Consider the following 94,259-nt stretch of genomic DNA (forward strand, 5'->3'; position numbering starts at 1 on the left):
CTTGAAAAATGGGATGAGGCTACCGCTGAAATTGATAAATATTGGCAAGAACTGACTATTGAAGATTTTAATGACACGTTTAATCTTTTTGGTCAGTACGAATTCCCGATTATTCACAATGTTTTGTATTTTATTGATAACGAAGTACATCATCGTGGACAAGGATACGTTTATCTTAGAGCTTTAGGAATTGAACCTCCGTTTTTCTGGGAAAGATAAAAGAATAATTCTTATCTTTCTTTAGTTCAAATAGTTAATAAGTAAAACGGCAATATTATGAGCTTTAAAAATATAATAACCAATTATGCGGAATACAATTTGTGGGTAAATCAACAATTTGTAAACTGGCTTTCTACAAAATCGGATGAATTACTTCAAAAGGAAGTTCCGTCAAGTTTTTCAAGTATTAGTAAAACACTTAATCACATTTGGGCAACCGAAGAGTATTGGTATTCCGTTATAGCCGAAACTGCTGAATTTGATAAAAGAGAAAATCAGGAGTTGATCACGGAGGAAATATTCAAAGGATTGCTAAACAGATCAACCCGGTTGGCTGAATTTATTAAGTCGTTATCTGAAGAACAATTATTGAAAAAAGTTAAAATCGAGAACCCTTGGTTCCAATGCGAATTACCAATTAGCGATTATTTGCTGCAAGTGGTCAATCATGGCACGTATCACAGAGGTCAAATTGTAACTATGGGACGAAATATTGGGATCACTGATGCAACAAATACAGATTATAATTTTTACAATGTTGTAAAAGTGCAGTAGTTATTATAGAAGATTATAGTTGATTCATTTTCAAAAAACGAAGAAAAAACTCCTCAGGCACCTATGCTTTTGAGGAGTTTTTTTATAAAAGTCTTTTTTTATTAATTTCCAGTAATTCCAATAGGGTTGTTTTTAGCAGTTCGGGTTCCAGTATTTTGGCATAATCCCCGAACATCAAATACCAACGCGCAAAACCATTTTTGATATCACGGGACATAAACGTCATTTCGATTTGTCCGTCGACTTCTTTTTCAGAAACGTAACCATGGTATTTTTGTTCATGTCGAAGGTGGCCGACAACTTTTTTTGAAACCAGAATGCGGACTTTTGTTGTGGTATTGGAGTGCTCTTTTTTTGTTAAATAAGTTTCTAATGGACCATGTTCGATCGTGAATTTGAGCTCTGTCTTTTTAATTCCCTGAATTCGATCTGTTCTAAACTGGCGATAATCCTTTCGTAAATGGCAATATCCCAGAAAGTACCAATTATTATTTTCATGAAAAATACCTACGGGTTCTATATTTCTATCGCTTGCTTCTTCAGATTCTACTGTTTTGTATGATAATAGAATTTGTTTTTTTTCGGCTATACTCTCAAACAGTGGCGCTAGCGTATTAGGAGAATTGTCATTAAATAAAGGCTGTGCGGTATGCATCAAAATTTTTGATTCGATGTTCGAAAGCCAATCCTTGTCTGTACTTCTCAAAACCGATTTTAACTTATACATCGCCGAGGCATAATGGCTACCAAGAGAAGGATCGGTAAATTTCTGCATTAGTTTTTCGGCAGCGATAAAACTGCTGACTTCTTCACGTGTAAACATAACGGGAGGTAGTCTGTAACCGTCCATTAACGCATAACCAACCCCGGCCTCACTGTAGATTGGTACTCCCGATGCTTCCAGAGTTCTAATGTCGCGGTAAATGGTTCGAAGACTACAATCAAAACGATCCGCCAATTCCTGTGCTTTTACAATTTTCTTAGATTGCAATTGAATCAGTATGGCAACAATACGGTCAAATCGTTTTGGAGTTTCGTCGAGCATTTTTTTGAAGGTTCTAAGGTTCTGAGCTGCTGAGGTTCTAAGACTCAAAGATACAGTTCAAAAACAGAAAACCCAAAACTTTCGCTACTGGGTTCTCATTATTTATTTCGGTTTTTCCATATTTCAGGATTTCTTGAAGTGTGAAAAATAGCGAAAATCAGTATGGTTTTTTCTATCTCGTTTATAGTATAGTGGATTAAGAAGGGGAATTTTTCGATTTTTTTACAACGTATTTCATTGTATTGGATTCCTAAACCTTTTGATTACGTTTCATACCATTCAATAGTCTCTTGAATATTTTTAAATGCATATGTATCTATCCTTAGAATATAACTCAATTGAATTAAAGCGTTTTAGAAACTTCTTCCCAGTTTAATAATTGCTCAGGATCGGACTTAGCTTTTGCCATTCTGTCCAGCACTATTTTTTGATGTTCAACAGGAATAGCCACATCTTCATTCCAAATGGTATCATTGAGTTTCAATCGGTCCTTGGGAGATAGTTGTTTTGCATCCTCAATGAGTTGATCGACATTCAAATCTATATTTAGTTTTATGGTTTGTATATAGACAAAGTTAATGTAAAAATAGATGGGTATATTAGGCTTTGAATTTTTTGAATGTCGAAGTGATTGAACTGCTTTATAGACAGTAAATAGCGGGATATTTTGCAAAAGTGTGATATAAGAATTAATGAACTTCTTTGTTTTCTAAATTTAAAAAACCTGACAACTTTCGCTATCAGGTTTAGAGGTTTATTATTTGGTCTTTGTATTTTCGAAAGAGTGAGTGCTTTCTTTTGAGTTTGTAATTAAATGATTTAGAATCTGTAAAGCACTCCAAATTTTGGTTGATCAAAAATGTTCTCGAATAAATTGATGTTTAATTGAAATGTATCCGAACTAGGTCCGTTTTCCGGAGAAACGGTGTTGTAGGACAAGAGATTTGCCAGTGTGAAAGTTACCGCGATGTTTTTAGTTAGAAAATAGTTTAAACCAATGTTAATATTAGCGGTAAGGCTATTACTGTCATTTGAACCTGTTGGAGACTCTACTTTGTTTCTGCCATAACCCAAACCGGCTTCGCCATAAGCTTTAAACCGTTTTTTATCTAGTTCTAAGAAATAGTATCTGGCAAAACCACCTATTCCAAAAACATTCGTTTTGATTCCTGTTGATTCGAATTTGTTACTGGAAAAGTTTACTTGCCCTCCAACGGCAAATTTGTCATTCAGTAAGTATCCGAATTTGGGATTTAGAGCATAATAATCCTGATCTCCGCCTGTGGTAATTTGTATGGAGCCTTCAATAAACATATCTCCATGTTTAAAGGTGATGCCTTTCGCTGAATTCATTTCTGAATCAACCTGATCCTGTTGAGCATTCGCAAAATAAAAAGTAAATAGCGCTAAAATAAGTGTGATTCTCGTTTTCATGTTATTAATTTTTTAGTTACTAATACTAAAAGTAGCTTTTTTCCTCCAACATATTACTTAAAATTGCTGATAATCAGCTTTTTGAGCATTTCACATAATGATTTATGAGTTTTTTCTGACGATAAATATTTGGAAATTGCAACCCTTATCCGTTTGTATATAAGTACTGATAATTAGCTGTTTAAAACAAAAAAACCTGACAACTTTCGCTATCAGGTTTTATCTATATTCTATTCTCTTTATTCTATTTTCTAAAAAAAACTAGTCGTTCAATTTCAAAACAGCCATAAAAGCTTCTTGAGGAATCTCAACGTTTCCTACTTGTCTCATACGTTTTTTACCTTTTTTCTGTTTTTCAAGTAATTTACGTTTACGTGAAATATCTCCACCATAACATTTTGCGGTAACGTCTTTACGAAGCGCTTTAATAGTCTCACGAGCAATAATTTTAGCTCCAATTGCGGCTTGAATCGGAATGTCAAATTGTTGTCTTGGGATTAATTCGCGTAATTTCTCGGTCATTTTTTTACCGATGTTGTAAGCGTTGTCTTCGTGGATCAATGCAGAAAGAGCATCAACAGTTTGTGCATTTAAAAGGACATCCAGTTTTACTAATTTAGAAGTTCTCATTCCGATTGGAGAGTAATCAAAAGAAGCATACCCTTTAGAAACGGTTTTTAAACGATCGTAAAAATCGAATACAATTTCAGCCAAAGGCATATCAAAATTCAATTCAACACGTTCTGTTGTCAAATACGTCTGATTGGTGATTGCACCACGTTTTTCGATACATAAACTCATTACGTTTCCTACGAAATCAGCTTTTGTGATGATAGTAGCTTTAATAAACGGCTCTTCAACACGATCCAATTTAGATGGTTCGGGTAAATCCGATGGATTGTTTACAACGAAAGGAGTTTCCGGATCTTTTTTGGTGTAAGCCAAATACGAAACGTTAGGTACTGTAGTAATTACAGTCATATCAAACTCACGCTCTAAACGTTCCTGGATAATTTCCATGTGAAGCATTCCTAAGAATCCACAACGGAAACCAAATCCTAAAGCGGCAGAACTTTCAGGAGTAAATACTAACGAAGCATCATTCAATTGCAGTTTCTCCATAGAAGAACGCAAATCTTCATAATCTTCTGTGTCAACAGGATAGATTCCGGCGAAAACCATTGGTTTTACATCCTCAAATCCTGTAATCATATTAGTAGTTGGTGTTTTAGCATCGGTTAGTGTGTCACCAACTTTTACTTCTTTGGCTTCTTTAATTCCAGAAATTAAATAACCAACATCACCGGTAGAAATAACACTTTTTGGAACTTGATTTAGTTTTAAAGTTCCTACTTCATCAGCAAAATATTCATTGCCTGTAGCCATGAATTTAATTTTTTGCCCTTTTCTGATTTCACCATTTACAACTCTGAAGATTACTTCAATTCCACGAAACGGATTGTAGTGTGAATCAAAAATCAATGCTTGTAACGGTTCATCAACATTTCCTTTTGGAGCCGGAATCTTTTCGATAATAGCTGCCAAAATGTTTTCAACACCAAAGCCTGTTTTTCCTGAAGCATGAATAATATCCTCTAATTTACAACCTAGCAAATCAATAATATCATCACTAACTTCTTCAGGGTTAGCACTTGGTAAATCTACTTTATTCAAAACCGGAATGATTTCCAGGTCGTTTTCTAAAGCTAAATATAAGTTTGAAATCGTTTGTGCCTGAATACTTTGTGCAGCATCCACAATCAAAAGCGCTCCTTCACAGGCTGCAATAGATCGGGAAACTTCATAAGAAAAGTCAACGTGACCGGGAGTGTCAATTAAATTTAAAATATATTCTTCTCCTTTATAGGTGTATTCCATCTGAATAGCGTGACTCTTAATGGTAATTCCACGCTCACGCTCCAAGTCCATGTTGTCAAGCAATTGTGCTTTTTCTTCACGAGCTGTTACCGTTTGTGTGGCGCCAAGTAAGCGGTCTGCCAATGTACTTTTACCGTGGTCAATGTGTGCAATAATGCAAAAGTTACGTATCTTCTTCATTTTAATATGTCAATTCTCTAAACGAGTTTAAGTAATTTTTGTTTAAAATCTGCGCCAGAGCAATTGCCTTAGAGCATGTTATTAAAGCGCAAAGATAGCGCAAAGTTTTGGATTCTGGAATCGTTGTCGTTTGATAGTTGAATTTATACTAATAACTAAACCCGGCGGGTTTTTAAAACCTGTCGGGTTTGCAATTTAAAAATGATACTAAAGTTTGTAATTATAACCCAATTGTATATAAAAAGGGACCATTGGTTCCGTTTTAAAATCCTGAGATATCACTTTTCCTAGTCTTAAAGTGATGTCGTTTCGATGAAAAGAATAGCCGCCTTGTATTCCGTAATTCGCATTTCCTCCTGTTGACGGTTCGTACCACCCGTCTTTTACAGCCGGATATACTTCCCGATATATTTCGGTATGTTTAAAATGGGTGACGATGGCTTTGTCAAAACCCAATTCTATTGCGGTAAACCATTTAGGTTTGTAATAGCCGATAACGACAGTTGCATCAGCACCAAAATTCTGCAATGTTACCAGAGGATTTTCATAACGGCGATAAATACCATGCAAAGAAGTATTAAAATGAAAATTATTGATTTGATACACATTGATTTGCCCACCAATTTTGGACTTAAAATCATCAAAAACAGTTTCGCCTGATGGAATAGAAAACGAAGCGTCAACAACAATAGGTAGTTTGGTTTTAAGTTTATAGCCATATGCAACTCCATAAACCAGACCATGTTCCCATCCGACAGTCGCATTTAGGAGGTGTTTTTCTTCTTTTTTTAGATTTTTCCAGTTAATGGTTTGGGCGAGCGTTGTCGTAAAACTCAAAAGCCAGAGCAGTATTGCAATAATTAGTTGTGTCATTCTCATTTTGTGACTAGTTTAAAGCGTTTAAATAATTCAATACTAAAGGATGTACCTTTTCCCATTTAAAGTAGATCATCTCATGACCCGTATCTTTTACTTCGGATACGGTTGCGGTATTAAAGAAAGCAGCTTCTTTTTGCGCAAAACCAAAACCGTAAGATTGATTAAGTTCTCCGTATAAAAACAGGACCGGAGGCTGGTATTGTTTGAGATTTGTAGTGAAATCAAAACCGTCATTTTCAGAAATATCTGAAAAACTTTCTAAAACAGTAGTTCCGATTCGCCAAAAGGGTGATGGGCTGGGAATGCCTTCTTTATTGCCTTTGGCGTATGAAAAACTGGTGGAAATACCGAATTTGTAATCGAGTATTTCGTGTTGGTTTTCTTTGCCGGATAAGAACTGATCGAGGTAAAATAAATTGTTTGTTGCTTCAGAAAATAAATCCATTTTTCGACTCATTTCGCCATAATCATCCAGTAGTTTTTTAGTAAGTCCGCCTGGCTCCGCCAGTATTACACCATCGATCCGATCGGGATAAGAATTTACATAAGCCGCGGCAAGCATCGCGCCCCACGAATGTCCGAATAAGAAAATTTTCTGATCAGGACTGGTTCGGTAATATTGGATAACCGCAGTAAGATCATCTAAAACCAATTGTATAGAATAGCTTTTTTTATCCTGTCTTTTCGATAATCCGGAACCTCTTTGGTCATAGAATACTACATAATAACCATCGTCGGCAAGTTGTTTGGTGTTAAGACCATTTCTGTAATCAGAGCCCGGTCCGCCGTGTAAAAAAATAAGAATCGGATCGTTGGGATTTCCAAAAGTCTCGGCATGTAATTGTGTTCCATTAATAAAAATGGAGGGAAGAGTGGGATCCTGATCAACGGTTTTTGGAACCAGATTTCCGGGGTCATTAATATAATTTTCCTGTTCGCAGCCTAAAAAAAGAAAAAGAGAAACGGCTAATGTGAGGGAATAAATTACGGTACTTTTCATGGCATAATTTTTTAAATTTCTGCAAAGATGTGCCGTATGACGCTGCGGGTCGCCCCAACTTGTAAGGTGGTTCTATTTTATTTTAAATAGGCTGAAGGAGAAAGCCCGGTTGCTTTTTTGAAATTGCGATTGAATGCCGTCTTAGAATTAAACCCACATTCGAAAGCCAAAGACAGGAAAGTGTATTTTTGATTTTCGGGTAATTGAATCAGATTTTTGAATTCTTCAACACGCTGACAGTTGATGTAATCGTAGAAATTTTTTTGCTCAACAGAATTGATGACTTGCGAAAGAATGTTGGGGTGTACATTTAGCGTTTGGGACAATTCGGTTAAAGTTAAATCAGGATTTTTATACTGTTTTTCCTCCCGCATAATGGTCGTTAGCTTCTGATGAATGGATTGAAGTTCAATAACACTTAAACCTGATTTTTCATATTTAATTTTTTCCAGTTGATTTTCCGTTGTCTCAGTTTCAATAGTAGCGTTTTCTGCAGGGTTGTTTACTGCTAAAGGCTGATTGGTGAAAATTCCAACTTGTTTGATTCCAAAATAACCAATAAAGAAAAGATAAAAGACAACGACGGAAAAAATGTACCGATCGTTAGAGAAAATGACAACAAGCCAAATAAAACTGGAACCTAAAATGAGATAACGCAGCCACGCCAAATTGATTTTTTCCGTAAAGGAGAATTGATTGGTGATGTTTTTTCGGTGTTTTGAAAGTTCTTTTAAGCAAAACAAGGCATAGGTAATTCCCGAAAGTAAGATTGAAGCATATAAAATTGTGATCAAATCTTCATAACCTTTTCCTCCATTTCTAAAAATGCTGATCTTTTTTTCAAACGGCAAATTGAAAAAAGGAGTCAGAACCAGAAACGCAATCAGAAAGGGGATGAAATGTAAAAAAGCATATTTTCTTTTCTGATTTGGATTGGTCAAAGCCGTAGTATACCAATATAAAAAGGGACCCTGAACCAAAGGCATAGGAAGTTCAAGCCCTAATAAAAAAGGGAATTTGATGTAATGGTCGTTAAAATGCAGGTAAAATAAAGACAAATGAAAACCGGTAAAAAACAACCAAAGCGCCAGAATCTTGTCCGGATTGCTTTTGTTTTTTTTGCTAATCAGAATAAAAACCAAAAAAGCAGTAATTATGATGCCTGCCAAATACAACATATTCTAATAGGTTTTAGTTAGATCCCATGTTGGAAATAGTAGGCAAGATAATTTATTTCTGTCAGATATCTGAGGTAGAAGTGTTTCTGAAAATTATTCTTTTTCAGATTCCGTTGAAGGCTTTTCCTGATTGCCTTCTTTGTGGTTTTCTTTAAAAGTCTCGTACCATTTTTCAATTGATGGATAGACAAAGGCCGCTACTTTTTTAATCGGGTTGTAAAAAATAGATTGATCTAAAGTTTCTTTTTTTGCAAAAGTGTTGTTGAAGTTTACTTTTTCAAAAAGAGCGATAACGATACTTACGATAAGAATGGTTTTTAGAATTCTAAAAAAACCACCACCCAACTTATTGACTAATCCCAGTTGAGCAAAATCAGCAATTCCGGTTAAGAATTTGGCCAATAAATAGACACCTACCACTACTAAAATGAAAGTCAGAATAAAAGCGGTAACTTGAATATTAGTGGGATTCCAGCTTACATGTTTGGCAATCATATCTCTCATTAGAGAAGAGAATTTCATAGCTAAATAAATTCCCAACAATAAAGAAATGAAAGAAGCAATTTCTACAAAAAGTCCATTTTTAATACCCTTGTATAAACTAAAAGCCAAAAGGGCTCCCAAAATAATATCTAAAAAACTCATATTCGTGTTTGTGATTAATGAAGGCGCAAATATAAAAGAATAATGGAGGTATTGTGAAGGTTTTTTTTAAAGTGAAAGGTTAGAGGTGAAGAGTAGAATTTGTATAATCAAAAATCGGCAATCAAAAATCGGCAATCAAAAATGTACAGTCTAAAATGTACAATCAAAAATCTGCAATCAAAATTCTACAATCTAAAATCAAAATTCTACAACCTGAAGTCTACAATCTACCTATCTTTGCATTTCTAGTTTTAGAGTTCAGATGGCGGAGTTTAGATTTAAAATCTTACGTTTAACAAAAATCTGAAGTCTAAAATCTAAAATCATAAATAGATATGTCCAGAGATACACAATTAAAAGAGCGTTGGGAGAAGCTCGTCGATATACTTTCAAATCAATTTTCGCAAGGCGAAGATTTGGATTTAGATTCCATTATTTATCTAATCGGAGTTCAGGAACTTGGAAAAGTACACCGTGAATTCAAGAAAGATGAAAAATTAAATTTGATGCATATTGCCATTTGCAGATTATTGGAGCCTTATGGTTTCTATGAATTTGAATTTTTTGATGATGAAGGCTGGCCTCATTACCGCGTGAAAGAAGAATTACCGTCACTAAAGGCGGGCGAACAATCGGTTTTAATGAAAGAAGCGATTGTAAATTACTTTTTAGAAAGAAAACTTATTGAATAGTTTTTAGCCGCAGTCACAGTTTTCCGCTAATTGTATTCTTAAAACTGTGATTGTTACTGTTAACTTTCAACTAAAATGACTAAATTTGTTCCCTCAATTATAGAATGGAAATGATAGATAAGATAAAAGAGTATATCGGCGAAGCAGAAGCCTTTTCGACAGAAAACGCTGCAGAGCTGGAAGCATTCCGTATTAAATTCTTAGGAAAAAAGGGAGTTTTAAACGACTTTTTTGCTGAATTTAAAAACGTGCCAAACGACCAAAAGAAAGAATTCGGACAAGTTATTAATGGATTAAAAACAGCTGCTGAAGATAAAGTAAAAGCAATTGTGGAATCATTAGAAAGCAAAGAAGAAGCTAAAGGTGTTTTTGGCGATTTAACGCGTGCGGCAGAACCGGTGATTATTGGTTCACGTCACCCGATTTCGATTGTTAAAAATCAGATTATTGATATTTTTGCGAATATAGGTTTTAACGTTTCTGAAGGCCCGGAAATCGAAGATGACTGGCATAACTTTACGGCTTTAAACCTACCGGAATACCATCCGGCACGTGATATGCAGGATACCTTTTTCATTCAGACTAATCCTGATGTGTTGTTGCGTACCCATACGTCATCTGTTCAGGTGCGTTATATGGAAAATCACAAACCGCCAATCCGTACGATTTCTCCGGGGCGTGTTTTCCGTAACGAAGCAATTTCATCACGTTCACACTGTATTTTTCACCAGGTGGAAGGATTGTATATTGACAAAAACGTTTCTTTTGCAGATCTAAAACAAACCCTATTGTATTTCACAAAAGAGATGTTTGGAAAGTCAAAAATTCGCTTGCGTCCGTCGTACTTCCCATTTACAGAACCTAGTGCCGAGATCGATATCTATTGGGGTTTAAAAACCGAAACAGATTATCGTATCACCAAAGGAACCGGTTGGTTGGAAATTGGAGGATGTGGAATGGTGGATCCTAATGTTCTTAAAAACTGTGACATCAATCCTGATGAATACAACGGTTTTGCATTCGGAATGGGAGTAGAGCGTATTGCCATGTTGTTGTATCAAATTGGCGATATCCGTATGTTCTATGAGAATGATGTTCGTTTCTTGGAGCAATTTAAATCAAACATATAATTAAAAATTGTAGGTTTTAGGTGCAGCTTAATTTTTGCAATTCTAAAATCTTTAATTAAAAATACAATAAACCTTTGTCAGAGTTTTACGCTTTGACAAAGGTTTTAAAGCTTTTAATAAAAATGAAAAAAGATATAACAATCCCGGAAGTAGAAAACGTATTTCTTGCTGCCGTTCAGGAATGGAGCGATGATTTTATGGAAAAAGTCTGGTACGCTTATTTGGTAAACGACAGTGACTTTAATCTGGATAGTGTTATGGTAGTCTCCAAAGCATTTGGAACTATCGAAGGTGAAATGAAAAAGACCTCAGTTTTACGCCACGCTTTTGTTGAGGTTCCCGCTGTTTCTGTAGTGAAAATCGAAATGATTGAAAAAAGTCTTTTGGTTTTAAACAACGAATTCATGGTGACTTTCTTTATCGGAAACACATTATACGATAAGAAATTCATTTTCAAATCCAATCTGATCAATGAAAACGATACGGAGGAAGTGCCGATTTTATTTGTTGAAGGGGTTATGGTGAAGTAGGGTTTTTAGTCTTCAGTCTCAGTTTACAGTCTTCAGTCCCAATTTTCAGGGAAAAATATAAAAAAAAAGAGTCAGAAATAAGCATTATTTCTGACTCTTTTTTTTATGCGACTGCGACTGCGACTTAATCCAAAGACTCCGTTAGTTTCTTAAAAACCGACTTAGCATCTTTTCCTTCATATAATACGGCATAAACAGCGTCTATAATTGGTGTTTTGGCACCGTAACCCTGATTTAGTTTGTAAGCACTTTTGGTGGCGTAATAACCTTCTGCTACCATGCTCATTTCCATCATGGCACTTTTTACCGTGTATCCTTTTCCGATCATATTTCCGAACATTCTGTTTCTCGAGAAAACAGAGTATCCTGTAACTAATAAATCTCCTAAATAGGCAGAGTCATTGATGTTACGTTTCATTTTGTGTACTTTTCGAATGAATTTTTTCATTTCGCGGATTCCGTTACTCATCATAACCGATTGGAAATTATCACCGTAACCAAGACCGTGTGCAATTCCGGCAGCAATAGCGTAAATGTTTTTAAGCATTGCAGCATATTCTGTTCCGATAATGTCGTCTGAGATTTTGGCTTTGATATAGTTTCCGGAAAGATATGTAGCCACGTTTTTAGCTTTGTCCGGGTCTCCACAGGCAATAGTTAAGTACGAAAGTCTTTCTAATGCTACTTCTTCAGCATGACAAGGACCGGTAATAACACCAATATTGTAATAAGGAATGTCGTATTGAATGTGGAAATGTTCTCCAACAATTAAACTGGTTTCCGGAACAATACCTTTAATAGCAGAAAAAATAATTTTATCAGCCAGAGAAACGGTAAGATTTTTAAGTTCCGCATCCAAGAAAGCTGATGGAATTGCAAAAATTATATAATCTGCGTAAGCAACCGCTTCATTTATATTATTGGTTAATTTAAGTTTTTGGGTATCAAATTCAACCGAACTTAAATAATTTGGATTGTGTTTGTATTTTTGAATGTGCTCTATAGCAGCATCATTACGCATGTACCACGAAATTTCAGAAAGATTTACGCAAAGCATCTTCACAATTGCTGTAGCCCAACTTCCTCCTCCAATTACGGCAAACTTTAAATTTTCGCTCATTATTTTAATAATTTAAAGCAAAAGTACTTAATAAAGTAGTAATAATACAAAATCTGATTTAAGAAATTTAAAGTGACGCTTGTAAGCACAATGGTTTTCAGGTAGTTTGGAATAATTCTAAAAATATTTTAACAGTCAGACAATAAAATTGTAATCCGTACGTTGTAAGTATTTATAAATTAGAATTTTAATGAGTTTAGCACAAATTGAGTTAGTTAGTTTTGTTTTAGTATTTTGAAAAGGCGTTCCTAAATTACTTAAGAACGCCTTTTTTTGTTTGTAGTATTTAGTGTCAGTTCTCGGTCTCAGTCAAAAACTGCGATTCAATTTTACTGACTACTGCGACTGAAAACCGCAAACTAATAACTCATCTCCACAATAGATTTAACCTTATCCAGCGTGATCAATTGTTTTTCACCTAAACCTTTCCAACCTCTTTCATCAAAACGGTTTACAATGAAATCAGCGGTTTTATCATAATCGTTGGTGTATTGTGACAGTTTGGTATCCATTCCCATAGTATGAAAGAACGCTACTGTATGATTAATCGCTTCTTTAGCCACTTCGTCATCAGTACCGCTTAAATTAAAAATACGTCTTCCGTATTGTGCCAGTTTTTCTTTTTTGGTGTCAAACATTACATGGTACAGACTTGGACCAATAATCGCTAAAGTTCTGGCATGATCGATACCATACAAAGCGGTTAATTCGTGACCAATCATATGCGTAGCCCAATCAGAAGGAACTCCTTTTTGAATCAAGCCGTTTAAAGCCATGGTACAGCTCCACATAAAGTTGGAAGCCAAAGCATAATCGGTTGGATTCTCTACCACTTTTGGACCAACTTCAATTAAAGTCTGCAAAATTCCCTCTGCAATTCGGTCTTGCAAATAACCTTCGTGTGGGTAGGTCAGGTATTGCTCCATAACGTGAGTGTAAGCATCTACCACACCGTTTTGCAATTGTCTTTTTGGTAAAGAAGCAATAACAGTCGGATCACAAATAGAAAATTTCGGGAATAAAGCACTTCCGCCAAAAGCCAGTTTCTCCTGTGTGGATTGAATCGTTACTACAGCTCCTGAATTCATTTCGCTTCCCGTTGCCGGTAAAGTTAGAACGGTTCCAAATGGTACCGCGTTTTCTTTTATTAAAAGGCGTTTTTGTAAAATATCAATCGGATTTCCGTCGAAGTTCACTGCGGCCGAAATGAATTTTACCCCATCAATCACAGAACCGCCCCCAACGGCAAGTATGAAATCTATTTTCTCCGCTTTAATAACGTCAACCGCTTTCATTAAAGTTTCAAAATGTGGATTGGGTTCTATTCCGCCAAATTCTACGATTTGAAAACCTTTTAAATTCTGGAGTACCTGTTCGTGAATTCCGTTTTTAAAGATACTTCCCCCTCCGTAAGCCAAAAGAATTTTAGCGTCTTTTGGAACTAAGGTTGAAAGTTTTTCTATTTGTCCTTTTCCGAAGATCAAATTCGTCGGATTGTATAATTCAAAGTTTAACATAGTGTTTTTTTTTAAAGATACTGAGGTGCTAAGTTGCTGAGATGCTAAGTTTTTTTTAATGTAAATTTTAGCTAATCAGATTCTTAATGTCTTTTTTTGCTTTTCAGTATTGTGTTGTTTTAATAATTTTCGGATCGTTAATTTAGAGAGGCGAGTGTCTAAGTTTTTAAATAGGCTAAATCTTAGAGACTCAGCCACTCAGAACCTTAGTACCTCTTCCTTACTTCTTAACGTTTAATTGTTGCAATAATTTTCCGGCTATTAATTTTAATAATTTCGGGTTATTAATTTAAAGGAAGTAAATGTCTAAGTTTTTTAAGATAAGAATCTCAGCAACTTAGCCGCTCAGACTCTTAGCCTCTTTTCTTATTTCTCAGGGTTTAGTTATTTTGGTATTAAGTGTCTAAGTTTTTAAAAAGACTAAATCTTAGAGACTTAGCCACTCAGAACCTTAGCACCTCCTCTTACTTCTTAACGTTTAATTGTTCTAATAATTTTCCAGCTACCAATTTAGACGAAGCGGGATTTTGACCTGTAATCAAAAGACCGTCTTCTACTGCATACGGTTGCCAGTTTCCTGCTTTCGAAAATTTTGCTCCGTTTTGTGTTAAAGCATCTTCCAATAGAAAAGGAACTACTTTCGACAGGCCAACTGCAGCTTCTTCTTCATTGGTAAAACCCGTCACTTTTTTACCTTTTACCAGATATTGCCCTTTTACTTTTACGTTTTTCAAAACGGCCGGAGCATGACAAACAAATGCGACTGGTTTTTTATGCGTATAAAAAGACTCGATTAAAGCAATAGAACTTTTGTCCTCCACCAAATCCCACAGTGGACCATGACCTCCCGGATAAAATACAGCATCGTAATCTGCCTGATTTATCGTGGAAAGTTTATGCGTCTTTTTTAATTTTTCCTGTAAAACCTTGTCAGCGTCAAATCTCTTGGTGTCTTCTGTTGCCGAAGCCGGATCTGCACTTTTCGGATCAATTGGGGGTTGGCCTCCAAGAGGAGAAGCAATTGTAATTTCAATACCCTTGTCCAGTAATTCATAATAAGGCGCGGCAAATTCTTCTGACCAGAATCCGGTTTTTTCTCCGGTGTTTCCTAGTTTATCATTGCTGGTGACAACAAACAGCACTTTTTTTGTTCCTTTTTTATTTGATTTTTGAGCTGTAACAGAAAGACTGCCAGCCGTGATTGCTATAATCGCGAGTAAAACTATTTTTTTCATAATGTCTGATTTTTAAACAAATTTAGTGCTTTAGTGATATCAGTAAAAATAAAATAAACTATGTTTGTTATAAATATATTTATATCATGGTCAATCTCGAATGGTACAGAACTTTTAAATCGGTCTATAAAAACGGTAGTTTTTCCGTTGCGGCAAGAGAGTTGTTTATGAGTCAGCCTGCCGTAAGTCAGCAGATGTCAATGTTGGAAGCGCATGTGGGTAATAAATTATTCAACAGAAAATCAAAAGGAGTAGAGCCGACCGAATACGCTAAGTTACTTAATAATTTAATTATTGATGCGCTCGATCGTTTAGAAAATGTGGAAAGCGGTTTTAGAGCTAAAGCACAGGATTCTAAAAGATTAGTTTCCGTAGGTATTTCGAAAAATTTGTACAGTAGTTTAGGGAGTATTTTGATTTCTAAGTTTGATTTTATTGATTTTACTTTTGCCGATAATGATTCTCTTTTTGCTCTTATAGATGCTAAAAAGCTTGATTTTGCGATTGTGACCAAACGTTATGATACGTTTGATACGGTTCAGGAAATTGTAGGTCAGATAAAATTGGTCATGGTGACTTCTATAAATGAAGAAATCCAGGAGTTTAATCAAAAAGTGCAATCTCAAAATTTCACTGAAGTAGAACATTGGCTAAATGATCAGAAATGGTACAGTCACGAAGCAAGGATTCCGCATATAAAAATATTCTGGTTGCATGCTTTCAATAAAAAAAGGCCGTCAATGGTTCCTAATTATATTATTCCGTCAGAATATCAAATGTTAGAAACACTTTCGAGAAACTCTGGTGTTGCTATTACGTGGAGTTGTAATGCCAAACAGTTTATTCAGGACCAAAAGTTGCAGTTGTTGTGGGAAAGCGATCGATTGCCTGAAGTAGATGTATTTCTGTTAACTGCTAAAAACAATAATTTAAATTCGCTCTTTGAGATTGTCTCTGCAGAATTGAAGGCAGTTTTGCGATAATGATAGTTAAATTTCTCATTTATACAACTGTCAAACTGAGCGAAGTCGAGGTGTCACCCTGAGCGAAGTCGAAGGCTGTTTAAGTTAGAGAGAGCTTCGACTTCGCTCAGCCTGACATAGGGGGAAGTGTGGGTCTGGGCTTTGTGAAAAACTACTTTTTTAATCTCTCGTCGATTACCTAAAATAATTTGTATCTATATTTGTGTAAATTATACGCATTATGTCAGCAAATCAAAATATCCGGGTTGCAGTAGACGCAATTGTTTTTGGCTATCAAAACAATCAATTGTATGTGCTTTTAATCGAGCAAAAGTTTGGATCCAGTGAGTCGTATTGGGCTTTTCCGGGAGGATTAGTGCAAAATGAGGAATCTCTGCAAGCTGCGGTTAAAAGAGAGTTGAAAGAAGAAACCAATGTTGCTGTAAATTATTTAGAGCAGTTATTTACATTTGGTGATGACGTTCTTCGGGATCCCAGAAATCGGGTAATCTCCATTGCTTATTTTGCTTTGGTAGATCCTTCCAAGCTAATAATCAAAGCCGACTCTGATGCGGAAAAAGTGCAATGGTGTAAGGTAGAAGAAGTTCCTGCATTGGCTTTTGACCACAATCTGATTCTGAAAAAAGCAATAGAAAGAGTAAAAGCAAAACTCACCTACGAACCAATTGGTTTTGATTTACTACCCAATGAGTTTCTGTTTTCTGAACTCGAAAATCTGTATTGTACGATTTTAGAGAAGGAAATTGACCGTAGAAATTTTAGAAAAAAAATCCTGAGCTACGGAATTATAGAAGAAACCGCTAATTTTTCACCCGTTAAAACAGGAAGACCTGCAAAATTATTTAGGTTTAATGCTCATAAATACAATGCTTTAGTGAAAGAAGGGTTTCACTTTGAAATTAAGTTTGCGTAATTTTTACACAAAATAATTGTTCAATAAAATATTAAATGTATATTTGCGTATAATTAACGCAAACTAAGAAATTATGATACTTAACCTAGACCCAAATTTCAGACCGTTTAATGGTCAAAAAGAAATAGAATTTAAAAGTTTTACCTTTTCAGGAGGAGAACCACACATCAAGATTAATCCTGATTTTGATGTTAAAGAAGAAATCACCATTACACATCGTTTAAATTCATTCAATGATTTAGGATTATTGTGTCTTACCGTAGACGCTTTAAGACGAATGGATGTGAAAATCATAAACCTCTTCATTCCGTATTTTCCTGCGGCGAGACAAGACAGAGTAATGATCAAAGGCGAGCCACTGTCTGTAAAAGTGTATGCTGATATTATTAATGCAATGCAACTAGAGAAAGTTTTTGTGTTCGACGCGCATTCTGAAGTTACTCCGGCATTGGTGAACAACTGTGAAGTGATTCCGAATCATACCTTTATTCAAACGGTTATTAAAAGTATCGGTAATGACGTAAAACTCATTTCTCCGGACGGAGGAGCTTTAAAGAAAATCTATAAAGTTTCTGAATTTTTAGGTGGTGTTGAGGTAGTAGAATGCAGTAAAAGCCGTGATGTGAAAACAGGAAGATTGTCTGGCTTTAAAGTATATGAAGACGATTTACAAGGAAAAGATTGTTTAATTGTAGATGATATTTGTGACGGTGGCGGAACATTTGTTGGTCTTGCCGAAGAATTAAAAAACAAAAACGCCGGAAAATTATACTTAGCAGTCAGCCACGGGATTTTTAATAAAGGTTTTGAAGTTTTAGATTGCTTCGAAAAAATATTCACAACCAATTCTTTTAGAGATTTTGAGGATAAAAGAGTTGAGGTTGTAGATTTAAAAGAATTGATATGAAATATACTATAGATCAATTGATAACAGAAAAAAAAGCGAATAAATACCTCTTTTTCTGGGGACATCAGCCGAATAAAGACGGAAGTATTTCTAAAACCTGCTTCAGTCAATGGTGGTTAAGTTCTTTTGAAGTTGATAACATAACGTATAAAACAGCCGAGCACTGGATGATGGCCAAAAAAGCAGAATTGTTTAATGATACTGCTGTTTTAGAAAAAATAATTCGTGCTAATTCTCCGGCTGAAGCAAAGAAATTAGGTAGAGAAGTTAAAAATTATGTAGATGCAGTTTGGTTAGAAAACAGATATGAAATTGTTCGACTGGGGAATTTTTATAAGTTCAGTCAGAATAAAGAGTTGAAAGAATTTTTAAGCAACACCAAAGACAGAATTTTGGTAGAAGCAAGTCCCGTTGATCCCATTTGGGGAATCGGAATGGCAGCAGATCATAAGGAAGTTAATAATCCTGAGAAGTGGAAAGGTTTAAATCTTTTAGGTTTTGCTTTGATGGAAGTTAGAGATGAATTGAAATAAGTAGGACTATGGAAATAACACGATTGTATCGTCCGGTAGGATTGAGAGAAATGGAATTAATTGCAGAGACCGGTTATACTGAGTTTCCGCCTAGATTAGATTGGCAGCCTATTTTTTATCCCGTTACGAATCAACAATATGCAGAACAAATTGCCTTTGAATGGAATACTGTAGATGAGTTCTCCGGATTTATCGGGATCGTTACAGCTTTTGAAGTAAAGACTGCTTTCTTAGAAAAATATGAAGTTCAGAATGTGGGCGATAAAAGTCATAATGAACTTTGGGTTCCTTCTGAGGATTTAATGGAGTTTAATGCCAATATATGTAATGGAATAGAATTGGTAAATGTTTTTTTTACAGAGCGATCTTTTATAAGTAGTAATGCAGAATTAAAAAATAAATTAGATAGTTTTAGAAATCATGGATGAAAAAATCATAAAAGGAATAAGCAAGTTTCTGAGTTTTGTTCTCCGACATTCACCGGAAACGATTGATTTAAAATTAGATGAAAATGGCTGGGCAAATGTTGATGAATTGATTCCTCAGTCTAATAAACATAAAGTGCCACTAGATTTTGACTTGCTTCAGGTTGTGGTAGCAACCAATGATAAAAAACGTTTTATTTTCAATGAAGACAAAACAAAAATAAGAGCCAGCCAAGGACATTCTATAAACGTTGAGTTGAATTTGAATGAGGTTGTACCAGAGGGTTTTTTATATCACGGAACTATAGCAGCCAGTATAGATAGCATTAAAGAAACAGGTTTGCAGAAAATGAGTCGTCAGCACGTACATCTCAGCAAAGACAAAGAGACGGCAATTAAAGTTGGAGGAAGAAGAGGAAAGCCTGTCATTTTAACTGTAGATGCCGAAAGAATGCAATTAGAGGGATTCAAATTTTATCTTTCGGAAAACGGTGTTTGGTTAACGGATGAAGTTCCTGCAAGATATATTGAGTTTTAAGTGATGTAGTTAAAGAGTTATACTCAAACGAAAAAAATTAAAGTTATAAATTAAAATAATAAACCATGAACCCATTATTACTAACTGATGGTTACAAAGTAGACCACAGAAGACAATATCCCGATGGAACAACAGTCGTGTATTCTAACTGGACGCCAAGAAAATCAAGAATTGAAGGTATTGAAGAAGTTGTGTTTTTCGGATTGCAATATTTCATTAAAAAATATATTATTCAGGACTTCGAATTGCATTTTTTCAAACAACCCAAAGAAGAAGTGGTTAGAAAATATGAAAGAAGAATCAATAATTACTTAGGCGAAAATTTAGTTGGAACCAAACATATCGAAGATTTACACGATTTAGGATATATTCCGATGGTTTTTAAAGCGTTGCCGGAAGGAGCAAGTGTGCCAATTCGTGTACCAATGTTCACGATGTACAACACGCTTCCGGAGTTTTTCTGGTTGACCAATTATTTCGAAACCTTGCTTTCAGCTGTAGTTTGGTTACCATGTAATTCGGCAACAATTGCTAAAGAGTACCGAAAAGTTTTAGACAAATATGCTCAGGAAACTTCATCAGTTCCCGAATTTGTAGATTGGCAGGCACATGATTTCTCTATGCGTGGAATGGGAGGTATTGAAGCTTCTTTAACATCTTCTGCAGGACATTTGTTGAGTTTTACTGGTTCTGATACGATTCCCGCTATTGATTTTATGGAAGAGTACTACAATGCTGATTCAGATAAGGAGTTAATTGCCGGTTCGGTTGCTGCGACAGAACATTCGGTAATGTGCATGGGAACTACGGAAGGGGAGTATGAAACTTTCAAAAGACTAATTTCTGAAGTCTATCCAAAAGGGATTGTTTCAATCGTTTCTGATACTTGGGATTTATGGAAAGTACTAACAGATTATTTACCTCGATTAAAAGAGGAAATAGTTTCGAGAGAAGGCAAAGTGGTGATTCGTCCAGACAGTGGTGATCCGGTAGATATTATCTGTGGAAATCCAAATGGAAAAACAGTACAAGAAAAGAAAGGAGTTATAGAATTGCTTTGGGAGGTGTTCGGCGGCAGTACAAACGATAAAGGCTTTAAAGAATTAGTACCGCAAATTGGTGCAATCTACGGAGACAGTATTACCGTAGCCAGAGCAACTCAAATCTGTGAGCGATTAAAAGTAAAAGGATTTGCTTCTACCAATATTGTTCTCGGAATCGGTTCTTTTACTTACCAATACAATACAAGAGATACTTTTGGTTTTGCAATGAAGGCGACTTACGGAGAAGTAAACGGAGAAGGAAGAGCCATCTTCAAAGATCCAATTACGGATGACGGAACTAAAAAGTCGGCCAAAGGATTAATGAAAATTGATTTAGTAGACGGTGTGTATAAGCTAACCGATAATGTTTCCTGGGAAGAAGAACGAAAAGGAGAGCTTAAAGAAGTTTTTAGAGATGGAAAACTACTAATAGATCAATCGCTTGCTGAAATCAGGAATAATGTCAAAAAAGAGCTGACAACAGTATAAAACACAGAAGCTCGAATGTAAATCGCATTCGGGCTTTTTACATATATGATTTTATCGTTATCAGTTATGATTTTCTTTAAAAAATCTTGAAGAGCAATTCTAATTTTATTTTCTATAGGTATTAAATAACTAAATAGTAATTAAAATCTTTAAAAAAAAATGAAATTGAAATCTCTTATCGTAGTAGTTGCAATTGTTTTTCTTGGTTTTTGCTGTAGTAAAAAGGATACAGAAAAAATAATTGATTGTGTTGAAGAATCTATACTTGTTCATATAACAGACAGTAAGGACGCCACTAACAAAAAGAAAGTTAACTTTACTGTGGATTATGGCGGGACTTATACCTTTAGTTATGTGAAATGGGATTTTGGAGATGGAACGTTTCAGGAGGTTACCGCTAAAACAATTTCACACATTTACAGTACAGCAGGAACTTTTGCCGTAAAAGGAACTGTTACCATCAAAGACGGGAAGAGAACTTGTACCTCCTCGCCAACAAGAAACGTAATCGTTGAATAATATGGGTTACTTCTTGTAAAAATTATTATGATCAATATATTCCCAAACTTTTGGAGGTAAAAGCGGTTGAATGTTTTTGCCTTCTTTAATGTTGTTGCGAATAAAAGTGGACGATATTTCCACAATCGGCGCATCAATAATATGGATTTTCGGATGTGATTTTAGTTCGATATTTTCCTCTTCAGCTGATATGCGTGGATATACATAAATGTCATAATTGGCCAGTAGTACTTCATAGTTTTTCCATTTATGAAGTGTTTTTAAGTTGTCCTCACCCATAATCAAAGAAAATTCATGGTTGGGATATTTTTCATGTAAATGCACCAAGGTGTTAACCGTATAACTAGGCTGAGGGAGTTTAAACTCAATATCAGAAGGTTTTATTTTCGGAAAATCTTCGGTAGCCAGATAAACCATTTCTAAACGCTGTTGATCGTCCAGTAATGTTGATTTCTTTTTTAACGGATTGTGAGGAGTCACCACCATCCAAATCTGATCTAAATCAGCAAACTCCGCCATGTGATTGGCAATGATCAGATGACCAACATGAATAGGGTTATAAGTTCCGAAATAAAGGCCTATTTTCATAAATAGTTTGTTTCACAGAGATTCGCAAAATTTTCACAAAGATTCACAAAGCAATTTATAAATTTTTTGTGAAGCTCTTTTTTGCTTTGTGAATCTTTGTGTAATAATTATTTGTTTACAAAATCTTTAACCAATTGATGCGCTTCTTCTAAAGCTACTGGTAAATCATAGTTTTTGATAATCACATCAAATTGTGGAGCAGTAGCCAGTTCTACAGATGCTTTTGCGATTCGCATATTGATTTTGTCATCGCTTTCGGTAGAACGTTGTTTTAAGCGGCGTTTTAATTCGTCAACGCTTGGAGGTTTTACAAAAACAGCCAGTGTTTGCTCCGGAAATTTATGTTTGATACGCAATCCGCCTGCAACATCGATGTCGAAAATAACATTTTTACCCAAAGCCCAAATACGTTCGATTTCAGATTTCAAAGTACCGTAAAAATTGTCACGGTATACTTCTTCCCATTCCAGGAAATCTTCGGCTTTAATGTGTTTTTTGAATTCTTCTAACGAAATAAAATAATAATCTTTTCCGTTAATTTCTTCTCCACGCGGGTCGCGTGAAGCTGCTGAGATGGAGAATTCTAAATTTAAATCTTCCTTCCCAAGTAAATGTCTAACTATAGTTGTTTTTCCTGATCCTGAAGGTGCCGAAAAAACAATTAACTTTCCTTTATTCATTATATATGCTTTAGGCTTTAGGCAGTACGCTTTAAGCTTTTTATTGATGTCATTATTTGCCTATGGCTTAAAGCTTAAGGCATAAAGCACGGGGCTTTTACAAAACATTCAAAACCTGTTCTTTAATCTTTTCCAGTTCGTCTTTCATCATCACGACCAGTTTTTGCATTTGAGCGTGATTGGACTTAGATCCCATAGTATTGATTTCACGGCCCATTTCCTGTGTAATAAAGCCTAATTTTCTACCATTGGCTTCTGTGCCTTTTATCGTCTCTAAAAAGTAGTCTAAATGATTCGTCAAACGTACTTTCTCTTCCGTGATGTCTAATTTCTCTAAATAATAGATTAATTCTTGTTCAAAACGGTTTTCATCTACATTTACTTTCAATTCAGAAATAGCCGTTTGTAAACGGTCTTTTATGGCCTGAACACGTTCCGGATCAAGAGCCAATGCATCATTCATGTATTGACGAATGTTTCCGATTCTAAGATTGAATTCTTTTTCAAGAGATTCACCCTCGTCTCTTCTGAAATTTAAGATGTTCTGAAGTGCATCTTCAATGATAACCTGAATCTGCTCCCAATCATTTTCATCAATTTCCTCACGCTCCGTTTTTAAAGTGTCCGGCATACGAATAGCCATTTTCATTAATTCCGTTTCATCAGCATCAGGGTAAACTTCTTGTAGTTGGGCGATATAGTTTCTAACAACAGGAACATTTACTTTAGTCGAAGTTTGTTCCGCAGTACTTTCGATGTAAATTGCGAAATCAATTTTTCCTCTTTCAAGTTTAGTAGAAATAAAAGTTCGTAAGCCTAATTCCATTTCGCGGTAAAGCGAGGGCATTCTTACGTTTAAATCTAAACCTTTACTGTTTAAGGATTTTACTTCGACGGTAATTTTTTTTGTAGGCAATTGCAAAGAAGCTTTGCCAAACCCTGTCATAGATTGTATCATATAATTGAGTGTAAAGGCGCAAAGATAATTAAAAGTTTGCAGTCTTGAGTTGCAAATCGTTAATCTGTTGCCTACAACAGATTTTACAATTTTTTACCACGAATTTCACGAATGTGAACGATTCAATGTTAGAAAAGATCGAATTTCATAAATTCCGGGCGGGTTTTATTTGTGAAATTCGTGGGTAAGTTTTGTGAAGGTTGTTTTTGACGTGCTTTTATTCCAAAGCTTTCATCACCTGCAAGATATTTTGCTGGGTGTTGCCGACATAAATTTTACCATCTATAATAAAAACCGGGCGGCTTATGAAAGTATAATGCTCGAGGATGTATTTTTTAAAATCGGCTTCGGTCAATGCTTTGTTTTTCAAATCCATCGATTTGTACAGCTGTGCTTTTTTACTGAACAAAGCTTCGTAACTCCCCGAAAGCTGATACATTTCGTCTAATTCTGCTTCGGTTATCGGATTTTGCTTGATGTCGTGAAAAACCAAATTGTTGTCTTTAGGTAAGTTTTTGATGATTTTTCTGCAAGTATCGCAAGAAGCCAGGTAATATATTTTGTTCATGATTTCTAATTTTAATTGAGTACAAAGAAAATTCATTTGAAATATAAAAATGCCTAATTTTATAAAAAAATTACAATTATGAATTCAGTTTTTGAAGTGCACAGAACGATAAGAAACGTTCTTTTAAAGGTTTTGGACGGTCATTCGCTAGAACAGTTGAATAAAATTCCGGACGGTTTTAGTAATAATTTGATTTGGAATATGGCGCATTGTGTCGCTACACAGCAGGTTTTATTGTATAAATTGTCAGGTTTACCAATGAAGGTTTCAGATGAATTTATTGCCAAATACAGAAAAGACACTAAACCCGAAGGTGATGTTTCACAAGCTGAAGTTGATGAGGTACGAAAATTGCTTCAGGAAACTTTTGATCAGGCTATTTTAGATTTTGAGAATCAACTCTTCAAAGGATATCAGGAATATACAACAAGTATCGGATTTACGCTTCATAATATAGAGGATGCGTTTAGCTTCAATAACTTTCATGAAGGAATTCACACGGGTGTGATAATGAGCATCAGGAAGTTGGTTTAAGGAATAAGTTTGCAGTTGGTAAACAGGTTTTCTTTGTGAAACATAAAGCTTTTTTTAAGCCATATAAGTGATGTAAGTTCATGTTAAGCTAAACTTATATTTTCTTTTATAACTTATATGGTTTAAACTTTGTTGTTTATTGCTTCTGCAGTATTCGTAAAAGAAAATAGCCGTCTCTGTTGTGAGGCGGCTATTTTTTATTCTATTATAGTTTCGATTGTGACTTTCATGGCACCGGCACCTTTGCTTTTGGTGATTTCCATAAAGGCTCTTTTTGATAAATCGAGTTCTCTGGTTCTAACAAATGGACCGCGATCTGTAACCTTTACAATTACAAATTTTCCGTTGGCTTCATTTGTAACTTTTATTCTTGTTCCGAAGGGAAGTTTTTTATGCGCTGCAGTATAGGCACTGTTACTGAATCGGCTTCCATTGGCCGTTTTTTTTCCGTTAAAACGGTCGGCGTAGTAGGAGGCATGTGCATTTTTCTTGTATGGCTTTAATTTTAAACCTTTGTCAGTAAAAACAGAATCTGTTGGGATTGCAATTATATTCGGTTTAACATTTTTTACAGTATCCTGAATGATTTTAGGTTCTGTAGTGGGTTTCGTTTGACTTATGACATAAGTAAAACAACTTAAAAAAAGTAATGTAAGTGAAGGGATTAAAATGTTTTTTTTAATTCTCATAGTTTATTTTTTTCAGACTTGGGGAGTTTGTACAAATAATATGCCGAGATAAAAAAAGTCCTATTTTTTAGGACTTAATTTTTTTATTGAAACCAAAGGTTCCATGGTATTCTGCTAAAGATTAGTAATAATCCTAATCCGTAAAAAATAGCAAATGTTTTAAATTTTGATGTGCTATTGATAAGTTTTTTATGTTTTGACCAACCAATAGTTATTAAAGCAATAGCAATAATGTTGATTAGCGGGTGTTCTAATGAAGTTAATCTAAGTTCGGCATTAGACATTTGTCCAAAAGCAGCTTTCCCTAAAGGAGATACAAAATAAAGAATTAGACCGATTAAAAGTTGGGTGTGCGCTCCGATTAAAGCAAATAAAGCAATTTTGCGGTCTTTTGCTGTAAACTCTTTTTTTGAAGTAAGGCCAATAATAGCATTTACAACGGCAATCAATAAAACCAACAATGCCAGATAAGCCCAGCCAGAGTGGAGTTTTTGTATAAAATGGTACATAAAATGTTTTTTTGTTGAAAACAAATATAACAAAAAAGGACTATAAAAAAACGGCATTAAACTAAAAGTCAATGCCGTTTTTGGTATTTATTTAGATTCTAAATATTAGAAATCATAACGTAATGTGAAGTTCCAAGTTCTTCCGAAACCAAAGAATACTTGGTTACCGTCAGCAATTCCTTTGTAAAGTCTGTTGTTAGAAGCATAAGTTCCTGCAGCAGCGTTTGAAGTTACATTGTCGCTTGCGAAAATGTTTGTTCTTGACTCAGCAATATAGATCTTATCAAACAAGTTGTTTACGTTTAATCTGAAGTTAACAGATTTGTCTTTGTTTTTTCCAGTTAACATCTTGTAAGAGAAACCAGCATCTACTAAACCGTAAGAAGGTAATTCTAATGCTCCTTTGTTTGTTGGAGAAGAGAAGTTAGTAGGGCTAATTCCAGCGTATAATTTATCATTAAAATTATAGTTAGCATCAATAGTTACTCGTGTTAAAACTTCATAAGAAGCTCCCAAAGAAGCTGTCATTTGAGCAGCATCACCAACTTTTACTTTGTCCATATAAACTGGTACGTCAGTAAATCCTGTAACTGGTGAGTTGTCTGCCTGGAAGTAAGCATTAACAGTTGCATTTCCTTTGTATTCCCAGATTCCATAAGAGAACATTGCGTTAACTTTTAGTTTTTCTGTAATATTAGAATTTGCTTCTATTTCAATTCCAGAGTGTACCTCGTTAAGACCTAGGTATTCTGTGTAAGTAGTGTTGTCGCTTGGTAATGCATTACCTTTTAAGTATCTGTCGTTCCAAGTAGTGTTGTAAACGTTTACTGTAGCGTTAAAAAGTCTTGAACGGAAACCGTATCCAGCCTCAAATCCAGTAATTTTCTCATTAGTAAGATTTGGGTTTACGATAGATCTGTTGTTAGGGTATACCGAGTTAAAGAAAGGTTGTCTTGAGTAATAACCTGCATTAACATAAACATTGTTTTTTTCGTTAATGTTGTAGTTGGCACCTCCTTTTACGTTACCTCCAAAGATGTTTTTGTAGCTTGTAGAAGCTAATTTATCAGTTGGAAGATATACGAAGTCATCTTCTCTCTTAAATCCTTGTTGAGAAGCAGCTCCCTGAACAAATACAGTTAAATTATCTTTAGAGTATTCTAGTTGTGTAAAAAGACCTAACCATTTTACTTTTCCAGTACTGTTAAATGAAATTTTGTCGTATGATTTTTTGTCGAAAACATTCCATTGAACCTCTGTTGGGTAAGTACTTGTAAGGTGTCTTCCTGCTGGTTTTAAACTAGCAATGTTATTGTCATAAAATTCACCTCCACCTAATAGATCATTTACTACTGTAAAGTGGTATCCTGTGTAAGTTCTTGCGTCAAGACCGAAATCAAGAGTTAAGGACTCCGTTAATTTTTTGTTCAAGTTGATTACAGCACCAAACCAGTCATGTGAGTTGATAGATGATGTTTGCGAAATACCTGATGTAGTATTGTAAACATAATTTGCCGCTGATGTCCCTGTTCTACCTGTTGAAGAACTGTTTTGGTAAACACCACCAATTTGTGTTCTTGTTTGGTTTGCTCCGTTAAAGTTAACAGTTCCCTGACCAGAGTTCCATGCTTGTATTTTATCGTAGTCAACCATTCCATTAGGTAATAAAAATGCTGGACTGTTGTAGATTAATCCTCCAACACCACCAGTAGCACCAGCGCCAGCACCACGACCCATAGAAGCGTAAAGCACTGTAGATAATTTTGTAGTTTCGTTGATTTTGTAATCCCAGTTAAAAGAAGCTACCGGCTTGTGGTAGTAATTTTTTCTGATGTTATATTCTTCACCATTTAAATATCCTGCATCAGCATTATATCTGATGTTCGGATCGCTTAATGAACCATATTTTTGGTACGTTGCAATGGTAGAAACTGTAGATCTTTGACTATGTGATTGAGGAGCACCAGTTAAAGTAAACTGAAAGTCATGTTTGTTATTTTTAGTAGCGTATCCTAAAGCAATAAAATAGTTTGTTCCTTCAAATTGAGTACCGTTGATGTATCCATCTCCCATTGTTTGAGATAATAATACAGAAGCAGAAAGTCCGTTTGCTAATTTTCCTGTATTGTATGAACCTTGAACTTTAAAGTTTCTTCCATTTCCAAAACCAGAAGAGAATGATCCACCTTCTTTTTTGTCTGAAGATCTGGTTACAATGTTGATCGTACCTCCAACAGAAGGAGTTGCAAGTTTAGAAGAACCTAAACCTCTTTGTACCTGCATAGCAGAAGTAACATCTGATAAACCAGCCCAGTTACTCCAGAATACAGAACCGTTTTCCATATCGTTAACCGGCATACCGTTAATCATAACAGCAATGTTTTTCTGGTCAAAACCACGAATATTGATTCTTGAATCTCCGAAACCACCACCTGATTTAGTTACATAAACAGAAGGAGTGTTTCTTAGGATTTCCGGAAACTCCTGAGTTCCAAGTTTTTCCTGGATTTCAGCAGCCTTAATTGTCGATACAGCAACAGGAGTTTTTCTGTCTTTTGCGATATCAACTACTGTACTTTTTACAACAATTTCGCTTAATTCGTTTGAATTACTTTCCAAAACGATTGCGCCTAAATTAGTTGTTGCGCCGTTTAAAACTGAAAATTTTAAGGTTTTTGAATCGTATCCTAAATAGGTAATAACCAATTCTCCCGTACTAGTTTTAACGTCGATTGTAAATTTACCATCGAAGTCTGTTGAAGTCCCATTAGTAGAACCTTTAACAGCAACATTCGCTCCAGGTAAAGTTGCACCCGCGTCGTCGGTAATAGTACCGGAAACTTTTCCTTGAGAAAATACGGTTGAAACTATCATGAACAAAAGTCCAGTAAGTAACCAATTTTTCATTGTCTTCATTTGTTATTAGTTTATTGTTTATTGTTTTTGGCAAAATTATAACAATTAAATCGGATAATGTTATCAAAATGTTAAGAAAAGCAAGTTTTGTATAATATGTTGCGTATTAAAATGATTTTTTCTTTTTGTGTTAAACAAAATGACTTTTTTTTGAATTTTAGGGGCTGTTTTTTGTTAAAATGATAATGTTTTTTACAGTGTTGTAGTCTAAAACGTTCAAAGTGGTGTTCAGATGGTCTGTTTACAGGGTGTTTTATGCGAAAAAACGCCTTAATTTGTGTTAAATTAAAGCGTTTCAGTGTGTTATAAAGGAGTGTGAATTTACTTATTTCTTAAAAAATGATTCAATAAGAATGTAGTTGAACTGTCGTGCGTTTTTACAGTTTTAGTATTTATTTCATCTAATATAGAATTGGCCAGCTGTTTTCCTAATTCTACTCCCCATTGATCGAAGCTGAAAATATTCCAAATGATTCCCTGTACAAAAATTTTATGTTCATATAAAGCAATTAAAGAACCTAATGATTTTGGTGTTAGTTTTTGAATCAGGATGGTATTCGTTGGTTTGTTTCCTGTGAAAACTTTGAACGGTTTTAAGTAAGTTGCTTTTTCCGGAGAAAGTCCTTGCTTGTCAAATTCTGCCTGAACCTGATCGGCCGTTTTTCCGTGTAACAAAGCTTCTGTTTGTGCAAAAAAGTTAGACATCAATTTATCGTGATGGTCTTCATTTCCGTATAAAGGTTTTACAAATCCAATAAAATCTGTTGGAATTATTTTTGTCCCCTGGTGGATTAATTGGAAAAAAGCATGCTGCGAATTCGTTCCCGGCTCTCCCCAGATGATAGTTCCGGTTTGGTAGTTTACCGGTTTTCCGTCGCGCCCGACACTTTTTCCGTTACTTTCCATGGTAGCCTGTTGCAAGTACGGAGCTAATTTTTGTAAGTACTGAGTATAAGGAATTAGGGCTTCGCTCTCTGCTCCAAAGAAATTATTGTACCAAACGCTTAGTAAGGCTAGGGTTACCGGAATGTTTTCGTCAAATTCGGCGGTTTTAAAATGCTCATCCATTTCATAAGCACCCTGTAGTAAATCATTATAATTATCAAAACCAATGGCCAATGCAATGCTCAAACCAACAGCGCTCCATAAAGAAAATCTTCCTCCAACCCAATCCCACATTGGGAAAACATTGTCAGGATTGATTCCGAATTCGGTTACTTTTTGGATGTTTGTCGATACTGCCACAAAATGTTTGGCGATATCTTCTTGTTTTGCCGATTTTAAAAACCATTCTTTTATGGTTTCAGAATTGGTTAAAGTTTCTTGTGTGGTAAACGTTTTAGAAACAATCAGGAAAAGAGTGGTCTCGGGATTTAACTTTTTGATTATCTCGTTTACATGATCTCCATCGACATTAGAAACAAAATGTAAGTTCAGATGGTTCTTGTAAAATTGTAAAGCTTCCACCGCCATAACAGGACCAAGATCAGAACCTCCAATACCAATATTCACGATATCAGTAAAAGCTTTTCCTGTGAAACCTTTTCTTTGACCGGATATAACTTCCTGAGTAAAGTTTTTTATTTTGTTTTTTACTTCATAAACTTCCGGAATTACATTTTCTCCGTCCACTTTTATTACGGCAGCTTCCGGAGCGCGCAATGCAGTGTGTAAAACGGCTCTGTTTTCTGTCAGGTTAATGATCTCTCCATTGAAATAATCCGCAATGGCATTTTTTAATCCAATAGAATTGGCCAGTTCCAGTAAAAGTGAGATCGTTTCGGAACTAATGTTGTTTTTAGAATAATCTACTAAAAAGTCGTTCCATTGTAAGTTGAATTTTTCAACACGAGCAGTATCTTGTTGAAATAATTCCTGTATCGTATTTTTATGAGTAGCGTTATAGTGGTTTTGCAGATTTTTCCACGCTTCAGTCCCGGTTGGGTTTGTTGTGTTTAAAGCCATTTTTTTGTTTAATTAAGGATAGGATTATCAAAAACAAAAATACTGAAATTAGTTTTTAATAGCTTAAAGCTTTGCAATTATATAACAATTAGTTACGAAAACGTTTTCCTGATTTTTAGTTTTTAATCCTGAAAAAGCGATATCGATAAAGTGTTAAACAAATAAAGGTTAGACTCGTAGTGTATTTAAGCAATGTTTTTGTTTAAATTATTTTAGATGTAATTTTTGAATGGCCTCCTGCTTCAGTTGGAGGAATATAAGTAGTTCAAGATTTAATGACTTTAATCGAATTGTGCCCAGGTTCTTTTGGTTAAAGCCAATGATACACTTCTCAATCATTTATTTCCGGCTGAAGCTCAATGTGATTAAGTTAAGGTGTTTTTTCACGCAGATTCTGCAGATTCTGCGGATTTTTTATTTTGATCTGCTAAAATCTGCGTGAGACTTTTTTTGGACAGTTCTTAACTTAACCTCATTCAGCTGAAGCAGGAGGGAAATCAATCCTTTTGTACTACCGTCAAATGGGGTCAATTAATTCTAAAAGGATAATTAATAGCAACTTGAATTAATAAAAAAAAGAACAAAGACCGATATGACATCAACCTTTGTTCTTTTTAAATTTTAGAAATAATATTTGATTTTGTTTTAGAAAACGTTGTTACAAATTTCCAATGCTGTCCAATTCTCTTTTTAACGGTTCAGTTTGTTTCATGAAACGGGTTCTGTCGTTTCCGGTCAAGGATTCTCCGGTTGGTAAATTAAGTCGAAGGGCATCTACTTGAATACCATTTTTCCAGAAACGGTAGCAAACATGAGGTCCTGATGCAAGGCCGGTACTTCCTACTAAGCCTATTTTTTGTCCCTGTGTTACACGTTGACCACGGCGCACTAAAATTCTGGACATGTGTAAGTATTGAGTAGAGTAGGTTCCGTTGTGTTTTACTTTTACAAAGTTTCCGTTTCCGGCTGTATATCCTGTTGCTTCAACAACTCCGGATGCCGTTGTAGAAATCGGAGTTCCGGTTGGAGCGGCATAATCAGTTCCTTTGTGTGCTTTCCAGGTGTGTTGCACGGGATGGAATCTGTTCATGGTAAAACGAGAAGTGATTCGGCTGAATTTGATCGGTGTTTTTAAGAAAAAGTTTTTCAAGGTTCTTCCCTGATCATCATAATATTCTATTTTTCCTGAAAGCGTGTCCTTCTCAAACGGAAAAGCATAAATGATTTTTCCTTTGTATTCAAAAAAAGCAGCTTCCAGCTCTTCAACTCCGTCGTAAACTTTATTGTTTATAAAACGTTCCGTGAAAATGAGTCCGTAACGATCTCCTTTTTTGAGTTTAAAAAAGTCAATGGACCACGAGAATACTTTGGTGATTCTGCTGGCAAGGGCTGTTTCAACACTTTCGTTTCCTAAAGTTTCTGATAAAGAGCTTTTTAAAACACCACCAATTATTTTACGTTTTAGTGTAACGGGTTTTACTTTTTTATAAGCTTTTGCGATACTGTCTCTGAAATCAACCACATAATAGGTCAAGGCATCGGGTTGATAAATAAAAACCTGAAGGTTGTTTGTTTTGTTTTTGGATCGAAGTAGCGTATAAGGTTTGTTATAGCGGATGCTTCTTACGTTAAAAGAATCTTTGATCTGTTCTACAATGTCATACACTTTTTTATCTCCAATATTTTGACCTTGGAAGATAGATCCAAAAGAATCTCCTTTTTGGATGGTGTCGTGAATAACATTAAAATCAGTGTAATTAAAACCAAATTCAACTTTTTTAGCTTTTGGTTTGGTAATTTTGGTTTCGACTTTCTCTTCTGTTTTTTTACATGAAAATATTGAAAACAATATTATAATAATTACGACTGCTTTTTTCAAACTTTTATTTTTTTACTGGGAAATTAAACGATGGTTTCGTTACCCCAATTGGACAATTCTTCTTCGGTCCACAATTTAGGAAAAAAGATGCGTCTTTGGTATTTTGGATGCATATATTTTTGCCAATCGCTTCCGCCCGTAGCTTCTCCATTGCCTTTTCCGCTTTCCAGTATGTATTTTCTTGCAGTATTAAGGTGTTGCATAACCCAGGTGATATTAACCGTATGGTCGTAATGACGCATCGCTTGAATTAGTTCCGGATTTAGTTGGTCTTCTTCTGGTAGTTGAGTAAATTTTTGCCAGATGTTTTTTGTTTTAAATGTGGTGATTTGACGTAAAAACTGTTCCTTGTATTTGTTCTCGAATTCCTGAAGTAAGTACGATTTTTTGCCTGTTTGGTAATCTTTTCCTGCGGCCTGCCAATACAAATGTTCGAAACTGGTTTCTAAATCGGTATTTTCGTCAAAGTTGGCTTTGTATCTGCGATCTGTCAGATTGATTACATCGGTAGAAGCAAATTCAATTAAGCGGTATTGTGCACTTTGAAAACCACTTGCCGGAGTAAGGGTGTTTCTGAATTTCATGTATTGTTCTACTTCCATTCCGTTTTCCATAATGCTGAAAGAATTGGTCAGCATGTCAAAATAACGAGTGATTCGCGATAGTCTTTCACTAAAAAAAGCAACCTGAATGTTTTCGGTATCCGCAATCTGGTCAATTTCCCATAAGATCATTTTGAAAATCAACTCATTTACCTGATGGTACATGATAAATACCATTTCATCAGGAAGGGTGGTGCGTTGCGTTTGAAGACTCAAAAGAGCATCGGTCTGAATGTAATCCCAATAGGTGATTGGTTTTGACCAAAGCAAACCTTCAAGTTGAACTTCTGTTTTTTGATTTATAGCTTGAAATTTAAGATCAATTTCTTTTAAGATGGATTCCGTATTATCTGGGGTGTTCATTATTTTTTTGCTTTAAATGGATTTTTTAATCCTTTGTATTCGTCAAGATCTGCTTTAAGAGAACCTACGGCGAGGTCTGCTTTAATTCTAATCGGGACTTTGTTATTGTCGTCTGTGATCCAAAGTGTTAAACTTTCTTTTTCTTTGAATACTCTTCCTGTTTGTACAAGAGGCTTGAAGACCATTGTAGAAACGGTTCCAAATTTAGTCGTAATATCTTGACGGCCTATAAATTTTAACTTAAATTTTGTGATTTCATCATCAAAAAACATATCGATTGTAATGGAGTCGCCGGATTTAAGTTTATCTATATTCGGATGATTTCTCAAGTAGTAAAAAGAGGAGACGATATCCTGAACGGCGTCAGTTGTTACAAGCGTTTTTTCGGTGTTGCGTTTGTAGTCTTTTACCAGAATTCTATTTTCATTTTGATTAAAAAAACCTTCCTGATTTTTGGTGTATCCGCCTTCGTTTATTTTTCTGACGTATCGATAGGGGCTGCCGGTTTCTTTGTCAAAATAACTTTCGTATAAATCTTCGACTTTAAAAAAGAGTTTCGACATTCCGGTGGTGTAACCTTTACCTACCGCATGAAACACTTTTTTGTTGTTTACCGTAGCATCTTTTATTTCTAAAGTTGCATAGCCGGCGTTTATGATTCCGTAATGAATTCTAAATTTGAAATATTCTCCAGTATCGAAGGCATCTTCTTTTTGAGAGTCGAAACTAAATGTAGTGAGAACTAATAGGATGAGGACTATTTTTTTCATAGTGCTAATTGACAGTTATTTATGAGGATAAATGCAAATTCTATTCCAAATGTACCAAAACAAAAAAACTCAGTCAAGGAATGACTGAGTTTTTATGCTATTAACTAACCAAAAAACTATAAATTATGAAATTTATATCAATTCGGAAGGAAACCACCCCTTCCTGATTTGCGAGTGCAAAGATAGATACAAAGTTCAAGAAATAAATAGTAAAAAGTGAGTTTAACATATCATTTGCATAAAAAGCATCGTTTTACAGAGAATTTTTTTGCATAATGTAAAAATAATGCGTTTTTACAAAGTTCCTCGCAATTCCTGTTCTCTCTCGATTGACTCAAAAAGGGCTTTAAAGTTCCCTGCACCGAATCCTTTTGCTCCCATTCTTTGAATAATCTCGAAAAATAAGGTAGGTCTGTCCTGAACAGGTTTTGTAAATATTTGTAATAAGTAACCATCTTCATCGGCATCGACCATAATGGCTAACTTTTCAATTTCATTAATATCCTCTTTCATCATATCCATATGCACTCCTAATCTTTCAGGAATAGCTTGGTAATAGGTATGAGGTGGTGCAGACAAAAAGTCAACACCTCTTGCTTTTAATTCAGATACCGTTTTGATAATATCGTCTGTAGCAATTGCGATGTGTTGAATTCCGGGTCCTCCGTAGAAATCTAAATATTCCTCAATTTGAGATCTTTTCTTTCCTTCTGCCGGTTCGTTAATTGGGAATTTGATTCTTCCGTTTCCATTAGACATTACTTTACTCATCAAAGCCGAATATTCGGTATTGATTTGTTTGTCGTCAAAAGATAAGAAGTTTACGAATCCCATAACGTCTTCGTAGAATTTTACCCAGGTATTCATTTCATTCCAACCCACATTTCCTACCATGTGATCGATGTATTTCAATCCTGTTGGCTCGGGATTGTAGTCCGATTTCCATTCTTTATAACCCGGTAAGAAGATACCGTTGTAGTTTTTTCTTTCTACAAAAATATGAACTGTTTCTCCGTACGTATAAATTCCCGAACGAATCACTTCTCCAAATTCATCTGACTCAACAGTTGGTTCCATGAAAGAACGAGCACCACGTTTCATCGTTTCTTCATAAGCACTTCTGGCATCTTCAACCCATAAAGCGGCAACTTTTACACCGTCACCATGTTTTTTAAGATGTTCGTGTATTGGAGAGTCTTGTGTTAATGGAGTCGTAAGAACAATTCTGATTTTGTCTTGTTTCAAAACATAAGAAGCTTTGTCTTTTACTCCTGTTTCCAATCCTGCATAGGCTAATGATTGATAACCGAATGCCGTTTTATAATAATGCGCTGATTGTTTTGCATTTCCTACGTAGAATTCTACATAATCTGTTCCTAATAAAGGAAGGAAGTCTTGTGCTCCTTCGAAGATTTTCTCTAATCCGTATTCTACTGATTTTACTTCTTTACTCATGTTTTCTATGTTTTTTTCTTCGAAGTTTGAAGTTCGAAATTGTTTTTTTTGATTTGTTTTTTAAATAGCCAAGGATTACTAATATTCATCAGCAAGGATAATATAATCCTTGCGGCCTTTGCGTAAATTCTTAGCGCACTTTGCGGTTAAACAGGTTACGTCTTATTTTACTCCGTCCAGGATTTGTAATACTGACCATCGTCAAGACCCATGGCTTCTTCCGTAACCATAAGTGGTCTGAAAGTATCAACCATAACGGCTAATTCCTGCGTTTCTTTATGACCAATACTGCGTTCCATTGCGCCCGGTGCCGGACCATGCGGAATTCCTTTTGGATGTAATGTGATATGACCCTGCTCAATATTATTACGGCTCATAAAATCGCCATCAACATAATACAGTACTTCGTCTGAATCAATGTTGCTGTGGTTATAAGGTGCCGGAATTGCTTTTGGATGATAATCGTAAAGTCTTGGACAGAAAGAGCAAACAACAAAAGTTGCTGTTTCAAAAGTTTGGTGTACCGGTGGCGGTTGATGCACACGTCCGGTTATAGGTTCGAAATTATGAATGGAGAATCCATAAGGGAAATTGTAGCCGTCCCAGCCAATAACATCAAATGGGTGTGTGGCGTAAACAACTTCGTGAATCATTCCTTCTTTTTTGATTTTAATTAAAAAATCACCTTTTTCATCGTGTGTTTCCAACTCGTTTGGCAAAATAAAGTCTCGTTCGCAAAATGGTGAATGCTCTAAGTGCTGACCCGATTGGTTTTTATAACGTTTTGGAGTGTAAAAAGGAGAATAAGATTCGACATAAAAAAGTCGGTTTTCGGTAGTCTCAAAATCTATTTGATAGATAACTCCTCTTGGAATAATCAGATAATCTCCATATTCAAAAGGAATATTGCCCAGCATCGTACGTAACTTTCCTTTTCCTTTATGGATGAAAAGCATTTCGTCGGCATCGGCATTTTTATAGAAATAATTTCGAAGTGATTCTTTAGGTGCTGCCAAACCAATAATACAGTCTTTATTGACCATCATTGCTTTACGACTGTCTAAAAAATCATTTTCCGGTTTTAATTCAAATCCTTTAAATAGTAATGATTTTATGTTTTTTCCGATTGCAATTTTAGGTTCAACCGAATAAGAATTTAAAATTTCTTTAACCTGCGTTGGTCTGTGAACATGATAAGACAAGGAGGAATGTCCGTGAAAACCTTCAGTTCCGAATAATTGTTCGTAATAAAAACCTCCGTTTGGTTTCTCGAATTGGGTGTGTCTTTTTTGAGGAAAATCTCCAAGTTTGTGGTATAATGGCATCGTTTTTCAATTAGATAATTTATAAATTAGATAATTAGAAAATGTAAATTGTGAACAGATAACTAGCTCATTTTCTAAGTTGGCTAATTATTCAATTCGATAGCATTACTCCGGATTTCTCTTAATAAGAAATTGAAGATACTCCAATAAACCTGTCCATTCTGTTTTCATTATAACAAATGTCGTAATTTTTATTGATTTAAATTACAAATTAAAATAAAAATCCAATACTAAACCAAGTAAAATTCTTTGACATCTCAGGAGACCAGGAATGTTTAATTTCGATAGGACCAATAATAGTTTCGAGTCCGTAACCTACGGCATAGCCTGAATATTTGGGCATTGAGATCCAGTCTGTCGTGGTGAAAATATCATCACCAAGGTTGGCAAAATTAGCTGAAATATTAACGTGGTTCTTTTTAAATATTTCATAATCAACGGTCAGATCTGCTTTTATGTAACTGTTTCCGGTAATGCTTAAGAAGTCGTATCCGTAAAAATAATTGAAGTTGTTTATTTTGTTAAAGCCGTATCCTCCAAAAATATAATCGAAAAAAGGAACACTATCACTGCCAATATTAAATCCGGCATCGGTTCCGATTTTGAAGGTCGCTTTTTTATAAAGTGTGCCAGCAAAGGCAATTTCGGCCTTTGCAGTTGAGAAAGGCTTGAATGCTTTGGTGTAATTGGAAGATGTTAAATAGGTTTGCAGGTCGGTAGAAAAATACAATCCCGAATGAGGAAAGCTTTTGTTGTCAAAAGAATCATATTTCAGATAACCAAAAACACTGAGGTAGTTACTTTTCTCAATAACCTGCTCGATGTCTGCTAGAGTCGGGGAACTTATTTTTAAATATTTGTATTCTAAACCTCCGCCCATGAGAAACTTTTGGACAAAGATCGTTTGAAAATAAGCTTGATTGGTCAGGTCGGTAAAATCTACGTTGATCTGATTTGTTTCCACATTTTCTTTTGGAAGATTGTTAAAATTACTAGTAACGTTTCGATTGAACTTGTTTAATCTGGAACGAAATCCAAAGCTGATGTTGAAACCGTTTTCAACATAATAATTAAAATCATATCTGAAATTATCACCTAAAATAATGTCCAGAGAAGTGACATCATTTTTCAGTAATGTCTTTTTATGGGTAAGGTTCAGCAAAATGCCACTTTTGTAAAGACCATCATAGTGCAAACCAAGTTTTAGAAAAGTTTGCGTTGGATTTTCTTGTAAAGTAAGGTCTAAATCGTCCTGATCTCCGTCTGGTTCTAAACAATACGAAATTGTGCTAAAGTTTTGCGTAGCGTTCAGATTGTTTATTCCCGTTTTCAAATCGTCGTACGTTATAGTACTTCCGGGTTTAAAACGGAGTTTACCCCGAATGTATTCTTTAGTGTAATTGTCTAGTTTGTCGTTGTTTATTTTTTTTATTTGAAGGGTGTCCGTGCCTATTTTTAGTTTTGGTTTTTTGTAAAAATGATTTTCGTCGGTTAACGATTTGATTTTTTCGTAAACAGCAAAGGCTGCTTCTTCTCCTTTTCGGATTATTTCTTCTCCTTTATCAAACGAAACCACACCATAATCGCGGATGTCGGGTCTGATGTAAATATCGGTATCCTTTATTTTGCTTTTCATTTTATCAATCGATTGGAGATTGGTAATCTGAACTAATATTCGGGTTGCATTTTTAAGGCCTTTTCGATTTAATAAATCATCCTGAACATCGACCCCAATAATAATATCGGCGCCAAGGTTTCGAACTTCTTTTATAGGATAATTGTTGACAACTCCACCATCTACTAATAATTTTCCGTCTATTTCTACAGGAGTGAATAAGGACGGAAAGGCCGCACTTGCTACCATTGCCTGAACGAGATTCCCTTTATTAAGTAAAACCTCTTCGCCTGTTTCGATATTCGTTCCAATACACAGGAAGGGTGTTGGCAGTTTGTTGAAATCGCGAATATGACGTACATTTCGTGTCAGACTGCTCAATAAATTATAATTGTACATTCCTTTTGAAAGTGCTTCGGGAATACCAATTCTGAAATTACTAAAGGGTAAAATAATGGCATATAACTCGTCATTCTTTTTACCATAAAAGTTTTTTGACGAGCGCGGAATATAGTCGTTTATTAATTCGTCGAAATTGGTCTTTTTGAATATCGAATCAATTTGAGCAGCGTTGTAACCGGAGGCATAAAGACCACCAATTACAGATCCCATACTGGTTCCTCCGATATAGTCAATCTTAATTCCGGCTTCTTCCAATACTTTCAGAACACCAATATGAGCAAATCCTTTGGCACCACCACCACTTAAAACCAAACCAATTTTGGGTCTTCGGATTGTGTCTTGTGTTGCTTTTTTTTCGTTTTCCTGAGAAAAAGAGCTTTGAATATTTAGAAACAAGCATATAAAAAGAAGCAACGGCACATTCCGTATCGAAAGGAAAGGCTGTGGGAGACGTGAAAATCTTTGTGACTGAGTATTTGAAATGGACAGCTGAATTGGGCGCATAAAAAATAACTAGTTGGTTTTGTAAAAGTCGACAATTTTTTTGGCTTTTGATACTCCTATTACATCTGATATTTCTTTTTCTGTAGCCAGTTTTAATCTTTTAACACTTTTGAAATGTTGTATTAACGTGAGCATTGTTTTTTCGCCAATGCCCGGAATGCTTTCTACAGAAGAGTTTAGTGCTGCTTTACTGCGTTTATCACGGTGAAAAGTAATACCAAATCGGTGCGCTTCATTTCGCAATTGCTGGATTACTTTTAGCGTTTCTGATTTTTTATCTAAGTACAACGGGATCGAATCTCCGGGATAGAATAATTCTTCGAGGCGTTTTGCAATTCCGATAATGGCAATTTTACCCCTTAATCCTAACTCGTCAATACTTTTTAGAGCGGCAGATAATTGTCCTTTTCCACCGTCGATAATGATAAGTTGCGGCAAAGGCTCGTTTTCTTCGAGTAAACGTTTGTAGCGACGATACACAATTTCGGTCATCGAAGCAAAGTCATCAGGGCCTTCCACCGTTTTTACATTAAAATGGCGATAGTCTTTTTTGCTGGCTTTTCCGTCTTTAAAAACAACGCAGGCCGCAACAGGATTTGTTCCCTGAATGTTCGAGTTGTCAAAACATTCGATGTGGCGTGGTTCAGTCGGTAACCGTAAGTCTTTTTGCATTTGTGCCATGATACGGTTGGTATGGCGATCGGGATCTACAATTTGCAATTGTTTGAGCTGTTCTATGCGGTAGAATTTGGCATTTCGAATCGATAAATCCAAAATTTGCTTTTTATCTCCAAGTTGCGGAACAGTTGTTTTGATTTTTTCTCCCAAATCAATTTCAAACGGAACAATAATTTCTTTGGATAGTAATTGAAAGCGTTCCCTAAGTTCAATAATGGCAAGTTCTAATAATTCTTCGTCGCTTTCGTCCAGTTTCTTTTTCATTTCTAAAGTATGTGAACGAATAATCGATCCATGTGAAATCTGGAGAAAGTTGACATAAGCCGCACTTTCATCCGATACAATAGAAAAGACATCTACATTGGTAATTTTTGGATTTACAATAGTCGATCGCGACTGGTAATTTTCCAGAACTTCTATTTTTTCTTTTATTTTTTGTGCTTCTTCAAAATGCAAATTCTGCGCATATTGGGTCATCAGACGTTTGAAATCTTTCATGCTTTCCTTGAAATTTCCTTTCAGAATTTCACGAATAGCATCCAGCTGTTTTTGATAGTCTTCTAAAGATTGCAATCCCTCGCAAGGCCCTTTGCAGTTCCCGATGTGATATTCCAGACAAACTTTAAATTTTCCTGAATTGATATTGGATTCGCTCAAATCATAGTTACAGGTTCGTAATGGGTACAATTCTTTGATTAAATCTAAAATGGTGTGTACCGTTTTGAAACTGGTGTAAGGGCCAAAATATTCAGAACCATCTTTGACCATTCTTCGGGTAGAGAATATTCTCGAAAAAGATTCTTTTTTTATACAAATCCAAGGATAACTTTTGTCATCGCGCAACAAGACATTATAACGCGGTTGCAAGGTTTTGATTAAGTTGTTTTCTAACAAAAGCGCATCGGTTTCGGTAGGAACCACGATGTGTTTTATCGTAACAATTTTTTTTACGAGTACATTTGTTTTGGCAGTATCGTGAATTTTATTAAAATAGGAAGAAACCCTTTTTTTTAAGTTTTTGGCTTTTCCAACGTATAATATTTTCCCGTCTTTGTCATAATATTGATAAACACCGGGATTGTCCGGCAAGGTTTGAATTTGAAGATCTAAAGACGGTTTTTGCATTCTGTTTTTATTACTGAAGATTGTTGCGAAACTTTTTCAAAAAGTGCTTCGATTTTGAAAATAAGCGTAACATTGATTTAGTTTCAAATTTACGAAATCAAAAGAATAATTTCTATATTTAGATTTTATAATTCTATATGAAAAATAACACGCCCATTATCATTTTTGGTGAGACGATCCTGCCGGGAGAAAGCAGAACCATAAATGTCGAAATCGCCAGATTGCATACCACTACAAAACTTAATATTCCCGTTATTGTCCGTCGTTCAAAATTAGAAGGCCCTGTAGTGTTATTCTCTGCCGGAATTCATGGAGACGAAATTAATGGTATCGAGGTGGTTAGACAGTTAATCAGCAAGCGAATTAATCGACCAAGCAGAGGAACTATTATTTGTATTCCGGTTATTAATATGTACGGTTTTGTAAATAAATCACGTGAATTTCCCGACGGACGTGACTTGAATCGTGTTTTTCCGGGAAGTAAAAAAGGTTCTTTGGCCAGTCGTTTTGCTTATAATATCGTAGAACATATCCTTCCGATTATAGATTATGCGGTAGATTTTCATGCAGGAGGTGCCAGTCGTTTTAATGCACCGCAGATTAGAATTACAGAGAATAATCCCGAGTTGAAGGTTTTGGCCGATGTTTTTAATGCGCCATTTACCTTGTACTCTAAAAATATTAGCGGTTCTTTTCGAAATACTTCTGAAAAAGCCAATGTCAAAATGCTTCTTTTTGAAGGAGGAAAATCATTAGATATCAATAACGAAGTGGCCAATGAGGGAGTGATGGGAGCGAAGCGCCTGCTTCATTATTTAAAAATGCTGGATGCAAAACAAATAGTAGAAGAGGCAGAGGATCCTTCGATTTATATTAAACACTCTGTTTGGCTGCGGGCGAAATGTTCGGGTTTGTTGCATGATTTTAATATGATTGGTCGATTTGTAACTAAAGGAACTATTTTGGCCATAATTACAGATCCCTTTGGTAAATTTGAACAAAAAGTAAAAGCGCCTCACGACGGATTTATAATCAATGCCAATCATTCGCCGATTGTTTACGAAGGTGACGCGATTTATCATATGTCTAAAAATTTCCCCGATCATGTCGACGAATAAAAAAGAACTAAGAATACAGTATAAAAATTTTCGCAAAGAGTTACCCCTTGATGTTGCTGAAGATAAAAGTCTGGCCATCGCCAATAATCTAATCGAACTGCCTATTTGGAATAAAACGTATTTCCATGTTTTCCTTCCCATCGAAGAACAAAAAGAAGTAAATACCGAATATATTTTGCATTTGCTTTCGGGGAAAGACAAAGAAATTGTGGTTTCTAAAAGTGATTTTGAAACCAGAGAGATGACCCATTTTTTATTGACCGATAATACCAAAATCAAAAAAAACGAATACAATATTCCCGAACCGGTAAATGGTTTGCCAGTAGCAGCAGAAATGATAGAAGTTGTTTTTGTGCCGCTTTTGGCTTTCGATCTTGCAGGAAATCGTGTGGGGTACGGAAAAGGCTTCTACGATAAATTCTTAGCAGCATGCAAACCCGAAACCATCAAAATCGGACTTTCTTTCTTTGAGGCGGAAAACCTGATTGAAGACGTTTTTGAATTAGATATAAAATTGAACTATTGCGTTACACCAGAGAAGGTATATACGTTTTAAGGGTTACTGTTTTTTTTTTAACCATATAAGTTATATAAGTAAATATAAGTTTGGCTGCTTGTTTGTGGGAATGGCTAAGCAAGTAAATATAAGTTTAGTTGCTTTGGTAATGCCGACAATTTAAAAAACAGGAGCTTACATGCTCTTATATAACTTATATGGTTCAAAAAGAAGTTATTTTACTTCTTTGATAGTTGAAGCATCGATCCAGCTCTCAGTTCTGTCCACTCTTCGTTGAAAGGACAAGATTACGCAAAATAGGAGTAGGTGCTAATTCTTTAAACCATATAAGTTGTAGAAGTAAATATAAGTTTGGCTGCTAATTTGTGGAAATACCAACAACGCAGAAAAACAGGAGCTTACATGCTCTTATATAACTTATATGGTTAAAAAAAAAAGTTATTTTACTTCTTTAATAGTTGTAGCATCAATCCAGCCTTCACTTCCGTCTGTTAATTCTATTTTTTTCCAGCTTCCTACTGTTTCCATAACATAAACTTTTGCTCCTTCATGCAATAGGATAATCGCAGAGCCCGCCTTTTGAGGTTCGCTTCTTACTTCACTCATTTCAGAAAAAACAATGGCAGGACGGTCATTATCAAAATGACTTTTTTCAGACATTCCGGCTGTAACACTTAGGATTAACGCAATCAAAAGAACAAACATTCCGATGAAATAGATTCTTTTTGAAAGGGTAAGTTGTGAAAAATAATACCCGATAAAACTTAGTAAAAAGGCGAAAGCAATTCCAACGGCAATTTTTGCCCAGGTATTATAGTTAAAAATACCCGTAAAATTCTGAATGAGTTTGGCAAAACCAACTTTTGGAACTTCTTTGATTTCGTCAATAGTCAGTTTTTTGGCGAACTTTAAATTGTTTAAAGTCTGTTCGTCATACGGTTTTAGAACCAATGCTTTTTCATAATTGTATATAGAAGGCGCTACTTTGTTGAGTTTGTAATAACTGTTGGCTAAGTTAAAATACAATTCAGCCGATTGCAGTTTGTCTTCCTTAATAACGTTTTCATATTCTTCTACCGCTTGCTGATATTGGCCTTTTTGATACAAAACATTTCCTTTTTCAAAGCCATTCTGGGCAAAGAAAACCTGGGAGATTAATAAAAAGACGTAAAGTATATTTTTCATTTTATGTTCTTTATTGTAACAATAATTTAAACCGTTCGAATTGGCATGCGGTCCATTGTTATCTAATTTCTTAGTGTACTGCTGTATGCGTTAAACAATTTGTTTCTCTAATTCAGAGATAATCAAAACGGCTCTGTCATAATCCTGTTGAATTGAAGTACTTGATGCCGGAGCATATCGCGCAAATTCACAGTTTTCTGTTAGGTTGATGAAATTCTGCACCGATTCCGGATTGGCATTTCGGGATAATAACAACTCCCTGATATTGTCTTTACTCATTTCTGAAGTCTCAATATGTAATTTGGCTTTCAGGAAATTGTGCATTGCTTTTTCAAGTGCAATATAAAAAGGCTCTTTATTAGCAAGCTGTTTTTTAGCTTCAGATAAATATTTTTTAGCCAGTTTATTGTTCATTTTAATTCTGTTTCCGGTTACGTCACCATCAATTGCTTCTTTTCTCTTCTTAGCCAAAATGATAATCGGCAGAATTACAAAAGGAAGGAACAACAATCCGTAATACAAATCCGAACCATAAAAGTCGTCTTTAACGATTGAAACTAATGTTGTTTTAGGTTTGATGTATTTGAATTGTTCTGTTTTTGAAAGAACATTTTTCGATGCATTTGCGGTAGCACTTGCTTCAGCCTGCATAGGACCGTCTAAAACATCAACCATTATTTCTGATGAAGTAATCGTTTTATAAGAACCGGTATTCAAATCAAAATAAGAAAATTGCATTGGTTTGATCGCATATTTTCCTTTGTATTGTGGAATAATGGTATACTTATCGGATATTCTTCCGGACATTCCGTTCAACGAAGTGGTTACTTTTTCATCATGAACCGGATCGTACATTTCTAATGCATTTGGCACAACCGGTTTTGGTAGGGTAAACAATTTCATGTTTCCGTTTCCGGTAGCGCTGACCACTAAGTCCAGACTTTCACCGTTTTTAAGGGTTGTTTTAGAAGGAGTAACTCTAAAGTCAAATTTACCTACAGCACCACTAAATCCTTCGGGTTTACTCGATTCCGGAAGTGGTCTTACGTTAATTGTTTTAGCACCGGCTGATACGACTTTGTTCCCGTCAGAGAGAATCATTTGTCCAAACATATCACGACGATTTGTTGGAAATTGAACTCCAATATCTAAAGAGAGTGGCTCAATAGTTAGTCTTCCTGATTTTTGTGGATATAAAATAGTCTTCTTCAGTACAACAAAATAACATCTTTGGCCTTGATAGTTTCCTTCTTCAATAGACAACTGTTTTACATCTATATTCTGATTCCAGAAATCATTGTATTTGGGTTTGGCCAGCTCTTTAAAACCGGTTACTCCAATGTTGTTGAAATACAATTTATAAACCACTGTAATCGGTTCATTCAGATATGGGTTTGTTTTTGAAATTTCTGCTACCAGATTCAGTGTTTCGCTTCCGGATCCCTGTGGTCTGTCGTTAGGGTCCCTTTCCTGAGCAACTGCATTGGTAACCGTTATTTTTATAGGGGATGTTTTATAGGTCTGACCATTATAATCTATAGAAGATTGTTTGATCGTGAGAGTTCCTTTTTGTGCCGGTTGTAAAATATAAGAGTAGATTTTCTGGAAAGAACTTCTTCCATTAACCCAAGACTGACTGACCTGCTGACTCGGTCCTGCTACGACTTTAAATCCGTCAAATGTAGGCTGATCGAAATTATCTCCGTCAACATTCATGATAAAGTCAATTCGAAGTCTTTCGTTTAGTCCAAGCGTGTTTTTACTTACTTTGGCTTCAAATTGAACTTGAGCCATAAGCCCTTGAAAAGTGAATAGTAATAGAATTAAATATCGTTTCATTAATTGTTTAACTGTTTAATCGCTTAATCGTTTAGCTGTTTATGTGTTTGGCTGTTTGGACGTTTAACTGTTTAATTGTTTATTTGGCAAATTAACAATCAAACAAATTAACGATTCAACTTATATTTACCAGTCTTTTTCGGTTTTTTTAGGACTTCCTTTTACTTTTTGAGCGTTTACTTTATCTTGAATTTTCTTCTCTTCGTTATTTACGGCATCTAATAAATTCTGAACACGTTCTTTTGAAATTCCGCCTGGCATTGGTTTTGGCTCTCCGTTGTTGTCGGACTTATCGTCTTTCTTCGGATCGTTTTTTCCGTCTTTTTTATCCTTGTCTTGATCGCCTTTGTCTTTTTTCTTCTGATCGTCTTTTCCGTCCTTTTTGTCTTTATTGTCGCCGTCTTTTTTCTGATCGTCTTTTTTGTCGTTCTTTTTATTCTTGTCCTTGTCGTCTTTGTTCTTGTCTTTTTTAGGCGGATTTTCTTTTAGCTTTTGCTTGGCCAATGCATAATTGTAACGCGTTTCATCGTCTGTAGGATCGTTACGCAACGCTTGTTTGTACGCTTCTACTGCCTGCGTATAATCTTTCTCTTTCATGAAGACATTTCCTATATTGTGAAAAGCCTTATGTTTGTCAGGTCGGGTTTTGGCATTTTTTATAGCTTTCGCGTAAGCCAGTTTTGCCTCAGAAGCCTGATTTTGTTTGTAAATCGTATTTCCTAAATTGTAAGAAGCAACACTGCGTCTAGGAAATTTAGATTCCGAAATTCTATAATTTGCTTCTGCGTCAACAAATTTATTCTGCTTATATTCCTCATTGGCATCAGGCAATGTTTTGTCTTTCTCTTGAGCCGAAACCGCCAGAGAAACCGTTAGTAAAATATAAAGAAGTAAATTTTTCATTCTAATTTTTTTATTTTTTTTTGATCCGATTTTAAACCGGAACACTTATTTCTTTTCGTTAAATAAATTCAACTCTTTGATCCAATTTGTTTTCCTTTCTAAAAGGAAAATGTCAACAAACAGTAACAGGAATGCAAAACCAATAAACCATTGGAACTGCGATTGAAAATCTGCCATTTGTGTCGCTTCAAATTCTGTTTTCTGGATGTTATTCAGTGCATTTTTCACATATTCTAAAACCTCTTTGGTGCTGCCGCCATAAATATATCCACCTTTCGTAGCTTTAGCAATGGTTTTTAGCCCTTCCTGATTTAGTTTGGTAATCACCACCTGATCATTGTTGTCTTTCTGGTAACTTTGTACAACACCATTTACTTTTAAAGGAATGGTGCCTCCTTTTTCAGTTCCGATCCCGATGGTAATGATCTTCATCCCCATTTTATTGGCTTCTTCGGCTGCAGTTGAAGCGCCTTCAGAGTGGTCTTCTCCGTCAGAAATCAGAATTAATAACTTACTGGTTTTGCTTTTTTCATCAAAATAAGTCGACGATAATCGGATGGCTTCGTCAAGAGACGTTCCTTGTGAGGAGACCATGTCCGGAGTCATGCTTTGCAAAAACATTTTAGCAACGCTGTAATCGGATGTAATCGGCAAAACCGGGAAAGCACTTCCCGCATAGGCTACAATACCAATTCGGTCACTTCCTAATTGATTTATAATTTGCGAAACCAATTGTTTACTTTTCTCTAAACGATTAGGCGCCACATCTTCGGCAAGCATACTTTTAGAAACGTCAACGGCAAAAACAATGTCAATCCCTTCTCGTTTTACGGTTTCCATTTTGGTCCCGATTTTCGGATTCACCAGTCCGATAATTAAACAAAGCAGTGCCAAAAGAAGCACAACCAGTTTTAATACCGGTTTGAAAACAGAACGTTCAGGGCTCAGTTTTTTCACCATTTCCAAATCACCAAATTCGCGTTGTTTTTTTCTTTTCCAATACATATTGAAAAGAAAAACACACACCACAATCGGGAGCAAGAATAAAAGGTATAAATATTTTTTTTCGTCTAATTCCATAATTTTTTTAAATTCCAAATGAGAAAATCCAAATTCCAACCTTTGGATGGTCTAGAGGTTTAAATTCCAAGTTCCAACCTTTTAGATTGTCTCAAATTTTAAATTCTAATCGTTGTAAACTTCAATTTATAATTTCAATTTCAATTTCAGATTCCAATTGGAATTTGGGATTTTAAAAATTTGAAATTTTTTAATTTTGCAAAAATTAAATGAAGCTTCTGTAAACCGTATTTCGTAAACCAATTTCTAACAGTAATAAAAAGGCTGCGAGTAAAACAAAACTTCTGTATTTTTCGTCGTAATCGTAGAATTTTAGTTCCTGAATTTCGGTGGTTTCTAATTTATTAATCGCATTGTATATCTGAGCTAATCTGTCGTTACTGGTTGCTCTAAAATAAGTTCCGTCGGTTTTTCTGGCAATGCTTTTCATCAATCGTTCGTCGATTTCTACTTTTTGCAGTTTAAATAAAAATCCGCCATTTGGCCCGTAAGCATATGGTGATTCTGCCATTCCGTTACTTCCAATACCCACGGTGTATACTTTTATTCCGTATTGTTTGGCGATATCGGCTGCTGTTTCAGGCTCAATAAAACCGGCATTATTTACACCATCGGTCAGTAATATAATAACACGGCTTTTGGCTTTACTGTCTTTAAGTCTGTTTACGGCTGTTGCCAGTCCCATTCCGATTCCGGTTCCGTCTTGCAGCGTAGTATCGTATTTAATTCCTTTGATTGCTTCTAAGATAATTGCTTTGTCGCTTGTAACAGGTGTCTTCGTATAAGCTTCAGAAGCATATAAAACCAATCCGATTCTGTCATTAGGTCTTTCCCCAACAAAGTCAGCTGCTACTCTTTTTAAAGCTTCCATACGGTTAGGTTTTAAATCTTTGGCCAACATACTTCCGGAAACGTCAATTGCCATGACAATATCGATTCCTTTTGTTGTTTTGGTCTGGTTGCTTATGTCTACGGTACGAGGTCTCGCTAATGCAATAATCAAAGAAGATAAAGCAATGACTCTGAAAACATATAAAGACGGTTTTAGCTTTGTCAATAGTGAAGCACTATTTTTAAAACCGGCTGTTGAACTCATCTTTAAAGTTGCGGTCTGCTGGTTGCGTTTCCATAAAAACCAAATAATTGCAATTGGAATTAATAGAAACAGCCAAAAAAATTCTGGATTTAAAAAAGTTATCTTGCTCATTAGTTACCTGCTTTTCTAAGTTCAACAGAATTTAATATTCGGGTAGCGATATCGTTGGCATATTTATCGCCTTCTTCATGCAAAATCGTGATTTGTTGTAATCCCTGATCTTGTTTGAAAAGCAAAATTTCATAATAAGCTTTTGCACTTGTTTTGTCAACCGGATTTATAATGGTCATTGTTCCGTAGCCTTTAAGTCCCTGAACACCTTCGTTGGTTTGAAAATCTTCTTGTTTTACGATTATATTTTGCCCGCCTTGCGCTTCGATTACTTTTAAAGAACCTTCTAACGTTTTGGCTAAATCCAGCTCTACCGGGTTTTTGAATTTACTGGTAGAAACTGTAATGTAAAAATTTTCAAGCATGCTTCCGTATGCAAAAAGTTGCATTTCTTTAATCAAAGCCATGGTCTCTTTTGGAAGCACTTTTTGAGCGTCCATACGTTTCAGGACTTTTGGAGTTTCAATTAATACACCAGGATTTCCGTATTCGCTTTTTACCCATTCACCTTCTAAAAGCCCTTTAGTGGCTTTCATTAAAATGGTGTCTTTTACGGCAGTAAAACCTTTCGTAGCAATAAAGAATAGGGTTGTTGCAACTATTAGGGAAACAACAGAACCTATCGCTATTGTAATTCGCTTGTTGCGTTGTTTCTTTAATTGAAGCTTGATTTGTTTTTGTCTCTGCGCTTCATTTAAAATTTCATCTTCTTCAGTCGGAATTTCGGTCGGAATCGCATTATCAAGTGTCAAAATCACTTTCTGGATTTTGTTTCGGTCTTCCGTAATTTCGAAATCCAGTGGTTTTGATTTTGCAAATTTCACTAAATCCGCCTGACGTAAAACACGCTCTAAATTTTCAACCGTTTCAGGTGTCAGTGTCATTTTCTTTTTGGTAGAAGCAGTTCTGATTCCCTGTATTAATTCAGAAGTGGTGCTTTCCATAGCAGGAATCTGAATGGCTTCCTCGATGTAATTACGAGCAATATCAGTCAATTCACTATAGTATTCTTTTACTTCTCCTTTTTGCCAAAGTTCTTTTTTCTCCAGATTGTTTAATAAACTGGTCGCTTTTTCAATAGGAGTTTTGTAAATCTCTTCTTCGATTTTTTTCTGTTGACGTTTTTTCACAAACCAATACACAAAAACACCAATTCCGATTAGTAAAAGTAGTGCTAAAACGTATTTCCACCAATTGCCAAAACCACTGTCAATAGTGGTTATGTCTTTGATGTCGTACATCTTTTGCTGTAAAGTATCCACTTTTACATTGGCTACTTCAACCCGGATTGAATCGGTTAAGTAAGGTTTTTTATCAATTAAAATCTTGATGCTCGGAATGGTATATTTTCCCGAATCAAATTGGGTTAAACCGTATTTTTTGATCAGCTCGTAAGTGTCATTTTTCTTAACAGTATCAATTGGGTAGGATTCAATTACTTCTAAAGGTCCAATGTTTTTTAGTTTTGGAAAAACAACTTTAGATTTTGAACTCACTACTGTTTTAAGAGTTAACTTAAATTCAGCTCCAATTTTATTTTTTGTAGTATCAATACTGGTTTCAACCGGTTTGCTCTGCGCAAAAACAGTTGAAGAAAGTAAAAATAAAAATATGTAAAGTTTAAATTTCATTTGATTTATGATTTCAGATTTTAGTCTAAAATGAATGCTTAAAAATGGAACACGGATGATACAGATTTAAACGGATTTTTATTGGTATAAAACAGAATTTTAAATTATTCGATTTCTAATAATCTACAATCTGCCATCTAAAATTATGATTTATCTCGATTTAAAATACCCCAACAATTTGGTTACGTAATTTTCATCTACCCTTGTGTTTACGACACCTGCACCAGATTTACTAAACGTTTCTTTAAAATAATTTACTCTTGTCTGATAATGTTTTTCATAATTCAATCGCACCGTTTTAGAACCAGTATCTACCAGCTGAATTTTGCCGGTTTCAGCATCAAGCATGGTTACCATTCCTAAATTTGGGATTTTTTCCTCACGAATGTCGTATACGCGAACGCCTGTAAGATCATGTTTTTTAGAAGCAATTTTTAATGTTTGCTCATAATTTTCAGACATGAAATCTGAAATCATAAAAACGATAGCCTTCTTTTTTTGCGTCCCCGATAAAAACTTCAATGCCTGAGCAATATCGGTTTTCTGACTTTTAGGTTCGAATTCGATTAATTCGCGAATGATTCTCAAAACATGTGAACGCCCTTTTTTTGGGGGAATATACAATTCTATATTGTCTGAAAATAATATTAGACCAATTTTGTCATTATTTTGTGTAGCCGAAAAAGCCATTGTTGCCGCAATTTCGGTTACAATGTCTTTTTTGAACTGGCTCTTTGAACCAAAACCTTCTGAACCTGAGATGTCAACCATTAAAACCATGGTCAATTCACGTTCTTCTTCAAAAACTTTCACGTGAGCTTCGTTGTAGCGTGCCGTTACATTCCAGTCGATGTTACGAATATCATCGCCGTATTGGTACTGACGCACTTCGCTAAAAGTCATTCCTCGTCCCTTAAAAGAAGAGTGGTACTCTCCAGAAAAGATATGATTACTCAGTCTTTTGGTTTTGATTTCTATTTTCCGTACTTTTTTTAAAAGCTCTTTTGTATCCATTTTATTTGTTTAAAGTTTAAAAGTTTCAAGTTTCAAGTTCGTTTTTTCAACAACTTGAAACCTGAAACATTAAACAAATTTTTAAGGTACCTCAATCTCGTTTACGATTTTGTTGATAATGTCTACAGAAGTAATGTTTTCGGCTTCGGCCTCATACGTGATCCCGACTCTGTGACGTAAAACATCATGTACAACAGCGCGAACATCTTCTGGAATTACATAACCACGACGTTTGATAAAGGCGTAACATTTTGCTGCATTAGCTAAATTGATACTTCCACGTGGTGATGCTCCGAAACTGATAAGAGGTTTTAAGTCTGCTAGTTTGTATTTTTCCGGATAACGGGTAGCAAAGATGATATCTAAAATATATTTTTCGATTTTTTCGTCCATGTAGACTTCACGAACAGCTTCTTGCGCGCGCAAAATTTGTTCAACAGAAACAACCGGATTTACTTTTTCGTAACTTCCTTTTAGGTTTTGACGAATTACAAAGCGTTCTTCATCAATTTTTGGATAGTCAATAACCGTTTTCAACATAAAACGATCGACTTGCGCTTCCGGAAGCTGATATGTTCCTTCTTGCTCAACAGGATTTTGAGTTGCTAAAACTAAAAACGGACGATCTAGTTTAAAAGTAGTATCCCCAATAGTAACCTGTTTCTCCTGCATGGCCTCTAATAAGGCAGATTGAACCTTTGCCGGAGCACGGTTAATCTCATCCGCAAGTACGAAATTGGCAAAAATTGGACCTTTCTTAATAGAAAATTCGTTTTGCTTGATGTTGTAAATCATCGTCCCGACAACATCGGCAGGTAATAAGTCAGGTGTAAACTGAATACGGCTAAAGGATCCCTGAACCGCTTGTGACAAAGTATTAATCGCTAAAGTTTTGGCTAATCCCGGAACACCTTCCAATAAAATGTGTCCTTGTCCTAGAAGACCAATCAATAAACGCTCGACCATATGTTTCTGGCCCACAATGACTTTGTTCATTTCCATTGTAAGAAGGTCTATAAAAGCACTTTCTCTTTCAATTTTTTCATTTATCGCTCTAATGTCTAAAGTCGTCGTATTCTCTTCCATATAAATATTTTTAAAACTTTTTTAAGACGTTGATTTTTATGCCTAACTTTTGAGAGTGCAAATTGAATATTTTTTGATAAGTAAGATGTTAAAGAATGGTTAAAACTTCGACCAACGAACTAATTTTAAGGGTGAATTGTGAATCTATTTTTATATTTTTAAGAACTTTGATGATTATGCTTTACAAATGCATATTTAATACCAAAAATAACGCAATACTACCATGAGCAAAACAACATTATCGCCTATAATTTCGGGCACTATGAATTGGGGAGTATGGGATAAAAACCTTACAACTAAAGAAATGGAAAATATGATACAGGTTTGTATCGAAAACAAAATTACAACTTTTGATCACGCCGATATTTACGGATCCTATACTACAGAAGCCGATTTCGGAAAAGCATTCCAGGCAAGCAAAATTTCAAGAGAAAAACTGCAGTTAATCACCAAGTGCGGAATTCAGATGATTGCTGAAAAGCGTCCGGAGAATAAAATAAAGCACTATGAGTATTCTAAAGAATATATTGTTTGGTCGGTTGAAGAATCATTAAAAAAACTAAAAACAGATTATGTAGATGTTTTTTTATTGCACAGACCAAGTCCTCTAATGCAGGCGGATGAAATTGCAGAGGCCGTTGGAAAATTAAAAGCGGAAGGTAAAATTTTAGATTTCGGACTTTCCAATTTCACTAGTTCTCAAACCGAGCTGATTCGTCAGAAAACAGATGTAAATTACAATCAGGTTCAATTTTCGGCTACGCATTTTGAAGCGATGACCGACGGAAGTTTAGATTATATGCAGACGCATGGAATTAGACCATTGTCATGGAATCCGCTTGGAACTGTTTTTAGAGAAGACACCAAAAAAACACGTCGTCTGAAAAAATTGCTTTCAACTTTAGTGGAAAAGTACCATTTTGGTTCTGATACACTTTTACTTTCCTGGATTTTAAAGCATCCGGCCAAAGTAATTCCGATTGCAGGAACAGTTAACATCGCCAGAATTCAATCGTTGATGAAAGCAGTAGAATTAGAAATGGATAAAGAAGACTGGTTTGCTATTTGGAGCGAGAGTATGGGCGATGATGTTGCCTAATTTGTGACTCGTTAAATACGATCAGAATTTAATTCTTCTACTAAGGTAAGATTGTAAATTAAAAATATTTTGCCACGAATTTCACCAATTGACACAAATTAAATTAGTGTAAATTCGTGAAATTCGTAGCAAAAAAACAAACAAATTCTCAGAATGAAAAAAACAGTTTTAATTACTGGAGCCACTAGCGGAATTGGAAAAGCAACCGCGCAAATAATGGCTAAAAACAACTATAAAATTATCCTTTGCGGAAGACGTACAGACCGTTTGGCTGAACTGGAAGCAGAACTTTCTGCTTTTACAGAAGTCCATTCCTTATCCTTTGATGTACGAGATAAAAAGGCAACTTTTGAGCGTATTAATTCTTTACCGGAAGCATTTTCCGTGATTGATGTTTTAATCAATAATGCCGGGAATGCGCATGGTTTAGATCCAATTCAGAATGGAGATGTTGAGGATTGGGATGCTATGATTGATATTAATGTAAAAGGACTTTTGTATGTTTCGAAAGCAGTAATGCCACAAATGATCGAGAGAAAGTCAGGGCATATTATCAACATCGGATCCACAGCTGCAAAAGAAGTATACCCGAACGGAAATGTATATTGCGCCTCAAAACATGCCGTTGATGCAATTACAAATGGAATGCGAATCGATTTAAATCCATACGGAATTAGAGTAGGCGGAATCCACCCGGGAATGGTTGCGACCGAATTTAGCGAAGTTCGTTTTAAGGGAGACACAGAGAGGGCATCTAATGTTTACAAAGGATTTGATCCGTTACAGGCAGAAGATATTGCAGATATTATTCATTTTGTAGTGTCAAGGCCTTATCATGTTAATATCGCCGATTTGGTTGTGATGAGTACAGCACAAGCATCATCTACGATTGTTAAAAGGAGTTAAGATTGTTTTATGATAGTTCTAAAAGAGCTACAGTCTAGTTTATTAAGGTAAAGTTTTTGTAAATAAAAAATAACATACTTTGCGTAAAACCTTGTAAACTTTGACCTTACTTTGAGAAATAAACAGAGTTAAATTTTTCACGCAGATTTGGCAGATTGCGCAGATTTTTAATAAGAGGTAAATAAGATCAGCCTAATCTGCTAGATCAGCGTGCAGAAAAAATCGGGCATAAAATTAAAAAGGAGTCGTAATGTTATACTTAAACTTTGCTAACCTTGTGATTAAATTTAATAGTAAAGAGGTGAAGTTTTAATTTTAAAAATTAGTGCAATTCGCGGCAAAAAAACGAAACTATGATCAATAAACGTCTTTTAATCAAAAACTTACTCGCTCACAATGACGAGAGCAGTTTTTATGATAAAAAAAGACAGTTGAATCTACATACCCGTGAAGGAAAAGGAAAGTTCCTGAAACACATTTGTGCCTTGTCGAATTCAAATCCTACCAATAATTCCTATATCGTGGTGGGGGTTGAAGACCAGGATAACGAGATCGTCGGTGATGACTTCTTCGATGATAGCCGAATACAAAATCTGGTGAATGCCTTTTTAGAAAATCCACCTAAGATACAGTACGAGAATGTACCGTTTCCGAATCTTCCAAAAGACAGGGTAGTCGGATTGGTTACGATTAAACCAAAAAATAAAATTTCCTATTTTAAAAAAGGCATTCATACCATTGTCGCCAATAGTGTTTTTGTGCGACGTGGGAGTAATTCGATTCCTGTTGAAGGAGAAGTTGAAAAGAATTACCAAAATACCGAGACCGTAATCGGAATTGAAAACAGTTCCAGAAACAGTATCCAATATACGCTGGATGGTGTTATCGATTTTATGAATTTCAGGCACAAAGACATGTCGCCTAAATACCATGTTTTTAAAGAATTGTTTGTAATTTGTTGGGCGGGGGTGCCAAAAAAATCAAGGGATAAGACCTTTTTATCGCGGGTAGATATCGAATTGATTAATGAGCAAATTAAGCTTTTTTACTCCGCTCAGGATGTGGTTACCATCGTGTTTGATGATGACAGTTTTACAATAACCGAGTATGTTCCTTTGGGGTTAAATGATAAAACAAGTTACTATCCGTTGGAAGAACAAACGATTCGCTTTTTTGATAACGGTTACTATAAAATCGATCGTAAAATACTTTTTCAGCCTCCGGAGTTTAACATACGAATGCTCTATCATATTTACAATTCGAATGTGACATTGCTTCAGAAATTGCAAAAAGGAGTTGTCCTTTCTGAAAGGGAATTAGTGGATTTAGAAAATCTTCCGTCTACTTTTATGATTTGTTATCTGAATGGTTTTGACGACGCCAAGCAAAAACTAATTGATGCCAAATTACTTCTAAAACCTTTTGGACAGGTCTATCTATCCTTTAAAGAGGCGTTGCGTATTCTACGAAAAATGAAATATGATGTGCAGTAAAAGGAAGACTAGCCGTAGTTTTCGATAAATATATTTTCTATCTTTTTTAAATTATCATTCTCTTCGAATTGTAGGTGACTGATCTCATTAGTATAGAATTTTTCAATGAAAAGTTTAATGATATACATAACTTCAGATCTGTTGTCACTATTTGTCAAGAGCTCTTTAACTAGGTAATTGCTTAATTTTAGTTTTTGATTTTTATATTGATTTGACATTACAGCGGAACTGGAATTTTCATGTAAAAGAATCATTTTGTCGACTTTATCTATCTCTTCGATTAAATCCAGTATATGATATAGTTTATTATCTTTCATCTGAGGTATGTTAAAAATTTATTTCAACAAAGCCTTTTGATAACCGATTTCCTCGAATCCTTCTTGTTTTTGTAAACCGATCCATCCAATAAGCTTTGTCGCTACTATATCTAAAGCTATTTACATGATTTTCGGGGACTAATAATCCTATGTTAGCATTAGAAAATGAATTAATGTTTCATTTCTAATGTACAAAATTAGAGTCTAGCTTCTTTTTTAAAACTATATTCGGCTTTCAATGTATTATAAACGTAATTGGTATAGAGATAAATTATTGGAAAAGCAGATAGGCTTTTACTTTCTCATATGGAAAAAGAATTTCTTTTGGACCATCAGCATAAGAGGCAGCCTCATAGGAGTTGTAATATAAAAGCAAGCCCTCTGAAGTATAAAAAATATTCTGTGGCAATTGAAATTTGTCGTTTTCAAACATCAGTCCCGTAGCATTAATGTTCGCTTTTTCAGGAATTTTGTATTTAGTTCGGAATTCTTTTTCGGCAAGAGCCTTAAATTCTTTTTGATTTTTGAAAATCTGATCGTTAAAAATTACTTTTCCGGTTTTAGGATTAAACAATAAAGAACGATACCCCTGATAACCGTGTGCTCCTCCTGTAAAAGTATAATGATCGATTTTTATATTTAAAATCTGTTCCGATTGAAATTCGACATTGCCTATGATTTTAGCTTCCCAGCCAAAAGTTTCTGTTGGGAATTTTTTGTGCATTTCTTCATAGGAAGCAATAAAGGAAGAAGCTAATGAATTATAGTCCGCTGATTTTAATGGTTTCTCTTCAAAGTAAACAATTTCTTTTACTACCGAGAATACTTTTTTATTGATGCTGTCTGCTACAATCGGAATGTTTTTTGCAATTGGAAGATCGATGCTGATGTTTGGACAATCTTTATCACAAGGCAAAGCCGATTTTTTTTGAAATGTTTCGTTTTCAAAAGAAAGCTCCTTGCTGCAGCTGATGAATAGGAGAAACGTAAAGACTAAAAAAAGATACTTTTTCATGTGTAAAAATGTTAATTATATACAAAGGTAAGAAGTTGTGGCAGGATTAAAATAAATTAAACGGTAAATTTGTATTCGTAAATCAGGTTAAAAAAAGGTAACTATATGAAATTCAACACAAAAGTGATACATGGTGGTCAACATCATGACCCGAGTACAGGAGCTGTTATGCCTCCGGTATATCAAACTTCAACTTATATTCAGACCAGTCCGGGGCAACCTTTGGGGGATTATGAATACAGTCGTGCATCAAATCCTACACGTACAGCATTAGAAAATGCTTTGGCAAGTATAGAAAACGGTACACGTGGATTGGCTTTTTCTTCTGGTTTGGCGGCTACAGATTGTGTATTGCGATCTTTTAAAGCAGGCGACGAAGTAATTGCCATGGACGATTTATATGGGGGAACCTATAGAATGTTTTCAAGAGTTTATAAGGATTCTGGGATTAAATTTCATTTTGTTGATATGACCGATATCGCAAAGTTGAAAGCTTTAATCAATGAAAATACAAAATTGATTTGGGTAGAAACACCAACAAATCCGTTGATGAAATTGGCCGATATTCAGGAAATAGCAAAAATAACCAAAGAACATAAAATCTGGTTAGCAGTAGACAATACTTTTGCGACTCCTTATTTGCAAAAACCGCTTGATTTGGGTGCAGACATCGTGATGCATTCTGCTACAAAATATTTAGGCGGGCATTCCGATGTTATCGCCGGAGCGCTTATAGTAAAAGATGAGGCTTTAGGAGAGCAATTGCATTTTCAGCAATTTGCAACCGGAGCAACACTTGGGCCAATGGATAGTTTCTTGGTTTTGAGAGGAATAAAAACACTTTCTCTTAGAGTACAAAGACATTGTGAAAATGGAGAAAAAGTGGTTGAGTTTTTGGCAAATCATCCAAAAGTAAAAACAGTTTATTATCCGGGACTTGCAAGTCACCCATTTCATGAAATTGCTAAAAAGCAAATGAAAGCGTTTGGTGGAATGGTTTCATTTGATTTTAAATCAGGTAAAAAAGAAGATTCGATTACCTTTTTAGAGAAACTTAAAGTTTTTACTCTTGCAGAATCATTAGGTGGAGTGGAGTCACTAGCAAATCATCCAGCTTTAATGACACATGCTTCTATTCCGGCTGATAAACGAGCAGAAGTCGGTATCACCGACGACTTAGTTCGTTTGAGTGTGGGTATCGAAGATGCAGAAGACTTAATCGCCGACTTAGAACAGGCTTTAGCATAAGGACAATAAGAAACGTCTCCATTGGAGGCGTTTTTTTTATGAATAAATGTAAGGATGAGTCTCAGTTTACGGTCTCAGTTTGCAGTTCTTAATTGAGACTGGGACTGTAAACTGGGACTCATTTCTTTTTTAAGTTTAAATTAGTGTCTCGGCGTTAAAATTTAACCATATAAGTCAGGTGAGTTTGTTTTAGCTGGACTTTGTCATTTTGAAAGAAGTTCTAAAAAGATCAGTTTGCAGCTTGGTTTAAAGTATGCACACGAATCTTCAAGACGAATATAGTTTTTGTACTTCTTGTAAAAAATTGGAATTTAAAAAATTGGAATTTATTTCAAAGAAACCCTCATTCTTTTATGATTTTTAAGGTTTTAGAAAGACTCGGGGTTGTGACTTTTATAAAGTAAACACCTGGAGCTAAAGCTGACATATCTACACTTCCCTGAGCCGAATGAATTGATTTTTCGATAACCGTCTGCCCTAAGAAATTAATAACCGCTATAGTTGTAATCTCTTTGTCAAAGGAAATATAGAAAACATCTTTAACCGGGTTCGGATAGTATTTTAAGTTAAGGGGGTCTGAATCTACGGGTGCTGTATTGTCTCCTTTTTTGTGAAAAGATATTTTGGTTTGAGCAAGAGAGAAGGAGCAGGTAATTAATAAAAGTAATAATGTAGCGTAGAAGTTTTTCATAAAAAGAATATTTATATGTTATGAAAAACAAAATTCAGGATACTATTAGGTTTAACTCTTATGTGTTTTATCGGTGTTATGAATAAAATCATATTCGTTATGCGTTTTTAAAACTTTGAAATCAAGTTTAAAAGGCACCGAAATTCTTGTAAAGTGTTGTTTTGTTTGTTGGGTATTGATTAGGGTACAGATCCATTTTATTTATGGAGAGGTTAATTAAAACCTACCACTTTAGGATCAGGGAAATGAAAATACCCCACAGTATCGGTTTAATTTTTTTTAAGCTGTACCCAGAATAAAGCCACAAACAGCAGAAAAAAAACTTTAGATTTAAAACCAAAAAAGTATACTCTTCAAAAAATTTGGAATTTCAAAAAATTTGGAATTTAAAATATGTTAGTCCCCAAAGTAATATATGTACCCTACGTTAAGCCAAACCTGAGAGTCATTAGATTTGTTTTCTTTGTATCTGGTTTTATTTGGGTTTAAACCGTCAACCCAGTCAGAACTAAAGCCTTGATAACGAATATCCAACATTAAATCGTTTATTTCATTTAATTTGTAATGAACTCCGACGCCTGTTGTCAAAGAGAAAGCGACACCGGTTTCTTCAGAAAAACCATATTTTCGACCATCTGAAGGGACAAGGTATTTTGGATAAGTGGTCTCGGGAGTTCCCAAAGGACCTAATGAAGAACTTACTTTTGTGGAGTAATAACTAGCCATAAATCCTAAACTTAAATAAGGACTAAACACACCAATGCTTCTCTCATAATCATGTATTTTCATAAATGGAGAAAATTCTAATTGTGCACCAAGGTTCAATAAGGTTGAACGTCCGGACATGGCTTTGAGTTGCTGAGTCGATAACTTTGATGGATTTCCTTCTACGGATGCTCCAAAATGATTTAATTTGGTAGTATTGAATGATAATTCCGATCTGACTTTAAAATGTTCTGAGAAAAAACCACCTCTGTTATTATTAGCAGAAAAGTTGATGAAGTGTACAATTCCCAGACCAAATCCTGTATTTCCTATAGTGGTGTCAAAATTGTTTCTTTCTCCATAATCGGACTGAAAAGATACAGGTCCGAATATTATTCCTACTTCTTGTGCAAAAGATTGCGCATTAACGTTGGTTGAGACTCCTAACAAGGCGAATAATGTGAGTACTATAGGTTTAAGCATGAGTTTGGGCTTTCAAATCTTGGCAAATATATAAAAAACATGCCCGATTCAAAATTTTAAATTGTGCTATTAGAAAATAAGTAGCAAAATGCTTAATTTGCTACTTTTAATTGGGTTGTTTTGATCTAAATTTAGAAGTGTAAAATAGTATTTTTCGGATTGTTTGAAAAAAATATAATTCGATGATTCAAATGAAAAAAAATAGCATTAAATTATCATTTTATCCTATCTTTGCGTGTCAAAACGAAAACGTTTTCTTAAACGTGTTTTCTAAGTTTACAAGGAGTGTAAATAAAATAATTTACTAGAATAATTTATTTAAAAAATGGAACAAAAAATAAATGAATTTATGGCTCTTGTTGAGTCAAAAAATCCAAACGAGCCAGAATTTCTTCAAGCCGTTAGAGAATTTGCAGAAACGGTAATTCCATTTATCGCTGAAAGAAAAAAGTACGATGGAAAAAACTTACTTCTTAGAATGGCTGAGCCAGAACGTTCTATAATTTTTAGAGTTCCATGGGTAGATGATAATGGAGAGATCATTGTAAACAGAGGTTTCAGAATTCAAATGAATTCTGCTATCGGACCTTACAAGGGTGGAATTAGATTTCATCATACAGTGAATTTGTCTGTATTGAAATTTCTTGCTTTTGAACAAGTTTTTAAAAATAGTCTGACAACACTTCCTATGGGAGGTGGAAAAGGAGGTTCTGATTTTGATCCTGAAGGAAAAACCGATGGAGAGATCATGCGTTTCTGTCAGTCCTTTATGACTGAATTATGTCGCCATATTGGTCCTGACCTGGATGTTCCTGCGGGAGATATTGGTGTTGGTGCCAGAGAAATTGGTTATTTATTTGGTCAATACAAAAGAATCAGAAACGAATTTACGGGTGTTTTAACCGGAAAAGGAATTGCTTATGGTGGTTCATTAATTCGTCCTGAGGCTACCGGATACGGAGTGGTTTATTTTACAGACCAAATGTTACGTACTATCGGACATGAGATAAAAGGAAAAAGAGTAGCTATTTCAGGTTTCGGAAACGTGGCTTGGGGTGTTGCTTTGAAAATAAATGAATTAGGCGGGAAAGTGGTAACAATTTCCGGACCTGATGGTTATGTTTATGATGAAGAAGGAATCTCTGGAGAGAAAATCGAACATATGGTTGAAATGAGAGCAACCGGAGATAACAGAGCTGAGAACTACCTTAAGAAATATCCAAATGCTGTTTTCCATAAAGGAAAAAGCCCTTGGGAAGTAAAAGTAGATATCGCTATTCCATGTGCTACTCAAAACGAATTGAATGGTGAAGATGCTCAAAAACTAATCGATAATGGAGTATTGTGTGTAACGGAAGCTGCTAATATGCCTTCTACACTAGATGCTATTAAATTATTCTTAGACAATAAGGTATTATTCGCTCCTGGAAAAGCTGCAAATGCAGGAGGAGTTGCTGCTTCTGGGTTAGAAATGACACAGAACTCTATTCGTCTGAACTGGACTAGTGAAGAAGTAGATTTAAGATTAAAAGATATCATGGTTGGAATTCACAACCAATGTAAAAAATACGGTGTTGGTGAAGACGGTTACGTAAATTACGTAAAAGGAGCTAATATTGCCGGATTTGTTAAAGTTGCTGATGCTATGCTTGCTCAAGGTGTAGTGTAATTTTAATTACAATTTAATAAATGCCTTCATTCGTCTTATGATGAATCGAAGGCATTTTTTTGTTTTAGCGTTTTTTTATAGTCTGAAATCAGTTGCGAATCGAGACTATTTTTATTTTACCACAGATTGCAATACAATACGTTTTTAGACTTTGATGAAGAGTGGCTAACTTTTACAGCATGTCATTCAAATGGAAATAGGTAAATAAAATGGCAAGCTGATTTAAAGGATTAGCCAGATTAAGCTGATTTTTTGGATTAGTACTTTTTCTAAAATCTACAACGCTAGCGATAACAAACAGACGAAGTAAATCTGCGGGAAAAAAGATCAAAATGATTAGATAATCGGTGTAGATCTTTTTAATCTGTGGCAAAAAAATAATTCGAGCTAATTCGTGAAATTCGTGGCAAAAAAAAAACAATTAGCCCCAATTCATGAAAATAGCTATCTGAATTATTTATGAAGAGAACAAAAATCAAATACTTTCGTTTGTAGTATATTTGTCTCTCTATAGCGATCTAATAATGAAAAAAAGGTTTTTATGTGTTTTGTTTTTGTTGCTGATGCAATTGAGTTTTGGGCAAAACACCTTGTCTTGGCAGGGATATTTTTCGTTTAACGAAATAAAGGATATTTCAGAAAGTCCAACAACTGTTTTTGCTGCCTCAGAAAATGCATTGTTTTCTAAAAATTCGACTACGAATATAATTAAAACGACCACCACTGTTGATGGCTTGTCCGGCCAAACTATTTCTGCCTTATATTATAGTGAAAGTGCCAAAAAAACTTTAGTCGGTTATGAGAATGGCTTGCTCATTCTTGTCAATGAAGCTGATGGAGGTATTGTGAAAAAAGTAGACATTATCAACAAGCAGTTACCTTCGAATTTAAAGAAAATCAATCATTTTATGGAGTATAATGGGTTGGTTTATATTTCCTGTGACTTTGGAATTGTTCAGTTTAATCTGAAAACCGCTCAATTTGGAGATACTTATTTTATAGGAGACAATGGAGCACAAATAAGCATAAAACAAACGGCTTTTTTTAACGGGTCTATTTTTGCTGCAACTTCCAGTGGAATTAGAAAAGCAGAAATTACGAATCCCAATCTTATCGATTTTAGTCAGTGGAGTACAGTAAATATGGGAGATTGGTCCGGTGTTGAGGCTTTTGATACAGAGCTTGTGGCGGTTAATGCTGCAGGATATTTGCATCGTTATAACTCTAATACATTTGTTGGATTTTTTCAACTTTCTCAGCCTGCTACAGACATTCGTTCCAAAAATCATAATTTGTTTATTACAACGCCTAATACGGTTTATGTCTATAATAATCAAATGGTGTTGAATCGTCAAATTAGCAATACGCAGGTTTTGAATGATAAATTGAGTTTTACTTGTGCTACTGCGGTTGGAGATGTAATTAGTATCGGTACCAAAGAGAACGGTTTGTTTTCTTCGACACTTTCCGGAGTTTCGGTCTTTGAGAATAATACCCCAAGTGGACCTGTGCGGAATAACATCTTTTCAATGGATGTAGCAACAAGTGTGCTTTGGACTGTTTATGGTGATTATAACATATCTTACGATCCGTATCCCTTGGATAGTTATGGTGTTAGTAGATACAATGCTTCCGGTTGGTTGAATATTCCTTACGAGAGTGTTTTTGACGCAAAATCAATGACACGGGTTATCGTTAATCCAAACAATGAAAAACAAGCCTATGTTAGTTCTTTTTTTTCAGGATTGTTAAAGATAGATAATGATGTGCCAACTACGCTCTATAATGAAAAAAACAGCGGTCTGGAAACATTGACTTTTTTGGGGCCGAACTACATAGACGTTCGTATAAATGGAAATGCTTTTGATAAATCAGGAAATTTATGGATAACCAACAGTTTGGTTAAAAATGGTTTGAAAGTCCTGAAAACAGACGGTCAATGGCAGAGTTATTCGATGAGTTCGATCATTACCGATATTAACGGTACAAGTTACGGGAATATCGTTATTGATAAAAACGGTACCAAGTGGATGGGGACTAATAGAGAAGGAGTAGTTGCTTTTAATGAAAAGACAAATACATTTAAGAAAATAACAACCGGAGAGGATTCAGGAAACCTGCCGGCAGCAGACGTTAGAGCGGTAGCGGTCGATACTAAAGGACAGCTTTGGATAGGTACTACAAAAGGATTGCGGGTTTTGTCGAACGTAAGTAATTTTCAATCTGATAGTCAGTTAAAAGCGAATGCAATTATTATCATCGACGATAATTTGGCTCAGGAATTATTGTACGAACAATTTGTAACTGCCATTGTTGTAGACGGTGCAAATAATAAATGGATTGGAACTCTGGATTCCGGGGTTTTTATGGTATCTCCAAATGGTCAGGAAACAAAATATCATTTTACGGTAAATAATTCACCTCTGCCGAGTAATACGATTAATGATATAAAAATTAACAGTGCAACGGGTGAGGTTTTTATAGCAACTAATAAAGGGATGGTTTCTTTTAAAGGAATAGCAACCGGTGCCAATGAAAATCTGAATAATGTGTTCGTATATCCAAATCCCGTTAGACCAAATTATTCCGGAACTGTAAAAATAGCCGGATTAATCGATAAAGCCAATATTAAAATAACCGATATAGAAGGCAATTTGGTCTATGAAACAACCTCAGAAGGCGGTACAATCGAATGGGATACAACCGCTTTTGGGAGATATAAAGTAGCTTCCGGTGTGTATATGGTTTTTATTTCGGCTCAGGACGGTGAAGAGACTAAGGTTAAGAAGGTGATGATTATTCGGTAAGTTATTTTAAGTTTCAGGTTTAACGTTTCAAGTTTCAAGTTTAGCGTGAAACCTGAAACTTGAAACAACCCCTCGACAAGAACAAAAAGGAGACAAAAGTGCAAGTCAAAACCAAAGCAATAGTAATTTCGGCCTTAAAATTTCAAGAGAAAAGTTTGATTGTAAAATGTTTTACACTTTCAAATGGCTTGAAATCTTATTTTGTACGCGATGCTTTTTCGGGGCGTAAAGTCAGTCAGAAAATTGCGTATTTTCAGCCTTTGTCTATTTTGGAAATTGAAGCAGTTCATAAAAACAAAGGTACTTTAGAGAATTTCAAGGAAATAAAAACAGCAGTTCCTTTTCAAAGCATTCATACCGATATTGTAAAAAGTACAATGGTGATGTTTTTGTCGGAGATGCTCCATTATTCCATTCAGGAAGAAGAGAAAAACGAATCGCTTTTTTTGTTTTTAGAGACCGCTTTAACCTGGTTGGATCAGCATGATGAAATTTCTAATTTTCACTTGACGCTACTGCTGGAAACGACCAAATATTTAGGATTTTATCCCGATGTTTCAGAAATGAATTTGCCTTATTTTGAAATGTACGATGGTGTTTTTACCCATTTTCACGGTCTGGGTTCACTGACGGAACACGAAAGTGATTTGTTTAAAAAACTGATTGATTTGAAATTTGATAACGATCAGAAAGTTTTTAATGTTGCTGAAAGACAAATACTCCTTAAAATTCTGATTGATTACTACCGTTTTCACTTAGATGGATTTAAAAATCCGAAATCTTTAGAGGTTTTAAAAGAAGTTTTCTCTTAAATTTTCGAAACAGACGATCTTTTTTGTTGAATTTATTAGAAATTCCGTGACTTCATTCTTTTTTCTGTCATCTTTTATCTATATTCCTCAAAATTCCTTACTTTCGCACCTCGTTTAAGAAAAGGATAAAATGAGTACAAAATTTACTGAATACAAAGGACTTGACTTGCCTACAGTGGCATCAGAAGTATTTGATTTTTGGAAGAAAGAAAATATATTTGAAAAGAGTGTAACTACACGTGAAGGTGCTGAACCTTATGTGTTTTTTGAAGGACCTCCTTCAGCTAATGGTTTACCGGGAATTCACCACGTGATGGCACGTGCTATTAAAGATATTTTTTGCAGATATAAAACTCAAAAAGGTTTTCAGGTAAAAAGAAAAGCCGGTTGGGATACGCACGGATTGCCTGTAGAATTAGGTACCGAGAAAGAACTAGGAATCACAAAAGAAGATATTGGTAAAACCATTTCTATTGAAGAATATAACGAAGCGTGTAAAAAAACCGTAATGCGTTATACCGATGTATGGAATGATCTAACCGAAAAAATGGGCTACTGGGTAGATATGGAAGATCCATATGTGACTTACAAACCCAAATATATGGAGTCTGTTTGGTGGCTTTTGAAGCAAATCTACGATAAAGGTTTGCTGTACAAAGGTTATACTATTCAGCCTTATTCTCCAAAAGCAGGAACTGGATTGTCTTCTCACGAGGTAAATCAGCCTGGAGCTTACCGTGATGTTACTGATACTACGATTGTAGCACAATTTAAAACACTACCGGAAACACTACCTTCATTTTTACAAGGATTTGGAGACGTTCACATTTTAGCATGGACAACCACTCCTTGGACTTTGCCATCAAACACAGCATTGACAGTTGGGCCAAAAATTGATTATGTTTTGGTGAAAACCTTCAATCAATATACTTTCGAGCCAATAAATGTTGTTTTAGCAAAGAATCTGGTTGGAAAACAATTTGGAAAAGGGTTTTTTGCCAGTACAGAGGAAGCTGATTTTGCAAATTTCAAATCTGGAGATAAAAATATCCCGTATACTATACTAACAGAAGCTAAAGGTGCCGATTTAGTAGAGATTCGTTACGAGCAATTATTGCCTTATACATTGCCTTATCAAAATGCAGAAAATGCATTTAGAGTAATTTCTGGTGATTTCGTGACTACAGAAGACGGAACCGGAATTGTACATACTGCTCCAACTTTTGGTGCAGACGATGCTAAAGTAGCAAAAGAAGCTAAGCCGGAAGTTCCGCCAATGTTGGTTTTGGACGAAAGTGGTACAGCAGTTCCATTAGTAGATTTGCAAGGGAAATTCACTTCGCACATGGGTGAGTTTGCTGGTAAATATGTTAAAAACGAATATTATGACGCCGGACAAGCTCCTGAGCGTTCTGTAGATGTTGAAATCGCTATTCGTTTAAAAGAAGAAAATAAAGCTTTTAAAGTAGAAAAATATGTTCACAGTTACCCTCACAGCTGGAGAACAGACGAACCGCTTTTATATTATCCGTTAGATTCCTGGTTTATTAAGGTGACTGACGTAAAAGATAGAATGTTCGATTTGAATGAAACTATTAACTGGAAACCTAAATCTACCGGTGAAGGACGTTTCGGAAATTGGTTGAAAAATGCCAACGACTGGAACTTATCTCGTTCTAGATATTGGGGTATTCCGTTGCCAATTTGGAGAACCGAAGACAAAAAAGAAGAAGTTTTAATTGGTTCTGTTGAAGAATTATACAACGCAATTGAGAAAGCTATTGAAGCCGGTTTTCAAAAAGAAAACCCATTCAAAGATTTCGAAATCGGGAATATGTCTGAAGCAAATTATGATTTAATCGATTTACATAAAAATGTAGTAGATCAAATTACGTTGGTTTCAGCTTCAGGAAAACCAATGAAACGAGAAAGCGATTTGATCGATGTTTGGTTTGATTCTGGTGCAATGCCTTATGCACAATGGCATTATCCTTTTGAAAATAAGGATAAAATCGACGAGAATAAAGACTTCCCTGCGAATTTTATCGCTGAAGGTGTAGATCAGACTCGTGGATGGTTTTATACGTTACATGCTATCGGAACTTTGGTTTTTGATAAAGTGGCGTACAAAAATGTAGTTTCAAATGGTTTGGTTTTAGATAAAAACGGACTAAAGATGTCAAAAAGTAAAGGGAATTCAATAGATCCTTTTACAACAATTAAAGAATACGGACCTGATGCCACACGTTGGTACATGATTTCGAACGCAAACCCTTGGGATAACCTGAAGTTTGATTTGGAAGGAATCGCTGAGGTTCGTCGTAAATTCTTCGGAACGTTATACAATACGTATTCTTTCTTTAGTTTATACGCCAATATTGATGGTTTTAAATACGCTGAAGCCGAAATTCCGTTAAACGAAAGACCGGAAATTGATCAGTGGATTATGTCTGAATTACATACGTTAATAAAATTTGTTGACGAATGTTACGAAGAATACGAACCAACAAAAGCAGCAAGAGCTATTTCTGACTTCGTTCAGGAAAACCTAAGTAACTGGTACGTTCGTTTGTGTCGTCGTCGCTTCTGGAAAGGCGAATATGCACATGATAAAATTGCGGCTTACCAGACACTTTATACCTGTTTGCTTACCATAAGTAAACTAAGCGCCCCGATCGCTCCTTTTTTCATGGATAAATTGTATCGTGATTTGACAGTTTCTACAGGATCTGAGCAATATGCCAGTGTTCACTTGGCTGAGTTCCCGAAATTTGTCGAAAACTTTGTTAATAAAACGTTAGAAAGCAAAATGCAGAAGGCGCAAACCATCTCCTCTTTGGTGTTGTCACTTCGTAAAAAGGAAATGATTAAGGTACGTCAACCTTTACAAAAGGTAATGATTCCGGTACTTGACGATAATCAACGTGCTGAAATTGAAGCTATTTCCGAGTTGGTAAAAGCCGAAGTAAACGTTAAAGAAATCATACTTTTAGATGATGCTTCAGGTATTTTGGTAAAACAAATTAAACCTAATTTTAAAGCTTTAGGACCACGCTTCGGTAAGGATATGGGTCTGATTTCTAAGGAAATACAAGGTTTTTCTGCCGATCAGATCAATCAGTTAGACAAGGAAGGGACGTTAGATATTGTTATTGCTGGAAATAACGTAACTTTATCATTAGAAGATGTCGAAATAACCTCACAAGATATCGAAGGATGGTTGGTTGCAAATTCAGGTGGAATAACAGTAGCACTTGATATAACAATCACCGAAGAATTGAAGAATGAAGGTATTGCGAGGGAATTGGTAAACAGAATCCAGAATATTCGTAAAGATTCAGGATTTGAGGTTACAGACAAAATTAAAGTTCAGCTTAAAAGAAGTGGTCTTTTGGAAGAAGCAATTCTGAAAAACGAAGCTTACATTAAGTCAGAAACATTAACAGATAGTTTGGTTTTTGTTGACGCTTTAGAAAACGGCACAGAAATTGAGTTTGATGATATTAAAACAACGATATTAATTTCAAAATAATATAAAAATGGTAGATGAAATTACAAGATACTCTGACGCCGATTTGGCAGAGTTCAAAGAGATAATCCAAAATAAAATACAAAAGGCACAAGCAGATCTTGATTTAATCAAAAGTGCTTATATGAACGACTTGAATAACGGAACAGATGATACTTCTCCTACTTTCAAAGCTTTCGAAGAAGGAAGTGAAACCATGTCTAAAGAAGCGAACTCTCAGTTGGCTATCAGACAAGAGAAGTTTATTCGTGATCTGAAAAATGCATTATTCCGTGTCGAAAACAAAACATACGGTATCTGTAAAGTAACAGGAAAATTAATCGGTAAAGAAAGACTTAAAATCGTTCCTCATGCTACAATGAGCATCGAAGCCAAGAATTTACAGAGATAATATCTCAGATACTTAAAAATTAGCGCTCCTTTAGGAGCGTTTTTTTTATTTAATTGTTATTTTTGCCATCAAAATTTCATAAAATGTCATTACGAAAAGCGTATTTCCTTATATTTTTAGTTTTAATTGTGGATCAACTTTCTAAAATTTATGTAAAAACAAATTTTATTCTTGGTGAAGAAGTTGTTATTGCAGATTGGTTTAGAATTCATTTCATAGAAAATGAAGGAATGGCATGGGGAACAAAAATTCCGGGTGAATACGGAAAATTAATTCTGACTGTTTTCAGAATTTTTGCTGTATTCGGAATCGGGTATTGGTTGGCAGATGCAATTAAAAAACGTCATTCCAATTATTTGGTTGTAGCAATAGCGTTAATTTTTGCCGGTGCAGCAGGAAATATCCTGGATTCTGTTTTTTACGGTGTAATTTTCGATGACAGTTCACATAACCTGGCTACTCTTTTTTCACCAGCGCCATACGGTACATGGTTTCACGGTTTGGTGGTAGATATGTTTTATTTTCCAATCTGGGAAGGTAATTTGCCAACTTGGTTGCCAATCTTTGGAGGAAAGCATTTTATGTTCTTTAATGCTATTTTTAATGTGGCTGATGTAGCCATCTCAACTGGGGTTGGAATATTGTTGGTCTTTAATAAAAGAGCATTTCCTAAACACTAAGTTCTTTTGAAAGAATAGTGTTTTTAGGTTTCGAAAATTAATAGTGCTTTAAAAATGCTATTTTTGTCATACAAAAACTAAGCTTATGCAAAGTCCGTCTTTCTCCATTTATGATGCTTCTGCAGGTTCGGGAAAGACCTATACTTTGGTTAAGGAATACCTGAAGATTATCCTTTCCTCGTCAAAAAACGATGCCTATCGAAATATTTTGGCCATAACTTTTACCAACAAGGCGGTTCATGAAATGAAAAGCCGTATTGTAGGCAGTTTATCTGAGTTTACAAAAGAAATCCCTTCCGATAAAGCATCCGATTTAATGGAGGATTTGTCGAGAGAAACAGGGCTTTCGATCATCAGAATCAAAACAAAATCTCAAAATATCATCAAGCACCTGATTCATAATTATGCGGCTTTTGATATTTCTACTATTGATAAATTTACACATAAGGTAATTCGTGCTTTTGCACACGATTTGAATTTACCGATGACTTTTGAGGTTACTCTGGACACTGAAAATTTACTGGTAGAAGCTGTCGATGCCATTATTGCTCAGGCTGGACAGGACGAAACACTTACCAAATTACTTATTGATTTTACGATGGAAAAGACCGACGACGATAAGAGTTGGGATGTTTCGCGTGAAATTCTGGAAACCGGTAGGTTGGTTCTGAATGAAAACAACCGAAATGAAATTTTGCATTTTCAGGATAAGTCCATTGAGGAGTTTATCGCCATAAAAAAGAAAATGTCGGCTTTGTGTGCCGATCTGGAAAAAGAGAATGCGGGGTTTGCTGCCGAATTACTCGTTTTAATTGATAAAAACGGAATTGACCTGAAATCTTTTTCAAGAGGAACTTTTCCAAATCATCTGGAAAGTATTAAGGATGGAAAATTTAATCCAAAGAATAAAACCTTTCATGAGTTTGAGGATATTGCCATCAATAAAACGGCGAAAGACAAAGCAATAATCGAAAACCTTATTCCGGAATTGCTTCAAACACTGGTTAAAATCTATAAAAACTTCGAGAAAAGAGATTTCTACAAAGCTTTTCTTAAAAATATTACGCCTTTATCATTGCTGAATACCGTTAGTAATGAATTGGCCAAAATTCAATCCGAGCAAAATATATTATCTATTTCTGAATTTAATGCGATCATTTATCGGGAGATTCAGAATCAACCCGCGCCTTTTATCTATGAGCGTCTGGGAGAACGGTACCGTCATTTTTTTATTGACGAATTCCAGGATACTTCAGAAATGCAATGGCAAAACTTGATTCCGTTAATTGATAATGCGCTTGCCGGTCAGGACGATTTGGGAAATAAGGGTACTTTGATGATTGTTGGAGATCCCAAACAATCCATTTATCGCTGGAGAGGTGGTAAAGCCGAGCAATTTATCGAATTGAGTAAGGGAGAAAATCCATTTAGCAATAAAGATCAAAAACTGGAGCATTTAGATACCAATTACCGCAGTTATAGTGAGGTGATCGATTTTAATAATGCTTTTTTTAAGTTGATTTCTGCTGAATTTTCAAATGAGGATTATAAAGATTTGTATGAGAATCATAGTTTTCAAAATGCAAATTCCAAAAAAGGAGGCTATGTCAATATCTCTTTTCTTCCTGTTGTTGAAAAAAGTGATTTTGCAGATGAAGAAGAAGTGGTCGAAAAATCAGATTTGTATGTTTTGGCTACTTTAAATACAATTCAGAATGTAGTTCGGGAAGGTTTTGAGTATAAAGACATTGTGATTCTGACCCGTAAAAGGGGGCAGGGAATTGCGATTGCTAATTATTTGACAGAACAAAATATTCCGCTATTGTCTTCAGAAACACTGATGATTCAAAATGCAACAGAAGTGCGTTTAATAATTCATCTGTTGAAATACTTAAATAATAGCGCTGATTTAGAAGCAAAAGCTAATTTTCTGCATTTTTTAACGGGTACTTTAGAAACCGAAATACCGGTTCATGATTTTATTGCTCAGGGAATGAGTAAGAAATTTGAAAGTGATTTTGAAAACTGGCTTCTGACATTTGATGTCTCACTATCTTTCGAGAATATCAGAAAAAAATCCTTGTATGAGGCAGTTGAAATTATCATTTCAAAATTCGTTCTTCCAACCGAAGGGAATGCCTATGTACAGTTTTTTCTCGATATTGTTTTAGAACGTGATATTAGAAATCAGGCCGGAATAGCAGACTTTCTTAGTTTTTGGGAGAAGAATGGAGAGAAATTTAGTATTCCGTCTCCCGAAGGAAATAATGCCGTTCGGATTATGACCATTCATAAATCGAAAGGATTGGAATTTCCGGTTGTTATCATGCCGTTTGCGGAAGAAGATTATAACAGAAAGCCAAAAGACAAGCTTTGGTTGGATGCCGAAGAGGAAAATTTGGGGGTTCCAAAAGCGCTAATTGACAATAGTAGTGCTGTTGAAGGGTTTGGTGAAAGTGCTTCGGCTGTTTTTAATTTGAAAAAACAAGAAGAATTACTTGATAACATCAACGTTTTGTATGTGGCATTAACACGTGCCGAAGAGCAGCTTTATGTTATTTCGCAGTCTTTAAAAGAGCGGAAGGATGGAGAGTTCCCAAGTAATATGGCTTCGTTTTTTATAAAATATCTGATTCATAAAGGGATTTACGATCCGGAAAAATTAGAATATGATTTTGGAAATAAGAAGAAACTTTCGCCCTTATCAAAAAAGGCAGATTTAGTTCGTACGATTCCAATGATTTCTGAAGTTTTAAATCCGAAGAATATAAAAATTGCGCAACGCGAGGCGCTCATGTGGGGTACGCACCAACAAGAAGCAATCTCCTATGGAAATGTAGTTCATGAAATCTTAGCTTTTGTTAAGGATAAATCAGATATTGATCTGGCAGTTGTAAAAGCAATGGAGAATGGTCTGGTAACTTTTGATCAGTCTGAAAAAGTATTGTTGACGCTTCAGGAAATTGTAAATCATCCCGAGTTGACCATTTACTTTGATGGAAAAGATAAGATTTTGAATGAGCAAACAATTGTTCAGAAGGAGGGTAAGATTTTAAAACCGGACCGTGTGGTGCTGACAAAGAGCAAAGAAGCTTATCTTTTAGATTATAAAACGGGGGCTGTTAATGCGAAATACACCAGACAAATTCAGGAATATCAAGATGCAATCGAGGATTTGGGATATAAAGTGTTAAAAAAAGCACTGGTGTATATAGGAACAGCTGTCGATGTGGTAAATTTGTGATAAAATTAATCAGTTGTTAATAGCTTAATTAGGGTTAAGTTGTTAATTTTTAACATATTAAATAAATAAAAATGTACGGAAAAATAAAAGAACATTTGCAAAGTGAGTTGCAAACTATTGAAGAAAATGGAATTTTTAAGAAAGAACGTATAATTACTTCAGCTCAGGATGCTGAAATTACAATTTCGACAGGTGAAAAAGTTTTGAATTTTTGTGCCAACAATTATTTAGGCCTTTCTTCGCATCCAGAAGTGGTACAAGCGGCTAAAGACGCTATGGATACACATGGTTTTGGAATGTCGTCTGTTCGTTTTATTTGCGGTACGCAGGATATTCATAAAACATTGGAGAAAAAGATTGCTGATTTTTATGGTACAGAAGATACTATTTTATATGCAGCGGCTTTTGATGCAAACGGAGGTGTTTTTGAGCCGTTGTTGGGAGAAAATGATGCAATTATTTCAGATAGTTTAAACCATGCTTCTATTATAGATGGTGTTCGTTTGTGTAAAGCGGCCCGTTATCGCTATGAAAATAGTAACATGGAAGATTTAGAACAACAATTGATTAAGGCTAATGAAGCCGGAGCTCGTTTTAAACTAATTGTTACTGACGGTGTATTCTCTATGGATGGTCTTGTGGCGCCATTGGATAAAATCTGTGACTTGGCAGACAAATACGATGCTATGGTTATGGTTGATGAATGTCATGCAGCAGGATTTATCGGAGCAACCGGTAAAGGTACTCTTGAGGCAAAAGGAGTTATGGGAAGAGTTGATATTATAACCGGAACCCTTGGTAAAGCATTAGGTGGAGCAATGGGAGGTTATACGACCGCTAAGAAAGAAATTATTGAATTGCTTCGTCAACGATCAAGACCTTATTTGTTTTCAAATTCACTTGCACCGGCTATTGTTGGGGCTTCTATTAAGGTTTTTGAGTTGTTAGAAAAAGATACTTCACTAAGAGATAAGTTAGAGTGGAATACAAATTATTTTAAAGAAGGTATGAAAAATGCCGGATTTGATATTATAGATGGAGATTCAGCGATTGTGCCGGTAATGTTGTACGATGCTAAATTGTCACAGACTATGGCTAATGAACTTTTGAAAGAAGGGATTTATGTAATCGGATTCTTCTTTCCTGTTGTACCGAAAGAAAAAGCAAGGATCAGAGTGCAACTTTCGGCAGCCCATACTAAAGAGCACTTGGACAGAGCGATAAAGGCTTTTGAAGTTGTCGGAAAAATGTTAAAAGTTATATAATTACCACATTGGCCGAATTTTTGTAGGTTTTTTTTAACATTTCATTTTGTATTTAAAAAATTTGGTGTTACTTTTGCTTGTAATTAACTAAATTGTAATTAAAAAAATTAAGTATGAAACATCTTAACAAACTTTTAGTTGCTGTGATGATGGTGATGGGTTTAAGTTCTCACGCGCAAGACAGTAACAATCCATGGGCTATCTCTTTTGGAGTTAATGCCGTTGACACTAGGACTAGTGCTGGTGGAGGTAATGGTTGGATCAACCAACACTTTTCTCAGCCATTCGCTGTAAAAGACAACTGGAATATCCTTCCTTCTTTGTCTTACATCGGAGTGTCTAAATATGTTGGTAGTGGTTTCTCAGTTGGTTTACAAGGTTCTGTAAACAAAATTGACAAATACGTTACTTTTAATCCAACTGCTCCTGGACATGATTCAAGAGGTATGGTTGTAAGTAATCCTGGTGATTTGATGTATTATGGAATTGATGCTACTATTAAATATAGCTTCCAAGAATTAATCAAATCTAAAGTAATCGATCCTTCGTTAACTGTAGGTGGTGGTTATGTTTTCTTAGGAGACAGTAGCTACGGAACTGTTAACCCAGGTGCTGGTGTTACTTTCTGGTTTACTGATGCTATTGGTTTAGAGCTTGCTACTAAATACAAATGGTCAGTTTCTGGAGATAGAGAAGATGCTTCTGGTACTCCAGATGCTCCATCTCACTTCCAACATACTGCTGGTCTTATCTTCAAATTTGGAGGTAAAGATACTGACGGTGACGGAATCTATGACAAAGACGATGCTTGTCCAGATGTTGCTGGTTTAAAACAATTCAACGGATGTCCTGATACTGACGGAGACGGAATCGTTGACGCTAGTGATGCTTGTCCAGATGTTTTTGGTTTAGCTGCATTAAACGGATGTCCTGATACAGACGGAGACGGAATTGCTGATAAAGATGATGCTTGTCCAGATGTTGCTGGTTTAGCTGCTTTAAAAGGTTGTCCTGATACTGATGGAGACGGAATCGCTGATAAAGATGACAAATGTCCTACAGTTGCGGGTCCAAAAGAAAACGGTGGTTGTCCTTTCTTAGATGCTGACAAAGATGGTGTAGCAGATAAAGATGATGATTGTCCTACAGTTTACGGTCCTGCTAGTAACAGAGGATGTCCAGAAGTAACTACTGAGGCTTTAGAAGATCTTAAAGTTCAAGCTAGAGCGGTATACTTTAACTCAGGAAAAGCTACTTTCAAAACAGGAGACAAAGAAACTCCAGCTAGATTAGATGCAATTAAAGAAATCCTTAAAAACTATCCAAACGCGAAATTCAGCATTGAAGGACACACAGATAGTACAGGTTCTGCTAAAATCAATGACAAACTTTCTCAAGAAAGAGCTGACGCTGTATTAAACGCGTTAGTTGAAAGAGGAGTTAACAAAGAAAACTTAGAATCTAAAGGTTTTGGATCTTCTCAACCAGTTGCAAGTAACAAAACTGCTGCAGGAAAAGCTCAAAACAGAAGAACTGAAATTAAACACATTGGTTCTAAATACCAAGGTAAACTATAATTTACAGTTTAAAATAAATACTAAAAGCCATTCTTAATTGAATGGCTTTTTTTATTTTTATCAAATGATAAATACTTCCTTTCTCGAAAAAATAGCAACCGTTATCATTCAGGATTATTCCCATAAACTGGCAGAGACGACTATTATTTTGCCTAATAAAAGAGCAAAGGTTTTTTTAATTGAAGCCTTAAAAAACGAAACTTCCCATACAATCCTTTCTCCGGATATAATTAGTATTGAGGATTTTGTACAAGATGTTGCCACTATTCGGTCTGTTGATTCAATCGAATTGCTCTTCGAGTTCTACGAAGTGTATCTTTCTATTACAGAAAAGCAACATCAACAGTCATTCGAATTATTTGCCAACTGGGCAAAAACACTTCTTCAGGATTTTAATGAAATTGATCGTTACCTGTTGGAACCCTCTCATGTTTTGTCATATCTGAACGATATTGAAGACATTAAAAAATGGGGGATAGAAGTAGAGAACAAAACCAAACTTTTAGAAAATTATATTGATTTCTGGAAATTACTGCCGTTGTATTATGAGTCTTTGTATAATCATCTGCTCAATAAGAGTATTGGCTATCAAGGCTTGATTTACCGCGAAGCAGTCCATAATTTAAATCATTTTTCAAATACAACTGCTGGACGCAGTTTTCTTTTTGCGGGATTCAATGCTTTAAATGCGGCGGAAGAAAAAATCGTGCAACATCTTTTGGCTTTAGATCAAGCCAGAATTTATTGGGATGTAGACCAAGTCTTTCTCAATGATCCTTACCACGATGCCGGACTTTTTGTGCGCCGTTTTAAAGAAAATTGGAAACACTATAAAGCAAATCCTTTTGAGTGGATCGTTGATGATTTTTCTCAATCAAAAAACATTCAGGTTATTGGAACTCCAAAAACAATTGGTCAGGCTAAATTAACGGGAAGCATTATTGAGCGTATAATTGCAGAAAATCCAACAACATCTCTCGATAAGGTGGCTGTTGTTTTAGGCGAAGAGAACTTGTTGATCCCGGTTTTATATTCATTACCATCTTCTGTTGGTGCTTTGAATATTACGATGGGGTATTCGAGTAGAAACAATCCTTCACAAATATTGATCGCAAAATTGTTTAAAATGCATACGAATGCACTTTCCAGAAAAGGAGAGAGTTATGTTTTTTATTATAAAGATGTGCTGGATGTTTTAACGCATCCGCTAGTAGAGCCCTACGCAAATGCAGGTAGTTTAGTTAAGATTATAAAAGAGAACAATTATACTTTTATTACCCATAACAGATTGTTTGAATTGAATCCTAAGGTATCCGATCTTTTTAAATTACTATTTCAAAAGTGGGAAAACGGATCCATCGCTGTTCTCGAGAATATATCGACACTTTTGCTTGTTATAAAAAAGAATTTCAGCAATGATAATGAAGAGGAGAAGATAGCGAAAGCCTTTGTTTTTGCGATTTTTAAAGTGATCAATAAGTTGATTAGCTATTATGCTAAACACAAACATATCGATAATATTGATACGCTGTATGCGATTTATAAACAGGTAATTGATGTGGCGGAAGTCTCGTTTGAAGGAGAGCCTTTAAGAGGGTTACAAATTATGGGAGTCCTGGAAAGTCGTGTTTTGGATTTTGATACTGTAATTGTAACTTCTATGAACGAAGGTAAATTTCCTGCAGGTAAATCTCAAAATTCATTTATTCCATATGATGTTAAAAAGGAATTGGGATTGCCAACTTTTAAAGAAAAGGACGCTATTTATACCTATCACTTTTATCATTTACTGCAAAGGGCTAAAAATATCTACCTTATTTACAACACAGAGAATGATGGTTTAGATGCAGGAGAGCGCAGTCGTTTTATAACACAATTGGAAGTAGAAAAACAAGTCAAACACAATCTTACTTTTGATATCTACAATCCGGTTTTACCTGCGATGGCCAATACACCAATGGTGGTTCCGAAGTCAGAGGCCGTTTTGGAGCGATTAAAAGAGATTGCGGTGAACGGGTTTTCTCCTTCGGCTTTGACGAGTTATATTCGAAATCCGATTGAATTTTACTTTCAAAAAATTCTGAGAATCAGGGAGGTTGAGGAAGTAGAAGAAAATATTGCCTTAAATACACTTGGAACTATTATACATGAGACTCTGAAAGCTTTGTATGATCCTTTTGTCGGGCGATTAATTTCAGAAATTGACATTAAGAATTGCTTTAAATTGTTGGATGAGGAAGTATTAAAACAGTTCAAAGTAGTTTATAAGGAAGGGGAGATTAAGAAAGGACGTAACCTCTTGGCGTTTGAGGTAGCCAAACGGAATGTTTCGAATTTTCTGAAAATGGAATTGGATTTAATCTCAAATGGAGACCAAGTTCAGATTATTGCTTTAGAAAAAACATTTGAACGCCAACTACAGCATCCCGCTTTGCCATTTCCGGTTTTGATTAAAGGAAATGTAGACAGGATCGAGTTGCGTAACGGAAAAATCAGAATCATTGATTATAAGACAGGAAAAGTGGAAAAAGCCAGTGTGGTGCTGAAATCATGGAATGGATTGACACAAGAGCTTAAAAACGATAAAATCATACAGGTGTTGGCCTATGCGTTTATGTTTGAAACGGAAGTAAAAGAAATTCCGATAGAAGCAGGAATAATTTCCTTTAAAAACCTGAAGTCGGGTTTTTTACCCTTCGGTTTTAAAGAAGATAAGGAATTGACGACAACTGTTTCAAAAGAAATACTCGGCAGTTATTTAGAAGAGATTGTTGTGTTGCTGAAAGAGATTTTTGATGTGACTATTCCTTTTGAAGAGAAAATAAACTAGTTTTTTGGGACGATAAAAAGAAATAGAATTCTGTTAAAAGACTTAAGTCATTTACAAAATTGCAATACAGCTAAGTAGTTTTTCTCTTATAAAAGCGATAAAAGGCTTTTTTAGGACGCAATAGTCTCGAAAACAAGAGTTTTGTAATTGAGTTTTATGAAGTAAAATTCTATAATTTCAAGAAAATGTGTTGTTTTTACCGAATTTATTTACAGATGCTGTTTTTATAAGAATCAAATTATAAACTATAAACAAAAGTGATTCAGTAGGTTATGATTACTGGAGAAAAAGAATAACTTTGCCGAAATTTTTAAAAGAAATTTTACAAATTATACTTTTTGCCCCCACGAAAAGAAGAAAAAGGCTGTTTCGATATTTCGAAATGGTCTTTTTTTATTTCGTTCTTTTTAATTGTTAAAGAAAATGTGACAATACTATTTTTAGTTCTTCTTTATTTTCAATTGGGCTCATATGTCCGTCTTCAAAAGAAACCAATTCTGCGGTGGTGTCTTCAACTTGAGAAATAGTCTCTTCGTAATTTAAAACAGGATCTTTTTTTCCTAAAACCAGCAGAACCGGAAAAAGATTTTTTTGTAAAAGGGCTTCTCTGTCCTTTCTGATTTTCATTCCTTCCAGTGAGGCTATGATTCCTTGTAAGGGTGTTTTTAAAGCATGAAGCTTAGCGCGTTCAATTTCTATAGCGAATTTAGTCCTGTTGTTTTCACTAAACAAATTGGCGATTGCTAAACTTACAAAAGCGATGTAATTTTGTTTTACTGCTTTTATAGCACGGCTTCTGTTGGTTTTCTTTTCCGGACTGTCTTCTCGGGCAGTTGAATTTATTAATACTAGTTTTTTGATAGCAGCGGGATACAATTCGGCGAAAGCCAAGCCTACATAACCTCCCATAGAATGACCTAGTATCGTAGCTTTTTCAATTTTTAGATGAGCTAAAACTTCCTGAACAACATGTGCATTTTCTTCCATCTCGTGTATATACCCCAAACAATCGGATTGGCCATGGCCTAACAAATCAATTGTAATAACACGATACTGATCTGTAAAAAAAGAAACATAATCTTTCCACATGGTTTTATTTTCAAGAAAGCCGTGAAGGAATACAATTGCGTTTCCTTGTCCGTTATCAGTATAAGATATAGTGGTGTTTTTGTATAGAAGATTTCTCAAGACTCTGAAGATGTGAATGAGGTGCAAAATTAGAGTTTTATCGATGGACTTCAAAAAGTATTGTGTTTCATTTTTGTTAATATGCTTTAAAAGCAATAGAGGATATTTTTAACTTTTTATGTTGGTTTTGGTAATGAGGAGTAGTTTGTTTTGTAAATTTTAAGGCAAAGAAAGATTCCCTTATTTTAAATTAGTCTTAATTATGTTTGAAATTAATTTAATTTATATAATTTTGCGGTCTATTATATTTTATAAGAATGGCAGAATTTAGTGATTTGAACACCAAAATATTATTTGAAACCGAAAAAGGATACAGTTATCAATGTGATTTGACTAATAGCGTAGTCATCAACTTTGTAGATACCGTATCTCATTATAAAATTCAGGATTTTTTGATTTTTCAAAGAAAGGTCAATAACGTTGATATTCTGAACATGCTTTATGATTTGTCTGATCAGTCTGATGCGCAGTTAATAGAAACTACAAAAAGAAATTTCTCCAGAAATCTTACCATTTGCGAAATAGTGCAACTTAGAGAACTATTAAATGGAACCAAATTTACGTTGAACCTGCACTCTATGCTTTGCAGTGTTTTGACCGCTGATCTGGTCTAACGTTTACTTAGAATAAATCCATATTTATTGACGTCTAGTGTTAGTGGTTTTAATTTTTGTAATTTTACACGTATAAAAATTAAAGGTCATGAAAGATTTATTAAGAACAAGTTCTTCCTTAGTTGAAGGAATAGAGAAAATACTAAACTTACAATCAAAAATAGAGAGCGATGCTTCTAATAAATATTTAGCTATGGCAGCATGGTTGGATAGAAATGGTTTTGCGAATACAGCATCACATATGTATAAGCAAGCGGAGGAAGAAAGAGAGCATTTCCTTAAAGTTTTTAAATACATCACTGACATGGGCGGGATTGCAATCACGCCAACTGTTTCTGAAGTTCAACAAGAGTTTGCTTCTTTTAAAAATGTATTTGAAATTGCTTTGCAAAATGAAATTGCAGTTACTCAAGCGGTAAACAAAGTGATTGCAAAATGTAGAGCTGAGAACGATTATGCTACAGAAAACTTTATGATGTGGTATGTTGTAGAGCAAAGAGAAGAAGAGAAAAATGCAAGAAGAGCTTTAGAGCTTTTTGAGTTAATCAATGAAAATGACGCAGCCGGTAAATTTGAACTGGATTTGCAGATTTCAAAAATTGGATAAACTTCAATTTATAAGTTATAAAAAAGCCCTTAATGATTTAAAATGTCATTAAGGGCTTTTTGTTTTAAGCGATTAAGAGCGCTATAAATTTATATTGGTTTAATGTTTTGTGGTCAAGCCTAAAGACAGCGACGAATTAAAAATCTCGCAGAGTCGCGAAGCCGCAAAGCTAAAAAAGGTTAAACGCTCTGATTATCTGCTTTCAATGAAGGAGATTGTTAATGGAATATTTAATGGGTATTACGTTTTTTGTAGCACCCTAATATTTACAATTTTACCCTATCCTGTCATTTCGAGCGAAGTCGAGAAATCGCACTCGCAAATCGACAAAGATTGGTGCTTTTCTTTACGGAATATCTTGTGTGATTTCTCGACTTCGCTCGAAATGACAAACTGAGTGTGTATTTTGTGAATTTGGCGTTTTTTTAGACAAATTAAATTTTTACATTCAATTTTTTACTTCCCCACAACTTTAGGGTTTTATTCCTTTTGCGCATACTTTTATTTATTGAAAAATAAGTAAGCCCAAAAGGCTCGTTTAATCTTTATGTTAAAGAAAAAGTGTTTTTTGAAAACAGAAACGGCTTACATTTCTGAAAGCCGTTTGTAGTTTTTTATGATTTTAAAAAGGAATTAATTTCCAGGAAGTACTTTTCTCTGGCATCGAGCCAGCCATAATGTTTGGAATGCTCGAGTAAAATTAATTTTGAATTGGGGAATGTTTTATTTGCAATTTCTCCAATTTCATTGCTGATAATGTCTTCTTTTCCCTGAATGACTAAAACCGGATTTTTGAAATTTTTCAATTTTGCTTTGCAATCAAAATTCATTTTTTGCATGTCAGCCCATAATAATCCGTTTATTGTCGAGTTGCCTTGTGTTAATCTTTCGGCAATGATCGGGGCGTATTTCTGGTCGTAAACATAAGCGGGAGCCATTGCTCTTCCTCTTCCAATTCTTGCGGTATAAGAAGTGTCTCCTTTTTCGATTTTGTCATTCCAGTAATTCAGAGAATCTTTTTGAGCTTGATTTAATCCGGCTTCAATTAGATTAGCGGTTTTTAATAAAGTCAGATCGACACCGCCGGACGATGATAAAATTAATTTATCAATGCTGTTTGGGTAGATCGTTGCATAATAAGAAGCTAACATTCCTCCAAAAGAATGTCCGAGAATGTTCCATTTCTTGATTTTAAGGTGTTTTCTCAGCGATTCAATATCGTCGGCCATTAATAGCATCGAAATGGTCGTAGCATTCAATTTTACCAATTTCGATTTTCCGGTTCCCCTTTGATCGTAGATAATCGTTTCCTGATTTTCAGACAACGTTTTTGCCATAGCTTCAAAACCATTACTGTTCATTCCGGGGCCACCGTTAATAATCAAAAGCGGTTCGCCTTTTCCAAATGTTTTGTAATACGTTAAACTGGCGTCATTGTTCTTTGCAAAGCCTTCGGTTTGAGCGAAAGTTTTGCTAAGAAGGAGCAGAAAAGTAAATAGAAAAATCCTTTTCATTTTGCGCTTATGAGTTCATCAAACTTTCAATTTCATCCGCCTCAATTGGAATATTGCGCATTAAGTTGAAAGGTTCTCCTTTTTCCTGAACTACAACATTGTCTTCCAATCTGATTCCGAAACCTTCTGCCGGAATGTAGATTCCCGGTTCAACTGTAAAAACCATATTGGCTTTCATTGGCTCATGAAGCAAACCATAATCGTGTGTGTCCAGTCCCATGTGGTGAGAGGTTCCGTGCATAAAATATTTTTTATACGCTGGCCAGTCCGGATTTTCGTTTTGAACATCGGCTTTGTCAATCAGACCTAAACCAAGTAATTCAGAAGTCATGACTTTACCAACTTCAATATGATATTGTTTCCAAAGCGTTCCCGGAGTAAGCATTTTGGTTGCCTCATTTTTGACTCTCAAAACAGCATTATAAACTGCTTTTTGTCTGTCGGTATATTTTCCAGAAACCGGAATTGTACGTGATAAGTCACTTGAATAGTTAGCGTATTCTGCCGCGACATCCAATAAAATCAAGTCACCGGCTTTACATTGTTGGTTGTTTTCTATATAATGCAACACATTTGCATTATTGCCTGAAGCAATAATCGGCGTGTAAGCAAAACCTTTAGAACGATTACGGACAAATTCGTGAATCAATTCGGCTTCGATTTCGTATTCTGTAACATTCGGTTTTACAAACGAAAGCAATCTGCGGAAACCTAGTTCTGTAATATCGCAAGCTTGCTGAATCAAATCGATTTCTTCGCTTTCTTTTATCGAACGAATGCGTTGTAAAATCGGATTACTTTTTGCCACCTGATGTGCAGGGTATTTTTCTTTCCACCATTTTACAAAACGGGCTTCACGAGTTTCTGTTTCAACAGCTGCACGATAATGTTCGTTGGTGTTAATGTACATGGTATCGGCATACGTCATCATTTCGTTCAACACTTTATGAAAATCCTGTAACCAATAAACCGTTCTGATTCCTGAAACCTGAAAAGCACGTTCTTTGGTTAATTTTTCACCTTCCCAAATAGCGATGTGCTCACTGGTTTCTTTAAGGAAAAGGATTTCTTTTTGGTTTTCGTAAGGAGCATCCGGGAATAAAAGTAAAATACTCTCTTCCTGATCAACACCACTCAGATAAAAAATATCTCTGTGTTGTGCAAAAGGCAGTGTACTATCGGCACTAACAGGGTAAATGTCGTTGGAATTAAAAACGGCAACAGAATTAGGTTTCATTTCTGCCGTGAATTTTTTGCGATTTTTTACAAAAAGAGCGCTGTTTATTTGGTGATATTTCATAGTAGTATTGTTTTTTGTACTTCGAATTTCAAAATTACTACTTTTTGAAGAAGCAGCACAAAATTGGTTTATTAAAGTTTTCTTATTCTTTGGATTGATGATAAAGTGAAAGCTTTTTTGATGCAGATTGCAGGTGCTATTAAAACAGAGTGGTTTTTTACGATTTTTTAAATAAACCATATAAGTAATATAAGAGAATATAAGTTTTTCTTTAAATGAACTTACATCACTTATATGGTTATGAAATTTCCGTTTTTGGGCATTGTGAGAGAAAATTACGGTTTAAAATAGTTTGTCAATTGTGGTGTTTTGTATCTTGGCCCTATAAAACAAGCAGAAAATTAGTTAATTTCTGTTTGCTGTAAATTACTTTAGGAAAGATGAAAGAATTGAATCCGAAAATAAAATATCATTTAATAGTAGGTCTGCTCATAGCCTTATGGATCTTTATTTTCGCCTTTATCATAAAACCTTTTGATGATGGGACTCTAAATTTTCGATTATGGCTTTTAATAAGTTTTGGCTTTAGCTTGTTGGCCTTTTTATGTTATGCTGTTCTCGCTGTTCTTCAAAAAATAGTTTACCAGAAATCAGCAAAATGGAATATTGGATTAGAAATAGCAAGTATTATCTTTTTTTATCTGATCTATCTTATAGGTATTTTTGCCTATTATAAAAGTCCAATTTTAAACGGAGGATATAGTTTTGCTGCGTTCTTTTCAATAATATTTCTCAAAGTTGCGCTAATTCTAACTCCCGTACTTATTCTTGCCAGAAGATATCTGATTAAACTGATTCCTATAAAAGAAGATGTTTTAATTATTAAAGGAGAGAATAAGCTGGATATTCTGAAAATCAGAAAGACTGATTTGGTTTGTATTTCGAATGCCCAAAATTATGTCGAGATTTTTTATATCGAAAATGCTAAACTTCATTCCAAATTGATTCGTTCTTCACTTAAAAAAGTGCAGGAGGATTTTGCTTTTTTGATTCAAATCCATCGTTCACATTTAATAAATCCATCACATTTTAAATCCTGGAAGGATCAAAATACGATTGTACTTACGCAAATTGAACTCCCGGTTTCTAAAAATTATAAAGAAACTTTACGGGCCTTACAATTTCGTACCTAAAAAGATGCGTTTTGTACCTAAGTCAATGCTGGAGGTATGTTCAGAAGTTTTTCATTTTAGTTTTGTCTCATCAATTTTAAAACTTAATTATGAAAACAAAACACATTTGCCTACTTGGATTGCTATTTTTTCTTATCAGTTATTTTTTCTTTTCTAAGATTTTACCAAATTTTCAAGAACCAATCGATTTTCCGCATTGGTTTAATTTAATTGGAGCCTGTTTGTTGCTCTCGTTTAATGACGTGTTTCCGAAGAACAAAATAAATTCGGTTGCAACAGTTGTGACTACGTTAGGGGTTATTGCTCATGTTGGTCTTTGTACAATTGACTTTATCATGTCAAGTTTCGGGAATAACGAGTTCGCCAAAGAAGCATTAAGTCACCAGATAAGTACGACACCATTTATTCTATATCCTTTTGTGACTGTGGGGCCGTCTTTACTTTTTATTGGATTGGCTATACATGCATTGAATTTTGTTAAAACAAATAGGACGAGTTCCTTAATGGTGATTCTTGCTGCACCCACAATAGGTTTTTCGTTTTTTGTATTAAAAGATGGTGTTTGGATGTTGTTGAGTTGTGTGGTTTTTGTTTTGGGATTAACATTGCTTCTTTGTAGGAATGATAGTGTAAAAATGAGTTGAAATCTATATATTTGAATTTTTAATGGGCTTTTTAAGCTGCAAATCCATATTGCTAAATTTATGAATAAGATTCTTGTCCTACTTGTTTTGTTTATTTCGTTTAACCTCTCTGCACAAGACAATATTAAATTTGACAAGAAATTTGTGCAATGCGAGGATAAATGGGTGGCTTTTGAGGCAGATAGTACAGGTGCTTATCCTTACGGTTTTATATACATAGATGCAGATGCGGGATTAACGTTGGACTATGCGGGAACTTTTAAAATTGAGTCCGGTAATAAATTTATTTCGGAAAAAACAGAAGTGAAGAGTTCCATAAAGTATAGATTACAACCTAATAACAATATGGTAGCACTTCTTCCTGAATCAAAGTTTGCTGAGTTAAATATTGAGAAAACTCCGGATTGGCTTAAACATTATAAAGTAGGTGAGGGTTCAGTTGACCGACTTTATAAGTGGGGTTATATGTATAATGGCTGGGGAGAGTGCGAAAAAGCGCTGGACTATCTTGAGAAGGCCAAAGTAATTAATCCTGAGTATAAAGGTCTTCTGGTAGAATTGGCCTTTTCTTATAATTGTCTGAAACGATATCAGAAAGCAGTAGATGTTTTGGAGATTGCTCTAAAGAAAGAGCCGCTTGATGCTTATACGAATAAAGAGTTAGTTTATGCGGAAACTAAAAATGGTAATCTTCAAGAGGCTGAAAAGGTATGTCGTAAAGTCTTTAAAGAGTGCAAGGATAAAACTTATAACTCTGAAAATGCCTATAACGTGTTGCAAGCCTACTATTTGAAAAAAGAAATTAAAAACTTCAATAACTGGTTTCAAGAGGTAGAATCGTATTTAATGAATGACCAAAGATTTAAGCCTTTGGTTGAGAAAATGAAAAAGGAATTGGGGCAATAACAACGGTATTCTATAGCTTTAAATTGAAATTGAAAAAACATCTAAAATACTTCATTTACCTCTTTCTGGCTCTTGCTGTGATTGCTACTGACTGTGCTTTAGATTCTCAATCAAAATCTGCGGATTATTATCAATCGTCCTATGTAATTTTAAGAAAAGAACTAGCGGTTAGAAATCTTCGATTATACAAATTTGGCCAACTAAAATCAATTGGAAAAATTTCGTTTCCAATACTTTTAAATTTTGTTCCAATTAAAGAAGCATCTGGTTTTCAAACTCGGGTTCTTTTAAGATTATGTACACATCTTCATCAAAACATAAATTCATTTATAAAACAGTCCATTTTTGTAAATGAAATAAATACTTCAAGACATTTCGATACAAGTTTATACAGCGCTTAAGATTTTTTAAGCATTTATGCTACTCAGAGCATAAGATGATATCATAATGTCTAATCATTTATCATTTACAAAATGTATAAACAAAATAAAACACGTTTAGAGCAATCTAAGCAACTACTTCATTGGATAAAACGAAAACTCCTTTTAGTAATGACCGCCTTCATGTTAGGAATGGCAAACGGGATGCACACAGAGGATACAAGAATTAAAGGCAATCAAAATTATACGGAACAGCATAAAAAAGACTAAGAATTTTGGATGATTTGTCATTTCGAGCGAAGTCGAGAAATCACACACGTTGATCCGTTTCTATTTTTCGCGATTTTGTCACACTGAGAAACGAAGTATCTTCACAAGTAATTCCGTAAAGGGAAGTTCAGCGGTATGGATTCAGCAAACGTAAATCCTTCGTTCCTCAGGATGACAAACTGTACGGAGTTTTTTGTATGACTTCTCGACTTCGCTCGAAATGGCAAAACAGGCGAATTGCGTCGATTAACGCAAGCAAGATATAGACGGACAATAGAATAGTAGCATAAAAAAACCGAAGCGTTAAAACTTCGGTTTTTTATAAGCCACAAATTGGAATTTGGAATTTAAAAATATTGGAATTTTTAGTTCTCCCACTTATAATAACGAGCCCCAATCAAATTAGGGATTTCTTTTTCGATTCGATCCAGAACCCATTCTTGTTTGGGTGTTCTGATGCTTACTTTTTGTTCTTTTTTGTGAAGTCTCTCGTAAGTTTCAAAATCAATTTCTACACTTTTAGTTAAGTTTTCAAAAAGTTTGGTTTGACTTAAAGTCGATTGCCATTCGGGTTGAATGGTTCCTTCAAAAACTTTAGATTTTGATCCGCTTCCGTAGGCTAAGAATCCGAATTTAGTTCCGGAAATATCTTTTTTAGTATCATAAAAATGAGCCAAAGTCGATAGTAATCCCATGAAAATAGAGCCTGTGTAAAGATTTCCGATTAGAGAAGAAGCCAATTCGGCAGGCTGCAATTTTTCGGTTACAAATTTTCGGTAGTCCGCTGATTTTCCAACTTCTTTAATTTTGTTTTGATAATCTGCAGGCTGGATATCGTCAGCTATAATTTTTTCGGTACTATCCAAAGCATAAATTTCAGATAACATTCGGCGTCCCTGAAAAGAATAAGGCAAGTGCATGATGATACTGTGCCAGGTATTGTATAAAGTTTCGGTAGTGTTTTTTAATTTTTTGAATGAAAAGTAGGCAGTACGCGTACGATCCATATAACATTGATTTGAATATTGACCGTCAAAAACCGGTTGGTCTTTATGGATTTCGATTTCGGCTTCTAAATTATCAAACCAAGGGTCGTTGTTTTCGTTCTGTGCAATTGTTTCTTTCGAAATGCTTCGGTATGGCTTGAAAAAGTCAAAAACGCCTTTTGTACTTGTGGCCCAATTTTCATCAAAAGCAATAATTCTTGGGTTTGAAGTTACCAACATGGCCAAAGCTCCGGCGCCTTGTGTGTATTCTCCGGTGGAGTTTAAATCGTATTTGGCAAAATCGGTCGTAACTACAATTGCTTTTTTGGTTGGGTTTAGTTTTACAAAGTCCATACAGTTTTGTAACGCATCAACACCACCAATACAGGCAAACGTAAAATCGACAACATCGCATTCGGCTAAAGAATCTTCACCAAACTTTTGTTCCATTAAAGCGATCAGAAAAGAACTGATCGGTTTTGAACTATCGATAGCACTTTCGGTTCCGACATAAATCCGGCTGATCTCGTTTAGGTTTATTTGATTTTCGGTAATTAGTTTGGTTAAAGCATTGGCTCCAAAAACTACTGCATCCTGGTGTGCATCCGGTAAAGTCATTTTGATTAACCCAAGTCCTTTTTCTAATTTTTCGGGTTCTATATTTCTGGCGGTTGCCAAAGTTTTGATAGGTAAATGTATGTTGGCTACATCAAAAGAAATAGCGTCAATTCCTGTTTTCATTCTCATTTTTTTTGAAGCGGATAAAGGTAAAATTATGCTCTTAGAATTCTGTTGTTTTAAAGCAATAAAATTAGCGCCTCCTATATTTTTGAGGAAAACAAGTCAAAAAGTACTAAAAAATAGCAATTTGATAATTATATAAAATGCAGGTTTTGGAGAAAATGGCCGCGTAATGAGACTTATTTTGTTGTTTTATAAGAATTTGAATAATTGACGGAGAGGCTTTTTAAAATGATTATAAATAAGAGCGAAATGGTTGTAGTTCACTTGTATTTACTTTATTTTTGTATAATTTTTTAAAACAAACTACTTAAACTCTTATGGCACAATCTGCACTATTGAATGCTTCCATCTTAAAGAAAGTGGCTATGGCTCTTTCGGGAATATTCTTAATCACGTTTTTAGCGCTGCATGTTTCCTTAAATTTTATTTCTATTATTAGTGAAGACGTTTTTAACGAAGCTTCTCACTTTATGGGATACAATCCGCTGATACAATATGTAATGCAACCTGTTTTGGCAGTTGGTGTAATTTTCCACTTTGTAATGGGATTTATATTGACAGCACAAAATAGCGCAGCAAGACCAATTGCATACGCAAAATACAATGGAGCGGCTAATGCTTCTTGGACTTCAAGAAATATGATTATTTCTGGACTGGTTATTTTAGCATTCTTAGGATTGCACTTTTATGATTTCTGGTTTCCTGAAGTTTCTTATAAGTATATAGCAGGAACTGCACCGGATGCTACAAGATATTATGGTGAGTTAGTTCACAAATTTCACGATCCAATTCGTACAGGAATTTACTGTGTGTCTTTCGTTCTTTTAGGGTTCCACCTTTGGCACGGATTCAGTTCATCTCTTCAATCAGTAGGGATGCACAATAAATATTCCAGATTCTTAAGTAAAATCGGTTATGGATTTGCGGTTGTAGTACCGGCACTTTTCGTGATAATCGCTTTAGTTCATCATTTCAATAATTAATATCAATTATAATGGCATTAGATTCAAAAATCCCAAAAGGTCCAATCTCGGACAAATGGACAGATTATAAAGATCACATTAATTTAGTAAACCCTGCTAATAAACGTAATTTAGATATTATTATCGTTGGAACAGGTTTAGCTGGAGGTTCTGCTGCGGCTACTTTGGCTGAATTAGGATATAACGTAAAAGCATTTTGTTTTCAGGATTCACCAAGACGTGCGCACTCTATTGCTGCACAAGGTGGTATCAATGCAGCAAAAAATTATAAAGGTGACGGTGACTCGGTTTACAGATTGTTTTACGATACTGTAAAAGGAGGAGATTACCGTGCACGTGAGGCAAACGTTCACCGTTTGGCTGAAGTTTCGGCTAATATTATTGACCAGTGTGTGGCTCAAGGGGTGCCATTGGCTCGTGAATATGGCGGATTATTAGATAACCGTTCTTTTGGAGGAACTTTGGTTTCTCGTACTTTTTACGCACAAGGACAAACCGGACAACAATTATTGTTAGGAGCTTATTCTGCAATGAACCGTCAGATTGGTCGTGGAAAAGTAAAAATGTACAACCGTCACGAGATGTTAGACATCGTAATCGTTGATGGAAAAGCAAGAGGTATTATCGCTCGTAATTTGGTTACAGGAGAAATAGAAAGACATTCTGCTCATGCTGTAGTTATTGGTTCAGGAGGATATGGAAACGTATTTTTCTTGTCAACAAATGCTATGGGAAGTAATGCAACAGCAGCTTGGAAAATACATAAAAAAGGAGCGTTTTTCGCGAATCCTTGTTATACACAAATTCACCCAACTTGTATTCCGGTTTCAGGAGATCATCAGTCAAAATTGACTTTGATGTCTGAGTCGTTACGTAATGACGGTCGTATTTGGGTTCCTGCAAAACAAGAAGATGCAAAAGCAATTCGTGAAGGAAAGAAAAAAGCAACTGATTTATCTGAAAGCGAAAGAGATTATTTCTTAGAAAGAAGATATCCTGCTTTTGGTAACTTGGTACCACGTGACGTTGCGTCTCGTGCTGCAAAAGAAAGATGTGATGCCGGTTTTGGTGTTAACAAAACAGGTGAAGCAGTTTACCTTGATTTTGCTGCAGCTATCGAACGTTATGGAAAAGAGGCAGCTTACGTAAAAGGTTTAGATGCTAATGATACGGCAGTGGTTACTAAATTAGGAACTGATATCGTAAAAAGTAAATACGGAAACTTATTCCAAATGTACTTGAAAATCGTTGATGAGAATCCTTATGTAACGCCAATGATGATTTACCCTGCGGTTCACTACACTATGGGTGGAACTTGGGTTGATTATAACTTAATGACAACGATTCCTGGATGTTTCTCAATCGGAGAGTCTAACTTCTCAGATCACGGAGCAAACAGACTTGGAGCTTCTGCCTTGATGCAAGGTTTAGCAGATGGTTATTTTGTATTGCCTTATACTATTGGAGATTATTTAGCTCCGGATATTAAAATGGGTGAAATTTCTACAGATTTACCTGAATTCGTAGAAGCAGAGAAAAGTGTAAAAGATCAAATCGACAGATTTATCAATAATAAAGGAACTCATTCTGTAGATTATTTCCATAAGAAATTAGGAAAAATCATGTGGGATAAAGTAGGTATGGCTCGTAATGCTAAAGGTTTGACTGAGGCGATCGAAGAAATTGCTGCTTTACGTGAAGAGTTTTATAAAGACGTAAAAGTACCTGGAAGTGCTAATGAATTTAATCAGGAGTTAGAAAAAGCAACTCGTGTTGCCGATTTCCTTGAGCTAGGAGAATTGTTCGCAAAAGATGCTTTACACCGTAATGAATCTTGTGGAGGTCACTTCCGCGAAGAATATCAAACAGAAGAAGGAGAAGCGCTTCGTGATGATGAGAATTTTGCATACGTTGCAGCTTGGGAATACAAAGGAAAACCAAGTGATGCCGTATTACACAAAGAAGCTCTGGTTTATGAAAACATCAAATTAGTACAACGTAGTTATAAATAGTATTTCGCAAAGTCGTTATACTTAATACTGATACAAAATGAAACTTACACTAAAAATATGGCGTCAGAAAAACGCCCAAGATAAAGGAGCAATCGTTGATTACCCAATTGACGGAATTGAACCAGATATGTCTTTTCTTGAAATGCTTGATGTTCTTAATGAACAATTAATCAATAAAGGAGAAGAGCCAGTAGCATTTGACCACGATTGTCGTGAAGGAATCTGCGGAATGTGTTCTTTGTTTATTAACGGAGAAGCGCACGGACCAGACAGAGGAGTTACAACTTGTCAGTTACACATGCGTATGTTTAAAGATGGTGATACGATTTTTATCGAGCCATTTAGAGCTAAAGCATTCCCTGTAATTAAAGATTTAGTTGTGGACAGAAGTTCTTTTGACAGAATCCAACATGCGGGAGGATTTATCTCGGTAAATACTTCAGGAAATACAATTGATGCCAATACTATTCCGATTAACAAAGACGATGCAGACAAATCTTTTGATGCTGCTGCTTGTATTGGTTGTGGAGCTTGTGTGGCTACTTGTAAAAACTCATCAGCAATGTTGTTCGTTTCTGCAAAAGTATCTCAATATGCTTTATTGCCACAAGGTCAGGTAGAGGCGGTTGATCGTGTTTTAAACATGGTTCACCAAATGGATGCTGAAGGTTTTGGTAACTGTACCAACACCGGAGCTTGTGAAGTAGAATGTCCAAAAGGAATTTCTCTTGAAAATATTGCACGCATGAACCGTGAGTATTTAGCAGCAAGTTTAAAAGGATAATAAAATAGCATTTATGACTAGTCCTAAATAATCGATACAGATTATTAGATAAAAATATTTTAATTAAACACCTGCAAAAACGTTTTTGCAGGTGTTTTTTGTTTTATAAGTTCTCATTTCAACTTTACTTTGTTCGTGCAT

Annotated in this window: 82 protein-coding genes (1 of these 82 cut by a window edge); 40 read left to right on the forward strand and 42 right to left on the reverse strand. The window is 35.2% G+C overall.

Annotated features, from left to right (window positions below):
* Together ACHRV3_RS17050 and ACHRV3_RS17055 are read left to right on the forward strand one after the other, a co-directional pair.
* Positions 1-219, forward strand: the 3' end of a protein-coding gene (locus ACHRV3_RS17050) for a DinB family protein (protein WP_047776624.1). 261 nt of this gene lie to the left of the window's left edge; 219 of the gene's 480 nt are visible here — the last part of the coding sequence; the start codon falls outside the window, past its left edge; it ends in the stop codon at positions 217-219.
* A gap of 57 nt (positions 220-276) precedes the next feature.
* Complete coding sequence (locus tag ACHRV3_RS17055; RefSeq protein ID WP_395435428.1) at positions 277-774, forward strand: DinB family protein; 498 nt, start codon at positions 277-279, stop codon at positions 772-774.
* Between the two features lie 82 nt (positions 775-856).
* On the opposite strand, the gene ACHRV3_RS17060 is transcribed toward ACHRV3_RS17055, so the two are convergent.
* The 8 genes from ACHRV3_RS17060 to ACHRV3_RS17095 form a co-directional block, all read right to left on the reverse strand.
* On the reverse strand, positions 857-1,819 hold the full coding sequence (locus tag ACHRV3_RS17060) for a helix-turn-helix transcriptional regulator (protein ID WP_395435427.1): 963 nt from the start codon (positions 1,817-1,819) through the stop codon (positions 857-859).
* A 343-nt stretch (positions 1,820-2,162) separates the two neighbouring features.
* Positions 2,163-2,357, reverse strand: coding sequence for an addiction module protein (locus ACHRV3_RS17065; protein ID WP_395435426.1), 195 nt, complete (start codon positions 2,355-2,357; stop codon positions 2,163-2,165).
* A 281-nt stretch (positions 2,358-2,638) separates the two neighbouring features.
* The gene (locus ACHRV3_RS17070) at positions 2,639-3,253 is read right to left on the reverse strand and encodes an outer membrane beta-barrel protein (RefSeq protein ID WP_047776629.1); all 615 of its coding nucleotides are present in this window, start codon (positions 3,251-3,253) and stop codon (positions 2,639-2,641) included.
* A gap of 261 nt (positions 3,254-3,514) precedes the next feature.
* Entirely contained in the window at positions 3,515-5,311 is a 1,797-nt protein-coding gene (gene lepA / locus ACHRV3_RS17075; protein ID WP_047776631.1) for a translation elongation factor 4, read from the reverse strand.
* A gap of 207 nt (positions 5,312-5,518) precedes the next feature.
* On the reverse strand, positions 5,519-6,190 hold the full coding sequence (locus ACHRV3_RS17080) for a hypothetical protein (RefSeq protein ID WP_395442781.1): 672 nt from the start codon (positions 6,188-6,190) through the stop codon (positions 5,519-5,521).
* A 7-nt stretch (positions 6,191-6,197) separates the two neighbouring features.
* A complete protein-coding gene (locus tag ACHRV3_RS17085; protein ID WP_395435424.1) occupies positions 6,198-7,190 on the reverse strand; it encodes an alpha/beta hydrolase in 993 nt (330 codons plus the stop codon).
* Between the two features lie 77 nt (positions 7,191-7,267).
* Positions 7,268-8,368: a helix-turn-helix domain-containing protein gene (locus ACHRV3_RS17090; protein ID WP_395435423.1), complete on the reverse strand. Its 1,101-nt coding sequence runs from the start codon at positions 8,366-8,368 to the stop codon at positions 7,268-7,270.
* A gap of 93 nt (positions 8,369-8,461) precedes the next feature.
* Positions 8,462-9,013 (reverse strand): CvpA family protein, encoded by a 552-nt coding sequence (locus tag ACHRV3_RS17095; RefSeq protein ID WP_047776637.1) that lies wholly within the window; start codon positions 9,011-9,013, stop codon positions 8,462-8,464.
* A gap of 335 nt (positions 9,014-9,348) precedes the next feature.
* On the opposite strand from ACHRV3_RS17095, the gene ACHRV3_RS17100 reads away from it, so the two are divergent.
* From ACHRV3_RS17100 to ACHRV3_RS17110, 3 genes are all read left to right on the forward strand, one after another.
* Positions 9,349-9,705: a hypothetical protein gene (locus ACHRV3_RS17100; RefSeq protein WP_047776641.1), complete on the forward strand. Its 357-nt coding sequence runs from the start codon at positions 9,349-9,351 to the stop codon at positions 9,703-9,705.
* 110 nt (positions 9,706-9,815) lie between these two features.
* On the forward strand, positions 9,816-10,835 hold the full coding sequence (gene pheS / locus ACHRV3_RS17105; protein ID WP_047776842.1) for a phenylalanine--tRNA ligase subunit alpha: 1,020 nt from the start codon (positions 9,816-9,818) through the stop codon (positions 10,833-10,835).
* 122 nt (positions 10,836-10,957) lie between these two features.
* Entirely contained in the window at positions 10,958-11,365 is a 408-nt protein-coding gene (locus ACHRV3_RS17110) for a hypothetical protein (RefSeq protein ID WP_047776642.1), read from the forward strand.
* A gap of 124 nt (positions 11,366-11,489) precedes the next feature.
* Here ACHRV3_RS17110 and ACHRV3_RS17115 read toward each other — a convergent pair whose 3' ends face one another.
* The 3 genes from ACHRV3_RS17115 to ACHRV3_RS17125 all read right to left on the reverse strand — a co-directional run bounded on the left by ACHRV3_RS17115 (position 11,490) and on the right by ACHRV3_RS17125 (position 15,237).
* Complete coding sequence (locus ACHRV3_RS17115; protein WP_047776644.1) at positions 11,490-12,485, reverse strand: NAD(P)H-dependent glycerol-3-phosphate dehydrogenase; 996 nt, start codon at positions 12,483-12,485, stop codon at positions 11,490-11,492.
* Between the two features lie 359 nt (positions 12,486-12,844).
* Positions 12,845-14,002, reverse strand: a complete 1,158-nt coding sequence (locus ACHRV3_RS17120; RefSeq protein ID WP_395435422.1) for an iron-containing alcohol dehydrogenase — start codon at positions 14,000-14,002, stop codon at positions 12,845-12,847.
* A gap of 464 nt (positions 14,003-14,466) precedes the next feature.
* Positions 14,467-15,237 (reverse strand): type 1 glutamine amidotransferase domain-containing protein, encoded by a 771-nt coding sequence (locus ACHRV3_RS17125; protein WP_395435421.1) that lies wholly within the window; start codon positions 15,235-15,237, stop codon positions 14,467-14,469.
* Between the two features lie 86 nt (positions 15,238-15,323).
* Here ACHRV3_RS17125 and ACHRV3_RS17130 point away from each other — a divergent pair, with 86 nt between their 5' ends.
* The 8 genes from ACHRV3_RS17130 (at position 15,324) to ACHRV3_RS17165 (ending at position 21,587) form a co-directional block, all read left to right on the forward strand.
* Positions 15,324-16,220: a LysR family transcriptional regulator gene (locus tag ACHRV3_RS17130; RefSeq protein ID WP_395435420.1), complete on the forward strand. Its 897-nt coding sequence runs from the start codon at positions 15,324-15,326 to the stop codon at positions 16,218-16,220.
* A gap of 220 nt (positions 16,221-16,440) precedes the next feature.
* Complete coding sequence (locus tag ACHRV3_RS17135; protein ID WP_395435419.1) at positions 16,441-17,133, forward strand: NUDIX hydrolase; 693 nt, start codon at positions 16,441-16,443, stop codon at positions 17,131-17,133.
* 73 nt (positions 17,134-17,206) lie between these two features.
* Positions 17,207-18,040, forward strand: coding sequence for a ribose-phosphate diphosphokinase (prs, locus tag ACHRV3_RS17140; protein WP_395435418.1), 834 nt, complete (start codon positions 17,207-17,209; stop codon positions 18,038-18,040).
* Positions 18,037-18,573 carry an NADAR family protein gene (locus ACHRV3_RS17145; protein ID WP_395435417.1) on the forward strand — a complete coding sequence of 179 codons (537 nt, stop codon included), beginning with the start codon at positions 18,037-18,039 and terminating at the stop codon, positions 18,571-18,573. The genes prs and ACHRV3_RS17145 overlap by 4 nt, the downstream gene beginning before the upstream one ends.
* 8 nt (positions 18,574-18,581) lie before the next feature.
* Positions 18,582-19,001: an ADP-ribosylation/crystallin J1 gene (locus ACHRV3_RS17150; protein WP_395435416.1), complete on the forward strand. Its 420-nt coding sequence runs from the start codon at positions 18,582-18,584 to the stop codon at positions 18,999-19,001.
* On the forward strand, positions 18,994-19,536 hold the full coding sequence (locus ACHRV3_RS17155) for an RNA 2'-phosphotransferase (protein WP_395435415.1): 543 nt from the start codon (positions 18,994-18,996) through the stop codon (positions 19,534-19,536). The genes ACHRV3_RS17150 and ACHRV3_RS17155 overlap by 8 nt, the downstream gene beginning before the upstream one ends.
* 65 nt (positions 19,537-19,601) lie before the next feature.
* A complete protein-coding gene (locus ACHRV3_RS17160) occupies positions 19,602-21,068 on the forward strand; it encodes a nicotinate phosphoribosyltransferase (RefSeq protein ID WP_395435414.1) in 1,467 nt (488 codons plus the stop codon).
* Positions 21,069-21,227: 159 nt separating this feature from the next.
* Positions 21,228-21,587 (forward strand): PKD domain-containing protein, encoded by a 360-nt coding sequence (locus ACHRV3_RS17165; protein WP_395435413.1) that lies wholly within the window; start codon positions 21,228-21,230, stop codon positions 21,585-21,587.
* Positions 21,588-21,593: 6 nt separating this feature from the next.
* On the opposite strand, the gene nadD is transcribed toward ACHRV3_RS17165, so the two are convergent.
* The 4 genes from nadD to ACHRV3_RS17185 form a co-directional block, all read right to left on the reverse strand.
* Positions 21,594-22,175, reverse strand: coding sequence for a nicotinate (nicotinamide) nucleotide adenylyltransferase (gene nadD / locus ACHRV3_RS17170; protein ID WP_047776667.1), 582 nt, complete (start codon positions 22,173-22,175; stop codon positions 21,594-21,596).
* A gap of 107 nt (positions 22,176-22,282) precedes the next feature.
* Positions 22,283-22,855: a guanylate kinase gene (gmk, locus tag ACHRV3_RS17175; protein ID WP_047776669.1), complete on the reverse strand. Its 573-nt coding sequence runs from the start codon at positions 22,853-22,855 to the stop codon at positions 22,283-22,285.
* A 97-nt stretch (positions 22,856-22,952) separates the two neighbouring features.
* Positions 22,953-23,813 carry a YicC/YloC family endoribonuclease gene (locus ACHRV3_RS17180; protein ID WP_047776670.1) on the reverse strand — a complete coding sequence of 287 codons (861 nt, stop codon included), beginning with the start codon at positions 23,811-23,813 and terminating at the stop codon, positions 22,953-22,955.
* Positions 23,814-24,030: 217 nt separating this feature from the next.
* Positions 24,031-24,381 (reverse strand): arsenate reductase family protein, encoded by a 351-nt coding sequence (locus ACHRV3_RS17185; protein WP_395435412.1) that lies wholly within the window; start codon positions 24,379-24,381, stop codon positions 24,031-24,033.
* A 78-nt stretch (positions 24,382-24,459) separates the two neighbouring features.
* Here ACHRV3_RS17185 and ACHRV3_RS17190 point away from each other — a divergent pair, with 78 nt between their 5' ends.
* Positions 24,460-24,915 (forward strand): DinB family protein, encoded by a 456-nt coding sequence (locus ACHRV3_RS17190; RefSeq protein WP_047776673.1) that lies wholly within the window; start codon positions 24,460-24,462, stop codon positions 24,913-24,915.
* Between the two features lie 197 nt (positions 24,916-25,112).
* Here ACHRV3_RS17190 and ACHRV3_RS17195 read toward each other — a convergent pair whose 3' ends face one another.
* The 11 genes from ACHRV3_RS17195 to uvrC form a co-directional block, all read right to left on the reverse strand.
* The gene (locus ACHRV3_RS17195; RefSeq protein ID WP_047776674.1) at positions 25,113-25,604 is read right to left on the reverse strand and encodes a septal ring lytic transglycosylase RlpA family protein; all 492 of its coding nucleotides are present in this window, start codon (positions 25,602-25,604) and stop codon (positions 25,113-25,115) included.
* 83 nt (positions 25,605-25,687) lie between these two features.
* Positions 25,688-26,113: a hypothetical protein gene (locus tag ACHRV3_RS17200; protein WP_047776847.1), complete on the reverse strand. Its 426-nt coding sequence runs from the start codon at positions 26,111-26,113 to the stop codon at positions 25,688-25,690.
* Between the two features lie 105 nt (positions 26,114-26,218).
* Positions 26,219-29,029, reverse strand: a complete 2,811-nt coding sequence (locus ACHRV3_RS17205) for a TonB-dependent receptor (protein ID WP_230003777.1) — start codon at positions 29,027-29,029, stop codon at positions 26,219-26,221.
* Positions 29,030-29,350: 321 nt separating this feature from the next.
* Positions 29,351-30,994 carry a glucose-6-phosphate isomerase gene (gene pgi / locus ACHRV3_RS17210; protein ID WP_395435411.1) on the reverse strand — a complete coding sequence of 548 codons (1,644 nt, stop codon included), beginning with the start codon at positions 30,992-30,994 and terminating at the stop codon, positions 29,351-29,353.
* A 658-nt stretch (positions 30,995-31,652) separates the two neighbouring features.
* The gene (locus ACHRV3_RS17215) at positions 31,653-32,873 is read right to left on the reverse strand and encodes a peptidoglycan DD-metalloendopeptidase family protein (RefSeq protein ID WP_395435410.1); all 1,221 of its coding nucleotides are present in this window, start codon (positions 32,871-32,873) and stop codon (positions 31,653-31,655) included.
* Between the two features lie 23 nt (positions 32,874-32,896).
* Positions 32,897-33,838 (reverse strand): tryptophan 2,3-dioxygenase family protein, encoded by a 942-nt coding sequence (locus tag ACHRV3_RS17220; RefSeq protein WP_047776683.1) that lies wholly within the window; start codon positions 33,836-33,838, stop codon positions 32,897-32,899.
* Positions 33,838-34,608 carry a DUF3108 domain-containing protein gene (locus tag ACHRV3_RS17225; protein ID WP_047776684.1) on the reverse strand — a complete coding sequence of 257 codons (771 nt, stop codon included), beginning with the start codon at positions 34,606-34,608 and terminating at the stop codon, positions 33,838-33,840. Before ACHRV3_RS17225 ends, ACHRV3_RS17220 begins: the two co-directional genes overlap by 1 nt.
* Before the next feature lie 294 nt (positions 34,609-34,902).
* Positions 34,903-36,063, reverse strand: a complete 1,161-nt coding sequence (gene hppD, locus ACHRV3_RS17230; protein WP_047776848.1) for a 4-hydroxyphenylpyruvate dioxygenase — start codon at positions 36,061-36,063, stop codon at positions 34,903-34,905.
* 167 nt (positions 36,064-36,230) lie between these two features.
* Positions 36,231-37,388 (reverse strand): homogentisate 1,2-dioxygenase, encoded by a 1,158-nt coding sequence (locus ACHRV3_RS17235; RefSeq protein ID WP_047776686.1) that lies wholly within the window; start codon positions 37,386-37,388, stop codon positions 36,231-36,233.
* 211 nt (positions 37,389-37,599) lie between these two features.
* On the reverse strand, positions 37,600-39,909 hold the full coding sequence (locus ACHRV3_RS17240; RefSeq protein ID WP_395435409.1) for a patatin-like phospholipase family protein: 2,310 nt from the start codon (positions 39,907-39,909) through the stop codon (positions 37,600-37,602).
* Between the two features lie 9 nt (positions 39,910-39,918).
* Entirely contained in the window at positions 39,919-41,712 is a 1,794-nt protein-coding gene (uvrC, locus tag ACHRV3_RS17245) for an excinuclease ABC subunit UvrC (RefSeq protein WP_047776689.1), read from the reverse strand.
* A 137-nt stretch (positions 41,713-41,849) separates the two neighbouring features.
* Here uvrC and ACHRV3_RS17250 point away from each other — a divergent pair, with 137 nt between their 5' ends.
* The gene (locus ACHRV3_RS17250; RefSeq protein WP_047776691.1) at positions 41,850-42,830 is read left to right on the forward strand and encodes a succinylglutamate desuccinylase/aspartoacylase family protein; all 981 of its coding nucleotides are present in this window, start codon (positions 41,850-41,852) and stop codon (positions 42,828-42,830) included.
* Positions 42,817-43,386 (forward strand): 5-formyltetrahydrofolate cyclo-ligase, encoded by a 570-nt coding sequence (locus ACHRV3_RS17255; RefSeq protein WP_395435408.1) that lies wholly within the window; start codon positions 42,817-42,819, stop codon positions 43,384-43,386. Before ACHRV3_RS17250 ends, ACHRV3_RS17255 begins: the two co-directional genes overlap by 14 nt.
* Before the next feature lie 399 nt (positions 43,387-43,785).
* On the opposite strand, the gene ACHRV3_RS17260 is transcribed toward ACHRV3_RS17255, so the two are convergent.
* The 8 genes from ACHRV3_RS17260 to ACHRV3_RS17295 all read right to left on the reverse strand — a co-directional run bounded on the left by ACHRV3_RS17260 (position 43,786) and on the right by ACHRV3_RS17295 (position 53,292).
* On the reverse strand, positions 43,786-44,532 hold the full coding sequence (locus tag ACHRV3_RS17260) for a tetratricopeptide repeat protein (RefSeq protein ID WP_395435407.1): 747 nt from the start codon (positions 44,530-44,532) through the stop codon (positions 43,786-43,788).
* 90 nt (positions 44,533-44,622) lie between these two features.
* Entirely contained in the window at positions 44,623-46,371 is a 1,749-nt protein-coding gene (locus tag ACHRV3_RS17265) for a BatD family protein (protein ID WP_395435406.1), read from the reverse strand.
* A 126-nt stretch (positions 46,372-46,497) separates the two neighbouring features.
* A complete protein-coding gene (locus ACHRV3_RS17270) occupies positions 46,498-47,274 on the reverse strand; it encodes a tetratricopeptide repeat protein (protein ID WP_047776697.1) in 777 nt (258 codons plus the stop codon).
* A gap of 45 nt (positions 47,275-47,319) precedes the next feature.
* On the reverse strand, positions 47,320-48,354 hold the full coding sequence (locus ACHRV3_RS17275; protein WP_395435405.1) for a VWA domain-containing protein: 1,035 nt from the start codon (positions 48,352-48,354) through the stop codon (positions 47,320-47,322).
* A 205-nt stretch (positions 48,355-48,559) separates the two neighbouring features.
* On the reverse strand, positions 48,560-49,561 hold the full coding sequence (locus ACHRV3_RS17280) for a VWA domain-containing protein (RefSeq protein WP_047776699.1): 1,002 nt from the start codon (positions 49,559-49,561) through the stop codon (positions 48,560-48,562).
* The gene (locus tag ACHRV3_RS17285; RefSeq protein WP_395435404.1) at positions 49,561-51,192 is read right to left on the reverse strand and encodes a hypothetical protein; all 1,632 of its coding nucleotides are present in this window, start codon (positions 51,190-51,192) and stop codon (positions 49,561-49,563) included. Before ACHRV3_RS17285 ends, ACHRV3_RS17280 begins: the two co-directional genes overlap by 1 nt.
* Before the next feature lie 150 nt (positions 51,193-51,342).
* Complete coding sequence (locus ACHRV3_RS17290; protein WP_047776702.1) at positions 51,343-52,206, reverse strand: DUF58 domain-containing protein; 864 nt, start codon at positions 52,204-52,206, stop codon at positions 51,343-51,345.
* Between the two features lie 81 nt (positions 52,207-52,287).
* Positions 52,288-53,292, reverse strand: a complete 1,005-nt coding sequence (locus ACHRV3_RS17295) for a MoxR family ATPase (RefSeq protein WP_047776704.1) — start codon at positions 53,290-53,292, stop codon at positions 52,288-52,290.
* A gap of 223 nt (positions 53,293-53,515) precedes the next feature.
* On the opposite strand from ACHRV3_RS17295, the gene ACHRV3_RS17300 reads away from it, so the two are divergent.
* The 3 genes from ACHRV3_RS17300 to ACHRV3_RS17310 all read left to right on the forward strand — a co-directional run bounded on the left by ACHRV3_RS17300 (position 53,516) and on the right by ACHRV3_RS17310 (position 56,790).
* The gene (locus tag ACHRV3_RS17300; protein ID WP_230003758.1) at positions 53,516-54,391 is read left to right on the forward strand and encodes an aldo/keto reductase family oxidoreductase; all 876 of its coding nucleotides are present in this window, start codon (positions 53,516-53,518) and stop codon (positions 54,389-54,391) included.
* A 153-nt stretch (positions 54,392-54,544) separates the two neighbouring features.
* Entirely contained in the window at positions 54,545-55,297 is a 753-nt protein-coding gene (locus ACHRV3_RS17305; protein ID WP_395435403.1) for an SDR family NAD(P)-dependent oxidoreductase, read from the forward strand.
* Positions 55,298-55,650: 353 nt separating this feature from the next.
* Positions 55,651-56,790 carry an ATP-binding protein gene (locus ACHRV3_RS17310; protein ID WP_395426413.1) on the forward strand — a complete coding sequence of 380 codons (1,140 nt, stop codon included), beginning with the start codon at positions 55,651-55,653 and terminating at the stop codon, positions 56,788-56,790.
* A gap of 8 nt (positions 56,791-56,798) precedes the next feature.
* Here the strand turns inward: ACHRV3_RS17310 and ACHRV3_RS17315 are convergent, their stop codons facing one another.
* Positions 56,799-57,107: a hypothetical protein gene (locus ACHRV3_RS17315; RefSeq protein ID WP_230003754.1), complete on the reverse strand. Its 309-nt coding sequence runs from the start codon at positions 57,105-57,107 to the stop codon at positions 56,799-56,801.
* 271 nt (positions 57,108-57,378) lie between these two features.
* Positions 57,379-58,122, reverse strand: a complete 744-nt coding sequence (locus ACHRV3_RS17320) for a DUF3298 domain-containing protein (protein WP_395435402.1) — start codon at positions 58,120-58,122, stop codon at positions 57,379-57,381.
* Between the two features lie 105 nt (positions 58,123-58,227).
* On the opposite strand from ACHRV3_RS17320, the gene ACHRV3_RS17325 reads away from it, so the two are divergent.
* Positions 58,228-59,370 (forward strand): cystathionine gamma-synthase, encoded by a 1,143-nt coding sequence (locus tag ACHRV3_RS17325; RefSeq protein ID WP_395435401.1) that lies wholly within the window; start codon positions 58,228-58,230, stop codon positions 59,368-59,370.
* 343 nt (positions 59,371-59,713) lie between these two features.
* Here ACHRV3_RS17325 and ACHRV3_RS17330 read toward each other — a convergent pair whose 3' ends face one another.
* Positions 59,714-60,061 carry a T9SS type A sorting domain-containing protein gene (locus tag ACHRV3_RS17330; RefSeq protein WP_230003750.1) on the reverse strand — a complete coding sequence of 116 codons (348 nt, stop codon included), beginning with the start codon at positions 60,059-60,061 and terminating at the stop codon, positions 59,714-59,716.
* Between the two features lie 396 nt (positions 60,062-60,457).
* The gene (locus ACHRV3_RS17335) at positions 60,458-61,249 is read right to left on the reverse strand and encodes a THC0290_0291 family protein (protein ID WP_395435400.1); all 792 of its coding nucleotides are present in this window, start codon (positions 61,247-61,249) and stop codon (positions 60,458-60,460) included.
* A gap of 325 nt (positions 61,250-61,574) precedes the next feature.
* Between ACHRV3_RS17335 and gdhA the strand changes: the two genes are divergently transcribed.
* The 10 genes from gdhA to ACHRV3_RS17385 all read left to right on the forward strand — a co-directional run bounded on the left by gdhA (position 61,575) and on the right by ACHRV3_RS17385 (position 80,053).
* Positions 61,575-62,918 carry an NADP-specific glutamate dehydrogenase gene (gene gdhA, locus ACHRV3_RS17340; protein WP_047776719.1) on the forward strand — a complete coding sequence of 448 codons (1,344 nt, stop codon included), beginning with the start codon at positions 61,575-61,577 and terminating at the stop codon, positions 62,916-62,918.
* Positions 62,919-63,442: 524 nt separating this feature from the next.
* Positions 63,443-65,725 carry a two-component regulator propeller domain-containing protein gene (locus ACHRV3_RS17345; protein WP_395435399.1) on the forward strand — a complete coding sequence of 761 codons (2,283 nt, stop codon included), beginning with the start codon at positions 63,443-63,445 and terminating at the stop codon, positions 65,723-65,725.
* A gap of 98 nt (positions 65,726-65,823) precedes the next feature.
* On the forward strand, positions 65,824-66,537 hold the full coding sequence (gene recO, locus ACHRV3_RS17350) for a DNA repair protein RecO (protein ID WP_395435398.1): 714 nt from the start codon (positions 65,824-65,826) through the stop codon (positions 66,535-66,537).
* A 130-nt stretch (positions 66,538-66,667) separates the two neighbouring features.
* Positions 66,668-70,069, forward strand: a complete 3,402-nt coding sequence (gene ileS, locus ACHRV3_RS17355) for an isoleucine--tRNA ligase (protein WP_395435397.1) — start codon at positions 66,668-66,670, stop codon at positions 70,067-70,069.
* Between the two features lie 7 nt (positions 70,070-70,076).
* Positions 70,077-70,457: a TraR/DksA C4-type zinc finger protein gene (locus ACHRV3_RS17360; RefSeq protein ID WP_035681592.1), complete on the forward strand. Its 381-nt coding sequence runs from the start codon at positions 70,077-70,079 to the stop codon at positions 70,455-70,457.
* A gap of 83 nt (positions 70,458-70,540) precedes the next feature.
* Positions 70,541-71,137, forward strand: coding sequence for a lipoprotein signal peptidase (locus ACHRV3_RS17365; protein WP_047776727.1), 597 nt, complete (start codon positions 70,541-70,543; stop codon positions 71,135-71,137).
* Between the two features lie 85 nt (positions 71,138-71,222).
* Complete coding sequence (locus tag ACHRV3_RS17370; RefSeq protein ID WP_395435396.1) at positions 71,223-74,381, forward strand: UvrD-helicase domain-containing protein; 3,159 nt, start codon at positions 71,223-71,225, stop codon at positions 74,379-74,381.
* A gap of 71 nt (positions 74,382-74,452) precedes the next feature.
* A complete protein-coding gene (kbl, locus tag ACHRV3_RS17375) occupies positions 74,453-75,646 on the forward strand; it encodes a glycine C-acetyltransferase (RefSeq protein ID WP_047776731.1) in 1,194 nt (397 codons plus the stop codon).
* A 113-nt stretch (positions 75,647-75,759) separates the two neighbouring features.
* Positions 75,760-77,223, forward strand: a complete 1,464-nt coding sequence (locus ACHRV3_RS17380; RefSeq protein ID WP_395435395.1) for an OmpA family protein — start codon at positions 75,760-75,762, stop codon at positions 77,221-77,223.
* A gap of 64 nt (positions 77,224-77,287) precedes the next feature.
* Positions 77,288-80,053 (forward strand): PD-(D/E)XK nuclease family protein, encoded by a 2,766-nt coding sequence (locus tag ACHRV3_RS17385; protein ID WP_395435394.1) that lies wholly within the window; start codon positions 77,288-77,290, stop codon positions 80,051-80,053.
* Positions 80,054-80,467: 414 nt separating this feature from the next.
* Here ACHRV3_RS17385 and ACHRV3_RS17390 read toward each other — a convergent pair whose 3' ends face one another.
* Positions 80,468-81,241, reverse strand: a complete 774-nt coding sequence (locus tag ACHRV3_RS17390) for an alpha/beta fold hydrolase (RefSeq protein ID WP_395435393.1) — start codon at positions 81,239-81,241, stop codon at positions 80,468-80,470.
* Between the two features lie 257 nt (positions 81,242-81,498).
* Between ACHRV3_RS17390 and ACHRV3_RS17395 the strand changes: the two genes are divergently transcribed.
* Both ACHRV3_RS17395 and ACHRV3_RS17400 read left to right on the forward strand, forming a co-directional pair.
* A complete protein-coding gene (locus ACHRV3_RS17395) occupies positions 81,499-81,855 on the forward strand; it encodes a hypothetical protein (protein ID WP_047776739.1) in 357 nt (118 codons plus the stop codon).
* An 88-nt stretch (positions 81,856-81,943) separates the two neighbouring features.
* Positions 81,944-82,462 (forward strand): ferritin, encoded by a 519-nt coding sequence (locus ACHRV3_RS17400; protein ID WP_047776742.1) that lies wholly within the window; start codon positions 81,944-81,946, stop codon positions 82,460-82,462.
* 614 nt (positions 82,463-83,076) lie between these two features.
* Here ACHRV3_RS17400 and ACHRV3_RS17405 read toward each other — a convergent pair.
* Together ACHRV3_RS17405 and ACHRV3_RS17410 are read right to left on the reverse strand one after the other, a co-directional pair.
* Positions 83,077-83,976, reverse strand: a complete 900-nt coding sequence (locus tag ACHRV3_RS17405; protein ID WP_395435392.1) for an alpha/beta fold hydrolase — start codon at positions 83,974-83,976, stop codon at positions 83,077-83,079.
* 7 nt (positions 83,977-83,983) lie between these two features.
* Entirely contained in the window at positions 83,984-85,276 is a 1,293-nt protein-coding gene (locus ACHRV3_RS17410) for an aminopeptidase P family protein (protein ID WP_395426429.1), read from the reverse strand.
* A gap of 380 nt (positions 85,277-85,656) precedes the next feature.
* Between ACHRV3_RS17410 and ACHRV3_RS17415 the strand changes: the two genes are divergently transcribed.
* The 5 genes from ACHRV3_RS17415 (at position 85,657) to ACHRV3_RS17435 (ending at position 88,609) form a co-directional block, all read left to right on the forward strand.
* Complete coding sequence (locus tag ACHRV3_RS17415) at positions 85,657-86,409, forward strand: LytTR family DNA-binding domain-containing protein (protein WP_395435391.1); 753 nt, start codon at positions 85,657-85,659, stop codon at positions 86,407-86,409.
* 89 nt (positions 86,410-86,498) lie between these two features.
* Positions 86,499-87,053 (forward strand): hypothetical protein, encoded by a 555-nt coding sequence (locus ACHRV3_RS17420; protein WP_395435390.1) that lies wholly within the window; start codon positions 86,499-86,501, stop codon positions 87,051-87,053.
* A 60-nt stretch (positions 87,054-87,113) separates the two neighbouring features.
* Positions 87,114-87,959, forward strand: coding sequence for a tetratricopeptide repeat protein (locus ACHRV3_RS17425; protein ID WP_395435389.1), 846 nt, complete (start codon positions 87,114-87,116; stop codon positions 87,957-87,959).
* Positions 87,960-87,988: 29 nt separating this feature from the next.
* Positions 87,989-88,360, forward strand: a complete 372-nt coding sequence (locus ACHRV3_RS17430; protein ID WP_395442782.1) for a hypothetical protein — start codon at positions 87,989-87,991, stop codon at positions 88,358-88,360.
* Positions 88,361-88,432: 72 nt separating this feature from the next.
* Positions 88,433-88,609: a hypothetical protein gene (locus ACHRV3_RS17435; protein WP_395435388.1), complete on the forward strand. Its 177-nt coding sequence runs from the start codon at positions 88,433-88,435 to the stop codon at positions 88,607-88,609.
* A gap of 365 nt (positions 88,610-88,974) precedes the next feature.
* On the opposite strand, the gene ACHRV3_RS17440 is transcribed toward ACHRV3_RS17435, so the two are convergent.
* Positions 88,975-90,336, reverse strand: a complete 1,362-nt coding sequence (locus ACHRV3_RS17440; protein ID WP_395435387.1) for a hydroxymethylglutaryl-CoA synthase family protein — start codon at positions 90,334-90,336, stop codon at positions 88,975-88,977.
* Positions 90,337-90,656: 320 nt separating this feature from the next.
* Here ACHRV3_RS17440 and ACHRV3_RS17445 point away from each other — a divergent pair, with 320 nt between their 5' ends.
* The 3 genes from ACHRV3_RS17445 to ACHRV3_RS17455 are packed head-to-tail and all read left to right on the forward strand — an operon-like array spanning position 90,657 to position 94,118.
* Positions 90,657-91,322 carry a succinate dehydrogenase cytochrome b subunit gene (locus ACHRV3_RS17445; RefSeq protein ID WP_047776755.1) on the forward strand — a complete coding sequence of 222 codons (666 nt, stop codon included), beginning with the start codon at positions 90,657-90,659 and terminating at the stop codon, positions 91,320-91,322.
* Between the two features lie 11 nt (positions 91,323-91,333).
* The gene (locus ACHRV3_RS17450) at positions 91,334-93,334 is read left to right on the forward strand and encodes a fumarate reductase/succinate dehydrogenase flavoprotein subunit (protein ID WP_047776758.1); all 2,001 of its coding nucleotides are present in this window, start codon (positions 91,334-91,336) and stop codon (positions 93,332-93,334) included.
* 37 nt (positions 93,335-93,371) lie between these two features.
* On the forward strand, positions 93,372-94,118 hold the full coding sequence (locus tag ACHRV3_RS17455; RefSeq protein ID WP_047776761.1) for a succinate dehydrogenase/fumarate reductase iron-sulfur subunit: 747 nt from the start codon (positions 93,372-93,374) through the stop codon (positions 94,116-94,118).
* Positions 94,119-94,259 lie beyond the last annotated feature (141 nt).

The sequence above is a fragment of the Flavobacterium sp. FlaQc-49 genome (assembly GCF_044005985.1).
Lineage (GTDB): Bacteria > Bacteroidota > Bacteroidia > Flavobacteriales > Flavobacteriaceae > Flavobacterium > Flavobacterium cupriresistens.

Coding starts and splice junctions, on each gene's coding strand:
- ACHRV3_RS17055 (WP_395435428.1), top strand. CDS start 277: ATGAGCTTTAAAAATATAATAACCAATTATGCGGAATACAATTTGTGG.
- ACHRV3_RS17060 (WP_395435427.1), bottom strand. CDS start 1,819: ATGCTCGACGAAACTCCAAAACGATTTGACCGTATTGTTGCCATACTG.
- ACHRV3_RS17070 (WP_047776629.1), bottom strand. CDS start 3,253: ATGAAAACGAGAATCACACTTATTTTAGCGCTATTTACTTTTTATTTT.
- lepA (WP_047776631.1), bottom strand. CDS start 5,311: ATGAAGAAGATACGTAACTTTTGCATTATTGCACACATTGACCACGGT.
- ACHRV3_RS17080 (WP_395442781.1), bottom strand. CDS start 6,190: ATGAGAATGACACAACTAATTATTGCAATACTGCTCTGGCTTTTGAGT.
- ACHRV3_RS17085 (WP_395435424.1), bottom strand. CDS start 7,190: ATGAAAAGTACCGTAATTTATTCCCTCACATTAGCCGTTTCTCTTTTT.
- ACHRV3_RS17090 (WP_395435423.1), bottom strand. CDS start 8,368: ATGTTGTATTTGGCAGGCATCATAATTACTGCTTTTTTGGTTTTTATT.
- ACHRV3_RS17095 (WP_047776637.1), bottom strand. CDS start 9,013: ATGAGTTTTTTAGATATTATTTTGGGAGCCCTTTTGGCTTTTAGTTTA.
- ACHRV3_RS17100 (WP_047776641.1), top strand. CDS start 9,349: ATGTCCAGAGATACACAATTAAAAGAGCGTTGGGAGAAGCTCGTCGAT.
- pheS (WP_047776842.1), top strand. CDS start 9,816: ATGATAGATAAGATAAAAGAGTATATCGGCGAAGCAGAAGCCTTTTCG.
- ACHRV3_RS17110 (WP_047776642.1), top strand. CDS start 10,958: ATGAAAAAAGATATAACAATCCCGGAAGTAGAAAACGTATTTCTTGCT.
- ACHRV3_RS17115 (WP_047776644.1), bottom strand. CDS start 12,485: ATGAGCGAAAATTTAAAGTTTGCCGTAATTGGAGGAGGAAGTTGGGCT.
- ACHRV3_RS17120 (WP_395435422.1), bottom strand. CDS start 14,002: ATGTTAAACTTTGAATTATACAATCCGACGAATTTGATCTTCGGAAAA.
- ACHRV3_RS17125 (WP_395435421.1), bottom strand. CDS start 15,237: ATGAAAAAAATAGTTTTACTCGCGATTATAGCAATCACGGCTGGCAGT.
- ACHRV3_RS17130 (WP_395435420.1), top strand. CDS start 15,324: ATGGTCAATCTCGAATGGTACAGAACTTTTAAATCGGTCTATAAAAAC.
- ACHRV3_RS17135 (WP_395435419.1), top strand. CDS start 16,441: ATGTCAGCAAATCAAAATATCCGGGTTGCAGTAGACGCAATTGTTTTT.
- prs (WP_395435418.1), top strand. CDS start 17,207: ATGATACTTAACCTAGACCCAAATTTCAGACCGTTTAATGGTCAAAAA.
- ACHRV3_RS17145 (WP_395435417.1), top strand. CDS start 18,037: ATGAAATATACTATAGATCAATTGATAACAGAAAAAAAAGCGAATAAA.
- ACHRV3_RS17150 (WP_395435416.1), top strand. CDS start 18,582: ATGGAAATAACACGATTGTATCGTCCGGTAGGATTGAGAGAAATGGAA.
- ACHRV3_RS17155 (WP_395435415.1), top strand. CDS start 18,994: ATGGATGAAAAAATCATAAAAGGAATAAGCAAGTTTCTGAGTTTTGTT.
- ACHRV3_RS17160 (WP_395435414.1), top strand. CDS start 19,602: ATGAACCCATTATTACTAACTGATGGTTACAAAGTAGACCACAGAAGA.
- ACHRV3_RS17165 (WP_395435413.1), top strand. CDS start 21,228: ATGAAATTGAAATCTCTTATCGTAGTAGTTGCAATTGTTTTTCTTGGT.
- nadD (WP_047776667.1), bottom strand. CDS start 22,175: ATGAAAATAGGCCTTTATTTCGGAACTTATAACCCTATTCATGTTGGT.
- gmk (WP_047776669.1), bottom strand. CDS start 22,855: ATGAATAAAGGAAAGTTAATTGTTTTTTCGGCACCTTCAGGATCAGGA.
- ACHRV3_RS17180 (WP_047776670.1), bottom strand. CDS start 23,813: ATGATACAATCTATGACAGGGTTTGGCAAAGCTTCTTTGCAATTGCCT.
- ACHRV3_RS17185 (WP_395435412.1), bottom strand. CDS start 24,381: ATGAACAAAATATATTACCTGGCTTCTTGCGATACTTGCAGAAAAATC.
- ACHRV3_RS17190 (WP_047776673.1), top strand. CDS start 24,460: ATGAATTCAGTTTTTGAAGTGCACAGAACGATAAGAAACGTTCTTTTA.
- ACHRV3_RS17195 (WP_047776674.1), bottom strand. CDS start 25,604: ATGAGAATTAAAAAAAACATTTTAATCCCTTCACTTACATTACTTTTT.
- ACHRV3_RS17200 (WP_047776847.1), bottom strand. CDS start 26,113: ATGTACCATTTTATACAAAAACTCCACTCTGGCTGGGCTTATCTGGCA.
- ACHRV3_RS17205 (WP_230003777.1), bottom strand. CDS start 29,029: ATGAAGACAATGAAAAATTGGTTACTTACTGGACTTTTGTTCATGATA.
- pgi (WP_395435411.1), bottom strand. CDS start 30,994: ATGGCTTTAAACACAACAAACCCAACCGGGACTGAAGCGTGGAAAAAT.
- ACHRV3_RS17220 (WP_047776683.1), bottom strand. CDS start 33,838: ATGAACACCCCAGATAATACGGAATCCATCTTAAAAGAAATTGATCTT.
- ACHRV3_RS17225 (WP_047776684.1), bottom strand. CDS start 34,608: ATGAAAAAAATAGTCCTCATCCTATTAGTTCTCACTACATTTAGTTTC.
- hppD (WP_047776848.1), bottom strand. CDS start 36,063: ATGAGTAAAGAAGTAAAATCAGTAGAATACGGATTAGAGAAAATCTTC.
- ACHRV3_RS17235 (WP_047776686.1), bottom strand. CDS start 37,388: ATGCCATTATACCACAAACTTGGAGATTTTCCTCAAAAAAGACACACC.
- ACHRV3_RS17240 (WP_395435409.1), bottom strand. CDS start 39,909: ATGCGCCCAATTCAGCTGTCCATTTCAAATACTCAGTCACAAAGATTT.
- uvrC (WP_047776689.1), bottom strand. CDS start 41,712: ATGCAAAAACCGTCTTTAGATCTTCAAATTCAAACCTTGCCGGACAAT.
- ACHRV3_RS17250 (WP_047776691.1), top strand. CDS start 41,850: ATGAAAAATAACACGCCCATTATCATTTTTGGTGAGACGATCCTGCCG.
- ACHRV3_RS17255 (WP_395435408.1), top strand. CDS start 42,817: ATGTCGACGAATAAAAAAGAACTAAGAATACAGTATAAAAATTTTCGC.
- ACHRV3_RS17260 (WP_395435407.1), bottom strand. CDS start 44,532: ATGAAAAATATACTTTACGTCTTTTTATTAATCTCCCAGGTTTTCTTT.
- ACHRV3_RS17265 (WP_395435406.1), bottom strand. CDS start 46,371: ATGAAACGATATTTAATTCTATTACTATTCACTTTTCAAGGGCTTATG.
- ACHRV3_RS17270 (WP_047776697.1), bottom strand. CDS start 47,274: ATGAAAAATTTACTTCTTTATATTTTACTAACGGTTTCTCTGGCGGTT.
- ACHRV3_RS17275 (WP_395435405.1), bottom strand. CDS start 48,354: ATGGAATTAGACGAAAAAAAATATTTATACCTTTTATTCTTGCTCCCG.
- ACHRV3_RS17280 (WP_047776699.1), bottom strand. CDS start 49,561: ATGAGCAAGATAACTTTTTTAAATCCAGAATTTTTTTGGCTGTTTCTA.
- ACHRV3_RS17285 (WP_395435404.1), bottom strand. CDS start 51,192: ATGAAATTTAAACTTTACATATTTTTATTTTTACTTTCTTCAACTGTT.
- ACHRV3_RS17290 (WP_047776702.1), bottom strand. CDS start 52,206: ATGGATACAAAAGAGCTTTTAAAAAAAGTACGGAAAATAGAAATCAAA.
- ACHRV3_RS17295 (WP_047776704.1), bottom strand. CDS start 53,292: ATGGAAGAGAATACGACGACTTTAGACATTAGAGCGATAAATGAAAAA.
- ACHRV3_RS17300 (WP_230003758.1), top strand. CDS start 53,516: ATGAGCAAAACAACATTATCGCCTATAATTTCGGGCACTATGAATTGG.
- ACHRV3_RS17305 (WP_395435403.1), top strand. CDS start 54,545: ATGAAAAAAACAGTTTTAATTACTGGAGCCACTAGCGGAATTGGAAAA.
- ACHRV3_RS17310 (WP_395426413.1), top strand. CDS start 55,651: ATGATCAATAAACGTCTTTTAATCAAAAACTTACTCGCTCACAATGAC.
- ACHRV3_RS17315 (WP_230003754.1), bottom strand. CDS start 57,107: ATGAAAGATAATAAACTATATCATATACTGGATTTAATCGAAGAGATA.
- ACHRV3_RS17320 (WP_395435402.1), bottom strand. CDS start 58,122: ATGAAAAAGTATCTTTTTTTAGTCTTTACGTTTCTCCTATTCATCAGC.
- ACHRV3_RS17325 (WP_395435401.1), top strand. CDS start 58,228: ATGAAATTCAACACAAAAGTGATACATGGTGGTCAACATCATGACCCG.
- ACHRV3_RS17330 (WP_230003750.1), bottom strand. CDS start 60,061: ATGAAAAACTTCTACGCTACATTATTACTTTTATTAATTACCTGCTCC.
- ACHRV3_RS17335 (WP_395435400.1), bottom strand. CDS start 61,249: ATGCTTAAACCTATAGTACTCACATTATTCGCCTTGTTAGGAGTCTCA.
- gdhA (WP_047776719.1), top strand. CDS start 61,575: ATGGAACAAAAAATAAATGAATTTATGGCTCTTGTTGAGTCAAAAAAT.
- ACHRV3_RS17345 (WP_395435399.1), top strand. CDS start 63,443: ATGAAAAAAAGGTTTTTATGTGTTTTGTTTTTGTTGCTGATGCAATTG.
- ileS (WP_395435397.1), top strand. CDS start 66,668: ATGAGTACAAAATTTACTGAATACAAAGGACTTGACTTGCCTACAGTG.
- ACHRV3_RS17360 (WP_035681592.1), top strand. CDS start 70,077: ATGGTAGATGAAATTACAAGATACTCTGACGCCGATTTGGCAGAGTTC.
- ACHRV3_RS17365 (WP_047776727.1), top strand. CDS start 70,541: ATGTCATTACGAAAAGCGTATTTCCTTATATTTTTAGTTTTAATTGTG.
- ACHRV3_RS17370 (WP_395435396.1), top strand. CDS start 71,223: ATGCAAAGTCCGTCTTTCTCCATTTATGATGCTTCTGCAGGTTCGGGA.
- kbl (WP_047776731.1), top strand. CDS start 74,453: ATGTACGGAAAAATAAAAGAACATTTGCAAAGTGAGTTGCAAACTATT.
- ACHRV3_RS17380 (WP_395435395.1), top strand. CDS start 75,760: ATGAAACATCTTAACAAACTTTTAGTTGCTGTGATGATGGTGATGGGT.
- ACHRV3_RS17385 (WP_395435394.1), top strand. CDS start 77,288: ATGATAAATACTTCCTTTCTCGAAAAAATAGCAACCGTTATCATTCAG.
- ACHRV3_RS17395 (WP_047776739.1), top strand. CDS start 81,499: ATGGCAGAATTTAGTGATTTGAACACCAAAATATTATTTGAAACCGAA.
- ACHRV3_RS17400 (WP_047776742.1), top strand. CDS start 81,944: ATGAAAGATTTATTAAGAACAAGTTCTTCCTTAGTTGAAGGAATAGAG.
- ACHRV3_RS17405 (WP_395435392.1), bottom strand. CDS start 83,976: ATGAAAAGGATTTTTCTATTTACTTTTCTGCTCCTTCTTAGCAAAACT.
- ACHRV3_RS17410 (WP_395426429.1), bottom strand. CDS start 85,276: ATGAAATATCACCAAATAAACAGCGCTCTTTTTGTAAAAAATCGCAAA.
- ACHRV3_RS17415 (WP_395435391.1), top strand. CDS start 85,657: ATGAAAGAATTGAATCCGAAAATAAAATATCATTTAATAGTAGGTCTG.
- ACHRV3_RS17420 (WP_395435390.1), top strand. CDS start 86,499: ATGAAAACAAAACACATTTGCCTACTTGGATTGCTATTTTTTCTTATC.
- ACHRV3_RS17425 (WP_395435389.1), top strand. CDS start 87,114: ATGAATAAGATTCTTGTCCTACTTGTTTTGTTTATTTCGTTTAACCTC.
- ACHRV3_RS17435 (WP_395435388.1), top strand. CDS start 88,433: ATGTATAAACAAAATAAAACACGTTTAGAGCAATCTAAGCAACTACTT.
- ACHRV3_RS17440 (WP_395435387.1), bottom strand. CDS start 90,336: ATGAAAACAGGAATTGACGCTATTTCTTTTGATGTAGCCAACATACAT.
- ACHRV3_RS17445 (WP_047776755.1), top strand. CDS start 90,657: ATGGCACAATCTGCACTATTGAATGCTTCCATCTTAAAGAAAGTGGCT.
- ACHRV3_RS17450 (WP_047776758.1), top strand. CDS start 91,334: ATGGCATTAGATTCAAAAATCCCAAAAGGTCCAATCTCGGACAAATGG.
- ACHRV3_RS17455 (WP_047776761.1), top strand. CDS start 93,372: ATGAAACTTACACTAAAAATATGGCGTCAGAAAAACGCCCAAGATAAA.